The organism is Pseudoxanthomonas japonensis (assembly GCF_010093445.1).
Classification (GTDB): domain Bacteria; phylum Pseudomonadota; class Gammaproteobacteria; order Xanthomonadales; family Xanthomonadaceae; genus Pseudoxanthomonas_A; species Pseudoxanthomonas_A japonensis.
Genome location: NZ_PDWW01000001.1, coordinates 171891 through 285620 on the forward strand (window position 1 = coordinate 171891; position 113730 = coordinate 285620).

The 113730-nt window shown below is 67.7% G+C and carries 100 protein-coding genes, 1 pseudogene and 2 riboswitches (2 of these 103 running past the window's edge); of the genes and pseudogenes, 38 read left to right on the forward strand and 63 right to left on the reverse strand.

The window, feature by feature from the left end:
* Both CSC78_RS00745 and CSC78_RS00750 read left to right on the forward strand, forming a co-directional pair.
* On the forward strand, nucleotides 1-1489 hold the 3' portion of the coding sequence (locus CSC78_RS00745) for a M16 family metallopeptidase (RefSeq protein WP_162335994.1). The gene continues 1304 nt to the left of window position 1, outside the view; 1489 of the gene's 2793 nt are visible here — the last part of the coding sequence; its start codon lies beyond the left edge, outside the window; its stop codon occupies nucleotides 1487-1489.
* The gene (locus tag CSC78_RS00750; protein ID WP_162335995.1) at nucleotides 1486-1761 is read left to right on the forward strand and encodes a hypothetical protein; all 276 of its coding nucleotides are present in this window, start codon (nucleotides 1486-1488) and stop codon (nucleotides 1759-1761) included. Before CSC78_RS00745 ends, CSC78_RS00750 begins: the two co-directional genes overlap by 4 nt.
* Nucleotides 1762-2089: 328 nt before the next feature.
* On the opposite strand, the gene CSC78_RS00755 is transcribed toward CSC78_RS00750, so the two are convergent.
* A complete protein-coding gene (locus CSC78_RS00755; protein WP_162335996.1) occupies nucleotides 2090-2929 on the reverse strand; it encodes an endonuclease/exonuclease/phosphatase family protein in 840 nt (279 codons plus the stop codon).
* A gap of 80 nt (nucleotides 2930-3009) precedes the next feature.
* On the opposite strand from CSC78_RS00755, the gene CSC78_RS00760 reads away from it, so the two are divergent.
* Complete coding sequence (locus CSC78_RS00760) at nucleotides 3010-3843, forward strand: hypothetical protein (protein WP_162335997.1); 834 nt, start codon at nucleotides 3010-3012, stop codon at nucleotides 3841-3843.
* On the forward strand, nucleotides 3840-4229 hold the full coding sequence (locus CSC78_RS00765) for a hypothetical protein (RefSeq protein ID WP_162335998.1): 390 nt from the start codon (nucleotides 3840-3842) through the stop codon (nucleotides 4227-4229). The genes CSC78_RS00760 and CSC78_RS00765 overlap by 4 nt, the downstream gene beginning before the upstream one ends.
* Before the next feature lie 24 nt (nucleotides 4230-4253).
* Here the strand turns inward: CSC78_RS00765 and CSC78_RS00770 are convergent, their stop codons facing one another.
* From CSC78_RS00770 to oleC, 6 genes are all read right to left on the reverse strand, one after another.
* Nucleotides 4254-4820, reverse strand: a complete 567-nt coding sequence (locus CSC78_RS00770; protein ID WP_162335999.1) for a type 1 glutamine amidotransferase domain-containing protein — start codon at nucleotides 4818-4820, stop codon at nucleotides 4254-4256.
* Between the two features lie 107 nt (nucleotides 4821-4927).
* Complete coding sequence (ubiB, locus tag CSC78_RS00775) at nucleotides 4928-6580, reverse strand: ubiquinone biosynthesis regulatory protein kinase UbiB (RefSeq protein WP_162336000.1); 1653 nt, start codon at nucleotides 6578-6580, stop codon at nucleotides 4928-4930.
* Nucleotides 6577-7218, reverse strand: a complete 642-nt coding sequence (locus CSC78_RS00780) for a ubiquinone biosynthesis accessory factor UbiJ (protein WP_162336001.1) — start codon at nucleotides 7216-7218, stop codon at nucleotides 6577-6579. The genes ubiB and CSC78_RS00780 overlap by 4 nt, the downstream gene beginning before the upstream one ends.
* Nucleotides 7219-7332: 114 nt before the next feature.
* Nucleotides 7333-7491, reverse strand: coding sequence for a DUF1328 domain-containing protein (locus CSC78_RS00785; RefSeq protein WP_082563134.1), 159 nt, complete (start codon nucleotides 7489-7491; stop codon nucleotides 7333-7335).
* A 287-nt stretch (nucleotides 7492-7778) separates the two neighbouring features.
* Nucleotides 7779-8780: a 2-alkyl-3-oxoalkanoate reductase gene (gene oleD, locus CSC78_RS00790; protein WP_162336002.1), complete on the reverse strand. Its 1002-nt coding sequence runs from the start codon at nucleotides 8778-8780 to the stop codon at nucleotides 7779-7781.
* Nucleotides 8777-10420: an olefin beta-lactone synthetase gene (gene oleC, locus CSC78_RS00795; protein WP_162336003.1), complete on the reverse strand. Its 1644-nt coding sequence runs from the start codon at nucleotides 10418-10420 to the stop codon at nucleotides 8777-8779. Before oleC ends, oleD begins: the two co-directional genes overlap by 4 nt.
* Nucleotides 10421-10515: 95 nt before the next feature.
* Between oleC and CSC78_RS00800 the strand changes: the two genes are divergently transcribed.
* On the forward strand, nucleotides 10516-10896 hold the full coding sequence (locus CSC78_RS00800) for a YkgJ family cysteine cluster protein (RefSeq protein ID WP_162336004.1): 381 nt from the start codon (nucleotides 10516-10518) through the stop codon (nucleotides 10894-10896).
* 268 nt (nucleotides 10897-11164) lie between these two features.
* On the opposite strand, the gene CSC78_RS00805 is transcribed toward CSC78_RS00800, so the two are convergent.
* From CSC78_RS00805 to CSC78_RS00825, 5 genes are all read right to left on the reverse strand, one after another.
* Entirely contained in the window at nucleotides 11165-12055 is an 891-nt protein-coding gene (locus CSC78_RS00805; protein WP_162336005.1) for an alpha/beta fold hydrolase, read from the reverse strand.
* Between the two features lie 21 nt (nucleotides 12056-12076).
* Complete coding sequence (locus CSC78_RS00810) at nucleotides 12077-13237, reverse strand: Fic family protein (protein ID WP_162336006.1); 1161 nt, start codon at nucleotides 13235-13237, stop codon at nucleotides 12077-12079.
* A gap of 133 nt (nucleotides 13238-13370) precedes the next feature.
* On the reverse strand, nucleotides 13371-14387 hold the full coding sequence (locus CSC78_RS00815) for a 3-oxoacyl-ACP synthase III (protein WP_162336007.1): 1017 nt from the start codon (nucleotides 14385-14387) through the stop codon (nucleotides 13371-13373).
* Between the two features lie 123 nt (nucleotides 14388-14510).
* Nucleotides 14511-14828, reverse strand: a complete 318-nt coding sequence (locus tag CSC78_RS00820; protein WP_162336008.1) for a DUF4156 domain-containing protein — start codon at nucleotides 14826-14828, stop codon at nucleotides 14511-14513.
* A 103-nt stretch (nucleotides 14829-14931) separates the two neighbouring features.
* Nucleotides 14932-17796 (reverse strand): M16 family metallopeptidase, encoded by a 2865-nt coding sequence (locus CSC78_RS00825; RefSeq protein ID WP_162336009.1) that lies wholly within the window; start codon nucleotides 17794-17796, stop codon nucleotides 14932-14934.
* A 141-nt stretch (nucleotides 17797-17937) separates the two neighbouring features.
* On the opposite strand from CSC78_RS00825, the gene CSC78_RS00830 reads away from it, so the two are divergent.
* The 3 genes from CSC78_RS00830 (at nucleotide 17938) to trmL (ending at nucleotide 20012) form a co-directional block, all read left to right on the forward strand.
* Nucleotides 17938-18642: an SDR family oxidoreductase gene (locus tag CSC78_RS00830; RefSeq protein ID WP_162336010.1), complete on the forward strand. Its 705-nt coding sequence runs from the start codon at nucleotides 17938-17940 to the stop codon at nucleotides 18640-18642.
* Between the two features lie 399 nt (nucleotides 18643-19041).
* Complete coding sequence (locus CSC78_RS00835) at nucleotides 19042-19422, forward strand: hypothetical protein (protein ID WP_162336011.1); 381 nt, start codon at nucleotides 19042-19044, stop codon at nucleotides 19420-19422.
* A gap of 110 nt (nucleotides 19423-19532) precedes the next feature.
* On the forward strand, nucleotides 19533-20012 hold the full coding sequence (gene trmL, locus CSC78_RS00840) for a tRNA (uridine(34)/cytosine(34)/5-carboxymethylaminomethyluridine(34)-2'-O)-methyltransferase TrmL (RefSeq protein WP_162336012.1): 480 nt from the start codon (nucleotides 19533-19535) through the stop codon (nucleotides 20010-20012).
* 177 nt (nucleotides 20013-20189) lie between these two features.
* Here trmL and CSC78_RS00845 read toward each other — a convergent pair whose 3' ends face one another.
* The 7 genes from CSC78_RS00845 to CSC78_RS00875 all read right to left on the reverse strand — a co-directional run bounded on the left by CSC78_RS00845 (nucleotide 20190) and on the right by CSC78_RS00875 (nucleotide 32540).
* The gene (locus CSC78_RS00845) at nucleotides 20190-21455 is read right to left on the reverse strand and encodes an NAD(P)/FAD-dependent oxidoreductase (RefSeq protein ID WP_162336013.1); all 1266 of its coding nucleotides are present in this window, start codon (nucleotides 21453-21455) and stop codon (nucleotides 20190-20192) included.
* Nucleotides 21452-22159: a M15 family metallopeptidase gene (locus CSC78_RS00850; protein WP_162336014.1), complete on the reverse strand. Its 708-nt coding sequence runs from the start codon at nucleotides 22157-22159 to the stop codon at nucleotides 21452-21454. The genes CSC78_RS00845 and CSC78_RS00850 overlap by 4 nt, the downstream gene beginning before the upstream one ends.
* Nucleotide 22160: 1 nt before the next feature.
* Complete coding sequence (locus CSC78_RS00855; protein ID WP_162336015.1) at nucleotides 22161-23705, reverse strand: serine hydrolase; 1545 nt, start codon at nucleotides 23703-23705, stop codon at nucleotides 22161-22163.
* Nucleotides 23706-23807: 102 nt separating this feature from the next.
* Nucleotides 23808-26747, reverse strand: a complete 2940-nt coding sequence (locus tag CSC78_RS00860) for a TonB-dependent receptor domain-containing protein (RefSeq protein ID WP_162336016.1) — start codon at nucleotides 26745-26747, stop codon at nucleotides 23808-23810.
* A gap of 327 nt (nucleotides 26748-27074) precedes the next feature.
* Nucleotides 27075-27833 carry an N-acetylmuramoyl-L-alanine amidase gene (locus tag CSC78_RS00865; protein WP_162336017.1) on the reverse strand — a complete coding sequence of 253 codons (759 nt, stop codon included), beginning with the start codon at nucleotides 27831-27833 and terminating at the stop codon, nucleotides 27075-27077.
* Between the two features lie 134 nt (nucleotides 27834-27967).
* Nucleotides 27968-30994 (reverse strand): TonB-dependent receptor, encoded by a 3027-nt coding sequence (locus CSC78_RS00870; protein WP_162336018.1) that lies wholly within the window; start codon nucleotides 30992-30994, stop codon nucleotides 27968-27970.
* A 55-nt stretch (nucleotides 30995-31049) separates the two neighbouring features.
* Nucleotides 31050-32540, reverse strand: coding sequence for a transglutaminase-like domain-containing protein (locus CSC78_RS00875; protein ID WP_162336019.1), 1491 nt, complete (start codon nucleotides 32538-32540; stop codon nucleotides 31050-31052).
* Nucleotides 32541-32803: 263 nt separating this feature from the next.
* Here CSC78_RS00875 and CSC78_RS00880 point away from each other — a divergent pair, with 263 nt between their 5' ends.
* The 5 genes from CSC78_RS00880 to CSC78_RS00900 are packed head-to-tail and all read left to right on the forward strand — an operon-like array spanning nucleotide 32804 to nucleotide 38248.
* Nucleotides 32804-34198, forward strand: coding sequence for a C40 family peptidase (locus tag CSC78_RS00880; RefSeq protein ID WP_238391121.1), 1395 nt, complete (start codon nucleotides 32804-32806; stop codon nucleotides 34196-34198).
* Nucleotides 34195-35292 (forward strand): dipeptide epimerase, encoded by a 1098-nt coding sequence (locus CSC78_RS00885; protein ID WP_162336020.1) that lies wholly within the window; start codon nucleotides 34195-34197, stop codon nucleotides 35290-35292. Before CSC78_RS00880 ends, CSC78_RS00885 begins: the two co-directional genes overlap by 4 nt.
* A gap of 54 nt (nucleotides 35293-35346) precedes the next feature.
* Nucleotides 35347-36204, forward strand: coding sequence for a MurR/RpiR family transcriptional regulator (locus CSC78_RS00890; RefSeq protein ID WP_162336021.1), 858 nt, complete (start codon nucleotides 35347-35349; stop codon nucleotides 36202-36204).
* The gene (locus tag CSC78_RS00895; RefSeq protein WP_162336022.1) at nucleotides 36204-36995 is read left to right on the forward strand and encodes a L,D-transpeptidase family protein; all 792 of its coding nucleotides are present in this window, start codon (nucleotides 36204-36206) and stop codon (nucleotides 36993-36995) included. Before CSC78_RS00890 ends, CSC78_RS00895 begins: the two co-directional genes overlap by 1 nt.
* The gene (locus tag CSC78_RS00900; protein ID WP_162336023.1) at nucleotides 36992-38248 is read left to right on the forward strand and encodes a dicarboxylate/amino acid:cation symporter; all 1257 of its coding nucleotides are present in this window, start codon (nucleotides 36992-36994) and stop codon (nucleotides 38246-38248) included. The genes CSC78_RS00895 and CSC78_RS00900 overlap by 4 nt, the downstream gene beginning before the upstream one ends.
* A 169-nt stretch (nucleotides 38249-38417) precedes the next feature.
* Here the strand turns inward: CSC78_RS00900 and CSC78_RS00905 are convergent, their stop codons facing one another.
* Nucleotides 38418-38789 (reverse strand): transposase, encoded by a 372-nt coding sequence (locus CSC78_RS00905; protein ID WP_162336024.1) that lies wholly within the window; start codon nucleotides 38787-38789, stop codon nucleotides 38418-38420.
* 334 nt (nucleotides 38790-39123) lie between these two features.
* Here CSC78_RS00905 and CSC78_RS00910 point away from each other — a divergent pair, with 334 nt between their 5' ends.
* Complete coding sequence (locus CSC78_RS00910; RefSeq protein ID WP_162336025.1) at nucleotides 39124-39708, forward strand: OmpO family porin; 585 nt, start codon at nucleotides 39124-39126, stop codon at nucleotides 39706-39708.
* A gap of 151 nt (nucleotides 39709-39859) precedes the next feature.
* Here the strand turns inward: CSC78_RS00910 and CSC78_RS00915 are convergent, their stop codons facing one another.
* The 5 genes from CSC78_RS00915 to CSC78_RS00935 all read right to left on the reverse strand — a co-directional run bounded on the left by CSC78_RS00915 (nucleotide 39860) and on the right by CSC78_RS00935 (nucleotide 42983).
* Nucleotides 39860-40897 (reverse strand): NAD(P)H-dependent glycerol-3-phosphate dehydrogenase, encoded by a 1038-nt coding sequence (locus CSC78_RS00915; RefSeq protein WP_162336026.1) that lies wholly within the window; start codon nucleotides 40895-40897, stop codon nucleotides 39860-39862.
* 52 nt (nucleotides 40898-40949) lie between these two features.
* Nucleotides 40950-41468 (reverse strand): protein-export chaperone SecB, encoded by a 519-nt coding sequence (gene secB / locus CSC78_RS00920; protein WP_162336027.1) that lies wholly within the window; start codon nucleotides 41466-41468, stop codon nucleotides 40950-40952.
* A gap of 99 nt (nucleotides 41469-41567) precedes the next feature.
* Nucleotides 41568-42011 (reverse strand): rhodanese-like domain-containing protein, encoded by a 444-nt coding sequence (locus tag CSC78_RS00925; protein ID WP_162336028.1) that lies wholly within the window; start codon nucleotides 42009-42011, stop codon nucleotides 41568-41570.
* A gap of 63 nt (nucleotides 42012-42074) precedes the next feature.
* Complete coding sequence (locus tag CSC78_RS00930) at nucleotides 42075-42497, reverse strand: hypothetical protein (protein WP_162336029.1); 423 nt, start codon at nucleotides 42495-42497, stop codon at nucleotides 42075-42077.
* Nucleotides 42498-42524: 27 nt separating this feature from the next.
* Nucleotides 42525-42983 carry a YiiD C-terminal domain-containing protein gene (locus CSC78_RS00935; RefSeq protein WP_162336030.1) on the reverse strand — a complete coding sequence of 153 codons (459 nt, stop codon included), beginning with the start codon at nucleotides 42981-42983 and terminating at the stop codon, nucleotides 42525-42527.
* A gap of 16 nt (nucleotides 42984-42999) precedes the next feature.
* On the opposite strand from CSC78_RS00935, the gene CSC78_RS00940 reads away from it, so the two are divergent.
* Genes CSC78_RS00940 through CSC78_RS00950 form a run of 3 tightly spaced genes read left to right on the forward strand, consistent with a single transcriptional unit; the run spans nucleotide 43000 to nucleotide 46099 of the window.
* Nucleotides 43000-43770 (forward strand): uroporphyrinogen-III synthase, encoded by a 771-nt coding sequence (locus CSC78_RS00940; protein ID WP_162336031.1) that lies wholly within the window; start codon nucleotides 43000-43002, stop codon nucleotides 43768-43770.
* A 47-nt stretch (nucleotides 43771-43817) separates the two neighbouring features.
* Nucleotides 43818-44843, forward strand: coding sequence for a uroporphyrinogen-III C-methyltransferase (locus CSC78_RS00945; protein ID WP_238391132.1), 1026 nt, complete (start codon nucleotides 43818-43820; stop codon nucleotides 44841-44843).
* Nucleotides 44840-46099 carry a heme biosynthesis HemY N-terminal domain-containing protein gene (locus CSC78_RS00950; RefSeq protein WP_162336032.1) on the forward strand — a complete coding sequence of 420 codons (1260 nt, stop codon included), beginning with the start codon at nucleotides 44840-44842 and terminating at the stop codon, nucleotides 46097-46099. Before CSC78_RS00945 ends, CSC78_RS00950 begins: the two co-directional genes overlap by 4 nt.
* Before the next feature lie 2 nt (nucleotides 46100-46101).
* Here the strand turns inward: CSC78_RS00950 and CSC78_RS00955 are convergent, their stop codons facing one another.
* Nucleotides 46102-47097, reverse strand: a complete 996-nt coding sequence (locus CSC78_RS00955; protein WP_162336033.1) for a DUF4349 domain-containing protein — start codon at nucleotides 47095-47097, stop codon at nucleotides 46102-46104.
* 170 nt (nucleotides 47098-47267) lie between these two features.
* On the opposite strand from CSC78_RS00955, the gene ggt reads away from it, so the two are divergent.
* Entirely contained in the window at nucleotides 47268-49025 is a 1758-nt protein-coding gene (gene ggt, locus CSC78_RS00960; protein WP_162336034.1) for a gamma-glutamyltransferase, read from the forward strand.
* 60 nt (nucleotides 49026-49085) lie between these two features.
* On the opposite strand, the gene CSC78_RS00965 is transcribed toward ggt, so the two are convergent.
* Nucleotides 49086-49472 (reverse strand): hypothetical protein, encoded by a 387-nt coding sequence (locus tag CSC78_RS00965; RefSeq protein ID WP_162336035.1) that lies wholly within the window; start codon nucleotides 49470-49472, stop codon nucleotides 49086-49088.
* A gap of 11 nt (nucleotides 49473-49483) precedes the next feature.
* Nucleotides 49484-50764 carry an acetyl-CoA C-acetyltransferase gene (locus CSC78_RS00970; protein ID WP_162336036.1) on the reverse strand — a complete coding sequence of 427 codons (1281 nt, stop codon included), beginning with the start codon at nucleotides 50762-50764 and terminating at the stop codon, nucleotides 49484-49486.
* 108 nt (nucleotides 50765-50872) lie between these two features.
* Between CSC78_RS00970 and CSC78_RS00975 the strand changes: the two genes are divergently transcribed.
* Nucleotides 50873-51757, forward strand: coding sequence for a hypothetical protein (locus CSC78_RS00975; protein ID WP_162336037.1), 885 nt, complete (start codon nucleotides 50873-50875; stop codon nucleotides 51755-51757).
* A 31-nt stretch (nucleotides 51758-51788) separates the two neighbouring features.
* Here the strand turns inward: CSC78_RS00975 and CSC78_RS00980 are convergent, their stop codons facing one another.
* From CSC78_RS00980 to glnA, 6 genes are all read right to left on the reverse strand, one after another.
* Nucleotides 51789-52361 (reverse strand): superoxide dismutase family protein, encoded by a 573-nt coding sequence (locus tag CSC78_RS00980; RefSeq protein WP_162336038.1) that lies wholly within the window; start codon nucleotides 52359-52361, stop codon nucleotides 51789-51791.
* A gap of 79 nt (nucleotides 52362-52440) precedes the next feature.
* The gene (gene ntrC, locus CSC78_RS00985) at nucleotides 52441-53874 is read right to left on the reverse strand and encodes a nitrogen regulation protein NR(I) (protein WP_162336039.1); all 1434 of its coding nucleotides are present in this window, start codon (nucleotides 53872-53874) and stop codon (nucleotides 52441-52443) included.
* Nucleotides 53864-54916, reverse strand: a complete 1053-nt coding sequence (locus CSC78_RS00990) for a two-component system sensor histidine kinase NtrB (protein ID WP_162336040.1) — start codon at nucleotides 54914-54916, stop codon at nucleotides 53864-53866. Before CSC78_RS00990 ends, ntrC begins: the two co-directional genes overlap by 11 nt.
* Nucleotides 54917-54977: 61 nt before the next feature.
* On the reverse strand, nucleotides 54978-56288 hold the full coding sequence (locus CSC78_RS00995) for an ammonium transporter (RefSeq protein ID WP_379608850.1): 1311 nt from the start codon (nucleotides 56286-56288) through the stop codon (nucleotides 54978-54980).
* Nucleotides 56289-56468: 180 nt separating this feature from the next.
* Nucleotides 56469-56807: a P-II family nitrogen regulator gene (locus CSC78_RS01000; protein WP_055941078.1), complete on the reverse strand. Its 339-nt coding sequence runs from the start codon at nucleotides 56805-56807 to the stop codon at nucleotides 56469-56471.
* Between the two features lie 432 nt (nucleotides 56808-57239).
* The gene (gene glnA, locus CSC78_RS01005) at nucleotides 57240-58649 is read right to left on the reverse strand and encodes a type I glutamate--ammonia ligase (protein WP_162336042.1); all 1410 of its coding nucleotides are present in this window, start codon (nucleotides 58647-58649) and stop codon (nucleotides 57240-57242) included.
* Between the two features lie 212 nt (nucleotides 58650-58861).
* Here glnA and CSC78_RS01010 point away from each other — a divergent pair, with 212 nt between their 5' ends.
* Both CSC78_RS01010 and CSC78_RS01015 read left to right on the forward strand, forming a co-directional pair.
* On the forward strand, nucleotides 58862-59659 hold the full coding sequence (locus CSC78_RS01010; RefSeq protein WP_162336043.1) for an undecaprenyl-diphosphate phosphatase: 798 nt from the start codon (nucleotides 58862-58864) through the stop codon (nucleotides 59657-59659).
* 76 nt (nucleotides 59660-59735) lie between these two features.
* A complete protein-coding gene (locus CSC78_RS01015) occupies nucleotides 59736-60554 on the forward strand; it encodes an META and DUF4377 domain-containing protein (RefSeq protein ID WP_162336044.1) in 819 nt (272 codons plus the stop codon).
* 57 nt (nucleotides 60555-60611) lie between these two features.
* Here the strand turns inward: CSC78_RS01015 and CSC78_RS01020 are convergent, their stop codons facing one another.
* The 9 genes from CSC78_RS01020 to CSC78_RS01060 form a co-directional block, all read right to left on the reverse strand.
* A complete protein-coding gene (locus CSC78_RS01020; protein ID WP_162336045.1) occupies nucleotides 60612-61226 on the reverse strand; it encodes a YbhB/YbcL family Raf kinase inhibitor-like protein in 615 nt (204 codons plus the stop codon).
* Between the two features lie 27 nt (nucleotides 61227-61253).
* A complete protein-coding gene (locus CSC78_RS01025) occupies nucleotides 61254-63329 on the reverse strand; it encodes a tetratricopeptide repeat protein (protein WP_162336046.1) in 2076 nt (691 codons plus the stop codon).
* A 50-nt stretch (nucleotides 63330-63379) separates the two neighbouring features.
* Nucleotides 63380-64372, reverse strand: coding sequence for a YheT family hydrolase (locus CSC78_RS01030; RefSeq protein WP_162336047.1), 993 nt, complete (start codon nucleotides 64370-64372; stop codon nucleotides 63380-63382).
* Between the two features lie 88 nt (nucleotides 64373-64460).
* Complete coding sequence (locus CSC78_RS01035) at nucleotides 64461-65258, reverse strand: lysophospholipid acyltransferase family protein (protein WP_162336048.1); 798 nt, start codon at nucleotides 65256-65258, stop codon at nucleotides 64461-64463.
* A 123-nt stretch (nucleotides 65259-65381) separates the two neighbouring features.
* On the reverse strand, nucleotides 65382-65804 hold the full coding sequence (locus CSC78_RS01040; RefSeq protein WP_162336049.1) for a hotdog fold thioesterase: 423 nt from the start codon (nucleotides 65802-65804) through the stop codon (nucleotides 65382-65384).
* A gap of 94 nt (nucleotides 65805-65898) precedes the next feature.
* On the reverse strand, nucleotides 65899-67866 hold the full coding sequence (locus tag CSC78_RS01045; RefSeq protein WP_379608843.1) for a phospholipase D family protein: 1968 nt from the start codon (nucleotides 67864-67866) through the stop codon (nucleotides 65899-65901).
* Nucleotides 67863-68450, reverse strand: coding sequence for a YceI family protein (locus CSC78_RS01050; RefSeq protein WP_162336050.1), 588 nt, complete (start codon nucleotides 68448-68450; stop codon nucleotides 67863-67865). Before CSC78_RS01050 ends, CSC78_RS01045 begins: the two co-directional genes overlap by 4 nt.
* Complete coding sequence (locus CSC78_RS01055) at nucleotides 68447-68923, reverse strand: SixA phosphatase family protein (protein WP_162336051.1); 477 nt, start codon at nucleotides 68921-68923, stop codon at nucleotides 68447-68449. Before CSC78_RS01055 ends, CSC78_RS01050 begins: the two co-directional genes overlap by 4 nt.
* A gap of 20 nt (nucleotides 68924-68943) precedes the next feature.
* The gene (locus CSC78_RS01060) at nucleotides 68944-69576 is read right to left on the reverse strand and encodes a ParA family protein (protein ID WP_162336052.1); all 633 of its coding nucleotides are present in this window, start codon (nucleotides 69574-69576) and stop codon (nucleotides 68944-68946) included.
* Between the two features lie 250 nt (nucleotides 69577-69826).
* Between CSC78_RS01060 and CSC78_RS01065 the strand changes: the two genes are divergently transcribed.
* A complete protein-coding gene (locus tag CSC78_RS01065; protein ID WP_162336053.1) occupies nucleotides 69827-71326 on the forward strand; it encodes an AAA family ATPase in 1500 nt (499 codons plus the stop codon).
* Between the two features lie 396 nt (nucleotides 71327-71722).
* Nucleotides 71723-72118, forward strand: coding sequence for a hypothetical protein (locus tag CSC78_RS01070; RefSeq protein ID WP_162336054.1), 396 nt, complete (start codon nucleotides 71723-71725; stop codon nucleotides 72116-72118).
* Nucleotides 72119-72154: 36 nt separating this feature from the next.
* Here the strand turns inward: CSC78_RS01070 and CSC78_RS01075 are convergent, their stop codons facing one another.
* The 9 genes from CSC78_RS01075 to CSC78_RS01120 form a co-directional block, all read right to left on the reverse strand.
* Nucleotides 72155-72910, reverse strand: coding sequence for a hypothetical protein (locus CSC78_RS01075; protein WP_162336055.1), 756 nt, complete (start codon nucleotides 72908-72910; stop codon nucleotides 72155-72157).
* A gap of 130 nt (nucleotides 72911-73040) precedes the next feature.
* The gene (locus CSC78_RS01080; RefSeq protein WP_162336056.1) at nucleotides 73041-73337 is read right to left on the reverse strand and encodes a hypothetical protein; all 297 of its coding nucleotides are present in this window, start codon (nucleotides 73335-73337) and stop codon (nucleotides 73041-73043) included.
* Nucleotides 73338-73741: 404 nt separating this feature from the next.
* Entirely contained in the window at nucleotides 73742-74296 is a 555-nt protein-coding gene (locus tag CSC78_RS01090; RefSeq protein WP_162336057.1) for a dihydrofolate reductase family protein, read from the reverse strand.
* A gap of 64 nt (nucleotides 74297-74360) precedes the next feature.
* Complete coding sequence (locus tag CSC78_RS01095) at nucleotides 74361-74723, reverse strand: DUF7079 family protein (RefSeq protein WP_162336058.1); 363 nt, start codon at nucleotides 74721-74723, stop codon at nucleotides 74361-74363.
* 210 nt (nucleotides 74724-74933) lie between these two features.
* Nucleotides 74934-75146, reverse strand: a complete 213-nt coding sequence (locus CSC78_RS01100) for a hypothetical protein (RefSeq protein ID WP_162336059.1) — start codon at nucleotides 75144-75146, stop codon at nucleotides 74934-74936.
* Between the two features lie 13 nt (nucleotides 75147-75159).
* Nucleotides 75160-75687: a cold shock domain-containing protein gene (locus CSC78_RS01105; RefSeq protein ID WP_162336060.1), complete on the reverse strand. Its 528-nt coding sequence runs from the start codon at nucleotides 75685-75687 to the stop codon at nucleotides 75160-75162.
* A gap of 107 nt (nucleotides 75688-75794) precedes the next feature.
* Nucleotides 75795-76226: a hypothetical protein gene (locus CSC78_RS01110; RefSeq protein WP_162336061.1), complete on the reverse strand. Its 432-nt coding sequence runs from the start codon at nucleotides 76224-76226 to the stop codon at nucleotides 75795-75797.
* Nucleotides 76227-76408: 182 nt separating this feature from the next.
* Nucleotides 76409-77551: a hypothetical protein gene (locus CSC78_RS01115; RefSeq protein WP_162336062.1), complete on the reverse strand. Its 1143-nt coding sequence runs from the start codon at nucleotides 77549-77551 to the stop codon at nucleotides 76409-76411.
* Between the two features lie 202 nt (nucleotides 77552-77753).
* Entirely contained in the window at nucleotides 77754-78671 is a 918-nt protein-coding gene (locus CSC78_RS01120) for an AEC family transporter (protein WP_162336063.1), read from the reverse strand.
* Between the two features lie 152 nt (nucleotides 78672-78823).
* Between CSC78_RS01120 and CSC78_RS01125 the strand changes: the two genes are divergently transcribed.
* The 4 genes from CSC78_RS01125 (at nucleotide 78824) to CSC78_RS01140 (ending at nucleotide 82132) form a co-directional block, all read left to right on the forward strand.
* The gene (locus tag CSC78_RS01125) at nucleotides 78824-79483 is read left to right on the forward strand and encodes an alpha/beta hydrolase (protein ID WP_162336064.1); all 660 of its coding nucleotides are present in this window, start codon (nucleotides 78824-78826) and stop codon (nucleotides 79481-79483) included.
* A complete protein-coding gene (gene zapE / locus CSC78_RS01130) occupies nucleotides 79483-80634 on the forward strand; it encodes a cell division protein ZapE (RefSeq protein ID WP_162336065.1) in 1152 nt (383 codons plus the stop codon). The genes CSC78_RS01125 and zapE overlap by 1 nt, the downstream gene beginning before the upstream one ends.
* Before the next feature lie 3 nt (nucleotides 80635-80637).
* Nucleotides 80638-81393: an SIR2 family NAD-dependent protein deacylase gene (locus CSC78_RS01135; RefSeq protein ID WP_162336066.1), complete on the forward strand. Its 756-nt coding sequence runs from the start codon at nucleotides 80638-80640 to the stop codon at nucleotides 81391-81393.
* 67 nt (nucleotides 81394-81460) lie between these two features.
* Nucleotides 81461-82132 (forward strand): hypothetical protein, encoded by a 672-nt coding sequence (locus tag CSC78_RS01140; protein ID WP_162336067.1) that lies wholly within the window; start codon nucleotides 81461-81463, stop codon nucleotides 82130-82132.
* Nucleotides 82133-82210: 78 nt separating this feature from the next.
* On the opposite strand, the gene CSC78_RS01145 is transcribed toward CSC78_RS01140, so the two are convergent.
* The 3 genes from CSC78_RS01145 to ompR are packed head-to-tail and all read right to left on the reverse strand — an operon-like array spanning nucleotide 82211 to nucleotide 85123.
* Nucleotides 82211-83119, reverse strand: coding sequence for an alpha/beta hydrolase (locus CSC78_RS01145; RefSeq protein ID WP_162336068.1), 909 nt, complete (start codon nucleotides 83117-83119; stop codon nucleotides 82211-82213).
* 22 nt (nucleotides 83120-83141) lie between these two features.
* Complete coding sequence (locus CSC78_RS01150; RefSeq protein WP_162336069.1) at nucleotides 83142-84407, reverse strand: ATP-binding protein; 1266 nt, start codon at nucleotides 84405-84407, stop codon at nucleotides 83142-83144.
* On the reverse strand, nucleotides 84404-85123 hold the full coding sequence (ompR, locus tag CSC78_RS01155) for an osmolarity response regulator transcription factor OmpR (RefSeq protein ID WP_162336070.1): 720 nt from the start codon (nucleotides 85121-85123) through the stop codon (nucleotides 84404-84406). Before ompR ends, CSC78_RS01150 begins: the two co-directional genes overlap by 4 nt.
* Nucleotides 85124-85316: 193 nt before the next feature.
* Here ompR and CSC78_RS01160 point away from each other — a divergent pair, with 193 nt between their 5' ends.
* From CSC78_RS01160 to CSC78_RS01190, 7 genes are all read left to right on the forward strand, one after another.
* A complete protein-coding gene (locus CSC78_RS01160; RefSeq protein WP_162336071.1) occupies nucleotides 85317-85841 on the forward strand; it encodes a hypothetical protein in 525 nt (174 codons plus the stop codon).
* Between the two features lie 111 nt (nucleotides 85842-85952).
* Nucleotides 85953-86246: an EF-hand domain-containing protein gene (locus CSC78_RS01165; protein WP_202924087.1), complete on the forward strand. Its 294-nt coding sequence runs from the start codon at nucleotides 85953-85955 to the stop codon at nucleotides 86244-86246.
* A gap of 9 nt (nucleotides 86247-86255) precedes the next feature.
* Nucleotides 86256-87125 (forward strand): sterol desaturase family protein, encoded by an 870-nt coding sequence (locus CSC78_RS01170; RefSeq protein ID WP_162336073.1) that lies wholly within the window; start codon nucleotides 86256-86258, stop codon nucleotides 87123-87125.
* A 74-nt stretch (nucleotides 87126-87199) separates the two neighbouring features.
* A complete protein-coding gene (hglS, locus tag CSC78_RS01175) occupies nucleotides 87200-88564 on the forward strand; it encodes a 2-oxoadipate dioxygenase/decarboxylase HglS (RefSeq protein WP_162336074.1) in 1365 nt (454 codons plus the stop codon).
* A 301-nt stretch (nucleotides 88565-88865) separates the two neighbouring features.
* Nucleotides 88866-89082: riboswitch (cobalamin riboswitch) on the forward strand.
* A gap of 273 nt (nucleotides 89083-89355) precedes the next feature.
* Nucleotides 89356-91707 (forward strand): ribonucleoside-diphosphate reductase subunit alpha, encoded by a 2352-nt coding sequence (locus tag CSC78_RS01180; RefSeq protein ID WP_162336192.1) that lies wholly within the window; start codon nucleotides 89356-89358, stop codon nucleotides 91705-91707.
* A 284-nt stretch (nucleotides 91708-91991) separates the two neighbouring features.
* Nucleotides 91992-93011 (forward strand): ribonucleotide-diphosphate reductase subunit beta, encoded by a 1020-nt coding sequence (locus CSC78_RS01185; protein WP_162336075.1) that lies wholly within the window; start codon nucleotides 91992-91994, stop codon nucleotides 93009-93011.
* 257 nt (nucleotides 93012-93268) lie between these two features.
* Entirely contained in the window at nucleotides 93269-93676 is a 408-nt protein-coding gene (locus tag CSC78_RS01190; RefSeq protein ID WP_162336076.1) for an acyl-CoA thioesterase, read from the forward strand.
* Between the two features lie 278 nt (nucleotides 93677-93954).
* Here the strand turns inward: CSC78_RS01190 and pncA are convergent, their stop codons facing one another.
* The 6 genes and pseudogenes from pncA to CSC78_RS01215 form a co-directional block, all read right to left on the reverse strand.
* Complete coding sequence (gene pncA / locus CSC78_RS01195; RefSeq protein ID WP_162336077.1) at nucleotides 93955-94590, reverse strand: bifunctional nicotinamidase/pyrazinamidase; 636 nt, start codon at nucleotides 94588-94590, stop codon at nucleotides 93955-93957.
* A 99-nt stretch (nucleotides 94591-94689) separates the two neighbouring features.
* The gene (metE, locus tag CSC78_RS01200) at nucleotides 94690-96981 is read right to left on the reverse strand and encodes a 5-methyltetrahydropteroyltriglutamate--homocysteine S-methyltransferase (RefSeq protein ID WP_162336078.1); all 2292 of its coding nucleotides are present in this window, start codon (nucleotides 96979-96981) and stop codon (nucleotides 94690-94692) included.
* Between the two features lie 199 nt (nucleotides 96982-97180).
* Nucleotides 97181-97414, reverse strand: a riboswitch (cobalamin riboswitch).
* A gap of 80 nt (nucleotides 97415-97494) precedes the next feature.
* Nucleotides 97495-100320 carry a prealbumin-like fold domain-containing protein gene (locus CSC78_RS01205; protein WP_162336079.1) on the reverse strand — a complete coding sequence of 942 codons (2826 nt, stop codon included), beginning with the start codon at nucleotides 100318-100320 and terminating at the stop codon, nucleotides 97495-97497.
* Nucleotides 100321-101047: 727 nt separating this feature from the next.
* The gene (locus tag CSC78_RS01210; protein ID WP_162336080.1) at nucleotides 101048-103063 is read right to left on the reverse strand and encodes a GEVED domain-containing protein; all 2016 of its coding nucleotides are present in this window, start codon (nucleotides 103061-103063) and stop codon (nucleotides 101048-101050) included.
* A gap of 376 nt (nucleotides 103064-103439) precedes the next feature.
* Nucleotides 103440-103889 (reverse strand): annotated as a pseudogene (locus CSC78_RS19245) (hypothetical protein); the annotation flags it as partial.
* A gap of 133 nt (nucleotides 103890-104022) precedes the next feature.
* Nucleotides 104023-107724, reverse strand: a complete 3702-nt coding sequence (locus CSC78_RS01215; RefSeq protein ID WP_162336081.1) for a prealbumin-like fold domain-containing protein — start codon at nucleotides 107722-107724, stop codon at nucleotides 104023-104025.
* Nucleotides 107725-108062: 338 nt separating this feature from the next.
* Here CSC78_RS01215 and CSC78_RS01220 point away from each other — a divergent pair, with 338 nt between their 5' ends.
* Entirely contained in the window at nucleotides 108063-109235 is a 1173-nt protein-coding gene (locus CSC78_RS01220; protein WP_238391122.1) for a serine hydrolase domain-containing protein, read from the forward strand.
* Here CSC78_RS01220 and CSC78_RS01225 read toward each other — a convergent pair whose 3' ends face one another.
* On the reverse strand, nucleotides 109236-110294 hold the full coding sequence (locus tag CSC78_RS01225; RefSeq protein ID WP_162336083.1) for a linear amide C-N hydrolase: 1059 nt from the start codon (nucleotides 110292-110294) through the stop codon (nucleotides 109236-109238). It abuts the gene before it with no gap.
* 102 nt (nucleotides 110295-110396) lie between these two features.
* Here CSC78_RS01225 and CSC78_RS01230 point away from each other — a divergent pair, with 102 nt between their 5' ends.
* The gene (locus CSC78_RS01230) at nucleotides 110397-110714 is read left to right on the forward strand and encodes a hypothetical protein (protein ID WP_238391123.1); all 318 of its coding nucleotides are present in this window, start codon (nucleotides 110397-110399) and stop codon (nucleotides 110712-110714) included.
* A 16-nt stretch (nucleotides 110715-110730) separates the two neighbouring features.
* Nucleotides 110731-111582: a formyltetrahydrofolate deformylase gene (gene purU, locus CSC78_RS01235; protein ID WP_162336084.1), complete on the forward strand. Its 852-nt coding sequence runs from the start codon at nucleotides 110731-110733 to the stop codon at nucleotides 111580-111582.
* Nucleotides 111583-111705: 123 nt separating this feature from the next.
* Here purU and CSC78_RS01240 read toward each other — a convergent pair whose 3' ends face one another.
* Nucleotides 111706-113043: an APC family permease gene (locus CSC78_RS01240; protein WP_162336085.1), complete on the reverse strand. Its 1338-nt coding sequence runs from the start codon at nucleotides 113041-113043 to the stop codon at nucleotides 111706-111708.
* 149 nt (nucleotides 113044-113192) lie between these two features.
* Between CSC78_RS01240 and CSC78_RS01245 the strand changes: the two genes are divergently transcribed.
* A protein-coding gene (locus tag CSC78_RS01245) for an amidohydrolase (protein WP_162336086.1) crosses the window boundary here: on the forward strand, nucleotides 113193-113730 show its 5' portion. The gene runs 770 nt beyond the window's last position; 538 of the gene's 1308 nt are visible here — the first part of the coding sequence; the start codon lies at nucleotides 113193-113195; its stop codon lies beyond the right edge, outside the window.

The following is a 113730-nucleotide window of genomic DNA, read 5'->3' on the forward strand; positions in this document are numbered from 1 at the left end:
CTACCTGAAGTCGAGCAACCGCACCCTGGGTCGCTTCATCCCCAGCGACACGCCCGAGCGTGTGGAGATTCCCGCCGCGCCCGCCGTCGCCACGCTGGTGGACGGCTACACCGGCCGCGCCGCGGTCAGCGCGGGCGAGCAGTTCGATCCCTCGCCGCAGAACATCGAAGCGCGCACGCAGACCTTCACCCTGGGCAAGGCGCTGCGCGTGTCGCTGCTGCCGAAGAAGACGCGCGGCGGCACGGTGATCGTCGACGCCAACTTCCGCTTCGCCGATGAGGCCGCACTGACCGGTCGTGAAGGCGCGGCCGGCATGGCCGGTGCGATGCTGATGCGCGGCAGCACGACGATGACGCGCACGCAGATCGATCAGCGGCTGGAGCAGCTGAAGACGCAGGGCACCATCAGCGGCAGCCTGCAGGGGGCGGCGATCGGCCTGCAGACCCGGCGCGAGCACCTGGCCGACGCGCTGGCGCTGGCCGCCGACGTGCTGCGCCACCCGGCCTTCCCGCAGGACGAGTTCGAACAGCTGCGCGTGCAGGCACTGACCGGCATGGAGGCGTCACGGCAGGAACCGGGCGCGATCGCCGGCCGGGCGTTGGCGCAGTCCTTCGACCCGTGGCCGGCCGGCCACCCGTTGCGCAACCGCACGCTGGACGAGTCCATCGCGATGATGAAGGCGCTGAAGCTGGACGACGTGCGCGCCTTCCACCGCGATCTCTACGGCACGTCCGAAGGCGAGATCGCCATCGTCGGCGACTTCAATCCCGTCGCCGTGCGCGCGCAGCTGGAACAGCTGTTCGTCGGCTGGCAGGCCGGCACGCCTTACGCCTCCATCGACACGCGCTACACGGACGTCGCCGCGAAGCAGCAGCGCTTCGAAACGCCGGACAAGCCCAACGCCGTGCTGCTGGCGCGGCAGAACCTGTCGCTGCGCGTGACCGATGCGGACTACCCCGCGATGATCGTCGCCAACCGCATCTTCGGCGGCGGCGCGCTGAAGTCGCGCCTGGGCGACCGCATCCGCCAGCAGGAAGGCCTCAGCTACGGCGTCTCCAGCGGCATCCGCGCCGACGACAGTCGCAGCGGCCAGGACGATGCCGGCAGTTTCACCGTGCAGGCCATCGCTGCGCCGGAGAACATGGCCAAGGTCGAAGCGCTGGTGCGCGAGGAGCTGGACAAGCTGCTGAAGGACGGCATCACCGCCGAGGAGCTGAAGGACGCCGTGGCCGGCACGCTGACCGAACGCCAGCAGGCCCGCGCCGAGGACGGCACCATCGCCGGCATGCTGACCGACCAGCTCTACTTCGGCCGCAACATGCAGTTCACCGCCGACCTGGACGCGAAGTACGCGGCCCTGACGCGCGAGCAGGTCAACGCAGCGATCCGCAAGCATCTGAAGGCGGACGCGCTGAGCGTGTTCGTGGCGGGCGACTTCGCGAAGAAGGCGACGAGTGCGCCTGCCGCGGCACCGGGAGCGACTCCATGAGCCAGCATCAGGATGCGAAACAGCAGGCGGCCCTCGCCCGCTGGCAGAAGATCCGCGACCAGGGGCCGCTGCGCTTCATCGTGTACCGCGGCATGCTCGGCTGGGGCCTCATCACGGCCGTGCTGTGGTGCGGACTGATGATGGTGTTCACCGAACGCGAGTTCCTGCCGCTGCTGACCGCGGCGCTGATCGGCTTCCCCATCGGCGGCCTGGTCTGGGGTGGGGCGATGTGGTTCATGGCGGAAAAGCACCGCGAGCGATCAGAGCGCTGACGAAACGAACGCCCGATGGTTCACTGCATCGACGACGGCCCCGCGAGGGGCCGTTGTTGTTCGTGCCGCATGCGCGGATGTTCCCCTCGCGCTGCCGGAAACCCCTTTATCACCGTGGGAGCGACGTCAGTCGCGATGAAGCATTACCGATAACCCATCGCGACTGACGTCGCTCCCACAAGGACCTCCTGCCGCACCTGATCATCACGATGCGTCGAGCGTCATCTCCTTGCCCCGTGCAACGGGGAGAAGGGACGGCATGGCAGCCCCATCGCTCTCATATCGAGTCCTGCGCGCGGGGCTCCGGGCCCGGTCCGGACCGCCGGTCTCACGGCAAACGCAGCGTCACCACCAGCGGAAAATGGTCGGAGGGATAGCGGCCGTTCCACCGCGTCGTCACCGACGCGACTGATTCCAGTTGCACGCCACGCACGAAGATCCAGTCGATGCGCTTGTCGGCGTTGCCGGTGAACCCGTGGAACGTGGCCTCGCTACCGTCCACGCGCGGCGCGGTGGTCCACGCATCCTGCAGCGTGCGCGCCAGCACTACATGCACCTCGCTGTCTGGCGTGGTGTTGAAGTCGCCCGTCAGTACCACCGGAATGCCGGGCGGCAATGTGGCCAGATACGCGGCGATGGCGTTCGCACCCTTCACGCGTGCGGCCTCGTCCTGTTCGCGATACGGCAGGTGGGTGTTGAGCAGGTAGAAGCGCTTGCCGTCGCTGCGACGCTCAAACAGTGCCCACGTCACCATGCGCGGATACAGATGGTGCCAGGTGATGCTGCCGGGCACGTCGGGCGTGTCCGACAGCCAGAAGTCGCCCGATTCGATCACCGCCAGGCGATCGCTCCGGTAGAACACGCCCATGTGCTCACCGCCGCCATCGGCATCGCGCCCGCGACCGAACCAGGCGTACTGCGGCAGCTCGCGCGCGAGGTAATCCGCCTGCGACTTCACCAGCTCCTGTAGGCCGATCACGTCGGGCGCCTGCTCGCGCAGCATCTCCACCGCCAGCGGCTTGCGCGTCTCCCAGTAGTCGGGACCATCGCTTTCCACCGGCAGGCGGATGTTGAAGCTCATGAGGCGCAACGGCGTGTCGGCCGCCATCGCCGGCATGCTGGCAGCGGCCAGGATCGTTCCGATCAGGAGGGAGCGCAGCAGGGACATGACGGTCTTCCGATTCGACTCGCGCCAGTATAGGAACTGCGGTAACGTCGCGCTCCATCGGGGAGAGCAGGAGTTCGAGCATGCAGGGAATGAAGTGCATCGCCATCCGCGCCATGTGGCTGCTGTCTGCCTTCGCATGCGCCCCATTGGCCGTGGCGCAGGAAGACACACCGCCTCGGATGGACGACGCGCAGATCGCGCAGGCCATCCTCGATGCGGAGGCGACAGGTCGCGCGATCTACCTGCATGACCAGGCGGCCGCGGTCGCCTCCGACGCCGTGATGGAAAACAAGGCATTCCGGCAGGACGGCAAGCAGGGGCGTCTGGGCGGCTGGATCACGGAGCAGCGGGATGCGGGCATCGTGGTGACCTTCCTGAGCAGCGACGCGGAGCCGCGTGCGCGCTATCGCGTGACGGTGGACAGCGAGGGGAGCGTCATCGGCGACATAGAGGCATTGGCCGAATCCACTGCGCTGACACCTCATGAGCTCGGTGCCGCGCGTGCGCGCAACACGGCCGCCACCGCGGAGTTCGCTCCCTGTTCGCGCAGCTACAACACCGTGGTGTTGCCCGACCTGCGGGAAGGCGGCGGCTGGATCGCCTACCTGCTGCCGGGAACGACGAAGCAAGGCATCGTGCCGGTCGGCGGCAGCTACCGGCTCGATCTGGATGCCACCGGAGAAAGGATCCTGAAGCAGCGCGGCTTCACGCGCAGCTGCATCGTGCTGGAAAGTCCCCGCGACAGCGTCGGAATGATGATCACGCACCTCCTCGACCCCGTGCCGACGGAAGTGCATGTGTTCTGGAGCCTGTGGGCCGGCAAGCCGATGTATGTCGGAACCTCTGCCGGCCTGTGGAAGATCGAGGATGGCCAGGTGACGATGACGTCGCGCCGCGAGGAGAAAAGCCAGTGACGGCGCCGTCGCTGCTGGTGGCCGTCCTCGCCCTTTCTCCGGGTGCGGACAACCGTTTCCCACATACGGTACCGCCCCTTGAAGTCTCTCCGGATCCTATCGGCGACTGTGCGCGCTGGCGACTCAAGCCGTTCGTCAATCCGTACGGCATCCAACAGCTGTGGCCACTGGTGGAAGCGCCATCCCAGGAGCTGATGCTGGCGCAGGAGCGGCCTTTGTCGGATACCGGGGAGGTCGCGGATGGCTATGCACACTTCGTGCATATCGATGCCGCCGCACGCGCGGTATACGTGATCGAACAGGGCGGCTTCGCCGGCACCACCAAGGTATATGGGCCGTTGCCGCTGCCCCGCTGCACGCCGTCCATCGAGACACCACAGCGCTGACGGCCGCGGTGTCCGCGGCGCGGATCACGCCGAGCGGCGCTGCCCGCCGTGCTTCCCTTCCGCGATCTCCTCCATCAGCTTGGCGCAGAACGCCGGCAGGTCCTTCGGCGTGCGACTGGTGACCAGGCCCTTGTCGACGATGACTTCGTCATCCTTCCAGGTGGCGCCAGCGTTTTCCAGGTCCTTGCGGATGTTCGGTACCGAAGTGACCGTGCGGCCTTTCAGCACATCCGCGTTGGCAAGCACCCACGGACCATGGCAGATCGCGCCGACCGGTTTGCCTGCCTCGAAGAAGCCGCGCGTAAAGGCGAGCGCCTTGTCGTCGACCCGCAGCGCGTCCGGATTGAACAGGCCACCCGGGATGACCAGCGCGTCGTAGTCCTGCGCGCTGACCTCGGACAGCACATGATCGACCGCGACCTGCTCGCCCTTGTCGAAGTGTTTGAAGCCCTGGATGCGGCCGCCGTCCAGCGAGACCACATCGACTTGGGCGTTGTGCTCCTTCAGCGCACGCATCGGCTCGGTCAGTTCGGATTGTTCGAACCCGTCGGTGGCAAGGATGGCGACGCGTTTTCCGGTCAGGTGGCTCATGGGGGAACTCCGTACGAATGAGCGCCCACCGTAGCGTGCACCGTGCGCACGACATGCGAAGGAATCGTTTCGCCAGCGTCAATGCGCTGGCGGGACTCACTCCTGCTTTACCTGCGCGGCCAGGCCGCCAGCAGCGCCCACAACCCGCCGATGCCCGCGATCCATGCTGCAGCGGGAACATCGAACAGGCTCGGCCCGCCTGCTTCCAGCGCGTACAGCACCGCCGCGACGATCAGCAGCCCAACGCCGAGGATCGCCGCGACGACGCGCCGCTGCATGCCCTTCATCGTCTGTGCGAGATCGGCCAGGTCCTTCGACCGCAGCGCCAGTTCGTGCCGGCCCTCGACCTGCTGGCTGAGCCAGGCGTGTACCAGGCGCGGCATGTCCGGCGCATGGGTCATGATCTCCGGCAGGCGCTTGCGGAACTCCTGCGCGGCGCGCTGCGGGCTGTAGCGTTCCAGCAGGATGCGCTCCAGCACCGGCCGCGCGACGGCCCAGATATCGATCTGCGGGTCCAGCTGGCGGCCCACGCCTTCGATGTTCAGCAGCGTCTTCTGCAGCAGGATCAGCTGCGGCTGCAGGGTCAGCTCGTAGCGCTGCGCGGTACGGAACAGCTTGGCCAGCACTTCGGCCAGCGAGATCTCGCTGAGCGGGCGGGTGAAGTACGGCTCGCACACCGCGCGGGCGGCGGCTTCCAGCTCATCGATGCGGATGTGCGACGGCATCCACCCGGCCTGCACGTGCAGCTCGGCGATACGGCGATAGTCGCGGTTGAAGATCGCCATGAAGTTCTCGGCGAGCCAGTACTGGTCGTCGCGCGAGAGCTGGCCCATGATGCCGAAGTCCAGCGCGATGAAGCGCGGATCGGTCTTGCGTTCCGGATCGACCCAGATGTTGCCGGCGTGCGCGTCGGCGTGGAAGAAGTTGTCGCGGAACACCTGCTGGTAGAACACGCGCACGCCCTTGGCGGCCAGCGCCTTGCGGTCGATGCCGGCGGCGTCGAGCGCGGCGACGTCGTCGGACGGAATGCCGCGCACGCGCTCCATCGTCATCGCGCGTTCGGCGGTATGCGACCAGATCACCTCCGGCACATACAGGTCCGGCGAATCCTGCCAGTTGCGCCGCAGCAGGCTGGCGTTGCCGGCCTCGCGCTGCAGGTCGAGCTCGGCGGCCAGGGTGTTCTCGATCTCGGCCACGATCTCGCGCGGGCGGATCTTGTCGGCGCTGGGATGCGCGCGCTCGACGATGGCCGCGACGCTCTCCAGCAGCGCGATGTCGCCGGCGATCTGCTTGCGGATGTCGGGGCGCAGCACCTTGACCACCACCTCGCGCCCGCCGGGCAACGTGGCTGCGTGCACCTGCGCGATCGACGCGGACGCCAGCGGCGTGGTGTCGAACTGCTCGAACGCCTCGTGGATCGGCCGGCCGAGTTCCTCCTCCACCAGCGCGCGCGCGCGGTCGCCGTCGAACGGGGCGACGCGGTCCTGCAGCAGGGTCAGTTCTTCGGCGATGTCGGGCGGGATGAGATCGCGCCGGGTGGACAGGATCTGCCCGAACTTGACGAAGATCGGGCCGAGCTCCTGCAACGCCAGTCGCAGGCGTGCGCCTCGCGGCTGTGCGGCGATCTCGGCCGAGGCGCGCGGAACGAATGGTCGGCCAAGCCGCAGCCAGCGCTCGACCGGCGTGCCGTCGAGCAGGTCGTCGAGGCGATAGCGCAACAACACGCGACCGATGCGGCTGGCCCGCAACACCGACTTCATGCGCGATGCTCCATGCGCGCGGCGAGGCGGCCGACGCGCACCGCCATGCGCTCGATGTCATCGCGGATCGCGTCGACATCGTCGTGGAAGGCGTTGAGCTCTTCCCGACCGACGACGTCGCGCGACTCTTCGGTAACGTAGTCGGCCGCGCTCTCCGCCAGATTGCCGGCGGCAGTGCGGGCCTGCTGCAGGCCACCGCGTACGGCGTTCGCGACCTGCACGCCGATCACGTCGCCGAACACGCGGGTGAACGGCAGCGACCAGTCGGGATCGAAGCGGGTGGCGAGCGTCTGCAGGCGGCGCGCCAGGTCGGCATCGCCGGACACCTTGACCTTGCCGACGGGCGTGGCGTGGTCGCGGCGGAAGAACGGCAGCTGCCCGAGCAACCCCCCGAGCGTGCTGCGCACGGCGAGGTCGGCTTCGAGCACTTCGGACGCAGGTCCCACCTGCAGGCGGCCGCCACCCACCATGATGTCCATCGCCAACGGCGGCGCATCGACCTTCAGCTGGATGCGGCGGCCTTCGAGCGACAGCAGGGCCGCGGCGGTATCGGGATCAAGCGCGAGCGCCTGGTTGAGTGCGGCTTCCAGTGCGCGGCCGGCGAGCGGCTTGAGGGCTTCGAACGGAGACAGGTCCATGCCGCCATTCTAGCGGCAAAGCTTCTGCGCCCCGCCCGCCCGTCTGCCTGCGTCATGCAGGCTCGGGGCGGGCTCGACGGCGTCCTGCCGTCCCGGCGGAGAGAGACGGTGACGTCAGACGCGCTTGCCGCGCAGCAGCGAGATGATCGCCAGGATGACGAAGACGACGAACAGCACCCACGCGATGTTGGTGGCGGCACCGGCGATGCCGCTGAAACCCAGCACGGCAGCGATGAGCGCGATGACGAAGAAGATGATGGCGTAGCGCAGCATGGAAACTCCTTTTGGCGTCTGGCCAGTGGTACAGCCGGGAAGTGGCGTGGGCCATGCTGGAACGCGGGGAGTCATCGCCGCGTGAGCGCCGCGCAGCGCGATACGGATGCGCTTAAGCGTCGTGATCCGTGCGTGAAGGCGGTTCGCGGGTTGTACGAGGGGCTTTCAGCCCGCGCCCCGGTCGATCTCGTTTACCCGCGGCGTTGAGCGCGCCGCAGCGCGACCGGGAGAGTGAATTGCCCGATGCCGGCGACAGTCGCGATGAGAGACGGCGCTTGAAGCCCCTCCTACACCGGGTGATCGCGCAACCACGCACGCAGCCGTTCGAAACCCTCGCCCATCGACACACGCGGCACATAGCCGAAATCGCGCCGCGCCGGCGCCATGTCGTACCAGTGGGCGGTGCTGAGCTGCTCGGCCAGGAAGCGCGTCATCGGGGGCTCGCCCTTCAGCGGCAGCACGGTCCACAGCGTCTCGCACACCGCGCCGATGCGGTAGGCGGCGTTGAACGACAGCTGCTTGTCGACGCGTGGCGCGCCCGCCGTCTCCAGCAGCGCGTTGAGCAGCTTGCGCATCGGCCACGGCTCGCCGTTGGAGATGAAGTAGGCCCTGCCCGCGCACGCGGCGCCCGGTACGAGATGATCGAAGGCATCGAAGTGCGCCTGCGCGGCGTTGTCGATGTAGGTGGTGTCGACATGGTTCTCGCCACTGCCGACGATGCGCAGGCGACCTGCACGCGAACGCGCCACCAGCCGCGGCAGGATCTGGTGGTCGCCCGGGCCCCAGATAAGCCGCGGACGCAGCGCCACCGTCGCCAGCGTGGCGTCGTTGGCGGCCAGCACCGCCTTTTCCGCGATCAACTTGGTGGTGGCGTACGGCGCCTTGAAGCCTTCGCCATACGGTACGTCGGCCGCGCTGCCACCTTCGACCGGATGCGTCGCGCGATGCGTCACGCTGGGCGTGGAGGTGTAGACGAGACGACCGATGCCATGCGCGCGGCACGCGTCCAGCACGTTCTGTGTACCGACCACATTGGCATCGTGGTAGCTCTTGTAGCTGCCCCAGGCCCCGGCTTTCGCCGCGTTGTGGAAGATCGCATCCATGCCCGCGGCGGCATGCATGACGGCATGCCCGTCGGCGAGATCGCCCTGCACCTGGCCCACGCCGAGCTCGCGCAGCACCGGGTAGTTCCCGCGATTGAAGCTGATGACTTCATGCCCGCGTTCGACCAGGCCACGGCACAGCGCCTGACCGAGGAAGCCACCGCCGCCGGTGACGAGAATCTTCATGCGTGTTGCTCCAGTTGCGTGTTCGCCCACACGGCCAGCTTCTCGCGGCCGATCTTGGCGTTGTGGCGGATGTCGACGGGAAACCCGGGATGCGGCAGGTAGGCGGCTATGCGGGCGGTGTGCGGATGGCGTGCGGCGATGGCGCGCAGCTCGGCTTCGATGCGCGACGGATCGGCGGCGACGCCGGGCTGCAGTTCGTAGCACAGCACGGGCGACTGCCGGCCCGCGTCGCCGACACCGACCAGCGCGGTGCGGCGCACCTGCGGATGGGTGTTGAAGACGGGCTCCACCTGTTCGGTGTAGAGCGGACCGTCGGCGGTTTCCACGCGCTGCGTCTTGCGGCCGCAGAACCACAGCCGGCCCTCGCCATCGAACCAGCCCACGTCGCCCATGCGGTGCACGATGCGCTCGCCGCCGTCGGCCTGCGTTTCGCGGATCTTCGCGATGCGGGTGGCGGCGTCGCGGCGGAAATAGGTGTCGGTGGCGGTGGGACCGGCGACGGTGATCTCGCCGACCCCGCCATCGGGCAGCACCTCGACGCCGGCCCAGTCGGCAATGGCGTCATCGGTGATGCGGATGATGCGGACCTCGTTCGGCGGTACCGCGCGACCGACGCACGTGCCGGCGCCGGCTTCGGTCGCGGCGCGCGTGGCTTCCAGTTCGCGGCCTTCGATGACGGCGACGGGCAAGCATTCGGTGGCGCCGTACGGCGTCCAGAACTGCCCGGTGCCCGGCAGCAGCGTGCGGATCTTCGCCACGACCTCCGGCGGCACCGGCGCACCGGCCGACGTCACGCGCTGAACGCTCGGCAATGGCTGGCCGTGATCGGCGAGCACCTTCATCAGCGCCGGCGAGCCGAACAGCTGGGTCACGCCGAAACGCGCGATGGCGGCGTGCAGCTTCTCCGGATCGGCGCTGGCCGGCCGCGTGGGATCCATGTCGGGGATCACCGAGGTCAGCCCGAGTGCGGGATCGAACAGCGCGAACGGCGGGAACGTCGGCAGGTCGACGCCACCGGGCTGCATGCCGAAGGCGTCGCGCAGCAGTTCGATCTGCGCGACGAAGTGGCGGTGGCGATACACCACGCCCTTCGGCACGCCGGTGGAGCCGCTGGTGAACAGGATGCCGGCGATGTCGTCGGGCGACGTGTCCGCCAGTTGCGGCCCCGCACCGGCACCGCGCGTTTCGATCTTCGCCAGCGTGGTGCCACCCCAGGCCCAGCGCGTGCCGACGGTGACGATCTTCGTCGCCGACCTGGCCCAGCCCAGCACGCAGCGCGCGAGCTGCGCCAGCGGGATGCCGATGAAGGCGTCGGGCTCGGCTTCGTCCAGGCACTGCTTCAGCGCGCGGCGGTCGATGCCGGGATCGACCAGCACCGGCACGGCACCGGCCTTGAACAGCGCGAACATCAGCAGGAAGAACTCCGGCGTGGGCCGCACCATCACCACGGTGCGCGTGCCACGCCCGATGCCGTACGCACCCAGGCCGGCGGCGATGGCGTCGCTGCGCGCGTCCAGCTGCGCGTAGGTGAGCTCGCGGGTGTAACGGCCGGCGCGGTCGGGACAGCGCATGGCCACGCGGTCGGGCTGCTCGCGGGCCAGTCGGGGAAGACTGGCGGCGATGTTGCACGGATCGGTCATGCGGCCATTGTCGCCGCTGGACGGTACTTGCGTCAGCCCGCGGCATTGGCAGAATGCGCGTCCCGCCCGCGCCTCGCCGCCACAGCCGACCTCCGATGCATCCCTGCCTGACCTGCGGTGCCTGCTGCGCCCACTTCCGCGTCAGCTTCCACTGGAGCGAGGCGGACCCCGACCAGGGCGGCGTGGTGCCGATCGAACTGACCGAGCCGCTGCGCGTGCACGAGCGTGTGATGCGCGGCACGTCGCAGAAGAGCCCGTGGTGCGTGGCGCTGGATGCCGACATCGGCCGCTACAGCCGCTGCACCATCCACGACCGGCGCCCGTCGGTGTGCGCGCTGGTGCCGGCCTCGCTGGAGTTCGGCGAACGCAGCGCGCAGTGCGACAAGGCACGGCTGGCGCATGGCTTGCCGCTGCTGGTGGAAGCGGACTGGGTGGGCGTGGTGGAGGCGGAGAAGAATCCGTTGCCGGAGTTCTGATCTTTCGGCGTCTGCTCGTCCGACCGTAGAGCCGAGCTTGCTCGGCTGCTTCGTGCTTACGCAGGGAAAGCAGCGGAGCAAGCTCCGCTCTACGACAGCAGCGAATCAGGCCTTCCCCTTTGAGAGCAGTGACGGATCCGACGGCAGGCGGTCTACGAAGCCTGCGTAGCCCGGGTAAGCGCAGCGCACCCGGGGCACAATGCGACGGCGCCTGATTCCCCGGGTGCGGCCTTCGGCCTTACCCGGGCTACGCGCTCTCGGGATGGATTCAATCCAACGGATGGCGATCCAGGAAGTCGCGGATCAGCGGCACCAGGATCTCGTGCTTGTCTTCCAACACGTAGTGGCCCGCGTCCTCGTACGCATGCACCTCCGCGTTCGGCAACGCGGCGCGGAAGCCATCGAGGAAGTGCTTGTCGAACACGAAGTCCTTCAGGCCCCAACCTAGGAACACCGGGCGATCGGCGAACGACGGCAGCGCCTTGCCCGCCGCCTCGAGCAGCGGCCACGCCTTGTCCTGCGGACCGAGCGGGATGTCCTGCATGAAGCGGATGGTGGAGATGCGGTTCGCCCAGGTGTCGTACGGCGATACGTAGGCGCGGCGCACGTCGGCCGGCATGCGCCGCTCCACGCCGATCCACGAGGCGCCGGCGGAGAACGCGTTGAAGCCGCGGATGATCCACTCGCCCACTTTCCAGTCGCGCCCCAGGCCGATCTGCCACGGCATCGCCTTCGAGGCGGGCATCGGGAACGCGGCGGTGTTCGTCACGACCAGCCGCTTCACCTGCGCGGCGTGCGACAGCGCCCAGCCGAAGCCGATCATGCCGCCCCAGTCGTGCACGGCCAGCGTCACCGGACCGGTTATGCCGAGGTGCTCGAGCAGCGCGACGACGTCGTCCACGCGCGACTGCAGTGTGTACTCGTAGCGGCTGTCGTCCGGCTTGTCGGACAGGCCCATGCCGATGTGGTCGGGCACGATGCATCGGTACTTGTCCGACAGGCCGGCCACCAGCGTGCGCCAGTAATAGCTCCACGACGGATTGCCGTGCAGCATCACCACCACCTCGCCATCGCGCGGGCCTTCGTCGAGGTAGCTCATCGACAGGCCCGGACGGACCTCGAAACGTTTAGGGTGGGAGGGATAGCCGGGAAGGTTCATTCGATGGGTCACCACGTCATGTCAGAGGGGCTGCGCGCCTTCGCTCAGGATGTCGAGATAAGGTTGGTAGGCAAAGATCATGTAGCGCTGCTTCCCCGTGATCTCACGAATGATGCCGAGCTTGCCCATGACATCAAGACCGCGTGATATTGCCGGCTTGGAGAGGCCCGACTCATCGACGAGCCGGGGAATGGTGCGTAGAGGATTGCGAGTGAATGCCTCATGCAGTTGCAGCACCGTACCCGCGATCCGGCCGGTTGCCCGCAGACGTTCGCGATCGTCTTGGAACAGACGCAATAGTCGCTGCGCAGTGTCCACCGCTTGGCCCGAAGTCGCGGCCACACCATCGAAAAAGAAGCGCAGCCATCCCTCCCAGTCGCCCTGCGTGCGTACGGCATCCAGACGCTGGTAGTACTCGTCACGCCGCGACTTGAAGTACAGGCTCAGGTAGAGCGACGGCTCATCCAGCAGTCCAGCATCACACAACATCAGGACGATCAGAAGACGCCCCAGCCTTCCATTGCCGTCGAGGAATGGGTGGATGGTCTCGAACTGCACATGCGCCAAGCCAGCCCGTGCAAGGGGTGAAATGCCATCTTCGGTGGCATGCAGGAATCGCTCTAAGGCATCCAGGCATTCGAGCATGGCATCCGCTGGCGGCGGCACGAACTGGGCGCGGTCCGGACTAGGGCCTCCTATCCATACCGGCGTCTTTCGGAATTCACCCGGTGCTTTCGAGCTACCCCGTCCCCTGCGCAGCAGATGTTCGTGCATCTCCCGCAGCAATCGCAACGAGAGTGGAAATTCTCCGCGAAGACGCGACAGACCGTGCTCCAGCGCGTCCATGTAGTTGGACACTTCGCGTACATCATCCAACGGGACGCCCGGAGCCTCGTCCAGTTCGAACAGCAGCAGGTCGGACAAGGAAGATTGTGTGCCTTCGATCTGTGACGACAGCAGGGCTTCCTTTCGCACGTACTGGTAAAGGAACAACCTTGCATCAGGAAGAATGCGCGTGATGCCCTTCAGCTCGCCCAATGCCACGAGCGCGCGGTCCCGCAGCACGACCAGACCGTGATCTAGTTGCAGCGGCGGCGCAGGAGGCAGCGGTGCAGGGACGAAGGCTTTGTAAGCCTGCCCGTTCAGACTGCTAAGAATGTAATTCCCGGTTTGCCGTTCCATACACCCCACCAGTCACCTAAGTAACGAATAATATGATTTTCGTTACTTAAATGGAAGGCGGGACTTCTTGAGGATCGATACCGTTACTTAGGCGGTAATGACGGATTTTAAGTAACGGCTGGTTGGCCCGTCGTTACCACTCCACCTCGGCCATCGTGCAGTTCAGGCCCGAGCCGATGCCGAGCAGGGCGATGCGGTCGCCCTTCTTCAGCTTGCCCAGCTCCTTCAGCTTGCTCAGCACGATCGGCACGCTGGCCGGGCCGATGTTGCCGTGCTCGGTGAAGATGGTCATGACCTTCTTCGGGTCGATGCCGAAGGACTTCACGAACGCCTGCGTGTGCGGGCGGCTGACCTGGTGGATGACGAACTGGTCCAGCTCGTCCACCGCCCAGCCCAGCGCGACCTTGGCGGCGGCGAAGGTCTTGGTGGCCAGCTTCATGCCCTCGATCAGCAGCATGCGGGTGTCGGTGACCATGCGGTCCAGGTTGCCGCGGCAGAGCTTGTTCCACTCGGTGGCCGAACGTGTCACGCCGCCCTTGTAGCGCGGGGCTTCCGGGGCCAGCGCGCGGCGCGTCAGCACCATCGCCACGGCGCCGCAGCCCAGGGTCAGCGCGGCCAGTTCGTCGCGGAACTGCTGCTCGGTGACGTCGGGCGCGTTGAGCCGCTCGATGGTCTTCTCGTAGACCAGGTTGGCGGTTTCGCCATCGACGACCAGCGCGTAGTCGATCTCGTCGCGCTCCAGCATGCGGGCGGCGATGTCCATGCCGTTGATGAAGGCGAGGCAGGCGTTGGCGACGTCGAAGGTCTGGCAGTGGTCGCCCACGCCGAGGTTGCCGCAGACGATGCTGGCCGTGGACGGCTCCAGGTAGTCGCGGCTGACCGAGGTGTTGACCACCAGCCCGACCTTGTCGGCGCCGATGCCGGCGTCTTCCAGTGCCTTCCTGGCGGCCAGCGTGGCGGCGTCGGAGGCCTGCACGTCGGCGTCCCACAGGCGGCGGGCATGCACGCCGGCAACGTCGTTCAGCACGTCGGTCTTGATGCCCAGACGGTCGAGCGTGGGCTGCAGACGGGCGTTGATTTCGGCGGACGTCAGCGTGTGCGGCGCATCGATATGCGCCAGTCCCGCGATGGAGACATTCTTGAAGAGCATTGAGGTTAGCGCCAAGGCTCAGGCGAGGGGGCCGACAAGGGTAACGGCTTCCCGCCTTCACCGCATCTTTACGGGCGTCGCTGGACCCACGCACCCGATCTCAAGCGTGACTCACTTCACACTTTATCGGCCACAGCGGTAGGCCGCGAACCGCTGCTCGCCGTTGGCGGGATCGCCCAGCGGCTGCAGGGTGTCGGCCTGCAGGCCCGGCGCTTCGTTGCGGGCCAGGGTTTCCAGCTCGTCCCGGACCCGCAGGTTGTTGCGTTCGTAGAACGCCACGCTGTCCTTGACCGACACGGAGACCTCGCCGCGCTTCTCGCACCCGGTCGGCACGGCGCCCGCGCCGACCACGCGAACATTCTTGGCATTGGGGGCGAGATGCACCCAGGTGCAGGCGGACAGCAGGACGGTGGAGGCGGCAGCCAGCAGGACGAGACGCATCGAAGTCACCTAGTAATGTGAGTCGCGGCCATTCTGGCCGATGCCGGATGAATCGATCCGGGCCATGCGCCGCCCCGGAGAAGGGGCGGCGACACGGACATACTTACTTCTTCGGCTTGCCGTCGGCATCCAGCTCGACCGCTTCGCCCAGCTGCAGCGCGCGGACGGACTCGCCCACCTTGGACAGGTCGCCCACCACTACCCAAGTCAGCGCGGACGGCGACAGCGTGGCGGCGGCCTTGGCCACGTCGGCGGCGCCGATGGCTTCGTTGCGCGCCTTGTACTGCACGATGTAATCGTCCGGCCGGCCGTAGCGCTGGTTGGAGGCGATCTGGCCGAGCACGGCGGACGCGGTTTCGTAGGCGCCCGGCAGCTCCAGCGTGTTGGCGGCGCGGACCTTGGTGATCTCCTCCGGCGTGGCCGGGGCCTGGCCGGTAGCGAACTGGCTGATTTCCTTCTGCAATTCCTTCATCGAGTCGGCGGTGCGGTCGCTCTGCACCGCGGCGCTGGCCCACCACGGGCGCTGGCCCAGGCTGTTGCGCGCGCCACTGTAGGAGCCGTAGGCCCAGTGCTTGTCCTCGCGCAGATTGGAGTTCAGGCGCGAGGTGAACTGGCCGCCGAGCACGCCGTTGGCGAAGTCGAAATCGATCGTGCCGGCATCGCCGGTCGGCGGAACGAGCTGCGCGGCGTAGACGTTCGACTGGATGGCACCGGGCTGGTCGATCAGGAACACGCGCGGCTTGGCGGCGTTGGCGACCTTGGGCACGGCGGCCAGCTTGGGCGCGTTGGGTGCGGCCTTCCAGTCGCCCAGGCGGGCTTCCAGCAGCGGCACGATCTCGGCCAGCGTGGTGTCGCCGACGATGGTGATGCGCGCCTGGTCCGGCTGCAGCCAGTCGCGATGGAAGGCGACCAGGTCGTCGCGGGTCAGCGAGGCGATCGACGCTTCCGTGCCCGAGCCGGTGAACGGAATGGCATACGGATGGCCCTCGCCGTACAGCAGCGGCGGCAGCGTGCGCAACGCGGCGGTCTGCGGACGCGCCTTCTCCTGCTTGATGCCCGCGATCCAGGTCGCGCGCACGCGCTCGATTTCCGCCGGCGCGAAGGTCGGACGACGCAGCACGTCGGCCAGCAGGTCCAGCGAAGGTGCGAGCTTGTCGGTCAGCGCCGACAGGCCGACCGAGGCCGAATCCAGCCCGGCGCCGGTCGTCAGTTCCGCCCCCAGCGATTCCTTGCGGGCAGCGAAGTCGAGCGCGCCGTACTCGCCGGCGCCCTCGTCCATCATCTGCAGCGCGAAGCTGGCGGTGCCGAGCTTCTTGCCGACGTCCGCGGCATAGCCACCGGGGAACTCGACGTTGAACTGCACCACCGGCGTTTCGTGGCGCTCGGCCAGCGTCACCTGCATGCCGTTGGACAGCGTGGCACGATGCACGGCCGGGAACTTCAGGTCGGGGAAGGTGGTGGTCTTCGGCACGCCGGCCTTGCGGTCGACGGTGCTGGCGACGGTCTTGAACTTCGGGTCGACCTTCGGCGTGGCGGCCGGCGTGGTGGCGGGCGCCGCGAACACGGTTTCCGGCAACGCCGACGCCGGCGTCTCGCTGGGCTGGACCAGGATGGTGTGCGAGCCACCACTCAACCACTTCTTCGCCGCCGCCTGCACGTCGGCCGGCGTGGCGCTGGCGTAGATGGCCAGGTCTTCCTTGTAGCAGTCGGGCGTGGTCTGGTAGACGGCGCACGAGGCCAGCACGTCGGACTTGCCGCCGAAACCGCCGATGCGCTCGATGCCGCGGACGAAGCCGGCGACGCCGGCGGTGCGGGCGCGCTCCAGTTCCTCCGCCGTCGGGCCCTGCGCGATCAGGCGCTTCATTTCTTCGTCCAGCGCGGCCTCGACCTTGGCCGGGTCGACGCCTTCCTTCACCGTGGACATCAGGAAGAAGGTACCGCTGATCTCGCTGCTCCACTGGTAGGCGGTCGCCTGGTCGGCGATCTTGTCGCCGTGCACCAGGCGGGTGTCGAAGCGCGAGGCCGCGCTGCCGCCGAGCACCTGCGCGAACAGGTCGAGCAGGACGGCGTCCTTCGTTCCCATCTCGGCGACCGGCCAGGCGCGGTAGACCCGCACCTGCGGCACGCGGTCGGGGATGGTCTCGCGGGTGTCCTTGGCATGCGTCGGGATGTTGGTCTTCATGTCCGCCAGCGTGGCGCTGGCCGGAATGTCGCCGAAGTAGCGGGTGACCTTCTCCTTGGCGGTGGCGACGTCGATGTCGCCGGCCAGCACCAGCACCGCATTGTTCGGGCCGTACCAGCTGCGGAACCAGGTCTTCACGTCATCGAGCGTGGCGGCATCGAGATCCGCCATGGAGCCGATGGTCTGCCAGCTGTACGGATGCCCGGCCGGATACAGGGCCTCGAACATGCGCGCGCTGATGCGGCGGCCGTAGGGCTGGTTCTCGCCCTGGCGCTTCTCGTTCTGCACCACGCCGCGCTGCTCGTCGAGCGCCTTCTGGTCGATCGCGCCGAGCAGGTGGCCCATGCGGTCGGATTCCATCCACAGCGCCATGTCGAGCGCGGTGGTCGGCACGTTCTGGAAGTAATTGGTGCGGTCCTGGTTGGTGGTGCCGTTCTGGTCGGTGGCGCCCACCAGTTCGAACGGAGTGAAGAACTCGCCGTCGTGGTTCTCGCTGCCCTGGAACATCAGGTGTTCGAACAGGTGCGCGAAGCCGGTACGGCCCGGGGTCTCGTTCTTGCTGCCCACGTGGTACCAGATGTTGACCGCCACGATCGGCGCCTTGCGGTCGGTATGCACGATGACGCGCAGGCCATTGGGCAGGGTGAACTCCTCGTAGGGGATCACGATGTCCGCACCGGCGGCCGGCTTCGCGTACGTCGGGGCCGGTGCGTACGCCAGGCCCCCGAGGGCGGCGGACAGGGCAACGGCGAGCAGGGCGGCGCGGGGCGGACGGGAAAGGGACATGGACACTCCTTCGATACTGAATGGGCCTGCAGAACCCCCGATGCTAGCCCTCGCTGGCAGTCATTACACTAGGCCACAAGCCATGACCTACGGCACGGGTACCACCGCGCCAATGCTCTCGAACCCCTTGGTGGAGGCGACATGGACCGCAAGCACTGCCTGGTGACCGGGGCCAATCGCGGCCTGGGACTGGAACTGGTTTCGCAGCTGCTGGCCCGCCAGCGGCACGTGGTGGCGACCTGCCGCCACCCCGGCAAGGCGACGGCGTTGAACCGGCTGGCCGGCGAGCATCCGGGGCGCCTGCATGTGCTGCCGCTGGACGTGGCCGATGCCCGCAGCCGCGAGGCGCTGCTGCGCGACCTGCCCCTGGTCACCGACGGGCAGCCGCTGCACCTGCTCATCAACAACGCCGGCGTGCTCCGTGGCGGCGAACGCTTCGGCCAGGTGGCTGCCGAGGATCTGGACACCAGCTTCCATACCCACGCCGCCGGACCATTCCTGCTGACGCAGGCCCTGGCGCCGCAACTGGCCGAGGGCGCGGCGGTGGCGAACATCTCGTCCGAGATCGGTTCGATCGCGTTGCGGCAGGAGTTCCGCACGCCCAGCTACGCGATCGGCAAGGCCGCACAGAACATGGTCACGTCGTTGCTCTCGCAGGCGTTGGCGCCGCGCGGCATCAAGGTCGTCGCCCTGCACCCAGGCTGGGTGCGCACCGACATGGGCGGCGACAACGCGGCGCTCTCCGTGGCGGAATCGGCGGCAGGCCTGCTGCAGGTGATCGACCACCTCACGTCCGAAGACAGCGGGCGTTTCCTCGACTGGCAGGGCGACCCGCTGCCCTGGTGAACCTGAACGCTGGCTGCGCCGATCCGAAGGCAACGCAACGCTTCCGAGTTGAACAGCATCCAAACCCTTGCGCACCGGAATGACCGGGGGCAGGGCGAAGCGGCGTGTTCGCAGTCACAACGGACACCACCGCCCGTCTTGGTTCACGCAGGACGGACACCGGACGGACAGTCGCTCCGGACAGCGGACAGGCAGGAAGCACCAAGAACTATTGATGGATCAATGATTTACGTTTGGCACGGTTTCTGCGTTACCTACAACAAGAAGCGCGCAGCACCGCACCAACCTGACTGAAGCCTGAATAAAATCACCAAAACGAAAAGTTTTGCTTGCCCGCTCTGTCTAGGTGTACTACCTTACTACCACACCACCCAACAACATCACTACAGAGGCATGACAATGAACGCCAAGAACCTCCTCCCCCTGACCGCCGCCGCCGTGTTCGCCCTGTGCGCCGGTGCCATGGTCGTCTCCGCGACCCACGCCGACAACAACCACAACGCTGCTGCCCCGGCTGCCCGTATCGTCGACCTGCCGACCGTCACGGTGACGCCGGACGCCGCCGACCTGGCCCACTACCACACCTACAAGGACGCCAAGATCGTCGACCTGGCCACGATCACCGTGACGCCGACCGCCGAAGACCTGGCCCAGTTCGTCGCCCAGCAGGCGGTCCGCATCGTCGACATGCCGGTGGTCACCGTGCGCCCGTCGGCCGAGGACATGCAGCAGATCGCGGTGCAGGCAGGCGTGCTGGCCGGCCAGCTGGCTTCGCGCTGATAAGCAGGCGATACACGCTTCACCTGCGACATCGCGCAAGCCGGCTGCGGCCGGAGCAACACCGCAACACCCGCCCGTGAGGCCATGCAGCGCCGCGTAGAATGCGCGCCATGACCGACACCCTGGACATCGACGTCCTGCTGTACCAGCCGGAAATTCCCCCGAATACCGGGAATGCCATCCGCCTCTGCGCGAACACCGGCGCGCGGCTGCACCTGATCGAACCGCTCGGGTTCGCATTGGAAGACAAGCAGCTCAAGCGCGCCGGCCTGGATTACCACGAATACGCCACGCTGCAGGTCCACGCCTCGCTCGATGCGGCCCTGCAGCGCATCCGTCCTGCGCGCCTGTTTGCGCTGAGCACGCGCGGCATCGTGCGCCACGACCAGCCCGTCTACCAGCCTGGCGATGCCTTCCTGTTCGGTCCCGAAACGCGCGGCCTGCCGCAGGATGTGCTGGACGGTTTGCCGGAAGCGCAGCGCCTGCGCCTGCCGATGCGTCCGAACAACCGCAGCCTCAACCTGTCCAATACGGTCGCCGTGGTGGTGTTCGAAGCGTGGCGGCAGGCGGGATTCGCCGGCGGCGCTTAGTCGTCTGCTCATCTGTAGGAGCGACGTGAGTCGCGACCGCACGCGTGGGCTGCCGATGCACTCACATCATGCGAAAACACTCCGACGAGCCCCTGCATCAATCCCTTCGATATGGATCCGTAGGTCTGACGATCCGCGGTCGCGACTCACGTCGCTCCTACAGACGCTGGAACCCGGTTAACCGAACCGCGCCAATGCGTAAGGCGCCAGCGGAATGTCCGTCGCCTCGCCCGCCATCATCTGGTCGACCAGCCTGCCGGTGACCGGGCCCTGTGTCAGGCCAAGATGGCCGTGGCCGGTGGCGACGAAAATATCTTCGCCCGGCACCCGGTCAATGATCGGCAGCGAGTCCGGCGTGCACGGGCGGTTGCCCGCCCACTCCGACACCGGTTCGCCGCTGATGCCGGGAAACAGTTTGCGCGCTTCCGGATCGAGGCGATGGATCAGCGCGTAATGCGGATCGCGGCCGAGCGCGGTCAGCTCCTTGATGCTGGTCATGCGGATGCCGGCCTGCATCGGCGACACCACCATGTAGCGCTCGGCCCACAGCGTGGGGCGCAGCACGACCGCCTGCGCCTGCGGGTACATCAAGTGGTAGCCGCGCGCAGGTATCACCGGGATCTTCAGGCCGAACGGCTGCAGCAATGCGTTGCTCCATGCGCCCGCGGCCACGACCACGCGTCCCGCATGCACGGGACCCTGATCGGTATCGATGCGATAGCCGTCGCCCTGGCGCACGATGGCGGACGCACTGGAGATCAAGGATGCCGCGCCGCGCGTGCGCAGGTCGTCGAACAGACGACGGCAGAACTCCCCCGGATCACGCATCGCCAGCGAGTCGCGCTGGAACACCGCGCGCTGGAATCCCGCGCCGATGCCGGGTTCGAGATCGCGCAACTGGGCGGCATCGAGCACGTCGAACGCGACGCCTCGCTCACGCATCAGCCCGCGCTCCCATTCGCCCTTCGCGAACGTCGCGTCCTCGCTGTAAACATGCAGGTAGCCGGTGTGCCCGATCAGCTCGCTCGCACCTATGCGCTCGCCCAGATCCAGCCACGCACTGCGCGAGGCGGTGTTGATGGCACTCAGTGCATCGATGATCGGCAACACATGCTGCAAGCGGCCCTGGTTGAGGAACTGCAGTAGCCAGCGCGCATAGGACGGGCTGACGGCCCAGTCCAGCTTCAGCGGCGCCAACGGGTTGGCGAGCATGCGCAGCGCCTTGGTGACGATGCCCGGCGTGGACTGCGGCATCACGTTGCCGACCGAGATCGAGCCGGCATTGCCGAACGAGGTCTCGCCCGCCGGTCCCTTGGCGTCGATCAGCAGGCAGGACAGCCCGCGATCCATCAGGTGGTGCGCCGTCGACAGACCGACGATGCCGCTGCCGATCACCGCGACATCGGCTGTGCGCGGCGAGGAAGAAGAAGGGGAAGGACTCATCGGATCGGAACGTCGTAGGCGGTGCGTGGGGTGGGTTCGGGACGGAAGGTGAAGTGCCACCACTCCATCGCATAGTTCTGGAATCCATGGCGGGCCATGGCCTGCACCAGCTGCTCGCGGTGGCGGCGCTGTTCGTCGGTGATCGACGGATGCGCAGTGTTGGCGCGCGGATCGAAGAAATCGAACGGCGTGCCCATGTCGAGTTCCGTGCAGGCATCGCCATCGCAGCGGACCAGGGTCAGGTCGAGCGTGGCGCCGCGGCTGTGCCCGGAGGTTTCGGCGATGTAGCCATCCAGCAGGCTCGCCTTCTCCAGGTTGGGGTAGTACGCGGACTTTGTGCGCTGGTCGGCCGGATCGCGTGCCCAGCGGACGAAGTGCTGCACCGCGCGCACCGGGCGGTAGCAGTCGAACACCTTCAGCGACAGCCCTTCGCGCTGCACGTCCTGTTGCACCCGTGCGAGCGCCTGCGCGACCGGCGACAGCAACATGCATTTCGGTGCTTCATAACCGGTGACGGGCGCGCCGACGAAGTTGTTCGCGCCGGCGTAGCGGATGTCCTGTTTCAGTCCGGGCACGACGCTGGCCGCCTCGACCAGATCCACGTCGGCCGCGTCCTGCGCGGGAGAGACCTGCACGGCCGGCGAAGAAGCGCAGGCGCCCAGCCATGGCAGCGCGCACACAAGCAGCAGCCAGGCACCACGCATGTCAGCGGCACGCCTGCGTGCGGTGGAAATCGAGATCGGCATAGTCGTAGCTGAAGTCCGCATCCGGATCGACATGCGACAGTGTAAGTCCGGCGTCGCCGCTCGCCTTCGCTGCTGCAAAGTGCAACCAGGGCTCCGCGTCCACACTGTCGTCGTCCCAGTCCACCAGCCAGCGCTCGTCCACACGCATCATCGTGCCCGCCAGCATCGGCGAGCGCGCCGCGACGAAGCGCACGCGATCACCTTGTGGACACAGCGACACGTCGCCGAACCAGGGATCGCGGTAGTGCCCGGTCCAGGCAGCTAGCGCTCGGGGGCTGGCGATCGTGCGATGGCGCGTGTCCGCCTTCGGCTTGGCGGCCCGCTCGCCGGCACGCTCCCGATCCAGCAGCTCGGCGTAGTACGCCACCGTTGGGGTCGATTGCGGTGCGGTGAACTGCTTGGTCAGCACCTGCCCCAATACCGTGCGTGCCGCCTCGCCTTCGCCGTTGATCAGGATGACGATGCCGGTGCGCTGGTCGGGCAGCAGGATGACCGACGAATACATCCCGGCCAGCGTGCCGGTATGGGCCACCTTCCACGCGCCATCGACATCCGACAGGCGCCAGCCGTAGCCGTAGGCCGAGAAGTGACTGTTGTCCCAGGCGCGCATGCGCGCGCTCACCGGCATCGGCATGTGCGCCGTCCAAACGGCCTTGCGCTGCGCGGGCGACAGCCACGCGGGCGTCGCGTCCGGCGACAGCCACATGCGCATCCACGTCAGCATGTCGTCGAGGCTGCAGCGGATGCCGCCGGCCGCCATGGACGTGACGTTGGGAACCACCTCGTCATCCTCACGGATGACACGATTCCCCAGTGGCGTGCGCATGTGCGGCTGGGCCACGTTGCCGACCTCGGCGCGGTTCCATTCGCCGACCTGGCAGCGCGACAGGCCGAGCGGCTGGAACAGTTCGCGCTTCACCAGCTCTTCGTAGGGCGCACCGCCGGCAGCGGCCGCCACCTCGCCCGCGACGACATACAGCAGGTTGTCGTAGGCATACGTGGCCCGGAAGCTGTGCGTCGGCTTGAGGTGCTGTAGTCCTGCGATGATGTCGTCGCGGGTGAACCGGTTCGGTTCCGGCCACAGCATCAGGTCGCCCGCGCCCAGCCCCAGACCACTGTTGTGGATCAGCAGGTCACGCACCTGCATCTGCTGGGTGACCCACGGGTCGTGCATGCGGAACTGTGGCAGGTATTTGGTGACCGGGTCGTCCCACTTCAGCTTGCCGGCATCGACCAGGCGTGCGAGTACACCGGCCGTCATCGCCTTGCTGTTGGACGCGATCTTGAACAGCGTGTCGTTGTCGATCTTCTCGCCGCTGCCGGCCTGCAACTCGCCCAGCGTGCGGGTGTACGCGATCTCGCCGTCGCGGATGATGCCGACCGCGATGCCGGGCAGCTCGTAGCGGTCGAATGTCTGCTGGACAGCGGAGTCGATCTCGATGCCGGCAGGCTCGGCCTTTGCGGTATGTGCCAGAAGAATGGCGAGAACCCACAGCAATCTCATCGACTGGCCCAATGCACTGCGTTCTCAACATTGACGAAAAGAAGGGCGTCGCCGCAATTTCTTCACGGCAACGCCCCGTTTGCTATCTCACAAACCCGTATGTCAGAAGAATTTGTATTCCAATACCAGGTTGAATGCACGTCCTCGCGGATCAGCGACACGTGGCTCCCAGCCAGAGCCGCCGCCGTAATCAAGATAAGCCACGGTGAAGGGCGGATCGGTATTAAGGAGGTTCCGGATGCCGAAGGTCGCCTTCAGCCCTTCCATTCCCGTCCAACTCACACTGTAGTTGTACGTGATGTACTCATCGACGTCGGGATCGTAGTTGGGCAGGTCTGCAGGGTCCAATGCTCCGCGACTGATGGCTCGCGGCACCCAGTCCTTATAGCCATCCCTGTACACCTGAGTCAGCGTGTGTGCCCAGTCTCCCTTCGCCCAGCCAAAACTCAACGTGTGCTTCCATTCAATCGGCAAGATGCCCCACTGGGTGTAGCTCCCGACCTGATCTGCGCTCCATGGCGAGGTCTCGAGCGTCTTGGTCTTGTATTGATCGAGATAGTTGCCATTGAAGTGGATGTTCCAGTTGCCGCCCGCCAGCTCACCGCGCAGGTTGGCATCCACTTCAATGCCGCGCGTCAGCGTTCCACCCGTATTGACGTAGCGCTGGTCGATCTGCACGACGTTTCCGCTGGCGTCGCGAATCCAGTTTTCCCTGAAGATGTCGTAGTTGTCTTTGAGCTCGCGCAAGGTTGTGGAGCGCACCGTGGCCAGTCGTTCGATCTCCCACCAGTCGACGCTGACATTGAAATTGCTGGTAGGCGCAAACACGACGCCGATACTCCGCTGTTCGGACTCCTCAGGCTTCAGGTTCGGGTTGCCGCCAGTGAGAATCGTGGGATAGATGTTCTCGCAGCCCGCTTCGCTGGCATCCGGATCACCTCCCGGGCATGTTGCGGGGTCGGCGATGTCCACGCCTGCGCCGATGCTGGGCGACTCTGTCGTTCCTCGGAACAGCTTGGCGAAATCGGGCACCTTGAAGCCCGTGCTGTATGACCCGCGGAATGCGAGCCAATCCACTGGCTGCCATTTGAATGAGTACTTGGGATTGAACGTCCCGCCGAAACCGTCATAGTCATCGTAACGACCCGATATCGTGGCATTCAACGAATCCAGCACGGGCACGAGGAACTCGGCATATACCGCTTTTACGTTGCGAGCCTTGCCGGTCATGTAGTTGTTCGCATCACCCGCTGCTTGGTAGATCCATGCGCTACCGCCCGTGGTCGGATACGTGGTGGAATCCCACAGGGCGGGGCCGGTGAACTCGTACTCCTCGCGACGCCATTCCGCCCCGAAAGCCGCCTGCACATCGTCTTTGGCCCAAAGGCCGAAGCCGAGACTACCGGTGAAGGTCGCGTCGAATGTGGTCGTGGTGGTTTCGCCGCTATAAAGCTGCGTGCCATCGGCTGAAATGGACTCAAGCGCTGCCAGCGCTTCGGGGGTCTGGCTCTGGCCCGGCAACAGGAAGGGATTGATCAACCCCGTTCGCAGCATCTCCTTCAATGGCGCCGTGAAGACGAAGCCATTGGTCAGCACCGACTCGGCCTTGCTGCTCGACCTTGAAAGGCCCGTCGTATAGTTCCAGTTGCCGATGCTGCCATCCAGACCCAACATCAACCGCATGGCTTTGGTGGTCGTGGTGTATTGCCGCGGCCCGCACTCGTAGCACCTCCAGCGGTACGCAATGGGATTCCCATAGATCAGATTGGCTTGAGGCCCAAAGTGGCCCAAGAGCGCGCCATAGACCATGTCGTAGGTCGCGCGGGTGAGATCGTTGAGGGGATACGGATCCAGCGTACCTGCTGCAGTTGCGGGATTGGTGGTAGACGGAATGGCGGTCGTAAACTGCAGCGCTTCGAACCGGCGCTTGGACTCCACCTCCGACCCCATGGCTTCGATGTAGAACTGATGCCGGTCAGATATGTTGAACGTGAAGCGGCCAATCAGTTGATTGGTCTCGGATGCCTGCTGGAGCGTGCGTGCGCGGCCGTAATCCCAGGCGCAGGCGTAACGAAACGTCGGGTAATCCCAGATCTCGTTGGCGTAAGGCCCCATCAGGTCGCCGGCATTCTCGCAACCGATTCCTCCAGGGAGGTCCGCGATATTCACCCAGTTCTGTGGGCCGCCTCCAAGCGGGTCCGTCAAATTTCCGTTGATCAGCGTACCTGCACCGCTACCGATGGTGGCGAAGGGGCCACCGCGGGAGTCGGGAGACAGGCCCCGGTCCGGCCGGAAGCTATTGGTGAAATCCCGGTCCTTACCCGTGAGAATCTCATTCTTCTTGTGGTTCCAAGCCAACCACACATTCCAGCGGTCACTATCGAGGTCACCGACGCCGCCCAGCAACCCCGCGCGATAGATGTTGCCGCCACCTTCATCCGTCACGTCGGCACCCAGGGTGGCCGATAGTCCCTGATAGTCCGATCTCGTAATGAAGTTGATGACGCCCCCGATAGCATCGGTGCCATACATGGCCGAGGCACCGTCACGCAGCACTTCAACCCGGTCGATGGCTTGGAAGGGAATCGAGTTCAGGTCCACCACCTGGCCACCCAGACCATGTGCGGCTACACGCCGGCCATTTAGCAGTACCAGCGTGGCGTCAGCGCCCTGTCCACGCAGATTGGCGCCTGACAAGCCATTGTTGCCACGCCCATCTGCTTGGCCCGGCGGCGAGATCGAATTGTTGGCCGCGAGGCTATCCGAGCCACTGGTCGCGATGTTGAGCTGCTGCAACAGCTGTTCCGCCGAAGAGATGCCCTGCGCTTCGATCTCCGCCCTCTGGATGATGGTGATCGGAAGCGCTGCCTCTACATCGGTGCGCTTGATACGCGAGCCTGTGACATTCACCGTATCTAGCGTGCGGGCAGCGCTGCTTGTGGAAGCCTCATCCTGCGCGAACACGACGCCGGGAACGGCCAAGCCCAACAGGATGGCGGTAGCGAGGTGGGTGGGCCTGAGCGAAGGGCGTCGAGCGGGCATGCGGATCTCCTCTGGATGTCTTTGTGCGCGGTGTGCGCGACCGATGTGATGGGCTGCGATACGCTCGGCGCGCGGTTCCGGGGCCGACGCCGTTGCCCGCGCGGGGGCTGCGTCGCTGTCGTTCCTCGATCCCCGGCCCGGATGGCTCCCCATTCGCGCCTTGCCGCGCATCCCATCCCGGGTGCGCACCACAGATTGCATTTGAAACCGACTACTCCGGCACCCCTGCCGGCAAAACCCCTGTGATGGCGGTGTAGCACGCAGCTTGACCGCAGTCAATAAATTATTCTTGCGCCGCAAAAAAACCGACTTGAATATTCCTGTTTGTTACGGCGATGCCACGGGTGGCGCAGTCAGCGCATGCAGGATGCGCAGGTCTTCGGCATCCAGTTCCGTGCCTTCCATGCCGCGAAAGCGATGGTGGAAAGCACGCACCGTATCGGGGCGATTGTCGGTGGCGTAGCCGATCGCCTGCAGCGCCAGCCACGGATCGAAGCCGGGCGGGGGATCACCAACACCCTCCGCCGGCCATACACCGAAGCCGGCGTCCGCCAGACGCTTCCACGGGAACAGCGGACCCGGGTCGATCTTGCGCGTCGGCGCCAGGTCCGAGTGGCCGATGACCTGCGTCGGAGGGATGCGCAGACGTTGGGTCAGGTCGCGCAGCAGCACGATCAGGCTGTCGATCTGCACGTCGGGAAACGGACTCTTGCCGTCGTTGTCGATCTCGATGCCGATCGAGGCGTTGTTGACGTCGGTGATCGCGCCCCAGCGCCCCGCGCCGGCGTGCCAGGCGCGCTGCGTGTCGCTGACCAGCTGGTAGATCTTGCCGTCCTTGCCCAGCAGGTAGTGCGAGCTGACACGTCCGCCACTGTTGCGGCTACGCAGCGTGTCCAATGACTGCTCCACCGAATCCTGTTCGGTGTAGTGCAGCACGATGACCACCGGCCGCCGCTCGTCGAAGTTCTTCGAGGGCACCCAGGTCGCGAGCGGATTGCGTGGAGCGGAGTGCGCGCATGCGCCGAGCAGGAGCACCATGGCGGCGAGGATCGCGGACCGGCAGGCGGATGGGACGTGCTTCGTCATGATGGATACCTCGATGAGACGCAATGCGTAGGAATAACACGGACGACGCGCTCGGCCGCGAATGACCGGAAGAAAGAAAGGCCTGCCGCGGACGGCAGGCCACCGGAGAAGCCCACTTCAAACCTGCGTCGCGATCAGAAATTCCAGGTAACCACCAGCTGAGCGTACCGCGGCGATTGCCAGTTGGTGGGCGTACCGAACGTGGACCGGCGCACGCCCGGATTGCTCTCGTAACGGGCGGCCACGTTGACCTCCTCTTGCGCGTTGAGCACGTTGAACACTGACAGCCGCGCCTTCAGGTCGATGCCCTCTACCGGGAGGGTCCAGGTCACGCTGGCACCCATGTTGTAGATCCACGGCATGCGCCCGTAAGCACCGCGCGGCGAGTATTGGTACTCGCGATCCGTGTAGCTCCACGGCGTGCCATCGTTCGGATTGACACAGTTCGCCACGCACAGCCAGCCGGTGCCGCCACCACTGCCGGTGCTGGTGAAGCTGGCCACGGCGAAGTTCTCATCAGGCCAGGTGACACCGAAGGCGGTGATCGGACCACCGGACAGCGCGGTGAACGTGGCGCCGAAGCTCCACATTTCGTTGAGCTTGTAGCTGCCTCGCAGCTTGATCTGGTGGCGATGGTCGTTGAACAGGTCGCCGTAACGTTCGTTGTTCGCAGGATGGTCCCAGTGCTGGACCATGCCGGTGTCACCGTAGTTGGTGTCGGAGTTGACCGGACCTTCGTGGTTGCCCTCGGACTTGGACCACAAGTAGGAGGCGTTAAACGCCCACTTGTCATCCCAGGCGCGGTCGATCTGGAACTCGACGGCCTTGTAAGTCCGTTTGGGCTTGGAATAGCCCACGATGCGGTTGCTGCCGACGGTGATATACCCCTCCTTGGAGGTGTCGATGGTGACCCAGCCATCCTGGGCGCAACCCATTTCCGTGGTCCCCCACAGGGTCAGCGGATCGCCCGGGTTGGCGATCGGCCACAACGTGCCGTGGCGCACACCGCATAGCGCGTTGATCCGCACATCGTCCATGGCGTTGTCCATACGCCGGTAGGTGGCGTTTACGCCCCACGACCAGGCTTGGTTGATCACCTGCTGGAAGCCAAGGATCGCCTCGTCCTGATGGACCGCATCGAGGTTGCGGTCCACCGGTTCGTTCGAGAGGTTGTAGCTGTCGTCGACATCACCGATCTGTGCGCCGACGATCGGCGCCATGTACGGCGCGCCCGTGATCGGATTGGTTTCCGGCGTCCAACCGTCCAAGGCATAGAACGTGTACTCGTCGGTCAGGCCACCGGCGAAGTTGTAGCTGATGATGCTCGTGACCGGCATGTAGTAGCGGCCCAGGTTGCCGAACAGCTTGGTACTGCCGTCACCCTTCATGTCCCAGGAGAAGCCGAGGCGCGGCGAGACCAGGTTGTCCAGCTTGATGTAGCTGTTGCCAGCGGCGTCGAAGTTCTCGAAATTGTCCACACGCAGGCCGAGGTTCAGCATCAGGCTGGGCGTTACATTCCAGATGTCCTCCGCGTACAACGCGCTGGTCTCGATGTCGAAAACGCCGCCTGCTGCACGCTTGCGTGCCCGTAGGTACGCGTTGACGCCGGTGGGCAACGGCGTGCCGTTGTCCAGCACTTGGTTCGGACTGGTACGTCCATAGGCAGTCAACATCCTGCCGTTCGGACCGGCATAGCGGTCGAAGCGCTCGGTGGTCATCAGTTCGTGGTCCCAGCCGAAACGCAACAGGTGGTCGCCGAGCGCCCACTCCAGATCCAAGCGTTTGGCCTTGCGCTCGTCCTCGTGCGAGACCACGGACCCTCCCGGGTGGCAACCCAGCGCGGGACTTCCCATCGCCCGGTACACGGCACCGTACGAAGCGTTCTCATAACCCACTACCTCGCAGAGGTCATCCGCCGGCGACCTCCCGAAGCTGCTGCTGCGGTTGATGCCATACATGGCCTTGGCGGTGAAATTTTCGCCGAAATGGCCGGTATAGGTGATCGAACCACTCTTGCCGCCGCTTTCGGTCGTGCGCTGACCGTCGAGCAGGCCGATGACGCCGGTATCCCAGTTGTAGGCGTAGGCACTGGTGTCGCTGGAGGCTTCGTCGGAGAAGGCGAGCAATTCCAGCAGGTGGTTGTCGGTGATGTTCCAGTCCAGCTTTGTGCCCCAGAAGCCGTTGCTACCATCTCCCTTGGTCCAGCTGCTGCCGCCGGCGTTGGTGTAGTGCGAATTGCTCTCGCGCTGCTCGTACATCGCGAACAGGAACAGTTTGTCCTCGATGAGCGGCCCCGAGGCCCAACCATTGGTCTTCAGGAAACTGCTGCCATCGCGGCTGGAGCGCGCATTGGTGCTGCCGTCCGAGTAATAGCGGTCGTCGCCGGCCGTCCTCCAGGCGTTGGGCTCGAAGGTGACAGTCACGCCACCCTGAAGTTCATTTCCGCCGCGCCGGGTCACCGCATTGATCACGCCGCCGGTGGCGCGACCGAACTCGACTGAATAGCCACCGGTCTTGACTTGAAACTCTTGGAAGAAGTCGAAGGGCGCAGTGGAGAAGCTGTGGCGTTTATAGAAGTCGGTAACGTTGAGACCGTTGATGAACACCGAATTCTCGGCCACCGATGATCCTCCGAACGAGAGGCCGCTGACATTGGAGGCGTTGCCGGAGATCACGCCTGGCGCAAGCAGCGCCACAGATGAAGCATCTTGCGCGACGGGCAGTCGCGCCAACTCCTCGCGACTGACGTTGGTCGCCGACTCCGTCGAGCGCACGTCCACGCGGTTGACCACCCGCGAACCCACCACCTGCACCGCATTGAGGTTCACCACGCCGCCGTTGGCGCCCAGGTTGACCGTGGTCGTGCCTCCCAGCGACACATTGACCCCGACGGCGTCGCCGACGTTGGCGCCATCGCGCTTGACCTGCAACTGGTAGTCGCCGATGGGCAACTGGGTCAGGCGATAGCTGCCGTTGCCTTCCACGGTCACCGTGCGCGTCGCGCCCGTCGCCGTATTGGTGATCGTGATCTGGTCGCCCGCGCTGGCGCGACCCGCGACCGCGCCGGTCGCGCTCTGCGCCATCGCCAGCGGCGCCATCGTGGCGATGCATGCGCCCAGGGCGATACCCAGCGCCGCTTTCTTCAGAACCTTGCCTTTCATCCCCGCTCTCTCCTGCTAAAGATGTTGGTTGAATCGTGTTGTGGTCGTATCGCGCTCAGCCGCGCCCATCCCGCGGCAGCATCGTCCATTCGAACGTGTAGTCCCATTGGTCGAAGTAGAGGTTGCCGCCCTTCCATTCCACTTCGCCGCGCTGCAGGTCCACGGTTTCGGACCGCACGTGCTGCTTGGCGGGGATGAACTCGCGCGAGTAGTCGTCGTTGAACGCCACGCGATAGGCATCCAGTCCGCCAAGATAGAACCAGCGCAGCGCCGGGTCGTCCGAGTCGAGCTGGCCGGTGGTCACGTCCATCGGCACCCAGCCGTACGGCGCCAGATACAGCGCACCCCAGTCGTGCATGGTGTCGTGGCCTTCGACGTCTTCCGAATAGGCCCAGCCCGACTGCCAGCGCGCGGGGATGCCGTTCATCCGCAGCAGCGTGATCAGCAGCAGCGTCTGCTGTCCGCAATCGGCATGGCCCGCGCGGAACGCGTGGTCGCTGATGTTGGTGATCGTGGAGTACTCGCGCGCACCGGCCCACGGAATGCGGTCCACGGCGGCGAACAGCTTCTGGGCGACGCGGTAGGGATTCTTTTCTCCGCCCACCACCTGCTCGCTGAAACGGCGGAGGTCGTCGTTGAAGACGACATGCGGCGCGCGCTCGGCGAGGAACGGAGCAAGTTCGGGCGTGGCGATCGCCGGCACCACGCGCTCGGGATCAATCGCCACGCGGCGTGCGTGCACGGTGACTTCATACGTCACCGAGAACGTCGTCGGCACGCCGGCGACCGCCGGTTGCTCGAGATACGCGGTGCGCTGCAACGCGCGTTCCGGCGCCACCTGCGGACGCGCTGGCTGGCTGGTCACCAGCGCGATGGCCTCCTGCTGGCCCGCGATGGCGCGCGGGTACGGCAGCCAGGCGCGCACGGTTTCGCCCGCCGGCACGGCGTCGGGCTTCACGCTGAGGGTATGGGTGATGCGCACGCGACGCGGCAGCACGCTGGTTGCGCCGGTGGCTTTGGCGACCTGCACCACGTCGCGATGATGGCGGTGCAGCGCCTCATAGGGGCCCTGTGCGAAGGGCCGCACCGGCGGCGCTCGGCGCGCGGCGGCCTCCGGACTCAGCCGGAACAGGTTCGACACCGACCGGTTGAAGTAACGCGGCTCACCGTCGATATCCAGCCGCTCGATCAGCCCGGCACTGTCCCAGCGCTGGAACTCGTCCTCGCCCAGATCCGGCACGTGCGTGCGGATGCGGTCGCGCACCGCGGTGGCGTCGAGGGTGAAGTCGAGGCGCATGCGTCGCATGCGCTCGCGCTGGAACAGCAGTGCCTCGCGGCCCGCCGTGTCCGCGTCGTGGCTTGCGAGTGCCTGCGCAATGGCGATTTCCGCGTCGCGGAACCGTCCCTGGTCGATATCCGCGACGATAACGGCGAGAGGATCGCCCGCCGTGGCCAGGCCCGGCAGCGGGAGTACCATCGGCCACCCGCACAGCGACAGCCACGCAGCCATCCGGCGCCGGGTGCGCCTGCCGCGTTCTGTGGTCATGTGCTGGCTCCCGCTCGCATCCACGTCGTACATCCCCACGCCGACTGGTCACGGCTGTGTAACACGGCATGAACGGAAGGGTCAATAATTTATTCTTGATTTTTATAGCGGAAGAAATAAATATTCTTGTGGAAACGGTCCCCGGCATGGCGTCATGTTGTCGGAGGGATGGGTCTGACGGAGGGGAGTGGATGAACGCATCGATGCCGTACCGGCCCTTGGGCCGGCCAGCCAGGGCTGGGTTCGCTGGACCGGATGGGCGCGTGAAAGCCCTCGCCCTGCTCGGCCTGTTGGCCGCGGGCCTGCCCGCCTTTGCCCGCGACCCGCTGCCCGTTCCCGCCCATGCCGTCATCGGCGTACAGGAGCGCCACCTCCAAGCGGACGACTGGATCCGCCGCCTGGCCCAGCCGGACCGGCTGCTGCTGGACGACGCCGGTGTGGCAGCGCAGAACGACCGCATGCGGAAGGACGACCGGCATGTCCATGTACTGCAGGACCTGCCCGCCGCCTTCACTCGCGCACAGGTCCGCGGCTGGCTGGATCCGCTGTCCGCTCCGCCGACCCGCACCCTCTACGACGATCAGGGCCGGGAAGTCACGAAGCCGCAGCTGGCGGCCATCGCCGCCAATGCCGCCGTCGACGCGGTCGCCGCGAACACAACCGCACGCTACGGCCTGGTCGTGCACCGCGCCGACCTGCGCACCTTCCCGACCCGCCAGCGCGTCTTCAGCAGCCGGGGGGACACCGACATCGACCGCTTCCAGGAGAGCGCGCTGTTCCCGGGCACACCGGTGGTGATCGCGCACACCAGCGCCGACGGCGACTGGTACTTCGTGGTGAGCCCGCGGTATGCCGCGTGGATCGAGAAGCGGTTCGTCGGCGAAGGCCCCCGCGAGGCGGTGTTCGGCTACGGCACGGGCGCGTCCGCCCTGGTGGTGACCGGCGCCACCGCGCGCACGGTCTACAACCCGGAGGAGCCCGGTCTGTCCGCGCTGCAGCTGGACATGGGTGTCCGTGTCCCGGTGCTGGCCGACTGGCCCGCGAACAAGCCGGTGAACGGCCAGCATCCCTATACCTCGCACGTCATCCAGTTGCCGGTACGTCGTGACGACGGAACGCTCGCGCTGCTGCCAGCACTGCTGCCGCGGACCGCCGACGTCGCACCGGACTACCTGCCTTACACCTCCGCCAACCTGCTCCGCCAGAGCTTCAAGTTCCTCGGCGAGCGCTACGGCTGGGGCCACCGCTACGACAGCCGCGATTGCAGCGGCTTCGTGTCGGAGGTCTACCAGAGCATGGGCATCGTGCTGCCGCGCAATACCAGCGCGCAGGCCGTCAGCCCGGCGCTGGAGCGCATCGGCTTCGACGCCGGCGACAGCCACGAAAAACGCCTGGCCGTGCTGCGCACGCTGCAGGTCGGCGACCTGGTCTACATCCCGGGCCACGTCATGATGGTGATCGGCCACGACAACGGCACCACCTACACCATCCACGACACCACCGGCATCACCTGGCGCGGCCCCGACGGCAACGTCGTCCGCACCACCCTCAACTCGGTCGCCGTCACTCCGCTGGAGCCCTTGCTGTTCAACAGCGAGCAGCCCACCGTCGACCGCATCACCGCCATCCAGCGCGTCCGTCCCCAAGGGGCTCCATGAAGATCACCGACATCACCTTCGGCATGCTGCGCGTGCCGCTCAAGACACCGTTCAAGACCGCGCTGCGCACCGTCGACACGGTGGAAGACATCGTGGTCATCGTGAAGACCGATACCGGCCACGTCGGTTACGGCGAAGCGCCAGCCACGGCGGTGATCACCGGCGACACGCACGGCTCGATCATCGAGGCCATCGGCAAGTTCATCCGGCCGCGGCTGATCGGCCAGGACGTCGCCAACCTCAACCACATCACCGACCTCATCCAGACAGCGCTCGAGCGCAACACCAGCGCCAAGGCGGCGGTCGAAATCGCGGTGTACGACCTGTGGGCGCAGCTGTACGACGCACCGCTGTACAAGATGCTGGGCGGCGGCGACCCCGTCATCACCACCGACATCACCATCAGCGTGGACTACATCGACAAGATGGTCGCCGATTCGATCAGCGCGGTGGAGCGCGGTTTCGAATCGTTGAAGATCAAGGTCGGCAAGGACATCGGCCTGGACATCGAGCGCGTCAAGGCGATCTATTCCGCCGTCGAAGGCCGTGCGCTGCTGCGTCTGGACGCCAACCAGGGCTGGACCGCCAAGCAGGCGGTGTTCGCCATGCAGCACCTGGAAGACGCCGGCGTGGTGCTGGAATTGCTCGAGCAGCCGGTCAAGGCGCGCGACCTGGACGGCCTGAAGTACGTCACCGACCGCGTGCATACGCCGGTGATGGCGGACGAGAGTGTGTTCGGCCCCACCGAAGTCATCGACCTGATCAAGATGCGCGCGGCCGACATCATCAACATCAAGCTGATGAAGACCGGCGGTATTTCCAACGCCATCCGCATCGCCGATATCGCCTCGCTGTACGGCGTCGAGTGCATGATCGGCTGCATGATCGAGACCAGCATCAGCGTGGCGGCCGCCGTGCACGTGGCCGCGGCGAAGGCCAACGTCATCACCAAGGTGGACCTGGATGGCCCGTCACTGGGCCAGTTCAACCCGGTCGAAGGCGGGGTGATCTTCAACGAGTCGGAAATCACCATTACCGAGGCGCCCGGCCTGGGTATCCGCGAGATCCGCGGCCTGGAGATGCTGCCGGGCTGAGCCCGGTGGCGATGGCCCGTTGTCAGCACCGTCCTCCGCCATCACACTCGCGCCATGACAACGTCCCTGGTGAAGATCCGCTCCGAACGCGACCAGATGTCGGCCATCGAGCGCCGCATCGCCGACTTCATCCTCGACAACGCGCACCTGCTGCGCGACTACTCCTCCCAGCAGCTGGCCAGCGCGCTGGGCATCAGCCAGTCGAGCGTGGTGAAGTTCGCGCAGAAGTTCGGCTTCAAGGGCTACCCGGACCTCAAGTACACCATCGGCGAAGCCGTCGCCCGCAACGGCAACGGCCAGGCGTTGCCGCCGGACGCCGCGCAGGACGATGCCGTGGATGCCTATGGGCAGCTGCAGGACAGCCTTCGCCGCAGCAAGATGGCGGCCGAGGAGGAAACCCGCAGCCTCAACCCGCGCACGCACATCGAGCCGATCGTGGAACTGATCGACCACGCCGGCAAGGTGTTCGTCTGCGGGCTGGGCGACGATGGCCTGTTCGCGCGCGAGTTCGCCATGCGGCTGTCGCTGCTGGGCCTGCTGACGGTGCATCACGCCGACCCCATCCTGATGATGGCCAACCTGTCGGCGGCGCGTCCGGGCGATGTGCTACTGATGTTCTCCGAGTTCGGCAAGCTGCCCGAGCTGTCGCAGGTCAGCCGCCAGTTCCAGGCCTGCGAGGGCAAGGTCATTTCGATCACCCGCCACACCGCCAACCCGCTGCGCGCGCACGCGGACGCGGCGCTGGTGATCTCGGCGCACGATCCGGCGCCGCACGTGGAGCAACTGCTGTACCGCTCGTCGCTGCAGTCGCTGCTGGATTTCGTCTTCGTGCTGCTGTGCCAGTCCAATCCGGACCGCAACCGCCAGCTCGCCATCAATCTCGAACGCATCCATCACCTGCTGGAGTCGTGATGTCCCTACCGTCGTTACCTTACCTCTCCCGGTCTCTCGCCCTGGCCGCTGTCCTGCTCACCGGCACCGCCCATGCGATGGCAGCCGACGCGTCGGCACCGGCCGCATCGTCCTGGCGCGATGCGCGCCAACTGGTGCTGGTGGTAACCGATGGCTGGGACGCGACGACCGGCACGCTGCAGCGCTTCGAGCTCCGCGACGGACGCTGGCAGGCGGTCGCTCCGGCGGCTCCGATCGCCGTCGGCCGGAACGGTGCGGCGTGGGGCCTGGGCCTGCACCCCGCGCAGGCGCAGGGACCGCAGAAGCAGGAAGGGGACGGCCGCGCGCCGGCGGGGGTGTTCACGCTCGGCGAAGCGTTCGGTTACGCGGCCAAGGCCGACACCGCCATGCCCTACCGCGCGATGCAGGCGACCAGCTACTGCATCGATGTTCCGGATTCGCCGCTGTACAACCGCATCATCGATACGCGCACCGAAGGCGAGGCCGCCGCGAAAGGCTCGACCGAGCCCATGCGACTGGACCTGCACAATCAGGGCGACATCCGTTACCGCGAAGGTCTGGTGATCGGCCACAACCCGAAGGCCACGCCACGCGCCGGCAGCTGCATCTTCGCGCACCTGTGGCGCACGCCAGGCGAACCTACCGCCGGGTGCACGGCGATGGCATCCGAGACGATGGACAGCGTTCTGGCCTGGCTGCGTCCCGACGCGCGCCCGGTCTTCGTGCTGCTGCCCCGCGCCGAGTACACCCGCCTCGCCCATGACTGGCAGTTGCCGGAGGCGACACGATGAGGTGGCCGGGCGCCACCGCGCGCGTTCTCCTCGGGCTTGGAGCCGGCGCGATCGTCGGCTTGTCGCTGGCGCACTGGTCGCCGACCAGCGCCGCCACGGCGGTGGCCATCGCGCAACCGATCGGCAAGCTGTGGCTCAGCGGCTTGCAGATGACGGTGGTCCCGCTGGTGCTGTCGCTGGTGATCCTCGGTGTCGCCACCGCCAGCGATGCCGCCGCCTCCGGCCGTGTCGCGCGGCGGGCGATGGTGGTGTTCATCTCCCTGCTGTCGCTGTTCGCCGCCTATGCGGCCATCGTCGCGCCGCTGGTGCTGTCTATGGTGCCGCCCAGCGAAGCGCTGACCGCCACGCTGCACGGCACGCTGCCGCCCGCCGGAGCGACCGGCGCGCCGGCGCTCGCCGACTGGATCGGTTCCATCGTGCCCAGCAACGCCATCATGGCTGCCGCGCAAGGCGCGATGCTGCCGGTGGTCGTGTTCGCGCTGTTCTTCGGATTCGCCCTCACCCGCGTGCAGGAAGACCGCCGCGCGCAGGTCATCGGCTTCTGCCACGGCATTGCCGACACCATGATCGTGATCGTGCGCTGGATGTTGCTGGCCGCGCCGATCGGCGTGTTCGCGCTGGTGCTCGCCGTTTGCGCGCAGGCCGGCATCGGCGTGATCGGCGCGTTGGCAGGCTACATCGCGCTCCAGTGCGGGATGTACCTGGGCGCGACCCTGATCTGTTACGCGCTGGTGGCCGTGTTCGCGCGCCAATCGCCGCTCGCCTTCGCCAAGGCGATCCTGCCTGCCCAGGTCGTGGCCGCCAGCACACAGTCTTCACTGGCGTCGCTACCGGCGATGGTGGAGAGCGCCCGCTTCCGTCTGGGCCATCCGCGTGCCGTCGCCGCCCTGGTGCTGCCGATGGCCGTCACGCTGTTCCGCATCACCAGCCCGATCCAGTACATCGTCGCGGCATGCTTCGTCGCTTGGGCCTACGGTATCGAGGTCAACGCCGTGACGCTCGCCGCTGGCGCTGCGCTCGCCGTGGTGATCAGTCTCGGCTCCATCGGCCTGCCGGGGCAGGTGAGCTTCATGGCGACGGTCATGCCGGTGACGCAATCGATGGGCCTGCCGATCGAACCACTGGGTCTTCTGCTTGCGGTGGACACCATCCCCGACGTATTCGCCACCACCGGCAACGTCACCGGCGACCTGACCGCCACCAGCATCGTCGCGCGCCAGTCGCCCGACGCCAGGGATGGCGATGATGGCTGAGCGCGCAGCGACTCGACGACTGCTCCCAGGCAGCGTGCTGCACCCGTTCAACGGCCTTGAACGCACCGACCCAGCCAGCGCCATCAGATCCAGAGAGGGGAGCGTTGTACCCCATCACTGCATCAGACGGTGGGCGTGACACGACTACCCGTCTGGATGCAGCGGTCCTTCAGAAGGGAGTGAATCGCGGCCCTGCGCGACGCGCGATGGATGCCGGATGGCGTGAGAGCTGGTAGTCACTGACAAGCCGTCGCAGTGGATCGGCCACGTCGGCATGCGCGTGCAATGACGCGATCACCTCGTCCCACAGCCCGCTTTGCGCCCAGCGCGTGAACCTGACATAGACGCTGTGCCATGGCCCCCATGCCTTCGGAAGGCGTCCCCAGGGCTGTCGCGTCATGGCGATCCACAGCACCGCCTCAAGAAATGCGCGTGTCCTGACGCCATTGCGCGCGCGCGCGCGGACGAGGGGTGGCAACGTCGCCACGACAGCGCTCCAGCGCGCCTCGTCCAACTGCAGTGTGGCGACCGAATCGTCCATTCCGACATCCCCGGCGATCGTCCCCCGGCTCCCATCCCACTCTTCCCTCATCGCTTGCCTCCTGGCGCTCCGAAAAAAGAACTGCGCGTTTCACTGCGCTGCGAAATCCTTCCGCTCGTCTTCTCTTTTCGCGCTGAACCCTCGGAAGCGGACATGCCGCAGCACGCCCACAGGCGTCATCGCACACAAGTCGCAAAGTTCCCGCACCAGCCGTCAAATTTATGTACTGGTCAGTTTGATATTCAGGAGGTGTTGTGAGCTGACGCGGATACTGCGTCCACCGTCACTCGTCGAAGCGACGGACACACAACAAAAAAAGAGAGAAACACGCCCCATGAAGAAGTCCTTGCTTGCCCTCACCCTGCTGGCTGCCGCTCCCTTCGCCGCTTCCGCTGCGGAAGGTGTTTCCTACAACTATGTGGAAGGTGGCTACACCGCGACGAACATCGATGGCCCCGATGCCGATGGCTGGGCGCTGAAGGGATCGGTCGCGCTTCACCCGAACTTCCATGTCTTCGCCGACTACAGCACGCAGGAAATCGACAACGTCAACGTCGATTTCGACCAGTGGCGCGTCGGCCTGGGTTACAACCATGAGCTGTCGCAGCGCGTCGACCTGTTGACCCGTGTGGCCTACGAGAAGGCGCGCACCGACGGTTTCAACATCGGCAGCACCCGCATCCCCAGCATCAGCGCCGACGGCTACAGCGTCGAAGTGGGCGTCAACAGCGCGCTGACCAACCGTCTCAACGGCTACGCGCTGGCCGGCTACGAGGATGGTGGCAGCGACTACGACGGTGATTTCTACGGCCGCCTCGGCGCGCAGGTGAAGTTCACCCCGAACTGGAGCGCCTCGGCCGACGTGAAGTTTGCCGACGGCGACACCCAGTGGTTCGTCGGCCCGCGTTTCATCTGGTAATCCACAACCGCGTTCCCGCGACGCGTCCCCCTCTCTCCCTGCGTCGCACCCCAAAGCCCGGCCTCCACGGCCGGGCTTTTCTTTGTGCAGGATCAGGTCCCCGAAAAAAGCCCGGCGTCGCCGGGCTTGTCTCATCGCACGCCGAAGCGGCTTACTTGAACAGCGTCTCCGGATACTCCGGCTTCTGTTCGCGCGCGAGCAACTGCTGAAGTCCATCGCGCGGAGTCAGGTCGCCGTGCAGCACGGCGCGCACCGCGCTGGAGATTGGCAGGTCGATGCCGTTGCGATCCGCCTGGCGCATGACTTCGTCGGCGGTCTGCACCGACTCCACTACCTGGCCGATCTCGCGCACGGCATCCTGCAGCGACTGGCCGCGACCGAGCGCGAGGCCCAGGCGACGGTTGCGCGACAGGTCGCCCGTGCAGGTCAGGACCAGGTCGCCGAGGCCGGCCAGGCCCATCAGCGTTTCCGGCTTCGCGCCGATGGCGGCGGACAGGCGCAGCATCTCGTTGAGGCCGCGCGTGATCAGGCCGGCGCGGGCGTTGAGGCCGAGCTGCATGCCATCGGATACGCCGGTCGCCACGGCGAGCACATTCTTCATCGCACCGCCGAGTTCGGCACCGACCATGTCGTCGCCGGTGTAGGCGCGGAAGGCCGGGCCGTGCATCACCTCGGCCACCGCCTGCGCGAAGTCCGCATCGGCGCCGTGCACGGTGACCGCGGTGGGGAGGCCCAGCGCGACTTCCTTGGCGAACGAGGGACCGGTGACAACGGCGATCGGCACGTCGGGACCGAGGACCTCTTCGGCGACTTCATGCAGAAAGCGGCCAGAACCCGTCTCGAATCCCTTGGTCGCCCACGCCACGCCCGCCTTGGCCGGACGCAGCGGCGCCAGCTTGCGGAGGGTCTCGGTGAACGCGTGCGACGGCACGACCACCAGCACCTGGTCCGCATCGACGAGCGATGCGGCCAGGTCGGTGGTGGCGCGCAGGGTATCCGGCAACGGAATGCCGGGCAGGTAGCGGGTGTTCTCGTGCTGGCCGTCGATGGCGGCCGCGACCACCGGGTCGCGACCCCACAACGTCACCTGGTGCCCGTGCCGCGCCATCAGCGCGGCCAGGGCGGTGCCCCAGGATCCGGCACCGAGCACCGCGATCTTCAGCACGTCGGCGGATTTCAGGTCAGACATCCGTCACCCCTGTGTGCGGCGTCGCCGCCCTGACGGGACCGTGCACCGGCGATCAGGCGTTGCCGACCGGTTCCGAGTTGGCCAGGCTGGCGTCGCCGCCCTGCGCAGCGCGCTGGCGCAGCGATTCGGCGTACAGCGCCTCGAAGTTGATCGGCTGCAGGAAGAACGGCGGGAAGCCGCCGGCCTGCACCAGATCGCTGACGAGCTGACGCACGTACGGGAACAGGATGTTCGGGCACTGGGTGCCGAGCAGTACGTCGACGGCCTGCGGCTCGAGGCCGATCAGGCCGAAGATGCCGGCCTGCTGCACTTCCGCCACGTAGGCAGTCTTGTCGCCGGCCTTGCAGGTCAGGGTCACGCCGAGCACGACTTCGAAGGCGTTCTCGCCCAGGCGCTGGACGCGCTGGTTGAGGTTGAGCTGCAGCTCCGGCTGCACGTTCTCGGCGAACACGGCCGGTGCGCCGGGAGCTTCGAAGGAAACGTCCTTGACGTAGATCTTCTCGACAGTGAAAGCGGGGCCAGCGGCTTCGGCGGTGGGCGCGACCGCGCCGTTGGTGATCTCGTCGGACATTTCTTTGACTCCGGAATCTGGATTGCAGCGGTGAATGGAAACTATCTCATGGCGACACGCGCGGCCCGCTTCAAGGGCGGGTCCGCGGCCACCGGGGAATCAGCGGCCCTTGACCAGCGGCAGATCGGCCTGCTGCCAGGCGGCGATGCCACCCTCGAGCGAGTAGACCTTCTCGAAACCGGCCTTCTTCAGCCGCTTGGCGGCGCCACCGGACGCCTGTCCGGTGCGGCAGACCAGCACCACGGGCTGGGACTTGGCCCCGGCCAGCAGCTTGTTCTCGGGGTCGAAGTTGCTCGGCAACACGTTGCGGCTGCCTGCGATGTGACCCTTCTCGAAGTCGTTGCTCGCCGACAGGTCCACCACCAGGGCGTTTTCGCTGTTGACCAGTTGGGTCAGCTCGGCCGGACGCAGGGTCTTGTAGCCGCGGAACAGGCGCGAAATCTCGGTATAGACGATGGCGACCGTCAGGCCGACGAGGGCCAGCGACAGCATCTGGTTGAACGGAGAACGAGTGGCGAAAGCCAGGATTTCTTCGAAATTCACGGGGTTGGCGATCTTCGAGCGGGCGGCGATTGTCGCACATGAGGCCGCCCGGGCGCCCGACGGCTATTCGCCATTCCAGAGGTCCGGCAGGCCCACGACCAGCCACCAGCGCTTGGCCTCGGGGTCCCAGCGCCAGCGCTCGCGGTAGCGCATCGTGCGCTCGGCCATGGTGTGCTTGTTGATGACGCGCAGCTCGATGGCCCGCTCGACCGTCCCGTCCGGACCGCCGCTGGACGACAGGTCGCGGTAGCCGGAGATCTGCACCTGCTGGTAGCGCTCGAACTCCAGTTCGGTCATCGGATGCTCCGCCTTGTACGCGGGATCGACGAGCTGCCACGCCGTCTCGAAATCGCCCCAGCGGATCGCCGCGGCGTAGGCGTCCTGCATGGGCTGCAGCTTGCCGCGTTGCATGCGGCTCTGCGCAGCGGCCGTGGCGAGCATGAGCAGCAGGCCCGTCGCCAACAGCAATTTCCCGATCATCCGCATGGCATCCCCCCGGTCATGGCCCGCATGCTACCGCTTCGCGATGGCGACGAAGCGCCCGCTCAGCGTGGTGGCCATGCCGCCTTCAGGCAGCCGCACGCAGGCATCCACCTGGATCCGCGCCCGGCCCCGTTGCACGAGCGTATCGATGAAGGTGTCCGGCGACTGGCCGTCGGCGAAGCTCGCGTCGGCGACCAGGTCGCCGTACAGGGGCGCGAGATAGCGGATCTGGCTGTCGGCGACGTAGACCTCCGCCTTGAGACCCGCCAACCGCAGCTTCAGCGTCACCAGACCCCAGCCGGCCACGGTCATCAGCGAGGTCAGGCTGCCGCCGAAGGCATTGCCCTTGTCGTTGACGTTGGCCGACAGCGGCGCGGTCAGCCGCAGGGCGTCGCCATGGAGGCCCTCCACGTCCACGCGCATCGCCGCCACCGGCGGCATGCCGCGGCAGTAGTCACGCAGTTCCTGCAGGGCTTCTTCCGGGCTCATCACTCATAATCCGCGCATGGGACATCCAACGCCGCCGGCATGGTACGTCATCTCGCTGCGGCCCCAGGGTGGCCACGATGCGCTGCGACGTGCCGCCCGCCGCCAGGGCGCGGGACTGCTGGCGCTGTCGCCGTGGCGCATCGCCCGGTGCGACGACGACGCCACGCGCGAATCCCTGCGCGCCGCGCTCGCCTGCCCCGTCGTCGTGTTCACCAGTCCGGCCGCCGTCGCCGCCGCACACGCACTGCAGCCGCTCCGCTCCGGCCCCGGACAGGCATGGCTGGCGGTGGGCAGCGGCACCGCGGCGGCCCTGCGCCGCGCCGGCATCGACCGCGTTGCGTTCCCGGACCGGATGGACAGCGATGGCCTGCTGGCGCTGCCCGGGCTGACGGAGCTCCGTGGCACCCCGCTCGGCTTCGTCACCGCACCGGACGGGCGCAACCTGCTGGTCCCCACGCTGGAAGCGCGCGGCGCCGAGGTGCGACGTGCCGACGTGTATCGGCGGGAGTCCGTACCGTTGGGCGCACGTGCACTGGCGGCATTCGACCGCCTGAGTGCGCCCGCCTGCCTGCTGCTCAGCAGCGGTGGCGCCCTGCAGCAGGTACTGGCGCAGCTGCCCGATAGCCTCACCGGACGCTTCACGGCGTTACCTGTCGTGACCGCCAGCGAACGCCTGGCGGACGCCGCGCGGGACGCCGGCTTCGCTCGCGTCGTCCTCGCCGACGGGCCGCGCCCCGGGCAGCTGGTGAAGGCGGCGTGCACCTTCCGTCCTGGCAGCATCCGGTAGCATCTGCGGCACCCGTCACGTTTTCCCTGCCGCCAAGGACGCCTGTGATCGACGACCTGCCCTCCGATACGCCCCGCTCCGGCGCCCGTACACGGCTGATCGTGGTGGTGCTGGTGCTGCTCGCCCTCGCCCTGGGTGCCTGGCGTGGCTGGGCATGGTGGCAGGCCCAGCGTGCGCAGGAACAGACCGCACAGTCGGCGGCGGAACAGCGCCTCGACGCGCTGGAATCGCGCACCGACGCGCTGCGTCGCGACCAGCGCGCGCAGGCGCAGCGGCTGCTCGATGCCGCCGCCACCAACCGCGTGCTGCGCGACGAAGTCCTCGGCCTCGGCCAGCGTGGCGCGTTGCTCGAGGAAAGCGTCGCCAAGCTCACCGATCCCACCCGCCATGGCGCGCAGGCGCTGCGGCTGGACGAAGTGGAACTGCTGCTCTCGCAGGCCGCGCAACGCCTGGACATCGCGCATGACCTCGCGGGCGCACGCCGCGCGTACGCGTTGGCCGCCGGCGCACTCGACGGCATTGACGACCATCGCCTGCTCAACCTGAAACAGGCATTGGCGCAGGAGCGCAGCGCGCTGGATGCGCTCGGCGACGGCCCGCGGGCGGACGGGCTGAAGCGGCTGGACGCCATCGCGGCCGCACTGCCCCGCCTGCCGCGTGACCGGACGACGACCGCAGCCACGCCCTCGCGACCCGCCTGGCAACGCTGGTTGTCGCCGCTGGTCGATGTCCGTCCGACCCGCGATACCACCCTGATCGCACCGGAAGAACGCGCCGCGGCCGATGCGGCGCTGCAGGTCGAGGTCAGCCTGGCGCGTGCCGCGCTGGAACGCAGCGACGATGCCGCCTGGCACGCCGCCTTGCAGCGCATCGACGCATGGCTGCCCAGGTTGTGGCCCGATTCACCGGAGCGACGCGGAGTTCACGCGCAATTGCGCACCTTGCAGACGACGTCGGCGCCGCCGCAGCCCACCGAACTGGGCAGCACACTCCAGCAACTTCGCATGTTGCGCAACGCGGGCCTGCGCCTGCAGCCGACGCCACCCATGGCAACCCCGGAGGTCTCGCCATGAAGCCGTTCCGCACCGTCGTGGTGTTGCTGTTGCTGCTGCTCGCCGGCGTGCTGGCCGCACAGTGGATGGCGGGTACCGACCGCGACCTGGGCGAGGTCTTCATCCGTTTCGGCGGCTACGACGTGCACACCAACGTACCGCGTGCACTGCTTTCGCTGTTGCTGATCGGTGCCGTGACCTGGTTGTTGTGGCGCCTGCTGACGCTGCCGTTCCGCGCGTGGTGCCGGCATCGCCGCAAGCAGGCGCGCGCGCGCCTCATCGACGGCCTGGAAGCCCTGCACGCGGGCCACTGGCAGAAGGCGGAGAAACTGCTGGAGCGCGCCGCCGCCGACGACGAAGTCGGCACCATCGCGTGCACCGCTGCCGTGCGCGCGGCACGAGCGCGCGGCGACGAGTCCGCCATCCAGCACCACCTCGCCGCGTTGCGCGCGCGTTCCGCACAGGCGCATGCGATCACCGCCGCGCAGATCGCGCTCGATGCCGGTCGCCCGCAGGAGGCGCTGGTCTTGCTGGATGCCACCGAGGTACAGCCACTGCCGCCACGTGGCCTGTCGCTGCGTGCCGAGGCCCTCGCCGGCGCTGCACGGGCAGGCGAGGCGTACGGTCTGCTGGGTGCGCTCAAGCAGCAACAGGCATTGGCGCCTCCCGTCTTCGATGCGCTGGAACTCCGCCTGGCCGCGCAGTCGTTGCATGAAGCCGCTGACCCCAACGTGCTGGCGGAGCGCTGGGAAACGTTGACCAAACCCCTGCGCCTGCAGCCGCTGGTCGTGGCCGCCTATGCCGAGCGCGCCGCCGCGCTGCGCTGGGAAGACGCGGCCACGCGCAGCATCGAACAGGCGCTGGAAGCGCGTTGGGACGAGGGCCTGGTGGCGCTGTACGGCCGCCTGCCCGTGGGCAAGCTGGACTCGCGCCGCGCCAGCGCGCAGCACTGGCTGCACGCGCATCCGGCGAGTCCGGCGTTACTGGTGACGCTGGGACGGCTCGCGCGCCAGCAGGGCCAGTGGACGGCGGCGCAGGAGTTCCTGCATCGCGCCATCGCACAGGGTGCGAGCGCCGAAGCCTGGGAAGAACTGGCGACCGGCTTCAATGAAGCCGGCGACACCGCCTCGGCGCAGCAGTGCCATGCCAATGCAGTGAAGGTCGCACGCGGCGACGTGCCGGTGAAGCTGCCCGTGCGCGACATGCGGCAGGAAATCCATGACGCCGCCGTCGTCGAGGAGCGCGACGCGCACGGCCTGCCGCGCCTCAAGGATTGACGTCAGCCGGCGGTCGGCTTTTTGCGCCAGCGCCGCCATCCGATCCCGCCAGCCAGCAGGACCAGCCACGCCGGCCACAGCGCGGCCAGACCGACGATCGTCTGCAGGCAGACGCCCCAGCCCACCGCCAGCGCATCGCCCAACTGGCTGAGGAAGCCAGGACCGTTGGCGCGGAACACGGCATCCACATCGACGCGCTCGCGGCTTCGTACCTGCACGTCCTGGCGCAGCGACAGCGTGATGGTGCTGAAGGCCACGCGATCCTCGAATTCCTTCTGCGCGATCAGCGCCTCGTCACGGCTGCTGCGGGCTTCGCCGCGCGCCTGGATGGCATCGGCCTTGTCGCCCAGCTTGCCCCCCGCCTGCACGGCGTCGCCGAGTTCCTGCTGCTGGTCCTGCGCGCGTTGCCGCGCCAGCTGCTGCCGCAGCAGGTCGAACTGCGCGTCGCGCGCGCTGAAGTTGCGGCGGTCCAGGAATTCCATCTGCGAGGCGATGGCGCGCAGGAAGCCCTGCGTGCGCTCGCTCGGCACGCGCACCGTCAATTCGCCCTGCAGCCAGTATTCGGCCAGTTCCCGCCGCATGCCGTTGCCGATCGGCCGGCTCTCCACGCGTTGCACCTGCGCCTGGATGTCGTTGTCGACGACGAAACCTCCCTGCTTCGCCACCTCGTCCTCGATCGCCAAGGCAGTGCGGTACACATCCTTGACCTGGAACTCGGCGGCGGCGGTGCGGATGAAGCGGCGCTGCGGGTCGGTCTGGGCCAGCACGTCGGAGGCCAACTGCGACGCCGCAACGCCGGGCGCCTGCGGCGCAGGCGCTTCGAGATTCTTCTGCGGGGCGGCCGCCGCAGCAGCATCGGCCGCCATTTCCTCCATCGCCGGCGCAGAGGCTGTTGCCATATCGGCATCGGCGGGTGCCACTTCGTGCTTGCTGCACGAGAGCGCCAGCAGCGAGAGCATCAAGACGGGGGCAACGCGATACATCCTTGGCATGCGCATGGAGACTCCGAACGGGACGTGATGGCCGACAGGCCGGCCAGACGTCCAACGCCTGCGGCGGCCCATCGGGGTTGGCCGGCATCATTCCATGGCCGCGGCAGGCCGCGATAGGCAGTGGCAGCCGGCTGCCTGCGTGTGACAATCCCGTCGCCTGCCTTCGGTGACCGACGATGACCCGACTCCTGCGTGCTTCGCTGCTCCTCGTCCTGCTGGCCGGCACTGCCGTACACGCCAAGACGCCGGTGGCGAGGGGAACCGGAGGCGCTGCTGCGACGATCAGCGAGCAGGCCACCCAATCCGCGATCACGATTCTGGATCAGGGCGGCAACGCGATCGACGCCGCGGTGGCCGCCGCGGCCACGCTCGGCGTGACCGACCCTTTCAGCTGCGGTATCGGCGGCGGCGGCTTCATGGTGGTCTATCTGGCGAAGGACCAGCGCGTGATCACGATCGATCATCGCGAGATGGCGCCGGCCGCCACCACGCCGACCTTCTTCATCGAAGACGGCAAGGAGATGGATTTCGACACGGCCGTCGCCAGCGGGCTTTCCATCGGCGTGCCCGGCACGGTGCGCGGCTGGGACGAAGCGCTGCGGCGCTACGGCACGATGTCGCTGGGACAGGTGCTGGCGCCAGCGATCAAGGTCGCGGACGAAGGTTTTACTGTCGACGCCAACTTCTCGAACCTGGTGGAACGGAACGAACGCAAGTTCACCCGCTTCCCGGCGACAGCGTCGCTGTACCTACGGAACGGCAAGGCGATCCCCGCCGGCACCCGGCTGCGCAATCCCGATCTCGCACGCACGTATCGCCTGCTGGCACGCGACGGAGCGGATGCGTTCTACGAAGGGCCGCTCGCGCGCGCCATCATCGACACGGTCAACCAGCCACCGACCGCGCCCGGTGTGTCGGTGCGCGGCAGCCGCATGACGCTGGCGGACCTGGCCAACTACGAGGCGCGCCTGCGCCTGCCGGTGCATTCGACTTACCGTGGTTATGACCTGTATGGCATGTCGTTGCCTAGCAGCGGTGGCGTGACCGTGTTCGAAGCCTTGAACCTCCTGGAGGGCTACGACCTCGCGTCGCTGCCGCGCACGCAGGTCGAGCATCTGTATCTGGAGGCGAGCCGCCTGGCGTTCGCCGACCGCGATGCCTACCTGGCCGATCCCGAGTTCGTTGACGCGCCGGTCGCGGGCCTCCTGAGCAAGGACTACGCCGCACAGCGCCGCTCGCTGATCGACGCGTCGCGCGCCGCATCAGGCCCCGTGACCGCAGGCGATCCCTATCCGTTCCAGCAGGATCCCAGCCAGCCGCTGCGACCGTCGCCGCGCGCGCTGCAGGCGGAAAGCGCGCACACCACGCATCTCACCGTGTCCGACAAGCATGGCAACGTGGTCGCCTACACCTTCACCATCGAAGACTGGGGTGGCAGCGGCATGGTGGTGCCGAGCTACGGCTTCCTGCTCAACAACGAGCTGACCGACTTCGATTTCACTCCGCCACACCCGAATATTCCCGAACCCGGCAAGCGCCCGCGCAGCAGCATGGCGCCGACGATCGCACTGAAGGATGGCAAGCCTTCATTCTCGATCGGCAGTCCGGGTGGTTCCACCATCATCACCACCGTGCTGCAAACCATCGTCAACTACGTCGACCTCGGCATGCCGATGGACCAGGCCATCGATGCGCCGCGGCTGTCGCAGCGCAATGGCGAAGTGACCGATATCGAACCCGGATTCGCCGACAGCGCACAGGCGAAGGCCCTGGCGCATCTCGGGCAGCGTTGGTCGGATCAAGCGGAAGAGATCGGCGCCGCGAACGCGCTGGTGTTCAATGCAGATGGCACGGTGACCGCGGTGAGCGAAGGCCACCGGCATGGCGTGGGGAGTGCGCAGGTGCAGCAGCCTGCGCAGCACGAAATCCGCTAGACCGGCGGATCAATCCAATTCCTGGGCAGACTTCGCTTGGATGAACTGCCTGACGACAACTCAATTGTCGATGCTGGTGACCTTCGCGTGGATGATGCACTCGCCGCGCGAAATCAGGTAGCCGCTGAATCCCCAGAAGCCGCCGCCAGCGAGTTCGGAGCTGAAATGAAACTCGTGCACCAGGTCAGAGTCCTCGATGCCCGGCAGTGTCGATTGCGAAAATCGCTGCGCCGTATCGAGCGCGCGTGTCGAAGAGGGCTCCGAGACAGACATGCGCTTGCGAAGTTGCTCGACCGTGCCGCCAGGGCACTGCTCTGTCGGGGTAATCATGGGACGAAGGTCCCCATACCAAGTCTGCGGATCGGACGGCAGGACAACTTCCTCGCCCGCAGCGACTGCCGAACTGGCTAGCAACAATCCAAGCAATGTCCAGCGCCGCTGCGACATTGCCCTAACCTCTATCGCTCGATGATGGCGACGACGCCCATCCCACCAGCCGTGCAGATGGACACCAGCGCGCGGCCGCCGCCGCGCTGCTTCAGTTCCTTGGCCACGGTGGCGACGATGCGCGCACCGGTGGCGGCGAACGGATGGCCGGTCGCCAGCGAGGAGCCGTTGGGATTCATCTTCGCCGGGTCGATCCTGCCGAGCGGCGCATCCAGGCCCAGGCGATTGCGGCAGTAGTCTTCGCTCTCCCACGCGCGCAGCGTGCACAGCACCTGCGCGGCGAAGGCTTCGTGGATCTCGTAGATGTCGAAATCCTGCAGCGTCAGGCCATGGCGCTTGAGCATTTCCGGCACAGCCACGGTCGGCGCCATCAGCAGGCCTTCGCCATGCACGAAATCGACGGCGGAGACCTGCGCATCCTTCAGGTAGGCCAGCGGCTCGTGGCCGTGCGCCTTCGCCCATTCGTCGCTGGCCAGCAGCACCGCGGCGGCGCCGTCGGTCAGCGGGGTGGAATTGGCGGCAGTCAGCGTGCCGCGGCCGGAGGTCTTGTCGAAGACCGGCTTCAGCGTCGCCAGCTTCTCCAGCGAGGTGTCCGGGCGCAGGATGTTGTCGCGTTCCAGCCCACGGAACGGGGCGATCAGGTCGTCGAAGAAACCACGCTCGTACGCAGCGGCCAGCTTCTTGTGCGAGGCGACCGCCAGCTCGTCCTGCGAGTCGCGCGAAATGCTCCACTCCTTCGCCATGTCCTCGCAGTGCTCGCCCATGCTCTTGCCGGTGCGCGGCTCGGCCACGCCGGGAAATTCGGGCTTCAGCTCGCCGAACCTGAAGCCACTGACCAGCGCCTTCAGCTTGTCCTGCGTGGTCTTAGCGCGATTGGCGGCCAGCAGGCGCGCGCGCAGCTTCTTGCCGTAGACGATCGGCACTTCGGAGGTGGTGTCGGAACCACCGCCGATGCCGGACTCGATCTGGCCCAGCGCGATCTTGTTGCCGATATGGATGATGGTGTCGAGGCTGGTGCCGCAGGCGCGCTGCAGGGTGATGCCCGGCGTCAGCGGCGACAGGCCGGACGACAGCGCGGCTTCGCGGCCCAGGTTCCAGTCGGACGAATGCTTGATCACCGCGCCCATCGCCACTTCGCCCAGCTGCTGCCCATGCAGGCCGAAGCGCTCGACCAGCGCGCCCAGCGTGCGCACCGACATGCCCAGGTTCCCCACATCCGCGTAGGCCGTGTTCTGGCGGCAGAACGGAATGCGGACGCCGCCGAGGATGGCGACGGGACGGGGAGCGGGCATGGGGACCTCGGTGCGGATGGCGATGGTGGGGTGGGTGAAGATGCGCCTGCGTACGGCAGGCATAATGGGGGAGTGTAATGCGCCCCTCCACCGCCTCCAACCGCTGACATGACTCGATCCCCAACCGGCCCCGTCGTCATGGGCGTGATGGCCCTGGAACTGGCCGCCGGCCACACGCCGCAGCGCGCGGCGCTGTCCGCGACCGAAGCGAGCGCTCTGGCGGAGAAGCTGGGGCGCGACCTCGCCACGCATGCGCCGCAGGTCCGTGACCTGGATCTCGTCCTGGCCGCGGCGCATTTCGACCCGGCAGAAGCGCTCCGGCCCGGCTGGTCGCTGCATCAGCGGCTGCGCGAGCTGCACCAGCGCGCGCCGGGACGTGGCGAAGGCGCACGCCTGATCGCGTTCGGCGCCGACGACACCGGTGACATCCCGATGCCGCTGCAAGCCGACGAGGGGTTGCGGGGCGGCCTGCTGCGCGTGGTGCCGTTCCTGCTCAGCGGCGATGACCACACGGTCGAGGCGGTCGGCGAACGGCTGGAGAGCGTGCTGCTGGAAACCGGCATGGCCCAGGCCGATACCGCATTGCTGGCGCAGACCGCGTTCGGCGCGCAGATCGAACACGCGCGCTACATGACCCTGCACGATCTCGCCGCGATGACGGCGATGCAGTACGACCACGGCGGCCTCGGCCCGTTGTGGCTGGTCATCGAGACGGCCCTGATGGCGCCGGCCGAGGAGTACTGGCTGGATGCACCGCCGGAGCCGCTGCTGCGCTACGCCGGCGGCGAGGTGCATATCGCCCTGTTCGAACCGGCCGCCTGGCGCGCGCGCTACGCCTCGCAGGACGTTAGCGACGAACGCCTGGAGCGCGCGTACCAGCATTTCCAGGCCCGCCAGCAGCAGATCGCCGCCGTGCTGGAAGCGCATGGTGTTCCGGTGACATTCGCGCATTGCCCGGGCAACACGGACGCACGGGAAACCCTGCAGTCGTAACGTGCGCTATGCGCACGCTCCGCGCTGCAAGTTACTGGGTGACCTTGATGATGCCGCACGCCACGCGTGCACCGGCGTTGCCGGCCGGCTGGCTGGCGTAGTCGTCCGGTGCGGCGTGCACGATCAGGGCACGGCCGGCGGCGTCGTTGACGGCACCACCGCCCAGCGTGACGCCTTCAATGTGTGCATCGACCTTCGCCACGCCATCCGCATTCGCGGTCAGGTTGTTCATGTCGCCGGCGTGGTGCGCGCCGCTGCCGGCCTTGCCGTGCGCGGCGTTGAACGGATTGAAGTGCGGACCGGCGCTGCTGGCGTCGGCGGCGCTGCAGTCGCCCTTCTCGTGGATGTGGAAGGCATGCGTGCCGTTGGCGGGCAGGCCACCGATTTCGCCCGTCAGGTGCAGGCCCTTGCCCATCGGCGTGAGGGTGACGCTGCCGCTGACCAGGCTGCCGGAGGCCGAGGCCAGCACGGCGACGGCCTGTTTGGCGGTGCTGGTGGTGGGGACGACGGTCGTCGTCGTCGACGAGGGCGAGGACGGAGACGGCGTGGTGCCGCAGGCGGCGAGCGCGAGGGCGGAAGCGGCGGCCAGCAAGGCGATGCGCATGGGAAGCTCCGGTTGCAGGGTGTGGCCGGCTACCGTAACGACCGATACCTTCATGTTCAATGAAAACGGAGGCGACCCGTCACCCGCGCTTGCGGCCGGGCCCCAGCTTGCGCGTCACCGTGTTGCGTCCCACGCCGAGCTTCGCCGCCGCTTCGGCGCGGCGACCGTGGGTCAGTTCCAGCGCCACTTCCAGCAGCGTCCGGTCGAGCCGCTCGCGTGCCTCGGCGTGCAGCGACTCCGCGCCTTCCAGCAGGCGACGGCGCGCCCATTCGCCGAGCGCGTGGTCCCACTCGCCGCGTCCGCCGGCGATCGGCGCATGCGACAGCGCGCCCTGCAGGTCGGTGGTGTTGATGACGTCGGCCGGCGCCAGGGCGGCGAGGCGCCAGCAGACATTTTCCAGTTCGCGCACGTTGCCGGGCCAGTCGTGGGCCTGCAGCAGGTCCAGCGAGGGATTGCTGAAACGCTTCGGCGCGATGTCCAGCTTGCGCGTGGCCATGGCGAGGAAATTCTCGGCCAGCTGCGGCACGTCGGCGCGGCGTTCGCGCAACGGCGGGAGCTGCAGCCGGACCACGTTGAGGCGGTGCAGCAGGTCGGCGCGGAAGCGGCCTTCGGCGACCAGGCCGTCGAGATCCTGGTGCGTGGCCGCGATCACGCGCACGTCGACGCGGATCAGTTCGCGCCCACCGACCCGGAAGAACTCGCCTTCCGCCAGTACGCGCAGCAGGCGCGTCTGCAGCGGCAGCGGCATGTCGCCGATCTCGTCGAGGAACAGCGTGCCGCCGTCGGCCTGTTCGAAGCGGCCGGTGTGGCGCTTCTGTGCGCCGGTGAACGCGCCGGCCTCGTGGCCGAACAGCTCGCTCTCCAGCAGCTCCGACGGGATCGCGGCGGTGTTCAGCGCCACGAACGGTTTGCGCGCGCGCGGCGACTCGTGGTGCAGCGCATGCGCGACCAGTTCCTTGCCGGTACCGGTCTCGCCGGTGATCAGCACCGACAACGGCGCCTGCGCCAACCGGCCGATGGCACGGAACAGCGCGCGCATGGCCGGCGTGTCGCCGATCAGTTGCGGGGTGGGCGCGGCGTCGCTGTCCTGCGTGGCATCCGCCGTCTCTTCCGCATCCGGCAGCGTGCGTGCCGCCAGCGCGACCGCGTCGTCGAGATCGAACGGTTTCGACAGGAATTCATGCGCGCCGCCGCGGAACGCACCCGCGGTGCTGGCGACGTCGGTGTAGGCCGACATCACGATGACGGGCAGCTGCGGGTGCGTGGCCTTCAGCTTGTCCAGCAGCACCAGGCCGTCGTCGCCCGGCATGCGGACATCGGTGAACAGCAGATCGGGCGCGCCGCGCGCACCCAGCGCGCTCAGCGCGGCGGCGGCGCTGTCGAAGCCGTCGACCGCATAGCCGGCGTCGCGCAGCGCGGTGGCGAGCACGAAGCGCACCGAGCGGTCGTCGTCGACCACCCAGATGCGGCGTGCGTCGGCGGCCGGGGTGGCGGCCAGGCGATCAATGGACATGACGTTCCTCGTCGGTGTCGTGCGGCGATTGCGGCAGCAGCAGGGTGAAGACCGTGTGGCCGGGGCGCGAGCGGTAGGTCAGCGACCCCTGGTGTTCGCGCGCCACCTGTTGCGACAACGCCAGGCCCAGGCCGCTGCCTTCGGCGCGACCGCTGACCAATGGCAGGAACAGGTGCTCGGCGAGCGCTTCGGGCACGCCGCGGCCGTCGTCGACGATCTCCACCCGCAGCGCCATCGCGTGCAGGTGGTCGTGGATGCGCGACCCGTGTTCGACGCGGGTGCGCAGGATGATGTTGGCCGCACCCGCCTGCAGGGCGTTGCGTACCAGGTTCCAGACCGCCTGGGTCAGGCGGTCGGCGTCGCCGGACAGTTCCGGCAGGCTGGGGTCGTAGTCGCGCTGCAGGCGCACCGACCACCCGCCCTCGTTCTCGGCCAGGCGCAGCACGCGCTCCAGCACGGTGTGGATGTTCAACGGCGCGTGCGGCCGTTGCGGCGAGGGCGACAGCAGTTGTTCCAGCAGGGTGTTGAGGCGGTTGATCTCGGATTCGATCAGTTCGATCAGCTCGCGCTCGTCGTCGTTGTCGTTGCGGTGCGCGGCCCGGCGGGCCAGCAACTGGGCGGCGCCCTTCAGGCCCGCCAGCGGATTGCGCAGTTCGTGCGCCAGCCCCTTCAATGCCGCGCTCAACGCATTCGGCAGCACCTGGGTGGGATCGAGCGCGGGAAACTCGTCGACCGGGTGCGCCTCCAGCAGCCAGCCGCCGCCCTCCAGCCGCGACAGCCAGCCTTCGGCGAAGCACGGCGACTCGCCCGGCATGCCCAGCGCCAGCCGGTGCAGGCGCAGGACGTCGCGGTCGGTGTTGTCAAGGAAGCGCGCCATGGCGTCGCCTTCGATCTCCAGGGCCGCCAGCGGTTGCCCGATCAGGCGGCGGGTACTGACGCCCAGCCAGCGGGCGAAGGCGGGGTTCACGCCGCGGATCAGGCCGGCGGCATCCGCCCAGGCCACCGGCGTGCTCAGCGCGTCGGTGGTGGGTTCGAAACGCATGGGGGACGGGGCCGGAGACGACATTGCACCAGTTTAGTGCAACGCCGCCTCCGGCATGCCATCAGGCCTCGTAGGCCGATTCGCCGTGCGCGGCGATGTCCAGGCCCTCGCGCTCGGCGTCCTCGGCCACGCGCAGGCCGAACACGACCTTGGCGATCAGGAACGCGACCACCGACACCACGCCGATCCAGACGATGGTCAGGCCCACGCCGGTCGCCTGCTTGATGACCTGCGCGACCATGTCGAAGTCCTCGGGACCCGGGCCACCCAGCTTCGGCGAGTTGAACACGCCGGTCAGGAGGGCGCCGACGATGCCGCCGACCGCATGCACGCCGAACACGTCGGCGGTGTCATCGACCTTCAGCAGGCGCTTCAGGCCGGTGACGCCCCACACGCAGACCACGCCGGCGATGAAGCCGATGGCGACGGCGCCGAACGGACCCACCAGGCCGGCGGCCGGGGTGATGCCGACCAGGCCAGCCACCGCACCCGAGGCGACACCCAGCGCGGACGACTTGCCCTTGAAGATCTTCTCGGTGAGCGCCCAGGCGATCACGGCGGCGGCGGTGGCGACCAGCGTGTTGATGAAGGCCAGTGCCGCGCCCGCGTTGGCTTCCAGGTTGGAGCCGGCGTTGAAGCCGAACCAGCCCACCCACAGCAACGAGGCGCCGACATACGTCAGGGTGACGTTGTGCGGCTTCAGCGCGGTCTGGCCGTAGCCCAGGCGCTTGCCGACGAAGTACGCGCCGATCAGGCCGGCCACACCCGCGTTGATGTGCACCACGGTGCCGCCGGCGAAGTCCAGCGCGCCCAGTTCGAACAGGTAGCCACCGGTGGCCCACACGATGTGCGCGATCGGCAGGTAGCCGAAGGTGAACCAGATCACCGAGAACAGGATGACCGCGGCGAACTTCATGCGCTCGGCGAACGCACCGACGATCAGCGCGCCGGTGATGCCGGCGAATGTCGACTGGAACGCGACGAACACGTACTCCGGCAGGCTGACGCCGTCGGTGAACGTGGCGGCCAGCGTTTCCGGCGTCACGCCCTTCAGGAACAGCTTGTCCAGGTTGCCGACCCACGCGCCTTCGCCCGAGAACGCCAGGCTGTAGCCGTAGACGATCCACAGCACCACCAGCAGCGAGAACACGGTGATGACCTGCACCAGCACGGACAGCACGTTCTTCGACCGCACCATGCCGCCGTAGAACAGCGCCAGGCCGGGCACCACCATCATCAGCACCAGCAGCGTGGATGTCAGCATCCACGCCACGTCGCCCTTGTCGACCGTCGGTTCGGCGGCGGCTTCCGTGGGCGCCGCTTCCGGCGCGGGCGCTTCGGTGACCGTCTCGGTGACAGTCTCGGCGACCACCTCGGCCGCAGGCGCGGCCTCTGCGGTCGCTTCAGCCGCCGGCGGCGGCGCGGGGTCCTGCGCGATGGCGGTCGCCGCCACGCCCAGGGTCATCAGGCCGAACGACGCGGCCAGGAAAAGCACGTGCGCACGGGTCTTCCACCCGGACAACAGTCGAGTCTTCATGTGGGGCTCCGAGTGTTAGAGCGCGTCCGCGCCGACTTCGCCGGTGCGGATGCGGATGACCTGGTCGATGGTGGTGACGAAGATCTTGCCGTCGCCGATCTTGCCGGTGCCGGCCGCCTGCTGGATGGCCTCGATGACGGCCTCCAGTCGCTCGTCGGTCACGACGGTTTCGATCTTGATCTTGGGCAGGAAGTCGACGACGTACTCGGCGCCGCGGTACAGCTCGGTGTGGCCCTTCTGCCGGCCGAAGCCTTTGACTTCGGTCACGGTGATGCCGGACACGCCCGCTTGCGACAAGGACTCTCGGACCTCGTCGAGCTTGAACGGCCGGATGATGGCGGTGATCAGTTTCATGCGCATACCCCGATGGTGGATGGAACCGGCCGACCGGAGCCGGCCGGCGGTTTCAGGTCACCGGTGCGCGCAACCCCCTGGCCGCGTGCACGTGATCGGTGCGGAGCGATGCATGAACCGCCTCCGTGCCTGCCGCGATCGACTGCGGCAGGAGCGGATGACGTGGGAGGGAGCTGCGGTTCATGGACCTCTCCTGTGTTTCCCCGGTTACAGCGTTGGTGCGATCTCCGTGAATCGAAGACGGGTGGTGCCCCGGTTCCCCAACCGGTCGAAGGCATCGCAAGGCGATGTCTTCAATAAAGTGCGGCGATGGCGACGGGTGGGAGGGGAGATCCGTCGCCATCGCCGCGAGAACTCAGTGCGCGCCCGCTGCGCCGTGGAGGACCGGCGTGCGGCCCTCCACGTGCATCGCGATGTGCGCGTACGCCGGCATCAGCTGGCGTAGTACAGCTGGTATTCCAGCGGGTGCGTGGCCGCGCGGAACTTGGTCACTTCCTGCATCTTCAGCGCGATGTACGCGTCGATGAAGTCGTCCGTCATCACGCCGCCGGCCTTGAGGAAGTCGCGATCCTTGTCCAGTGCGTCCAGCGCCTGGTCCAGGCTGGAGCAGACCTGCGGGATGTTCTTCTCTTCTTCCGGCGGCAGGTCGTACAGGTCCTTGTCGCTCGGCGCGCCCGGATCGATCTGGTTCTTGATGCCGTCCAGACCGGCCATCATCAGCGCGGTGAAGGTCAGGTAGCCGGACTGCAGCGGATCGGGGAAGCGCATCTCGATGCGGCGCGCCTTCGGATTGGCGACCCACGGAATGCGGCACGAAGCGGAACGGTTGCGCGCCGAGTAGGCCAGCATCACCGGCGCCTCGAAGCCCGGCACCAGGCGCTTGTAGCTGTTGGTGCCCGAGTTGGAGAAGGCGTTGATGGCGCGGGCGTGCTTGAAGATGCCGCCGATGTACCACAGCGCCAGCTGCGACAGGCCACCGTAGCCGTCGCCGGAGAAGAGGTTCTGGCCGCCCTTGGCCAGCGACTGGTGCACGTGCATGCCGCTGCCGTTGTCGCCGACGATCGGCTTGGGCATGAAGGTCACGGTCTTGCCGTTGCGGTGGGCGACGTTGCGCACCACGTACTTCATGCGCTGCAGCTCGTCGGCCTTCTTGACCAGCGTGTTGAACTTGGCGCCGATCTCGCACTGGCCGGCGGTGGCGACTTCGTGGTGGTGCACTTCGACCTCGATGCCGACCTGTTCCAGCGTCTTGCACATCTCGGCACGCAGGTCGTGCAGCGAGTCGGTCGGCGGCACCGGGAAGTAGCCGCCCTTGATGCCGGGACGGTAGCCGCTGTTGGCGCCGTCGTAGCTCTTGCCGCTGTTCCAGGCGCCTTCCTCGGAGTTGACCTTGAAGAAGGTGTTGCCCATCTCGTTGGCGAACTGCACCGAGTCGAAGATGAAGAACTCGGGTTCCGGGCCGAAGAACGCCAGGTCGGCGACGCCGCTGGCCTTCAGGTGGGCTTCGGCGCGCTTGGCGATGCCGCGCGGATCGCGCGTGTAGCCCTGCATGGTGGCCGGGTCGAGGATGTCGCAGACCAGCACCAGGGTCGGATCGGCGTAGAAGGGATCGAGGTAGGCGGTGCTGGGGTCGGGCAGCAGCACCATGTCGGACTCGTTGATGCCCTTCCAGCCCGAGATCGACGAGCCGTCGAACATCTTGCCGTCTTCGAACAGCGAGGCATCCACGATGCTGGCCGGGAACGTGACGTGCTGTTCGATACCGCGCATGTCGACGAAGCGCAGGTCGACGAACTCGACCTTGTTGTCCTTGATCAGCTTTTCAACGTTCTCCAGGGACATCTCGAAACCTCGGGTTGGATAAGAATGTCCGGATATAGAGCAATCGCCGTGCCAACCCCGAATAACGGGCAAGCCATTGATTTACATGGACTGGATTGACGCTGCCTTCACGGCGAATCCCTTTTTTGGTGCACTTGTCGGCCGCCATAACCCAAAACAGTGCGCGGCCGTTTCCCTTATTCTTTGCCACCCCTTCCCAGCGCCTGGCCACGATGACCGACCTGTTCGCCGCACTGCTGCTCGGCATCCTCGAAGGCCTGACCGAATTCCTGCCCGTCTCCAGCACCGGCCACCTGCTGATCGCGCAGCACTGGCTGGGCGAGCGCTCGGACTTCTTCAACATCGTCATCCAGGCCGGCGCGATCCTCGCGACGACCCTGGTGTTCCGGCGCCGGATCTGGGAACTGACGACCGGCTGCTGGCGCGACGCCGAGGCCCGCGACTATTCGATGAAGCTGGCCGCCGCCTTCCTGGTCACGGCGGCGGTCGGGCTCCCGGTCCGCCTGGCCGGCTGGGAACTGCCCGAGACCGTCACACCGATCGCCTGGGCGCTGATCATTGGCGGCGTCTGGATGCTGGTGGCCGAACACTTCGCCGAGAAGCGGGGCGACGTCGCCACGATCACCTGGAAGGTGGCGATCCTGGTGGGCCTGGCGCAGGTGGTGGCCGGCGTATTCCCCGGCACTTCGCGCTCGGCCGCGGCGATCTTCATGGCGATGCTGGCGGGTACCAGCCGGCGCTCGTCGGCGGCGGAGTTCGTCTTCCTGGTCGGCATTCCCACCATGTTCGCGGCCAGCGGCTACGCCTTCCTGGAACTGGTGAAGGACGACGCGCTGGGCAGCGAGAACTGGGGCGAGGTGGCGCTGGCCTTCGCCGCGGCCACGGCGACCGGCTTCGTGGTGGTGAAGTGGTTGCTGGGGTTCATCAAGTCGCATCGCTTCACCGGCTTCGCGATCTACCGCATCGTGCTCGGCGCGCTGCTGCTGTTGCTGATGCCGGTCGGCAGCTGAATCCACGGCGGCACTCGCCTTCACCCCGTTCCAACCCGCCACGCGTTTGCATAGGCCACCCTTGGAGGACACCGCCATGAAACGACTGCTGCTGCTCGCCCTGCCGCTGGCCCTGGCCGCCTGCACGAAACCCGCCGATCCTGCGACGGCCCCGGCCGACGCCACCCCCGCCGCGACGACGGCTCCCGCAGCGCAGGCCGCCGATGCCAGCCTGCTGCCGAAGTACCACTGGACGCTCAACGAGGCGACCGACGCCCAGGGCCAGCGCATCGCGACGCTGTTCGCTCGCGCCGATCAGCCGGTTCAACTCGATTTCCGCGACGGTCGCGTGGCTGTGTCCAACACCTGCAACCGCATGGGCGGCACGTATACCGTCACCGACGGCTCGCTGACGGCCGGACGCCTGGTCTCCACCCAGATGGCATGCACGGACAGTGCCGTGATGGCGCTGGACCAGGAAGTCGGCAAGCGCCTCGAAGGCACGTTGAAGATGGCCACCATGGCGGGCGAGACGCCCACGCTGGCGCTGACCACCGCCACCGGCGACGTGCTCGCCTTCACCGGCGAGCCCACCGCGGAAACCCGCTACGGCGGTGCCGGCGAGCGCGTCTTCCTGGAAGTCGCGGCCGAGACCAAACCCTGCAGCCACCCGCTGATCCCCGACAAGCAGTGCCTGCAGGTGCGTGAGGTGAAGTACGACGACAAGGGCCTGAAAGTCGGCACGCCCGGCGAGTTCGAGCACTTCTACGACAGCATCGAGGGCTACACGCACGAGCCCGGCGTACGCAACGTGCTGCGCGTCGACCGCTATACGGTGAAGAACCCGCCGGCGGATGGATCCTCGAATGCCTACGTGCTGGACATGGTCGTGGAGTCGGCCAACGAGAAGCCCTGAGGTCGACGCGCCAGCGCTGGTTGGCGCCGGCCTGCCATGATCCAGCCAGCCGCTGGCTCAGGCATGTATCGCGGGATTCAACGTGTAGGTCGCATGCACCGCTGCCTCGCCCAGCACGTGTCCCTGCATCGCGCGCTCGACATCGCCCGCGGTGAAGCGCTGTGGCAGATCGAGCGTGGCGACGTCCAACGCGAACAGGCGGAAGAAGTACCGGTGCGTGCGCAGGTCGTTGAACGGTGGATACGGGCCGTCGTAGCCGTAGTAGTCCCCGCCCATCTGCGCGTCGCCGGCGAACCAGCCGGTGTAGTCGTTCAGACCCTGTCGCGCACCGGCCGGTCCGGGAGGCTGCTGCTTGCCCTTGGCGGTGATGCCGTCGCTGCAGCTGCCGGCCGCGATCTCGCGCACGTCCGCCGCGATGTCGGCCATCGCCCAGTGGATGAAGTGCGCGCGCGGCTGTTCGACCGGAATCTGCACGTCATCGCGACCGACGGTCTCGGGGACCGTCGGCGCATCCGGGTCGATGCACAGCAGGGCGAAGGACTTCGTGCCTTCCGGGACGCCCTCCCACGCGAGGTGCGGGTTGCGGTTGCCGGCGAAGCCGTCCGGCTGGCCCATCGCGAACTCGGCCGGGATGGGTGCCATGTGCTTGAAACTGTCGCTCCACAAACGCATGCGTCACTCCTGCAGGAAGAGGGGAAATCAGGTTTCCGGATAGCCCAGGCGTACCGCGACCGGCGTCAGCGCAGCGAACGGGCCGGCCAGTGCCTGCGCGTAGTGGCGCCAGTGCCCTGATTCGAATCCCGAGCCGCCCGCCTGTGGCGGCGTGGGCAGCTGCGCGCCGCCGAGCGCCTCGCCAAGCGCTGCGGCCAGGCGACGCGAGTCGTGTTCGATGCCATCGATGCGGATTACCGTCGCCGGGTACGCCTGCTGTTCCAGCAGTACGGCCAAGTGCTCGAGCGCGGCCGCCAACCAGGCGCCCGCTACGTCGACAGACGGGATCGCCATCATCGACGGTGCACCCCAGGCCAACCACTCCAGCAGCATGTCACGGGGATCGCGCAGGACCACCAGCAGATGCCCCTGCGGCAGCTGCGGACGCAGCGCCTGCAGCAGTGTGTTGTCCCACCAGACCAGCCAGTCGATGACATTGCCTCCCGGCGCGCCGCGTGCCGGCAGCGACGCACGCCAATCCTGCACGAGCTGCGCAGGATCGACTTGGCCCGCGAGCAGGCGCTGCACGGTGGCAAAGGGCTGCAGCCCATCCTTCGGCGGGGTCGCGCCGAACCGGTCGGACAGCAGCGCGGCCCGTGCATTCACGAGCACGGCAACCATACGCTCGATGCCTGAGCCCGGGGCACCCCATAGGAACAGGGGCCGCCCATTCCCTGCGTCGCCGGACTCCGCCAGGGCAGGCCACGCCTGTTCGGCCGGACCCACAAGGGGTAGCGGCAGGCTCTGCGTCTGCAGGAGGGCGGCACGCTCGCCCCAGCTTGCGACGGCGTCCGCGGTCAACCCGGCGCGATCCTGCGCCATGCCCAGCCAGCCCAGCAGCAGGGCACGCGACTCTCCGCCCGACGCACGCACCAGAAGTGACTCCACATGGGCCACTGCCGCGCGCGGATCCTTCTCGATGAGCCGGTTCACCTTGCGCGTCTGCGCCAGGCTGTGACCGGGCATGGCGGCGATCAGCTGCTCGGTGACAACATCCGCTTCCTCGTGTTGACCGGCATGGTCCAATGCCGCCAGCAGCGCCTCGAGTGCGCGGAGCTCATCCGGCACCGTCTCCGCCCAGCGTCGGGAAACCTCTAGGGCCTCCACGCTGCCAACGTCTTCCAGCGCCAGCCGGGCAAGCCAGAGATCGGGGTTCTTCGGCGAGACCGCGAGGCAGGCCTCCAGCGCTTGAGCGCCTTCCGGCCGGCGGCCCTGGCGATGCCACAGCTCCAGCAAGGCGGACAGCAGCGCGCGATCCTGCACGCCGCCTGCCAGCGCCGACTGCAGTAATGGCGCCGCCTCCTCGAGCTGCCCCGCCTGCAAATGCAGTCGCCCGGCAAGACTGCGCGCACCCACGCTACTGACCGGCGCATCCGCCATCACTGGTGCGAGTACCTCAAGGGCTTCTTCCGGGCGTCCCTGACGGCCGACCAGGCTGGCAACCAGCAGGGTGATATCGGTCGCTGCAGGCAGTTTGTCCAGGATGTTGCGGAAGGTCTGTTCCGCAAAAGCGAGATGTCCACGCGCGAGATATACCGAACCGAGCGCATGCAATAGCTGGATGTCGTCCGGCGAACGCTGGATCGCACCGGCGAGGACCGTGAGTGCTGCCTCCCCATTGCCGTTATGGAACAGCACCATGGCGTCAACAAACGCCAGCCGAGGATGTTCGGGATCCACGCGCGCAGCCAGCCGGTTCAAACGCTCTGCTTCGGCGATCTCACCCCGACTCAATGCAAGTTGAGCCTGCACGACATACGCGGTGAACTGGTTGGGATCCAGCACCGTCGCCTGGCTCAGCGCCGCCTGGGCGTCCTCGTTGCGGCGACTGCCCACCAGCACGCCGGCGCGCGCCAGGTGCAGGTCGGCATTCTCCGGCGCCAGCGCGATGGCACGGTCGATGGTCGCCAGCGCAGCGTCGTGCTGACCGCCCTGCATCTGCGCGGTGGACAGCCAGCGCAGGGCCTGCGCATCGTCGGGGCGTTCGGCCACCAGGGCTTCGGCGGCGGTCAGGGCCTCGGCCACGGCGCCACGGCGCAGGGCGTCCAGAATCGGGTCGTACATTGCGGTTACCAGCGTTCGGTCAAACGCCGATTGTACCGGGGCTTCCCGGCTCAGGCGGCGCTGCCGGCCAGGCGCTCGGCCACCCAGCGCTCGGCGTAGCCATCGCCGGCGGCGTTCTCGATGAAGGCGCAGTGGCCGCCCCACGGCGCGATCTCCAGCGTGGCCTGCGCCGGCAGCGCCCAGTCGCGGAACGTGTCGAACGGGATCACCGGATCGTCCTCGGCCATCAGGATGTGCGTCGGCACGCTCAGGCCGGCCAGCCGCGTCCCGGAAATCGCATAGCCGTCGAAGTAGGCGTCCAGCGTGCCGAACGCCGTGTGCCGCTGCACCAGCCAGTCGGTCAGCGCGCGGATGTCGAGCGCCAGCACGGTGTCGTCGAAATCGTGGCGCTGCGGGAACAGGCTGCGCTTGCGCTCCAGCGAGCGGCGCCATTTGCGCGCGAAGTACCAGTCGTACAGCGGCAGCCCGTTCTCGATGCTGTCCATCGTCGTGGCCGGATCCAGCAACGGGCAGACCGCCGCCACGTGCGCCAGCGCCAGCCCGGCCTCCGGCGCGCGCAGCGCCAGCCGCAGCGCGAAGTTGCCGCCCAGCGAATAGCCCGCCACCCGCATCGGCACGTCGCCGGCGAACCGCCGCGACACATCCAGCGCGGCATGCACCACTTCGTCCAGCCGGTTGGAGTGGAACAGGTCCTCGTTGAGGTGGTGGGTGTCGCCATGGTCGCGGAAGTTCAGCCGGAACACGTCGAACCCGCGCGCCAGCAGCTGCGCTGCGGTCAGCCGCATGTAGTTGGAATCCGCACTGCCTTCCCAGCCGTGCAGCAGCAACACCAGGCCACGCGCCTCGCGTCCTGCCACCTGGCTGTGGAAGCCCTGCAGGCGGACCCCGTCGCCGCCGTCCACGATGTGCTCCAGCGTCACCGCACCGCTGGCCGCCAGTGCGCGCAGCGCACGCCGACGGCGCAGCGCGCTGGAACCCAGCACCGATTGCAGGTGCGGGTTGCGCAGCCAGCGCGGGGGACGGAAGTCGGCGGCAGTGATCATGGGGTCATCGCGGCAGGATCGGCACGAGGGTGGCACCGGCGGGCCGAGTATTCCCTCGAATACGTCGGAATGCCGTCACGACGGCCGCTCAGGCGTCGGCCATCGCCCGGACGATGCGCTCGCGCGACAGGTCGGCGATGCGCCGGCGGCCTTCCACGTCGGCCACGCGGATCGGCTCCAGGAAGCAGATGTCGGCCGTGCGTGCCGGTTCGCCCAGCAGGCGCACGAAGTTGGCGAAGAAGCTTTCCCTCGGCCCGAACGCCACCACCGGCTGCGCGCTGCCGCGCGCGCCATAGCGCAGCGCCACCGGCTGGACCGGCACGCCGGCTTCGACCGCGGCCAGGAAGATGCGCGCATGGAACGGCCCTACCGAGTGTCCATCGCGGGTACGGCCCTCGGGGAACACGCCGACCGGCCGGCCCTCGCGCAGGCGCTGCATCATCGCCTGCAGCACGCCGCCCAGCGATTCCTGGCTGCCGCGCTGGTGGAAGATGGTCTGTCCCTGCGCCGCCAGCCAGCCCACCACCGGCCAGCCACGGATCTCCTGCTTGGCCACGAAGCCCATCATGCGCTGGCTGTGCAGCGCCTCGATGTCGATCCAGCTGACGTGGTTGGCCACGAACATCGTCGGGCCCGGCAACGGCGTGCCGATCCGGCGCAGGCGGAACCCGAAGATCCGCATCAGCCCACCGGACCAATGCCGTACCGCCACGTCGCCGATGCTCTCCTCGCCCACGCGGATCCACACCAGCACCGGCGACAGGCACAGCAGGGTGATCGGCAGGAAGACCAGCAGGTGGATGAGCAGCAACGGCACGCGATACGCGTAACGGAATACCCGTGCCACGCCGCTGCCGCCAGCAACATGAACAGGGGGCGGCGTCATGCTGTCACGATAGCAGGAGTCAGGGGTGGAGGGGCAGGAGCGAGTGGAAAGAAGTGAGGAGTGAGGAGTGAGCAAAGGCAAAAGCGCTGGCTTCCCTCACCCCTCGCTCCTCTCCGCTACCCACTAGGTCCTGGGCACGACGGCCAGGGTCAGCCGCGACACGCAGACCAGCTTGCCGTCGTCGTTCTCGATGCGGATCTCCCACAGCTGGGTGCTGCGACCGACATGCAGCGCCCGTGCGGTGCCGGTGACCACGCCGCTGCGCATCGCGCGCACGTGGTTGGCGTTGATCTCCAGGCCCACGACCATCTCCTTCGTGGTGTCCACGCACAGGTTGCCGGCCACGCTGCCCAGCGTCTCGGCCAGCGCCACCGATGCGCCGCCATGCAGGATGCCGTAAGGCTGCGCCGTGCGCGCGTCCACCGGCATGGTGCCGCGCAGCCAGTCCTCGCCCGCCGCGGTCATGACGATGCCGAGGTTCGATACCAGCGTGTTGGCGGCATGGGCGTTGATGGCGGCGAGATCGACGGGAGCGCGGAAAGCCATGGCGTTTCTCTGGAGGAGTGAGCGGAGAGGAGTGAGGAGTGAGGGGAGGCAGGAGCGCGGGCGTTACTCACGCCTCACTCCTCTCCACTCACTCCTAGAGAATGGGCACCAGGCCCGCGCCGAAGGCGGTCAGCACGCGCGTGTACAGCCACTTGGCGCCGACATCGACTTCGGGGAAGTCGCCCACCGCCACGTAGCAGCGCTGGAAGGCCGGATCCTTCGGACCGACCGGCAGCGGGCAGTCCGGGCCGGGCTGGAACTCGTAGCTGGTCGCATAGCGCCAGGGCCAGATGTCGAAGATGGGCAATGCCTCGGACACCTTGCCCAGGCTGTAATCCAGCCCGGAAAACAGTGGTGGCTTGGCGCGCGGCGCGATCGTCCAGGCATTCTCCGGCGACATGTCGCGGCGGATGCTCCCGGCCAGCGCCTGCGCGAACGCGGTGTCGTTGATCACCACCGCCGCCTCGGTGTTGTAGTTCTCCGAGCGCGGGTCGAAGTTGTGCGTGCCGATCACCGCGATCTCGCCGTCGATCACCATCGACTTCGCATGCAGGCCCATGCGCACGCCCGCACGCTTCAGCGGCAGCGGCTCGGCCGCCGCGCCGCTGCTGAAGAACGACGGCCGCGACTCGGTACGCTGCAGGCGGCGCGTGGTTTCGCCCGCGCCGGCATCGGAGGCCGACCCGCTGGAGGGACCGATCGAACCGGACGGACCGCGCATGCCGCGGCTGCCGATGCCCTCCGGCGCGGCCACCGGCGGCCCTTCCGGCATCAGCGCGGCGTAGTCCACCGGCGCGTCTTCCGGGAACGGCTTGTACTCGTGGATCCGGAAGCCGAACTCGCGCAGGTAGCGGCGCTTGTACTTGAACGACATCGAATAGACGATCGGGTTGTCGGTCGCGGCCAGGCTGTTGGTCGACACGGTCACCTGCGGCGGCGGCTGGCGCTTGCGCATCTCGCGGAACATCGCCTGCGCCTGCTTCGACATCACCAGGTACGGCGTCTGCAACAGCACTTCCGACTGCGCGCCGCGGATCAGCGCTTCCAGCTCGGGCGCCGCGGGTGCGTCGTCGTCGCGGCGCTCGCGCCGGTGCTTCTGCGGCAGGTCGGCGATGTAGCGCACCGCCCCGACCTGGAACGCCGGTTCGACGAACAGCCTCTCCACCACCTGCGGATTGCTGGCCTGCGCACTCGCGGCCTGCACGCGCTCCGGGCGCAGGTAGCGCGGCACCGGCATCGCCGGCACGCCCTCCTTCAGCAGCGTGCGGCCGACATCGTTCAGCCGTTCGGCGGGCACGCTGCGGCGCGCGTCCCAGAACGCCTGGAAGTTGATGGCCATCGCCGCCGCTTCCGGTCCGGCCACCAGCACGTCGCGGTCGCGGAAGTTGTACTCCGCATCCCAGTCGAAATAGTCGTCCTGGTAATTGCGGCCGCCACTGATGCCGATGCGGTCGTCCACCAGCAGCAACTTGGTGTGCATGCGCTGGTTGAAGCGGCGGAAGCAGCACAGCACGCTGCCTGCGTAGTCCAGGTAGTTGAGCTTGGCCTTGCCGAAGCTGGGGTTGTAGATGCGGATGGCGAAGTTCTGGTGCGAACCGGACAGCGCGGCGAGGATCTCGAGGTCGGCGATCGCCGACAGCTGGTCGATCAGCACCCGCACCTTCACCCCGCGCCGCGCCGCGGCCAGCAGTTCGTCCAGCACCAGCCGCGCGCTGTCGTCCTTGTCGAAGATGTAGGTCTGCAGGTCGATGCGTTCGCGCGCGCTGCGGATGAGGTTCAGCCGCGCCAGCAAGGCGTCGGATCCCTTGTCCAGCATCACCGCGTAGTGGCGCGGCGACGCGGCGGTGGATTCCGCGCGCGCCTGCGCCGCCAGGTCGTACAGCGGCGACGCGACCGCGCAGGCATCGGCCTGCGTGCACTCGACCACCGTCGAGCGGGCGGCGGCGGCGATGCCGGCGGCGCGGTCGCGCTGGCGGTCGGACAGGCTGGCGCAGGCCGTGCCCAGCAGCGCAAGGCACAGCACCGCGCCCCGCGCGGCGAGTCGGGGGAAACGGCGGTTCACGGGGTTTTTCCGCTCCGGATGCGCGCGCGCAGCACGAACACCACGCGGTCGCTGACCGCCAGCATCCAGTCGTCCATGTCGTAGTCGCTGCGGCGCACCGCGCCGGTCGCCACCACGTCGCAGTCGACCGCGGCACGCGCGCAATCGGCGGGCGCCACCTGCAGGCTGCGTGGCCGGCTGATGCCCTTGATGCTCAGGTCGCCCTCCAGCGTGCCACCGTCGTAGAGCAGCATGGGGTCGTAGGGTTTGGAGGTGAAGGTGACCACCGGATAGCGGTCGGCATCGAAGAACTTCTCGCTGCGCGCCCAGTCGCCGTAACGCTCGTGGTCGATGATCTCCACGTCGCGCGTGTACATGCGCAGGCGCACCTGCTGGCGCCCGTCCGGCAGGTGCTCCACCGAGCCTTCGTAACGCCGGAACACGCCGTCCAGCACCTGTCCCCAGCGCGTGCGCAGTTCGAATCCCAGCCGCGTGTGCGCCGGGTCGAAATCGTTACGCCCCTGCTGTGCCCACGCGGGCACGGCGCACACCAGGGCCAGGCACAGCACGGCCAGCCAGACGGCCAGCGGCAGATCGGACTTCATGGCCACCAGAAGGCGGAGAGCTGCGCCACACCCGGTTCGATCGCTGCATCCACCGGCAGCGTCAGCACCACCACGCCGCCGGGCGGCATGCCGCGGTACTCGCTGGTCACGCCGGAATACATCAGCGCGGCCAACTGCTCGAAGCCCGGGTTGTGGCCCACCATCAGCAGGCGCTCGGCCTCGCGGTGCTGGTCGGCCAGGTCGGCCAGCGTGCCGGGCGTGGCTTCGTAGATGCGCTCTTCCAGCCGCTGCTCCACGTAGCCGATCGCCGCCAGCACCGACTCCAGCGTCTCGCGCGCGCGACGCGCCGGCGAACACAGCACGCGGTCCGGCACCAGGCCCTGCTCCTTCAGCCAGCGCGCCACGGCCTCGGCCTCGGCCAGGCCCTGCGGCGACAGGGGACGGTCCAGGTCGGACTGGCCGGTGGTCGCCGGTTCGGCATGCGCATGGCGCAGCAGGATCAGTTCACGCATGGGGTACTTTCTCCTAGGCCCTAGGCCTTCTTGATCCATTTCAACAACGGTTCCCAGTCGGCCTGGTGCTCGCGCACCTGGGCCGAGCGGTAATCGAACAGGCTGCGGCCCAGGCCGGCCATGACCACGTAGGCCTGGGTATCGCGCAACTGGGTGATGACCGGGTACGGCCAGGTCTTCAGCATCTCCACCGCCTGCTGCGAGGCGTTGGTCCATGGCTTGCTGCGGTTGACCACCAGCCCGACCGGCAGCTTGCGCTTGTGCACACGCGGCACCTTGGCCATGGTGTTCAGGAAGCCGACCGTCGCCTCGATGTCCAGCGCCGACGGCAGCACCGGCACCACCACGGCGTCGGCCTGTTCCAGGAAGCTGTCCAGGTCGTCGGCCATCGCGCCGGCCGGCGCGTCGATCACCACCCGCTCGGCGTCTTCCGGCAGCCAGGCCTTCCAGGCGCGCTTGCCGCTGGCGTCGATCGGCAACACCGCGGTGTCCAGTTCCGCCCGGCGCTCGGCCCAGCGGGTGGAGGAATGCTGGGGGTCCACGTCCACCAGCACGGTACGTTTGCCATCCAGTGCGAAGTACGCCGCCAGATTGGTCGCCAGGGTCGTCTTGCCCGCGCCGCCCTTGGAGCTGGCGACCAGAATCGTCTTCATGCGCGCACCTCGTTGCTGGAGAACCCGGAGGGTACACCGGGGGCGGTGAAGCGGAAACCGGGAATCGGGAATGGGGAATAGGGAATGAATTGTCCGGGGGCCGGTGGCTGCGTGGACCTGCGGACTCGGTTGCCCGATGGGCATCGTTCGTTCCGGCACGTGCCCGCTCCCGCCGAGGCCACGATCCCCGTTTCCCCATTCCCCATTCCCGCCCCTGCTATCTTTCCCGTCCCCACGGACCGGACGCCCCATGAACGAGCTGCAGGACCTCACCGCGCTGATCCGCGCCAATACTCCGCTGATCGTCATCGAGACCCAGGACGAGGGCCGCGTGGTGGAGCTGTTCCGGCAGGCGCTGGGCCAGGTGTGGCGGGCGCTGTTCCGCTGGAGCATCACCGAGGGCCTGCGCCGGCTCGACATGGACCGCGAGGACGACGCCGTCGGCCCGCCCGACGCCAGCGCCGCCCTGCAGGCCATCAAGCAGGCCGAGCAGCGTGGCATCTACCTGCTGCTCGATTTCCACCCCTACCTGGGCTACGCGAGCAGCCAGCGGCAGCTGCGCGACATCATGCAGCGCCGCCACAGCCTGCCGCACGTGGTGGTGCTGGTCGGCGCGAAGATCGAACTGCCGGTCGAACTCGAAGCCCTGGCCGTGCGCTTCAACCCGCGCCTGCCCGACGCCCACGCGCTACTGAAGATGGTGCGCGAGGAAGCCGAACACTACGCGCGCGAACACGGCGGCCGCCGCGTGGAAGCCGATGGCGAGGCGGTCAAGCAGATCGTGCGCAACCTGCAGGGCCTGAGCCTGGTCGACGCGCGCCGGATCGCGCGCCAGCTGATCTTCGCCGACGGTGCGCTGACCGCCAGCGACCTGCCCGCGCTGAACAAGCTGAAGTTCGAGCTGCTCAACCGCAGCGGCCACCTGCATTACGAATACGACACGGCGAAGTTCGCCGACGTCGCCGGCGCCAGCCGCCTGAAGCGCTGGATCGAGCAGCGCCGCGCGGTGTTCGTCTCCGGCAACCCGCCGCCCGGCCTGGACCTGCCCAAGGGCGTGCTGCTGCTCGGCGTGCAGGGTTGCGGCAAGTCGATGCTGGCCAAGGCCACCGCCGCCGGCTTCGGCGTGCCGCTGCTGCGGCTGGATTTCGGCACGCTGTACGACAAGTACCACGGCGAGACCGAGAAGAACCTGCGCGCCGCGCTCGCGTCGGCCGAACAGCTGGCGCCGTGCGTGCTGTGGATCGACGAGATCGAGAAAGGGCTCGCCAGCGGCGGCGACGAGGATGGCGGCGTCTCGCGCCGCGTGCTCGGCTACCTGCTCACGTGGATGGCCGAGCGCAAGGCCGGCGCTGGCAGCGGACAGGTGTTCCTGGTCGCCACGGCGAACCAGGTGCAGGACCTGCCGCCGGAGCTGCTGCGCAAGGGACGCTTCGACGAGATCTTCTTCGTCGACCTGCCCTCGCCCGACGCCCGCGTCGAGGTGCTGCGCGTGCACCTGGCGCGCCGCGCGCTGGACCCGGAAGGCTTCAACCTGCCCGCACTCGCCGCCGCCGCGAACGGCTTCTCCGGCGCGGAGCTGGAACAGGCCATCGTCTCCGCGATGTACGCCGCGCATGCCGAGCAGAAACCGCTCGACACCGACCTGGTCATGCACGAGATCCGCAGCACCCGCCCGCTGTCCGTGCTGATGGCCGAGCAGGTGCAGGCGCTGCGCGAGTGGGCGCGGGAGCGCACCGTTCCCGCCGATTGACTGCGTGCTTCTTGTAGGAGCGACGTGAGTCGCGACCGCACGCCACCGTCGCGTCACCCCCTGTCTTCCCTCCGTTCCCACCCGCTCAGGCACGACGGATATCTGCGGCAAGCAGACGGGAGGGATCTACCTTCGAAAAACCGCCGTCGTGGGAGCGACGTAAGTCGCGAGCTCTTTGAGCGTGCTGGTCAGCCAGATTGACACGCGCAGGATCGCGTATTCGCCCGGAGACGGCGTCGTGGCGTCCTTGGCTTCAACTCGATCATGCGACGTGCGATGGGCGGACCGGCTTCGCCGTTGAAGGCCGCGTGCGGCTCGACCCATCCTGCGCACTACGCACTTCACCGATCACATACGGCTACCGGCGCATGCTGGCGCTCCCACGGAGACGCCGCCATGCCCCGCAAGCGCAGCCCCGCCCGCGTCCTGGGCACGCAATTGATCGATCTGGGTGCGGCTACGCCGTCCGTCATGTCGCAACGCCTGCTGCGGATGGCGACGGCCGGCGCCCCGCCTTCCGCCCGCGACCGCCGCGAATTCACCCGGATGTCCGACGAGAAGGTGTCCGCAGCCTGGGAATCGTGGGGCGCGATGGCCGGCTACGCGATGACGCTCAACACCGCCGCCACGCAGGCCGCGCTGGCGTTCTGGATGCCGTGGGCCTTCGCCGCGAAGCCCCTGCCGTCGGCCGGGGATGCGCTGATCACCCTGGCGACGGCCGGCGTGCGGCCCTACCGTCGCATCGCCGTCGCCAACGACCGCCGCCTGCGTCGGCGCACGCCGGGCAGGTGATCCTACGAAGGCGGCCATCCATCACTGCGCCACGTTTCACCACGCCGACACGATGCCCTCTGCGACCGCGCGCCAAGCCGCCGTCCTGCTGCCGACGATGTCCATCGTGTGCGCGGCCATGAACACGCCGATGATCGGCAGGTACGGCCCCTTCAGCACCGGCTGGCGATAGCGGAACTTCGCCAGCAGCATGAAGACGATCAGCGTGACGTAGAGGAAGACGATCACCAGCAGGATGCCCTGCATGCCGCCCACCACGTACAGGCCCAGGCGTGCCAGCCCGGGCGTCGCGGTGACCAGCGCGGCGGCCACCACGCATGCGACATGCTGGTGCACGTGGCGGCGGCGCCATAGCGCCAGTGCGTAGAACACCAGCAGCAACACCAGCCCGTTGACCGGCTGCGCCAGCATCGACAGCGCCGCGTTCCGCGACATCTGCGTGAGCCCGTTCTCGAACGCGTGCTTCATCACCGGCACGGCGGTGACCGCGAACAACACGATGAGGAACAGCGAGCACCAGCCCAGCCGGCGATGCAGGTCGACCCGCCCGGCCCGGATCAGGAACGGCTGCACGCCCAGCAGCACGAACCACGCCAGCGCCACCAGCACATGCAGATGGACCATCACCGCCACGTCCATGCTGCCGGCGCGACTGAAATACCCGAAGAACGGTGTACCCGGTACGGGTGGCGTGAAGCCGGCGACGACGAGTGCCAGCAATGCCAGGAAGAAGAACCCGACGTTCCGGTAAGGACGCCCCGCCTGCGCGGCCACGCGCCGCACCTCCCCCATGCTCGCTTCCATTACCCGCCTCCGCTGGCATGCCTTGCTGTGGGTACACGCGAAAGCCGGAGGAATCCCGCAATGGCGAGTCGGGCGATTACCCCGCGAGGTCGAGGTCTCGGCCACATCCCCGCCGCTGTCAGTCCCGTCCGGTCCACCAGCGCGCGCCACGGATGAAAGCGTACTGCACCGCCATCGGCAGCAGGCCGAACACCACCATGCAGAACACGACCGCGACCACGACGAACAGGACGGCATCGACCGCCAGCAGCGACAACGGTCTTGCGTGGCCGCCCATCGCGACCCGGCCGGAACCCAGTACGAAGGCGAGCAGCAGCGGTGCCACCCCGATGACCGCGCCGACCACACCCGTCCCGATCAGCGTCTGCCTCAGCTGCCGACGCTGCCATATCCTGCGTTCGTCCTGCTGCTCCATGCGCTCAGGCCACAGCCATGGCGTAACCCATGCGGGCCAGCGGCGAGAACAGCGGATCACGCAACGCATGGGACATGGACTGCACTCCTTCGGGTCACGCACCGTGCACGTCAGGGCCCGGCCGATGCCCGTTACTGCGTCAGACGCTGCTCGAGCGTGCCCGTGTGCAACTCGAACAGATGGTTGTCGAAGTCGTGGACATACAGTTCGCAGGATGGGTGGAACCGAGGGCGGCTTTCAACGGCGAAGCCGGTCTACCCATCGGTACTCCACCGTGAAACCAGGTCGTACGCAGCTGCGGATCGAGCATCTGCGACCGTGGGCAGAGTACGCGGCGTCTCGCGTCAAATGCGATGGGTATCGCCTTGTGGTTCCATCCATCCCAAGGGTAATCTTCCGCCGCTTCACACGCGGCGATAATGCATCGCGACCGCGCCGCAACGCAGCGGCGTCGCAGAAACGAGTTCAAGCCGTCGCGCGTGCGGCAATCCACCCTGGTAAAGCGTCGGACCATGGCCAGCGATCCGGGGATGGACGAGGAAGCGGTATTCGTCGATCAGATCCAACCGATCCAGTTCGTTCGCCAGCAGGCCGCTGCCCAGCAGCACGCCGTCCGGGGTCGCGTCCTTGAGCGCCTGCACGCCGCTGCGCAGGTCGCCGGTGATGCGATGGCTGTTGGTCCACGGGAAGTCCGCGCGCGTCGACGACACCACGTACTTCGGCTTGGCCTCCAGCTTCTCCGCCCATTCGCGCAAGGCCGGTGGCGCGTCCACCTCGCCACGGGCGACCGCCGGCCAGTAGCTCTCCATCATTTCGTAGGTGACGCGGCCCCACAGCATCGCGCCGTGGTCGTCCATCAGGCGAGTGAAGAAGGCATGCGTCTCGTCGTCGACGATGCCTTCCTCGTGATCGACGCAGCCGTCGAGGGTGAGGTTGAGGCTGAAGGTCAGGAGGCCCATGCGTGTCTCCGGGTCGGTGGGAGCAACGGACTGTCGATCGATCGCGTGCCGTCACCGCCGGGCGTCATGGCGCCTGCGCGCTTCGCTGACGGGCTGACACGAGCTGCGGCTTCAGTTCGCGCCAAGGGTAGCGACGTTCCTCCGGCCACGGAAGACGGAACACGGGGGCGCGCTTGCGCGCAAGGATCGACATGATGAGCCAGTCCTGGTCGAACCCGTCCCAGACGCCGGCGGTCGACCACAGGTTCAGGTGGACCACCGGATGCACTTCGTCGAACAGGATGCGCCGCAGCCCGGGGATCGCGAAGGGCGAACGTGCACAGATTCCTGCAACGCGCGCCCAGTCCGGCTTGGTATCGAGGTAGAGCTCACTGAGCGCGATCCATATCGGCCGGCGGATCTCGAGTTCCTCCACCGAGAGCCTCACGCGTCACCCCGACGCGGTTTGAGGGCATCGGACTGCCTCTTCTCGCAGAGACATACGCCAAGAACTCCAGCACGCCCGTATTGTCCGAGGGCGGCCGGCCTCATCGAAGCATCCACGCGTGGCTCGTCAGTCCTCATCTCCGCTTGCGGGCAACCAGAGACCATCCCCGTGAGCCGGCGAGGCAGAAGGCGAGGAGGAGAAGCAACCGGATCACAGCCCCTCCCACGATGTACCGAAGAGCCAGAGATGGGAAGCGCAGACCAATGGATTGCCTGCGTCGGCCGTGGGCGCATCACAGGACGGGACCATGCGGGCGTGATGCCACCAGACCAGCGCGCAGAAAAACGCAGACAGGACGACAAGCAACGCGGACAGGCGAAGCGCATTCTTTGCGACCGACTTGAGGCGGATCAGTCCTTCCATCGTGCGTCCTCCCTCAAAAGCAGAGCTGCTCCTCGCAAGGCGTCCGGTCGTTGTCCCCATCCATCATGACGCCCGGGCAGTGGTCGAGGAAGTAGACGGCCTCGGCGCAGGATCGCATCTGTGAGCAGTGTTTGCGCTGGTCGCATCGGAATGCCGGCTCCCGCCCGGTCGCGGCGTCGGAGGCGAGGTCGCGGCGGGCCTTCGCCGCCGGATTCATCTCCCAGTACAGCGAGCCGACGACGCGATAGGCGGCAATCCCGAGTACCAGCACGATGACGAGCGGTACCAGGAAGACGAAGACGGACCTAGCGGATTCCGCTTCAGGTGGGACGCGATGGTACTTGCGCGGCGCGCGGCCCGGGATGCCCACGCCCACCGCTCGCTGCTTGCCGTCCTTGATGACCGTCGTGAAGGAAACGAACATGCCGACCTCGGGGCGAACGCCCTTCGGGAATTCGGAAATGTGGACGAAGATCTCTTCGCCCGTGCCGGCGACCTCGATGAACCCGAAGCCCCGTTCGTCGTTCCACTTCTTCAACATTCCACGGTCGTGCATGTCGCGCTCCGGGATGGGTTGAACTGCAGGTGGCTCCGCCCATCCTGCGCGCTGCGTGACGCTCCGCTCGACACGGGTGCAACGCTTCCCGACTACTTGGCTGGCGGTGGTGGTGCTTCTGCCAGCGTACCCGTGCTGTAGTGGCCGCCTGCGGCTGCGCAGTCGACATTTCGCGCGGGCTCCCACTTGATGGCGGTGCCGGTGACGACAGGGCGCACGAACCGCCATGGCCAGAAGCCGAATCGCTGGGAACCGTTGTAGTGGATGACGGCATCGGCACCCGCTGCCTTCGCATCGGCGATGACCATGGGAAGGATGTCGTTGACGCTGCCGTAGCTGCCCTTCCCGTACTTCAGTTTCCTGAGCGTGGTGTAGGTGTGGTCGGCGGGCGGCATCCCGGTGAACAGACAGATGCCGGCGCCCTGCGCCTGTTGCGAAGAAGCCGGATCCTTCGTCTGGGTCTGGGCACCGCAGTATTGCGAAACGCAGGCGAGCGCGACGCCCACCATCAATTTTCCGAACATGGATTCCCCTTTCCTGTTGACCATGGTGTGCTGCTGAAACGGCACGCGAAACGTCGGCACTCCCCCGACGACGGATCAGCCGCGCAGCGATGTGCCGCCGGCCGGAGATGATTTTCGGATCCCGTGGACGACGCTGGCAAGCGCCTGCGCCTCATCCGATCCTGTGTACCGACAGCGATGCGTCAGCGTGCTGCACCTGCGGCCAACAGCGCACGGTACTCCGGATTCGCCGGCCACCAGTCGGCAGGCGGCTCGCCTGCGATGCCGTTGGCCTGCAACTGCCTGCGCATGGCGGCGAGCTCGCCGTCGCGCAGGAATACGTCCGCGTAGTCCTCCGGCATGCGCTGCTCGCCGGGCAGTCGCTGGAAGAGCTGCATGGCGTTCTCGTACACCCAGGCGAAGCGGCGCAGGCGCTCGCGTGCCGCCGTGCGCTCGGCATCGGTATCGGCCCATTGCACCAGCGGCGGCAGCGCGATGAAGGACGTGATCAGGATGGACGTATCGGCGGCCATCAGCGTGTAGATACGCTTGCAGGCGGTTCGTGCATCGGCAGGCAGCTCGCCGACCTGCGCGCGGCATCGCTGCGAGATGGGCGCCAGGCTCGGCATGGCGATGGCCGCCGTCATGGCGATCACCGCGATGTCCGCCATGTCCTTCGGCGTGGCAGGCCGGCCCAGCCTGACATCTTCGCCGAGGGCGGTCGCCAGCGCCGGCTCCAGCGCGGGTGCCGGGACCTGCCGCAGCGTCGTGGCCAGCAGCAGGCCGACGTCGTCGAAGTGCCCGCGGTAGTGAGTCGCGTTGGCGGCTGCCTGCCAATACCGCTCGGCGTCGTTCGCGTCCTTGCGTTCGATGGCCTCGTAGTAGGCGGCGAGCAGGACTTCCGCATTGGCGGGATCGGCGGCCATCAGGCGTTGCAGCAACCGACCGCGGTCGCAGCGGGCCTCGTTCTTCGGGCAGGCATTCAACAGCGCCCAGTCCACCACGGGATCATCGCCGGTGGATGCGGCGTAGGCGGCCTCGATCCATGTCCGGGACTGGGCCCAGGCGCGTGCCTGGATCTCCGCATCGTCGCCACTTCGTGGCCACAGCCAGCCGGCGACCAGCAGGTCACGCGGCGTGCCGCGTGCAGCGACGGCGCGCAGATGCGCTTCGACATTCGCGCGCCAGGTGGCGTGCCAGGCGTCGTTGGCAACTGCCAGCTGCGGATCGGATTCGACCCGGCCCGGCACGTCCGGAGGTGGACCCTCCTGTGCGAACGACGGCGATGCCGACAGCACCGACGCCATCACCACCAGCCACGTACCGATCTGCATTGCCGTGCGCATTGCCCACTCCTGTCGGGAACGGCGGCCACGTTCGCACGAACGATGCATCCTGCGCCAGCGGCCTCTGCCTCTGGCATTCCCGCGAAGGCGCGAAGCGCGTCCCGACGGCCGAATGGCCGGTGACCCGGTGTCCTCGTTTGCCAGCCATGAAGTCGCTGGTTCCCCGCCTGCGCGGGCATGACGGTCGTTTTTCAGGCCGTCGCTAGAGCACCAGCAGTCCCACCACCCACGCCCACATCGGCAGCGTCACCAGCGACAGCAGGATGCCGTAGCCGACCAGCGCGGCGGCCAGGCGCGGGGCGAGCTGGTGCGAGATCGCCAGTGCGGCGGCGGTGATCATCGTCGGCATGGCCGACTCCAGCACGTTGGCCTGCAGCATCTCGCCGCGCATGCCGAACGCGAGCGACAGCGGCACGGCGAGCGCCGGCATCACCAGCAGGCGCAGCAGCAGGCCGACGGCGAGCGGCTTCAGTTCGTCGCGCGGAAGTTTCAGCTGCAGGGTCAGGCCTACCGCCAGCATCACCAGCGGCAGCATGGCGTCGGCCAGTTTCTGCAGGGCGGACGCGATCCACGCCGGCGGCTGTTCCGGCATCAGCGTCAGGCCGAACAGCAGCGCCCACACCGGCGGGAACTTCGCGATGCGCAGGACGACTTCGCGCGCGGTCGGCGGTGCGTCGCCACCGTAGCGCGCCAACACGTACAACCCGAACGTCGACAACAGGATGAAGGTACCGAACTGGTCGTACACCACCGCGTACGGCAATGCGTGTTCGCCCAGTAGCGCACGCACCATCGGGTACCCGATGAAGCTGCTGTTGCACAGTGCCACGCACAGCAGCAGCACGGCGTGCTCGTCGCGGCGGAACTTCAGCACGCGCGTCGCCAGCGCCACCAGCGCGACGGTGGCCACGGTCAGCAGCCAGGGCGTGACCACCACGCCCATCAGCGAGGGATCCAGCTGCAGGCGCGGTACGTAGGTCAGCATCGCCGCCGGCAGGCAGACGTACAGCACCACGCGGTTGATCACGTCGCCCGCGTTGTCGGGGAACGCGCGCAGGCGGGCGAACGCCATGCCGAGCGCCAGCATGGCCAGGATCAGGGCGAAGGCATCGAATGCCATGTGCGGCGGGAGACGACGTGGGGAGCGCAGGATCGCACAGTGGCGAGGGACGCGCTGCGGGACCTTGGTCGCACCGCGATCAACACCGCTTCCCGTCACCCCGGCGCAGGCCGGAATGACGGGCTCATGCACGCAGGGCTTATCATGGCCGCATGACGAACCCCACCTTCCCCTCGGCCTCCGGCCCGATCACCCTCGACGGTCCTGACGGCGCACTCGAAGCCCATGTCGACTGGCCGGAAGACGGCGAGCCGGTGAAGGCCATCACCGCGATCGTCTGCCATCCGCTGCCCACCGAAGGCGGCACGATGCACAACAAGGTCGTGGTGATGGCCGCGCGCAGCCTGCGCGAGCTCGGCGCGGTGACGGTGCGCTTCAACTTCCGCGGCACCGGCGCATCGGATGGCCTGTTCGACCACGGCGACGGCGAGACCGACGACCTGCGCGCGGTGGTGCAGTGGGTCCGCGAACAGCGCCCCGGCACGCAACTGTGGCTGGCCGGCTTCAGCTTCGGCGCGTACGTGTCGCTGCGCGCCAGCGCCGACCTGCAGCCGGACGCGCTGGTCTCGATCGCGCCGCCAGCCGGCCGCTGGGACTTCGCCGCGATCACGCCGCCGACCTGCCCGTGGCTGGTGATCCAGGGCGAGCAGGACGAGATCGTCGAGCCGCAGGCGGTGTACGACTGGATCGATACGTTGAAGCAGCCGCCGGAACTGATCCGCATGCCGGAAACCAGCCACTTCTTCCACCGCAAGCTGATGGACCTGCGCGGCGCCATCAAGCACGCGATGAAAGGCTACGTGCCGGCGTGATGGCGGACGACGCACGCACCACGGCGCCCACGCCGTCGCAGATGTACGCGCGCGGCGCGGCGCAGGGGCAATGGCAGGACGACCCGGCGCAGCATCCCGCGCTGGCGCAGCTGGACCGCATCCACACCGCACTGCTGGCGGAACCGGCATCGCCGGGCATGTTCGGCCGGCTGTTCGGCAAGGTACCGGAGACCGTGCAGGGCCTGTACTACTGGGGTGAGGTCGGGCGCGGCAAGACGTTCCTGGTGGACCTGTTCTACGACACCCTGCCGCTGCCGACGTATTCGGTGTCGCAGAACAAGGCGCACGGCGAGGGCGGCGGCAAGTACCGCACGCACTTCCACCGCTTCATGCGCGGCGTGCACGAACGGTTGCGCGAACACGCGGGCGAAAGCGATCCGCTGGCCAAGATCGTGCGCGAGGCACGCGGCAAGCTGCGCGTGCTGGTGCTGGACGAGTTCTTCGTCACCGACATCGGCGATGCGATGCTGCTTGCGCGGCTGCTGGAGCGCATGTTCGCCGAAGGCATCACGCTGGTGACCACGTCAAACACAGCGCCGGAGAACCTGTACAAGGACGGCCTGCAGCGCGCGGGCTTCCTGCCGGCCATCGACCTGCTGCAACAGCACTGCGTCGTGCTGCGTTCGGACGGACAGGAAGACTATCGCCTTCGTGCGCTGACGCGTTCGCCGGTGTACCGCACGCCGCTGGATGGCGAATCCGATGCGTGGCTGGCGTCGCGCTGGCGCGAGCTGACCGGTGGCGAGGACGCGCATGCGGGCAACATCGAGATCGACAGCCGCAAGATCCCGGTGCGCGGTCGCGGCAAGAGCATCGCGTGGTTCGATTTCCCCGCGCTGTGCGAGGGCCCGCGAGGTACGACGGACTACATCGAGGTCGCGCACGAATTCAACACGGTGTTGCTGGGCGGCATTCCCACATTCGACCGCATGAACGAGGACGCGGCGCGCCGCTTCGTCAACCTGATCGACGAGCTGTACGACCGCCACGTCAACCTGGTCTGCACATCCGCCGCCACGCCGACCGCGCTGTACACCGGCACGCGACTGCAGGGCGCGTTCGAACGCACGGCCTCGCGCCTGATCGAGATGCAGAGCGCCGAGTACCTGGCCACGCCGCACAAGGCCTGAGCAATGGAGCGCGTGCCCGCCGCGATCGCCGACGCACTGCAGCGGACGATCGAAGGCGGTGGCCGGATCTGCGTGCTGACCGGCGCCGGCATGTCGGCCGAGAGCGGCATTCCCACCTTCCGCGGCACGCACGACAGCCTGTGGTCGCGCTTCGATCCGATGCAGCTGGCGAGGGCCGAGGCATGGTGTGCGGATCCTGCGCTGGTGTGGGGCTGGTACCGCTGGCGGATGCAGCTCGTCCGCGATGCGCAACCGAATGCGGGGCACCAGGCACTGGCGGATCTCGCACGCCGCGTGCCGCTGGCGCTGGTCACCCAGAACGTGGACGACCTGCACGAACGCGCCGGCAGCACCGTCGACGCACATGTGCACGGCAGCCTGTTCGCCCTGCGCTGCTTCGCCTGCGGGCGGACGCACCATGGTCCGCTCGACGACTACGTGGATGGGCAGCAGAAGGTCGCGCCGCTGCGCTGCACGGCCTGCGGGGACGCGATTCGTCCGGGTGTGGTGTGGTTCGGTGAATCGCTGCCGGACGAGGCATGGAATACCGCAGTAGACGCGGCCACGCGCTGCGCGTTGATGCTGGTGGTCGGCACCTCGGGACTGGTGTATCCCGCCGCCGGCCTACCCGCGCTGGCGCGTCGCCATGGCGCGACCGTGGTCGAGATCAATCCGGAACCGACCGCGCTGTCGGCGGAGGCCGATCATGTGTGGCGTTCGACGGCGGCACAGGCACTGCCGCAGCTGTTGGCCGTCTGACGCGTCCAATCGAAAGCTTCACGCACCGCTCGCCAGACTCGCAACGACTGCCGCGGAGGAGACCGCCATGAAACCCATCGTCCGTGTTCCGCTGTTCGCCGCGCTCGCGGCCGCGCTGCTCGCAGGCTGCGAACGCGCGCCAAAGCAGGAAGACGTCGAAGCCGCCGCGCAGGCCGCGGCCGAGGTCGCCGATCCCGCGCCACCCGTCACCGGGCGGGAAGCGCCGCAGTTCCAGTTCTCGGACGACGACATCGGTATCGCGCTGGTGCCGGCGCCTGGCTTTACGCTGAGACACGACTTCACCCGCGACTACCTGTCGGGCGGGGAGTGGAAGACGTTCGCCGCACCGGATGTGCGCGGCGAGCCGCTGGTCGCGCTGGTGCTGGATGGGTCCGACAGGATCACCGCGGCCGAACTGCGCATCGGCACCAGCAGCGACCGTCAGGCGGTGGCGACCTGCCTGGATGCGCCGGAGGGCGCCACGACGGAAGACCCCGACGAAGTACGCATCGACGGGCAGCCGTTCCTTCATTTCCGCGCGGACGATGCGGCCATGAGCCACTACCTGTCGGTCGACGCGTACCGCCATGTGCGCAACGCGCGCTGCATCGCCATCGACCTGCTGATCACGGGCACGCGTCCGGAGGTCTACGACCCCCCGGCAACGCCGCCGTTCGACAACACGACGGCGCGTGCGCGATTGCAGGAAGCGCTGGCGGCGGTGCGGGTCACGCGGTGATCGGTGCCATCCCTTCTCCCCGCGCAACGGGGAGAAGGTGCCCGAAGGGCGGATGAGGGGCGCTCTTGTGAGAGCGAATTACTGCAGGTGCCGCCCCACGAACGCATCCACCGCATCGGTATACGCGGACGGCAACCCCAGCTCGCGGTTCACCTCGCCATGCGAGAGATCCTCCGGCAGTACGTCCATCACTACGCCCAGCATCTTCGCCTTCTCCACCATCGCGCGGCCCTGCGGGCAGGCATCCTGGCGGCGTGTTGAGCAGACGAGCAACATTGGCACTGCGTCGCGGGTGAGCTGGTGGTAGGGCGAAGCGGCGATCCAGTCGGCGGGATCGCGGCCGAACGCGGCGTCGTAGATGCGCGGCAGCGGTGGCTGCTTCATCGTCAGCGGTACGTCCAGCGCGCCGCTGTCCAGCGAGACCACGCCGCGCGGCCGGGTGGCGCCGGCCTCGCGCCACAGCGTGGACGACGCACCGACCAGCGCAGCGAGATGCGCGCCGGCGGAATGGCCCATCAGCAGCACGCGCGAGGCATCGCCGTTCCATCCCGGCGCTCGCTTCTGCACGGCAGCGAGCGCACGCGCGACGTCGCGCGCCTGGTCCAGTGGTGCGGTGTCGGGACGCATGCGGTAATTCGTGGAGATGAAGATGTAACCCTTCGGCAGCCAGTACGCGGCCTTGTTCTCGACCACGCCGGGATTGTCCTTGTTGCCGTTGGCCCAGCCGCCGCCGTGGACGAACAGGAGGATCGGCGCGTTGTGCGCCTGGGCCGGCAGGTAGACGTCGAAGCGCTGGCGCGGGTCGCTGCCGTAGGACACATCGCGCAAGGCGCGTGCGCCGGCCGGCAGCGCCGGTGTGCGTGCGGCCGGCTGGCGCGAGGCCTCGCGCATCTCCTGCAGGCGTTCGCGGAAGGTCTGCGCCGCCAGCGGCAACGCGGTGAGCAAGGCGCAGGCCAGCAGGCCGGCGTGGAGCAGGCGCATCTTCATCGGCTACCTCGTGATGGGCATGTCAGCCCGTGCGCAACCACAACTGCGCGCGCAGGCCGTGGGGGGAATTCGGCAACAGCCGCAGTTCGCCGCCGTGCTGGCGGGCGACGCGGTCGACGATGGGCAGGCCCAGCCCGCTGCCACCCTGCGCCTGGTCGTGGACGAAGGGCTGGCGTGCACGCTCGGCGGCTTCGGCGGACAGGCCCGGGCCGGCGTCGGCCACCTCGACCACCCACGCCGGACCTTCCGCCCACAACCGCAACGACAACGGCAACGCGCCATGCCGCTCCGCGTTGACCAGCAGGTTCTCGACCGCGCGCAGCAGTGCCATCGGTTTGCCGGGCAGCAGCGCATGTTCGGGCAGTTCGACGTGCCACGCTTTCGACATCGCTGCGACCGCGTGGCGGCAGATCGCGGCGAGGTCGACCGACTCGCTGCCTTCGTCGCGGCCATCGCGGGCGAAGGCGATGAACTGGCCGAGGATCGCATCCATCTCCGCGATGTCGCGGTGCATGCTGGCGGTCAGCTCCGGATCGGTGCCGGGCACCATCTCCAGTGCGAACTGCAGGCGCGTCAGCGGCGTGCGCAGGTCGTGCGAGATGCCGGCCAGCAGCAGCGCGCGCTCTTCGGCGGCGGCGCGTACGTCGCGGCTGGCGTCGCCCAGCGCGTGTGCGAGTTCCACCACTTCACGCGGGCCGCGTGCATGCACCGGCGGTGGCGCGTCGCCACGCACGATGGCCGGTGCAGCCGCCGCGAGCTGGCGCAGCGGTTGCACAAGCCGACGGGCGAAGTAGGCCGCCGCCAGCCATACCAACGCCACGCAGCCCACCAGCATGAAGACCGAGAACCGGCGCATGCCGGTGCCGGGACGGTCGTAGGCGAACGACACCCACAGCGGTTCGCGCGTGGCCGGTTTCAGCCAGATCACCCGCAGGCCACGCCCGGCATCCATCCGCAGTTCGCGACCTGAGCCCAGCGTGCCGGCGGCCTGTTCGCGCAGTTCCCGCAGCAGCGGCGCGAAGCGCGGTCGCGCGTCGGCCGGCGGCGTGGAGCGCACTTCCAGCCCGGCGTCTCGCAACTGCGCGACGGTCTGCGCATGAGGCTGATGGCGGTCGAGCGCTTCGACGACGGCGGCGAATCCCTGCATCGCACGCAGCAATTGGTCCGCCGCGGGCCGCGTGGCCAGTTCGCGCCCCAGTGCGAGCGCCAGCACGCCCGCGCCGACCAGCACCAGCGCGATCACCAGCACCAGTTGGCCAAACACGCTGCGCGGCACGGGCGTCTTCATGCTGCGGCCTCCGGCGGCACGAATACATAGCCCACGCCCCAGACCGTCTGGATCAGGCGTGGCTGTCGGGGATCGTCTTCCAGCAGGCGACGCAGGCGCGCGATGGTCACGTCCATGCTGCGTTCGAAGGCCTCGTGCTCGCGACCGCGCGCCAGGCTCATCAGGCGGTCGCGGCTGAGCGGCTGGCGCGGATGCCGCAGCAGCACGGAGAGCACGGCGAACTCGCCGCTGGTCAGCCGCAGCAGTGCGCCGTCGCGGGTCAGTTCGCGTCGCCCGAGATCGAGGCGGAATGGACCGAACGCCACCTCGCCACCTTCGGCCTGCGGCGCGCCCGCCACTGGCCGCGTGCGCCGCAGCACCGAGCGGATGCGCGCCAGCAGTTCGCGTGGATTGACCGGCTTGGGCACGTAATCGTCGGCGCCGATCTCCAGCCCGACGATGCGGTCGATCTCGTCGCCCTTCGCGGTCAGCATGACGATGGGCGTGGCATCGCCCTGCCCGCGCAGGCGCCGGCAGATCTCCAGCCCGTTCTCGCCCGGCAGCATCAGGTCGAGCACGATCAGGTCGAAGTGGCCGCGATCCAGCGCCTGCCGCAACTGCGCCGCATCGCCCACGCCGCGCACGTCGAAGCCCTGCGACTGCAGGTAGCGCTGCAGCAGCTCGCGCAGGCGCAGGTCGTCGTCGACCAGCAGCAGGCGGGGGGAAGTCTCGTCCATGCAGCCACTATCGCCCGCCGTCGCGACGGCCCGCAAACCCCGTCGCGGGTCGGTGTGTAAGCAGATGTTTCAGACGTCCGTGGCAGACACATCCACTGGCAAGTCCGACACACCTGCGGCCGTGGCGCCGCCTACCGTGGTCCTGCCGCCACCTCCCCCGTGCGGCCACCCCATCCCCGACGAGGATTCCGCCATGAGCAAGACCCCGTTCCTGATCGCCACCATATTCGCCCTGTGCGCCACCACCGTGTTCGTCGACCACGCCGAAGCGCGCGAGCGCAGCCGCGCCGTGCAACGTACCGGGCAGGGCGGCAGCGTCGCCGTCGACCGCAGCAACGCGCGCTTCGACAGCCAGCGCCAGCGCGCATGGCAGGCCGATGGCCAGGGCAACGCCAGCGCTTGGCGCAACGGCAGCATCGCCGGCACCAACGGCGGCAGCGCCAGTGTCGACCGCGGCGCCTACCGCAACGCCGACGGAAGCGCCGGCCGCCAGGGCAGCGCCTACGTCAACGGCCCCCACGGCGGCACTGCCAGCACCAGCGGCGGCATCAGCCGCGATGCCGACGGCAACGTCAGCGGCGCGCGCAGCACCACCGCCACGGGCGCCAACGGCAACGGCTACACCGGCAGTACGACGGTCTCCGGCGGCACCGTGACGCATACCGGCACCTGCACGAACGCCAGCGGCGAGACGATCGCCTGCACGCGCGGCCACTGAGGCCTTCCTCCCCACGTTTTCCGCAGGCGCGGCGGGCTGGCGACCCCCTACGCCGCACGGATGCATTCCCGCACCGCCGCGCCTGCTCCTGTTCCCCACCGGAGATCCCCGATGTCCCGTTCCATCCTGCTTCCCTTGGCCACCGCACTGTCCGTGTTCGCGCTGGCCGCCCCTGCCACCGCGCAGCAGCGCACGCTCACCGACGAACAGAAGGCGACGCTGCTCGAGCGCCTGAAGGACGCCGACGCCAACGGCGATGGCCTGATCGACAAGGCCGAGGCCGAGGCGAAACTGCCGCGCGTGGCCAAGCGCTTCGACACGCTGGATGCCGACGGCGACGGCAAGCTTTCACCCGACGAAATGCGCGCAGCCGGCCAGAAGATGGCCGCGCGGCGCACGCGCTGAGGCCGGGCGATGGAGGACATCCGCCTGTTCGCCGGCTTGCCGCTGCCGTTGCTGGTCCTGGTGGCCGTTGCCGCGCTGGAGGCGGCATGGCTCGCGCGGCGCGGCGTGCGCTACGACTGGAAAGGCTACTGCGCCTCGTTCGGCGATGCCGCCGGGCGTGCGCTGCTCGGCCTGCTTATCCAGGGCGGTGTGGTGGGCGTGCTGCTGTTCGCGATCTGGGAGTTCCGCCTGACCACGCTCGCCATGGACCAGGCCTGGCACTGGATCGCGCTCTTCCTCGGCCAGGAGTTCTGCTACTACTGGATGCATCGCGCCGACCACCGCGTACGCTGGTTCTGGTTGAACCATTCGGTGCACCACTCGGCCGAGCAGTACAACCTGTCCACCGCGTACCGGTTGGGCTGGACCGGCAAGCTCACCGGCGCAGCGCTGTTCTTCGGCCCGCTGGTCTGGCTGGGCTTCCCGGTGCCATACGTGCTCGGCGCGCTGGCGGTGAACCTGCTGTTCCAGTACTGGCTGCATACGGAACTGGTGCCGCGGCTGCCGCGCGCGGTCGAGTTCGTCTTCAACACGCCGGCGCACCACCGCGTGCACCATGCCAGCAATCCGGAATACCTGGACTGCAACTACGGCGGCGTGCTGATCGTGTTCGACCGGCTGTTCGGCACCTGCCGCGAAGAACGGCCGGACGTGCCGATCCGCTACGGCCTGGTGGAGCCGGTGCGCAGCTACAACCCGGTGAAGATCGCCTTCCACGGCTGGGTGAAGCTGGCCCGCGACCTGCGCCGGACGCGCAGCCTGCGGCAGGTGGTGCTGACCCTGTTCGGGCCGCCGGGTTACGCGCCGGGCGCCATCGCCGAGCGCCGTCCGGATCGCTGAGAGTGGCCGGGGCAGGCGCGGGGGGCGACAATACGCGCCCCTCGCGGCCCCACGCCGCCCGCCTGCCGAGCCCCATGACCGCCTTCGTTACGACCGACCGCATCCGCAGCCTGTTCGCCCAGGCGATGTCCGACATGTACCGCACCGAGGTGCCGCTGTACGGCGACCTGATCGAGCTGGTCGGCGAGGTCAACGACGCGACGCTGCAGCGGGACACCGCGCTGGCGGCGCGCCTGCAGCGCAATGCGGAAACCGAGCGCCTGGATCTGGAGCGCCATGGCGCCATCCGCGTCGGCACGCCGGCCGAACTGGCGATGCTGGGCCGCGTGTTCGCGCTGATGGGCATGCACCCGGTCGGCTACTACGACCTGACCGTGGCCGGCGTGCCGGTGCACGCGACCGCGTTCCGTCCGCTGACCGAGGCGGCACTGGCCGCCAATCCGTTCCGCATCTTCACCTCGCTGCTTCGGCTGGAGCTGATCGCGGACGAGGCACTGCGCGCGGAAGCGGAAAAGATCCTGGCCAGGCGCGACATCTTCACCGCCGGTGCGCGTGCGCTGGTGGCGCAGGCCGAGCGCGATGGCGGATTGAATGAAGCCGATGCGCAGCGCTTCGTCGCCGAGGTGCTGGAGACCTTCCGCTGGCATGGCGACGCGACCGTGTCGTTGGCCACCTACGAAGCGCTGCACGGCCTGCACCGGCTGGTCGCCGACGTGGTCAGCTTCCGCGGCCCGCACATCAACCACCTCACCCCGCGCACGCTGGACATCGACGCCGCGCAGGCCGCGATGCTCGAGCGCGGCATCCAGGCCAAGGCGCTGATCGAAGGTCCGCCGCGGCGTGCCGTGCCGATCCTGCTGCGCCAGACCAGCTTCAAGGCGCTGGAAGAGGAAGTCGCCTTCCCCGATGCCACCGGCACGCTGGTGCCCGGCCGCCACAGCGCGCGCTTTGGCGAGATCGAACAGCGCGGCCTGGCACTGACGCCGGCCGGCCGCGAGTTGTACGACCGCCTTCTGGCCGGGGTGCGGCAGGCAGGCGGGGCGGGCAACACGTCGGCGGACTACCCGCAGCGGCTGGCGGCGGCGTTCGCGGCCTTCCCGGACGACGAAGCGACGCTGCGCCGCGAAGGCCTCGGCTACTTCCGCTATCGCCTGACCGACAGCGGCGCCGGCTTGCCGGCCACCGAGCGCGCGGCGATGACGCCGGATGCGCTGGTCGAGGCCGGCCACGCCGTCGTCGATCCCATCGTCTACGAGGACTTCCTGCCGGTCAGCGCCGCGGGCATCTTCCAGTCCAACCTGGGAGGTGGCGAACAGCGCGCGTACGACGCGCACGCGAACCAGGAGGCGTTCGAGGCGGCGCTGGGCAAGACGATCCACGACCCGTTCGCGCTGTACGCGCAGGCGCAGGACGCCTCGATCGCAGCGCTGCGGACTTGATGGCGGCTCCCCTCTCCCTGCGCCGCAGGGAGAGGGTGCCGAAGGCGGGTGAGGGGCGAACGGAGCCCGGACAGCGAACGCGTCGGATCGAAACAACATGGTGGGTATCGAACGACCTGCCGTGCGCCCCACCATCGTGCGCGCCCCTCATCCGCCCCCGTATCACGTAAGGGGCAGGCTCTTCGGGCACCTTCTCCCCGCCTAGCGGGGAGAAGGACTCGATGAGAAATCCGTGAAACCCGCGCCCTGCCGACGCCCGCTGTTCCACACTACATTTGGTGTTGACGCTTCCATACACCCCCACTATCTTGTGGCCGTCGGTTCCGGGGGTGGCTAGCCTCCGGATGAAAAGGGAAGCCGGTGACGCCTCGCGCCACTCCGGCACTGCCCCGCAGCGGTAATTGGGAACGACCCCGCCACACAGCACTGAGGCCCAGCCTCGGGAAGCGGCGGACTAGGAGGAAGGCCAGCCTTCCGTGCCCATGAGTCCGAAGACCTGCCGACAGCCGCGCGTTGCACACCGCGCGGTGCCGGCCGCGGATTCTCCGGGGGGAGATGGCTGGCGAAGCAGGGCGCCCGCAGTCCGTCTGCGTGGTCTCGGTCCCTGCGACGCCGCTTCCCCACTGTGATCCTCCATCCGGCCTTGCGCAGCCCCGCGAGGGACGGGCCGCCGCGTGCACCATGCATGGAGGACTCTCGTGACCCAGACCGACACCGCCGTCGCCGACGCCGGCACCACCCCGTCCCAGAAGGACGCGTTCGCCCTGACCCCGCCGCCCACCGCCACCGCGATGAGCGTGACCAAGCGCAACGGCGGCCGCGAGCCAGTGGACCTCAACAAGATCGTGCGCGCCGTGCAGCGCAACTGCGAAGGCCTGCACGCCATCGACCCGATGCGCGTGGCCACCCGCACCATCTCGGGCCTGTACGACGGCGCCAGCACGCGCGAACTGGACGAACTGTCGATCCGCACCGCCGCGCTGCTGACCGGCGAAGAGCCCGAGTACAGCCGCCTGGCCGCGCGCCTGCTGGCCGCCTACATCGCCAAGGAAGTCACCGGCCAGGAGATCCACGCGTTCTCGCAGTCGGTGACGCGCGGCCACGAGGTCGGCCTGATCAACGACCGCTTGCTGAACTTCGTGCAGACCAACGCGCGCAAGCTCAACGACGCGCTGGACGCCTCGCTCGACCTGCACTTCGACTACTTCGGCCTGCGCACGCTGTACGACCGTTACCTGCTGCGCCACCCGCACACGCGCAAGGTCATCGAGACGCCGCAGCAGTTCTTCCTGCGCATCGCCTGCGCGCTGAGCGAGGATGTGCCGGAAGCGCTCGCGCTGTACCGCCGCATGGGCAACCTGGACTACCTGCCCAGCTCGCCGACGCTGTTCAACAGCGGCACCACGCACGAGCAGCTGTCGTCGTGCTTCCTGCTGGACTCGCCGCAGGACACGCTGGAATCCATCTATGCCAGGTACGGCGACATCGCCCAGCTGAGCAAGTTCAGCGGCGGCATCGGCGTGAGCTATACCCGCGTGCGCTCGCGCGGCTCGCTGATCAAGTCCACCAACGGCCACAGCAACGGCATCGTGCCGTGGCTGAAGACGCTGGACTCCTCGGTCGCGGCGGTCAACCAGGGCGGCAAGCGCAAGGGCGCGGCCTGCGTGTACCTGGAAACCTGGCACGCCGACATCGAGGACTTCCTGGAACTGCGCGACAACACCGGCGACGAAGCGCGCCGCACGCACAACCTCAATCTGGCCAACTGGGTGCCGGACCTGTTCATGAAGCGCGTCGAGGCGGACCAGGAATGGTCGCTGTTCGATCCGCGCGTGGTGCCGGAACTGACCGACCTGTATGGCGCGGCGTTCGAACTCGCCTATACGCAGGCGGAACTGCAGGGCAAGGCGATGAAGACCCTCTCCGCCCGCAAGCTGTACGGCCGGATGATGCGCACGCTGGCCGAGACCGGCAACGGCTGGATGACGTTCAAGGACAAGTGCAACGCCGCCAGCAACCAGACCCTGCGCGCCGGCAACGTGATCCACCTGTCCAACCTGTGCACCGAGATCCTCGAGGTCACCTCGGCCGAAGAGACCGCGGTGTGCAACCTCGGTTCGATCAACCTGGCCAAGCATTTCGACAGCGATCCGGACACCGGCCGCATCTGGTTCGATTTCGACAAGCTCGCCGAGACCGTGCGCCTGGCCGTGCGCCAGCTGGACCGCGTGATCGACCTGAACTTCTATCCCATCGAAACCGCGCGCCGCGGCAACCTGCGCTGGCGCCCGGTCGGCCTGGGCTGCATGGGCCTGCAGGACGTGTTCTTCAAGCTGCGCCTGCCGTTCGACAGCGCCGAGGCGCGCGCGCTGTCGGCGAAGATCGCCGAGACCATCTACTTCCACGCACTGGAGACCTCGGTGGAGCTTGCGCAGGAACGCGGCCGCCATCCGTCCTTCGCCGACACCCGCGCCGCCAATGGTGAGCTGCAGTTCGATGCCTGGAACGTCGTGCCCGAGAACACGGAGCGCTGGGACGCGCTGCGCGAACGCATCAAGGAGCACGGCCTGCGCAACTCGCTGCTGATCGCGATCGCGCCGACCGCGACCATCGCCTCGATCGCCGGCTGCTACGAATGCGTGGAGCCGCAGGTGTCCAACCTGTTCAAGCGCGAGACGCTGTCGGGCGACTTCCTGCAGGTCAACCGCTACCTGGTGGACGAGCTGAAGAAGCTGGGCCTGTGGACGCCGGAAACGCGCGACGCGATCAAGCTGTCCGAAGGGTCGGTGCAGGGCTTGGCGCAGGTGCCGGAGGCGCTGCAGCAGGTCTACCGCACCGCGTGGGAACTGCCGATGCGCTCGCTGATCGACATGGCGGCCGGCCGCGGTGCCTTCATCGACCAGTCCGCCTCGCTCAACCTGTTCATGGAAAGCCCGAACATCGGCGCGATGTCGTCCATGTACATGTACGCGTGGAAGCAGGGCATCAAGACCACGTACTACCTGCGTTCGCGCCCCGCAACGAAGATCGCCAAGACCACGGTCAGCACCGTCGCGACCACCGACCCCAAGCGCGAATACACCCCGACCGAAGCCATCGCCTGCTCGCTGGAGAACCCGGAAGCCTGCGAGGCGTGCCAGTAACCCAACCCCTGCGTCGGCTCCGGCCGACGGACCCTGGAACAGGAACATGGAGGTTCCCGGCGCATGGAGGCGCCAACTTCACTTGCACGACCCCCTCCCCCGCGTGCGGGGGAGGGCTGGGGTGGGGGCAGACCGAAGCCGCAGGAGGCGAACCGACGCGCTCCGACCGGCGTCATCGCGCCCTTCCCCACCCTCCACGCGAACCGATGCGCACCCGCTTCGTTCGCCCCCATCCCAGCCTTCCCCCGCATGCGGGGGAAGGAGCAGAACAGGACCACCGCACCATGTCCGCACAACCCAAGCAGATGCTGCTCGACCCCGGTTTCGAACTGACGCTGCGCCCGATGCGCTACCCGCAGTTCTATGACATGTACCGCGACGCCATCAAGAACACGTGGACGGTGGAGGAGATCAACTTCCAGATCGACATCACCGACCTGCACTCCAAGATGACGCCGGCCGACCGCCACCTGATCCACCGGCTGGTCGCCTTCTTCGCCACCGGCGATTCCATCGTGTCGAACAACCTGGTGCTGAACCTGTACCAGCACCTCAACGCGCCCGAAGCGCGCATGTACCTGTCAAGGCAGCTGTATGAGGAAGCGCTGCACGTGCAGTTCTACCTGACCCTGCTGGACAACTACCTGCCGGACCCGTCCGAGCGCTTCAAGGCCTTCGCCGCGGTGGAGAACATCCCGGCGATCAAGAAGAAGGCCGACTTCTGCTTCAAGTGGATCGACAGCATCCAGGACCTGAAGCGGATCGAGACGCGCGAGCAGCGCCGCCAGTTCCTGCTCAACCAGATCTGCTTCGCCGCCTGCATCGAAGGCCTGTTCTTCTTCGCCGCGTTCGCCTACGTGTACTACTTCCGCTCGCGCGGCCTGCTGCCGGGCCTGGCCAGCGGCACCAACTGGGTGTTCCGCGACGAGAGCTGCCACATGGAGTTCGCGTTCGAATGCGTGCGCACCGTGCGCGAGGAAGAACCGGACCTGTTCGACGACCGCATGCAGCAGCAGGTCTACGACATGCTGGAAGAGGCAATCGAGTGCGAGGTGCAGTTCGCCGAGGACGTGCTGTCCGGCGGCGTGGCCGGCATCTCGACGCGCGACATGCGCCAGTACCTACAGCACTGCGCCGACCAGCACTTCGCCAAGCTCGGCATGCCGAAGCGTTACGACGTGCGCAACCCGCTGCCCTTCATGGAGCTGCAGGACGTGCAGGAACTGACCAACTTCTTCGAGCGCCGCGTGTCCGCCTACCAGCTTGGCGTGCAGGGCGAGGTCGGCTTCGACCACGCGTTCTGAGGCGTCGGATCGCTGGCAATGCACATGTGGGAGCGACGTGAGTCGCGATCGCGGCGATGGGCACCTCGTGGTGCTGCAGCGTCGCGGGTCATGTTGATGACGAGGACCGCGGTTTACTTGGCCCAGCGAATGTCCAGACTCTTCGTTCTGGCATTCGCGACTCACGTCGCTCCCACATCGGTCTCCGCGAGTGTCACGACGACCAGACACCCCGCGCGCTATCCTCCCACCGGGAGCACGCCCACCGGAGCACCGCCATGACCGACCTGCCCAATGCCGAAGCACGCCCCACCGAAGCGCGCCTGCTGCACATGGTCTTCCCCGACCACACCAATCACCTGGGCACGCTGTTCGGCGGCCAGGCGCTGGCGTGGATGGACATGTCGGCCTTCATCGCCGCCTCGCGCTACGCGCGCACCACGGTGGTCACCGCGCGCTCGGAACAGGTGGACTTCAACCAACCCATCCACAAGGGCGATCTGGTTGAAGTGGTATCGCGCGTGGTCAAGGTGGGGCGCAGCTCGATGAACGTCGACGTGGAAGTCATCACCGAGAACCTGCTGACCGGCGAGCGGAAACTGTGCACGCGCGGTCACTTCGTGATGATCGCACTCGACCCGCTGGGCCGGCCGACGCAGGCACCGCCGCTGAGCTCTGCGTCGTAGGGCGGGCTCAAGCCCGCCTTCGTGTGGCGTGGATCATCGTGGACGATGATCAAAGGTGCGCGCTCCGATGCTTGTCGTCGCGAGCGTCGGGATGGCAATGGCGGGCCTGGGCCCGCCCTACGTCGTCTATGCAGCCTGATCTCGCCTGTGCTGCCCCATAGGGCGGGCTCAAGCCCGCCTTCGTGTGGCGTGGATCATCGTGGACGATGATCGAAGGCGCGCGCTCCGATGCTTGTCGTCGCGAGCGTCGGGATGGCAATGGCGGGCTTGAGCCCGCCCTACGTGTGTTCGATGGCAATGCCGGCGGCTTCGAGCGCGGTGCGTGTCGGCGCATCACCTGACGGCGTGACCGGGCGCGTCAGGTCCCACAGGAAGCGCACACGGAATCCGGCCGCTGCCGCGTCCTGCGCCGACCACAGCACGCAGTAGTCGCGCGCAAGTCCGCAGACATGCACCTCCTCGATGCCGCGCTCGCGCAGCCAGCCGGCCAGGCCGGTGGTCGGCCGCGTGCCGTCCGGGCCGTGGTTCTCCTGGAACGCGCTGTACGAGTCGACCTGCGGGCGCGTGCCCTTGCGCAGGATCAGGTCGACCGGCGTCCAGTCCACATCGGTCGCCAGCGCCGCCCCCGGCGTGCCCTGCACGCAATGGTCCGGCCACAGGACCTGCGGCTGGCCGTGCAGCGAGATCGTGTCGAACGGCGCGCGTTCCGGATGGCTCGACGCGAACGAGGCATGCCCGGGCGGATGCCAGTCCTGCGTCGCCACGACGGTGGTGTAGCGACGGGATGCGAGCAGTGCGGCGATGCCCGGGACGATGGCGTCGCCGTCGTGGCAGGCGAGCGCGCCGCCCGGCATGAAATCGGGCTGCAGGTCGATGACCAGCAGGGCGATGGACGGAGCGTACGGCATCGACATGGGAGCGGCAGGAATCCGGAGCAGCGACGTGCAGCCTAGCAGCCGCGTCGTCGCGGTGCCTTGCGTTCGTGCAAGGCACCGCGCTTCGATCCGCCTGCGCTACGCCGCGCGGACCAGTCCGGCCCGCAGCGCGTGCGCGGCCGCCACCATCCGCGTCAATGCCTCGCGCACTTCCGGCCAACCACGCGTCTTCAAGCCGCAATCCGGATTGACCCAGATCTGCTCCGGCGCCAGCACGGCGCGCGCCTTCTCCAGCAGGTCGATCATCTCGCTGCCGGTGGGAATGCGCGGCGAATGGATGTCGTACACGCCGGGCCCGATATCGTTGGGATAGCGGAACTTCACGAACGCGTCCAGCAGCTCCATGCGCGAGCGCGAGGTCTCGATGGAGATGACGTCGGCGTCCATCGCGGCGACCGCATCGATGATGTCGTTGAACTCGGAATAGCACATGTGCGTGTGCACCTGGGTGTCGTCGGCGACGCCCGCGGCGCTGATGCGGAAGCATTCCACGGCCCAGTCCAGGTAGGCCTGCCAGTCCACACGCCGCAGCGGCAGGCCTTCGCGCAGGGTCGGCTCGTCGATCTGGATGACGCGGATGCCGGCCGCTTCCAGATCCAGCACTTCGTCGCGCAGCGCCAGCGCGATCTGCCGGCACGTCTGCGCGCGCGTCTGGTCGTCGCGTACGAACGACCATTGCAGCACGGTCACCGGCCCGGTCAGCATGCCCTTCATCGGCCGGTCGGTCAGCGACTGTGCGTACTGCGACCAGCGCACCGTCATTGGCGCGGAACGCGACACGTCGCCGTAGATCACCGGCGGCTTCACGCAACGCGAGCCGTAGCTTTGCACCCAGCCGTTCTTGGTGAAGGCAAAGCCGGCCAGCTGCTCGCCGAAGTATTCCACCATGTCGTTGCGTTCGAACTCGCCGTGCACCAGCACGTCGATGCCGATCGCTTCCTGGAAGCGCACGCAGCGCTCGGTCTCCTCGCGCAGGAAGGTCTCGTAGTCGGCATCGGACAGCTTGCCAGCCTTGTTGCGCGCGCGCGCCTCTCGCACCTCGCGGGTCTGCGGGAACGAGCCGATGGTGGTGGTCGGATACGCAGGCAGTCCGAGCAAGGCGGCCTGGGCGATACGACGCTGCGGATACGGCGAATCGCGGTCGATGTCACCCGCCTCCGGCGAGGCTAGGCGTGCCGCGACTTCGGGACGATGGACACGCGCGGACTGGCGACGCGATTCGATGCGGTCGCGGGCCAGCGCGAGCCCAGCATCGGCGGCGCGTGGATCCTGCAACGCGTCGGCCAGCAGGCGTAGTTCCTCGATCTTCTGGCGCGCGAAGGCCAGCCACGACTTCAGGTCGACCGGCAGCGCCTTCTCGCCCGCGAGATCCACCGGCACGTGCAGCAGCGAGCACGATGGCGACAGCCACAGTGCATTTTTGCCCACATGGCCTTGTGCGTACTTCGCCAGGATCAGCGCGTTGTCGAGATTGGTGCGCCAGATATTGCGGCCGTCCACCAGCCCCGCCGACAGCACGCGCCCCTTCGGCAGCTGCTTCAGCACCTCGTCCAGTTGCTCCTTGCCGCGCACCAGGTCGACGTGCAGGCCGTCGACCGGCAGTGCGCAGGCCAGCGGCAGGTTGTCGCCGAGGCGGCCGAAGTAGGTGGCGAGCAGCAGCGACGGCCGCGTTCCCTTCGCCAATGCGGCGTAAGCGCGGAGATAGGCATCGCGGGCGGCATCGTCGAGATCGAGCACCAGGCAGGGCTCGTCGATCTGCACCCAGTCCGCGCCGGCATCGTGCAGCTTCGACAGCAGGTCCGCGTACACCGGCAGCAAGCGGTCCAGCAGGGCGACGCGGTCGCTGCCGTCGACGGTCTTGGCCAGCAGCAGGAAACTCACCGGTCCCAGCAGCACCGGCCGTGCGGCGTGACCGGCGGCGCGGGCTTCCAGGAATTCCGCAACCGGCTTGTCTCCGCGCAGGCGGAAGTCCTGCCCGGCGTGCAGTTCCGGCACCAGGTAGTGGTAGTTGGTGTCGAACCACTTGGTCATTTCCAGCGCGCGCAGGTCGGTGCCGTCGCGCTGCACGCCGCGGGCGAGGGCGAAGTAGCCGGCGAGCGGATCGGCGTCCGCCAGCGTGCGATAGGCGTCGGGAATGGCATCGAACAGGAAGGCGGTGTCCAGCATGTGGTCGTACAGCGCGAAGTCGTTGCACGGCACCACATCGGCGCCGGCATCGCGTTGCAGCTGCCAGTGGCAATGGCGCAGGTCGCGTGCGGTGCGCTGCAGGTCGTCGGCGGTGGTGTCGCCGCGCCAGTAGCTTTCCAGGGCGGCTTTCAGTTCGCGCTTCGCGCCGATGCGCGGGAAGCCGAGGGTGGTAACGGTGGTCATGGTGCGTGTCCTCATGCGTGGCGGATGAGGAACGAAGGAACCGCGCGCCGGACCGGAGCCCGCCACGCCAGCGACCTTCGCCCCCGCGGGCGAGCCGGAGTGCCGAAGTCGGGCGCAGGAGGACGCATCCGGGGCAGGCGCGCGCGGACACGGGCTCCGGCCACCTCCCCTCGGAAGCTCCAGGTCAGTCGGAGGACGGTCGTGTCCTCCGGCCAGGGCAGGTCTTCGGGCTCATGGACGGGCGCTGTTGCGCTGGCCTACTTCCCGCCGCTTCCCGGTCCGCGTGGACCAGTGCTGTTGGCGAGGTTCGTTTCCAAATACCGCTGCGGGGCAGCGCCGGAATTGGCCCATGGAACAGGCCGCACCGGCTTCCCTTTTAATTCCATCGCTTCATTTGGATGAAGAGATGGAAACCTTGGCGGGGACGAACGTTACGCCCGCGGCGGACGAGGCGTCAAGCGTTGCGACAGGATCCGCCCCACGCGTCGTGAGGAGGTCACCTGCATCGCCACGTCACGGCATACCGCTGGCCGTGGCGCGGCAGGTCAGGTCGATGCTGACGGTACTGCCGGCGGGAAGCGCGGGGATGGCAACCCCGGCCTGCAGGCCGGTGGCCGTCAACGGCGTGGGACAGCTGGCACCGCCCGTCGCCGAACAGGTCGGCACAGCCAAGCCGGCAGCCGTGCAGTCCAGGCCCGCCACGGCCGGATCGCGCACGACCGTGCCGGTGGCCGCTGCAACACCGGGATTGCGCACCACCAACGTGAAGACGACTTCATCACCGCGGACCACCGTGTCCGCCGACGCGACCTTGGTGATCGAGACGTCGGTCTGATTGCTGTCGTTGTTGTTGATCGTGCAGGTGGCCACATCGCCTGCGGCCAGCGCGATGCTGTTGCCGACCACGGCCGCGCCGCCGTTCTTGACGCAGCTGTAGCTGCTGGCGGTATAGCCGGTGGGCGTTGCGCTCTCCGAGAGCGTGTACGTACCGGGGTTAACCGTCGCATTCGTGACGGCCGCCGAACCTGTCGCCCCGCTGATGGCGGTCGGACCTGCCGCCGACAGCGTCCATGCCGTCGGCAGCTGCGTGCCGCCGTTGTCGTTGGTCACTGTCTTGCGCAGCGTCAGCGTGGCAGGACGGTCGTCGTTGTTGATCGTGCAGGTGGCGGTATCGCCTGCGGCCAGTGTGATGCTGTTGCCCGACACCGCCGCGCCACCGTTCTTGACACAGCTGTAGCTGCTGGCGGTATAGCCGGTCGGCGTTGCGCTTTCCGACAACGTGTACGTGCCTGGATTGACCGTCGCACTGGTCACGGCCGGCGTGCCGGTGGCACCGCTGATGGCGGTCGGACCCGCCGCCGACAGCGTCCACGCCGTCGCCGGCTGCGTGCCGCCGTTGTCGTTGGTCACCGTCTTGCGGAGCGTCAGTTGCGTTGGCCGCGTGTTGGTGAACGTGCAGGTCGCGTTGGTCCCTGCTGCCGTCGCCGCTGCGCTCAACGTAACCCTTCGCGTGGCCAGGTTCACCGTCGTCGAGCCGGCGGGCACACCCGTGCACGCGATGTCGGTCAACGCAAAGCCCGCGGGCAGTGCGTCTTCGGTGATCGTGGTTGCCTGGCCGACCGTGGTCAGCATCTGCACCGCGCCAGCGACCGGTGTCCCCGACGTCGCGGTGGCAATCGTCTGGTTCGCGATGCCGTTGTTGCCACTGAACGTGAAGCTGCCGGTTCCACCGATGCTGGTCTTGCGGATCGTCACCCGTGGACGAAGGGCATTGCTGAACGTGCAGGTCAGGTCGTCGCCCGCCAACGGGGTCACCTCGAACGTCGTGTCGCTGCCGCTGGGTGTCTGCCCGCCGGAACGGGCATTGGTGCAGCTGTAGGTCGTGGCGTAGTTGCCGAGAACGGCACCGGATGCACCCGTCTCCGACAACGTATAGGTCGAGCCTGCCGTTGCGGTCGTATGCGTGACCGTGCCCGTCGCGGTAGTGCCCGAGCCGGTGGTGGTCACCGCTGCCGGGGCATCGGTGCCCGCGATGGCCAGCCTGAACTGGTCGCCCGCCGCCGATCGACCGTTCGGCAGCGCCTTACGCAGGCGCAGGGTCGCGATGCGGGAATTCGTGAACGTGCAGGTGAGGTCGTCGTTGGCTGCCGGCGTCACGGTGAAAGATGTGCCGCTGCCGCTGGGTGTCTGCCCACCCGTCCGCGTGTTGGTGCAGGCATAGGTGGTCCGGTAGTTAGACAGCACGGTCGCAGGGCTGCCCGCCGCCGCCTCCGACAAGGTGTAGGCCGTGCCGGCCAATGCCGGCTCGAGCGTCGCGACTTGGGTGGGCGTGTTGGTCGTTCCACTGGTCGTTGCCACCACATCCGCGCCCGTACCGCCAGCGATGCGCAAGTGGAACTGGTTGCCGCTCACTGCACGACCATGGGGCAATGACTTGCGCAGGCGCAGGATGCCTGCATCGAGAACCTTGCCGATGTAGAGCTTGAAGTATTCCGTATCGACGGGCGACCAACCTCCAGGCAATTCCGTTCCGGAGGATGTGATTGCCCGCGTGATCGTGATCCGGCTGTAACAGGTGCCGGCCGCAGGACGAACGAGCGCAGGCACCGCGTCCCGATTGCCGTTGTAGGTGGACAAGGTGCCCACCGAAACCACATAGCCGCCCGACGTGGCGGCACCGGTCACGGGTGTCGAGAAGACAGCCCCTGCAGCCCCGTCGGTTGCCGTGAACCCCGTCGGCGGAATGATGCTGCTCCATCCCGAGTAGTTCGTTTCGGCAGTGCCGTTGCAGCGCGTGGCTGTCACGATCCACCGTGAATTCAACCGCGACCCTTTGGGCCCGCTGATGTTGGGGTAAACCCCCCCCAGTCCGACCAGCGTGTCGCCACCGGCGCGATTCGCGGCCGGGAAGTCCATTGTCAACACGTGCTCGATGGTGCCGACGTTGGTGGAGGTGTTCCAGGTCGCCATCGCGGACCGGGGGCCGATACTGCCGTAGGGAAACTGCGTCTGGAAGGGGGCGGTCGCTTCCAGGGCGGCCAGTTCCTCCACCGGCGCGGCATCCACCTGCGGGTACCCGGCCATGTAGCTGTAGGTCACGGACGAGCCGTCGCGCCGATAGCTCGACGCGATGGTCACGGTCACATTGCCGCCGCCCGGGTAGGCCGCGGAGGTCGGACTCGAAAAGTCCGCCCAGTCGACGACCTGCTGTGCCGATACGGGCGCCGCGATGCCGAGGGCGACCAGACCGCAGGTCAATGCGTTCCGCACATGCCGGCGGCGGCCTGCGATGGCGATCCGATTCAGGTGAGCGTTCAGTGCTGGAATCAGGAATCGCATGTATTTCCTCCTTGAACCTTCATGCTGATGTCGCCGGCAGGCGACGAGATACGTCCGTTTGCAGAAGCCATTGCCCGGCGCCATGCGTCCTCATGCCAACCTGACCGTGTGCGAGCGCCCATCCGCGTCCTCGCCTCCGTCGGGTCACGTGGCGGCGTGCTCACCGGCCATCGATGCGATGGAGGCACGTCGCAAGCATTTCTTCATGGACAGGCGCGGCCGCGTTGAAGCGCAGCGCGTACGAGCGCCGCGCGTGCAATGGCTTCCATCGACTCCCCCTCACGCTGCCTACCCCCGGAACAGACTTGCCGCTGCACTGGCGGCGCCTCGATGCCCCGGCAGAGCAGTGGAGCAGCAAGGTAGTGTCGCGACGAGCGCCGGAAACCGGACAACCGTTGCTCGGATGTGAGGAAATGCCGTCGACTCCTCCCGCACATACGGGCTCATGACGGAGCCGCTTCCGGCTCTATGCGACCGCTCCGTCGCAGTCCACCGGACGCTGGTCGGATGGCCCGACCTGTGCGGTCGGGACTGGCTGGGTTTTCCCGGCTCCGCGTTGCTGCGGCGTCGGCGGGGCTGTCGCACCACCACCTGCTCGCCGCCCTGTCACATCACGGTACGCCGGTGAAGTGGGATGCTGGTCGCGCACGTTGCGCGCGGGGAATGCGCGCTTCGGTCCGCCATCCCAGGGCCATGGCAAACCACACGCCCTGGAATCGCACAAGGCTCACGGCTCGCCGCTGGCGGTGACCCTGCAGGTGAGCCCGATGGTGACCACGCCGCCACTGGGAAGAGCAGGGATGGCGACACCCGACTGCAGGCCGGTGGCCGTCAACGGAGCGGGACAGCCCGCGCTACCTGTCGCCAGACACGTCGGCGCTGGCAGCCCTGCGGCGGTGCAGTCCAGCCCTGCCACCGCCGGATCCTGCAGCGTGGTGTCATCGGCCGCCGTAGGGCCATGGTTGGTTACCACGAGAGTGAACATCACGTGCTCGCCGCTGACGGCCGGAACCGGAGTCGCCGTCTTCTGGATCAAGACATCGGTGGTTCGCCGGGTATTGGTGAAGGTACACGTCACGTCGTCGCCCGCCACCGGGGTCACCGTGAAGCTCGTGCCGCTGCCACTGGGTTCCTGACCACCACCAGCTCGCGCATTGGTGCAACTGTAGGTGGTGGCGTAGTTACTCAGGATGGCGCCGGCCGCCCCGGTTTCGGAAAGCGTGTACTCGGAGTCTGCCGTTGCGGCTGCATGCGTCACCATCCCACTCGCGGTCGTGCCGCTGCCGGTCGTCGTCACCGCCGCCGGCGCGTCAGGGCCGGCAATCGACAAGGCGAACTGGTCGGCCGCCACTGCCCGGCCATCGGATAACGACTTTTGCAGGCGCAGCCTCGGCGGCACGGTGATCCGATAGTCTTCCACCTCGCCACTGTCCGCACGCCCCTTGCCATCTGCGGTCTGTATCTGGGCGGTGGTATAGCCGGCGCGCAAGCGCACGTAATTGTCGCCGGGCGTCAGCCCGGTGGGCGCGTTGCCATTGGCTGCGTTCCAATTCAGGACCACGCTGGTCGCGCCAGCGGAAAAACCTGCGCATGCCCGTTCGCCAGCAACGAACGCATTATTGCGGTTGAAATCGATCCATCCGCAGACCATGCCGGATTTGCTTGCACCGCTGATCGGAACCGTCAGGCTGTAGCTGGTGCTGCCGGTGTTGAGTTGAGGGAAGGCGGTGATGGCGTCTTCGTCGAGACCATCGCCATTACCGCCATTGTTATCGGCGCCTGCCGTTACTGGGAACGGGCTGACGGTGGCGTTGGCGACAGTGGCATTGTCTGCATCGATGAGACTGCCCAGACGCAGGTCGCCAATGACATGCGATGGCGCGGTGGCATTGTTGAAATTGACCACGGGCGCATCGCTGAAATCCTCGTCGACCGTCACGGTGAGGTCGAATGTCTCGCGGGTGGAACCTGCCGTGCCTGAGCCACCATTGAGCAGCAGTGCCACGCTGAACGTCAGCGAGGTGACGGTGCCAGTGATCTGCACACTGCCGCAACCGGCACCATTGTTGCCAGAAGTGGCGCAGCTCGTCTGGCCGTTATTGTTGATGACACCGATGGTGTTGCCACCGGTGATCTGCAGGTTTCCCGCCCCTGGCCTGACCCCACCAAGACTGGCACCTGCAGGACTACTGCCTGTCAGGCTCAGCCGGGGCGAGAAGTCGACGCCGGAACTGGCATTGGCACCCAGCCCCGTCAAATGGATGACCGGATTCGTGACCGGCTGACTGAACGTGATCGTCATCGTGCCGCGCTGGCATAAGATCCCATTGCCCCGTGTGCAATTAATCTTATCCGCCGATATGGCAATGGCCGATGTATTTGTTGCCAGGTTGGGCCTGAACATCGTGCTCGTGCCGCCACGCGCACCGATGGTCGAAGTTGACGTGCCGTTGTAATAGAGCGTGTTGGTTGCACTTGGCGCAAGCGTCACGGTGACTGTAGGGCCACCCGTCTGCAGGCTGCCTGTCGCGCTGGTGGACGTGTTGCTCCACGTCGATGTGGTGCGATGGGCCCAGGCGGTGTTACCCGTCAGGACCATCACCGCCGCTGCCATCGCCCATGGCCACCGCATCTTTTTCTGGATCCTCGTTGTTCCAACCATCACGCCGGACTCCCCTGCTCGATCGTTCATGACGCTCCCGACAACGATGGCCGCGACTTCCGGACAGGCTGTGCTGGACATTCCGCGCTCCACTGCTTGAACGCGCGTCGTACTTGTCGCCCTATCCACCGAGAAACCCGTCGCCTCATTGCAAGCGCTCTTGCCGCGGAGCGCATGTTCGTGCGCTGCTGCACTCGCCCCGTCCCGACCGCCATCCTTTTGCGGTACATCGTCTGCATCCGCCCCAGTTGGGTATTACTCGAAATGTGTGACCCATACCGGACATACATCCGTTCCGTACGCGAATCCGTCCTCTTGGCAGAGATGCATCATCTAAAGGCCATCTTCCCGCCATGATCGACAACCAGCGGGAACGCCCTCGCCGTAGCAGGATGCTCAAGCTGTTGCACCGTGCGGGTCACCCGCACCGTGATCTCACAGTTATTGGCCAAGGCCCCTATCGCGACGCCAGCGGGTGCAGGGGATCGCACGTTGGCCATCGACCGTTGGCCTTCCCCGTGCCTGCGGCCGGGCACCTGGCCGTCCCGCCAGTGACCTCGCACGCCGGGCCAGCGAGTTTGCACGCCGACAGCCCCGCTTCCGGCGTGTCCCGGAGCATGGTGTTGTTGACCGGCTCGGGCCCATCGTTCATCGCGACGATGGCGTAGGTGGTTTGCTGCCGCTGATCAGCACGTCGCCCGCCTGGTCGGTTGGCCCGCCCCGTGCGTGTCGGGCTTGGCCACCGACGCAACCGCAGCCCCAAGCCATTGCTGGAGGTGCAAGTCAGGTCATCGCCGGCTGCCGGTGTAGTGCTGAAACTCGTGCCGATACCGCTGGGTGTTCGGCAACCAGGTCGCGCACGGATACAGCGATAGGTGATGACCTGGTGGCCGAGGTTTGCGCCGGCCGCGCCCGCCTCATATGCGGCTTCGACGGCATGCCATCACCGCCGCGCGCCGGTGGAGGCGAACAAGCTGTGCGACCGGTATTCCGTTAGCTTCCCGAGGAGCGGTGCGACCCGGGTGGGGAACGGAGAAAGCTCACGGCAGGCCGCTGGCGGTCACCCTGCACGTCAGCCCGATGGTGACCACACCCCCATTGGGCAACGCCGGGATGGCGACACCGGACTGCAGGCCGCTGGCCGTCAACGGTGTGGGACAGCCCGCGCCACCTGTCGCCAGGCACGTCGGCGCTGGCAGCCCTGCGGCGACACAGTCGAGCCCTGCCACTGCCGGATCCCGTACCGTCGCGCCATCGGCGGCCCCGGGGCCGTGGTTGGTGACCTCCAGGGTGAACACCGCTTGCGCACCGCTCACGAGCGGTTCTTCCGCGACCGTTTTCCGGATCGAGAGATCGGCGCTCCGGCGCAGGTTGGTGAGGGTGCAGGTCAGGTCGTCACCCGCCACCGGCGTCACGTTGAATGCACTGCCGTTTCCTGCCGGCGTCTGGCCCCCGGCGCGCGCATTGGTGCAGCGGTAGGTGGACGTGTAGTACGACAGGTCTGCGCCGCCCGCGGCGGCTTCGGCCAATGCGTAGGCCGAACCCGGCGTCGCCGTGTCGTGCGTGAGCAGGCCGGTCGCGGTGCTGCCCGTGCCCGTCGTGGTCACCGCCGCGGGCGCGCCCGTGCCTGTCATCGACAGCGTGAACTGGTCGCTTGCTGCCGCGCGGCCATCGGGCAGCGCTTTCTGCAAGCGCAGGATCGCCGCGCGCGTATTGGTGAACGAACAGGTGATGTTGGACTCGAACCGCATGCGATCGGCCGGGATGGTCAGCGTGCCACCCACCAGGCTGCCGAAGCTGCCGGTATTGCCGTTGCGGCTGCTGTTGGCGTCCGTGCACTGGGCGGGCGAGAGGACCCAGGTGGGAGGAATCGTCTCGCTCAGGACGACCGGCTGCGTGCCCTGGCCATTGCTGGCGACCGGATGTGCGTAGTAGTGCCGCGCGGAGTTGACCGGCGTGCCGGTGGCCGTCGTGGTCAGCGTCACCGGGGACGCGGACGCGGTGTTGTCCCAGTTGTTGACGTTGGTGGTGGTGAAGTCGAAGCTGCCCACGCCGCCTTCGGTGACCTTGCTGATGGTGACGCACGACGGGATGGCCACCAGGCCGAAGCCGATGTTGTCGCCCGGCTTGATGTTGGTGGCCGTCAGCGTGAGCGTGCTCACCAGTGCGTTGGCGTTGCCGCGCAGGAAGACCGACTGTCGCCACGTGCCTTCCGTGCCGGGAACGTACGCGCCCGCGTCCAGCGTGACCACACCGGAGCCCGGCGTGTAGCTCGCCTGCGTGGCATTCAGTCCCGTCCGATGGGCGACGAACTGGCTGGTTGTCGCCGCTCCCCCGCTGAGTCCGAGCGTCAGCCTCGGGGCGTAGCTCGCGTCTTCGCCGTTGTTGGGCAAGGTGGCGTCCCAGACACCGATGTCGTAGATACCGATGCCGATCCGATGGGCCGGGATGGACGGCGAAAAGGTGATGGTCACGCGGGTCGTGGTGCTGCTGTTGGTCAACAGCCAGCGTCCGGGGCCGGCCGGTGTCGAGTACGTCCGTCCGTTGCTGTCGACGAAGCGGGTGATGGAACCGCCTGCCGTCGAACCCGCATCGAACGTCACGTTCTCCAGCGCGATGCTCGCGTTGACGCCGCCCGGCCCGAAGACGGGCGCGGTCGAGCTCGGACCGGCATGACTGGTGATGCCGCAGGTGGCCGGTGGCCCCGGCGTGCCGACGTCATCGTTGTGGATCCTGCAGACCACGTTGTCGCCCGTGGCAATCGTCACGCTGTTGCCGCTCACCGGAACGCCGCCGTTGATGGTGCAGGTGTAGGGCGAAGCCGAGTAGCCGGCGGGAAGCGCACTTTCGGACAGGGTGTACGTGCCGGGACTGACCGCAGCGTTGGTCACCGCGGCCGAGCCGGTCGTGCCGCTGATGGATGTCGGCCCTGATGCCGAGAGCGTCCACGCCGTCGGCAGCCGCGTGCCGCCATCGTCGTTGGTGACCGTCTTGATCAGCGTCAGCCGGGTCGCCCGCGTGTTGGTGAACGTACACGTCAGGTCGTCGCCGGCCACGGGCGTGACATCGAAACTGGTGCCGGTGCCACTGGGCGTCTGCCCGCCCGCCAGCGCATTGGTACACGCGTAGGTGGGGGTGTAGTTCGCCAGCACCGTGGTCGGCGTTCCCGCGGCCGACTCCGACAACGTGTAGACACTGCCCGCCGTCGCCGTGCTGTGCGTCACCGTGCCGGTGACCGTGCTGCCGGTGCCGCCGGTGATCACGGCCGCAGGGGCTGCCGTGCCCGTGATGGCAAGGCTGAACTGGTTGCCCTCCACGGCCCTGCCATTGGGCAATGCCTTCTGCAGACGCAGGATCGGCACGCGTCCGTTGGTGATGGTGCACTCGACGCTGGAGCCCGTTCGGATGTCGGGTATGGTCACCGTGCCCGGGAAGGTGGACCCGGATGCCACGACCACATCGCCATCCGCCGCGTCGATGCACTGCCAGCTGCGCGCATAGTTCGCCAGCACCGCGGAAGGATTCCCGGCGGCGACTTCGTTGATCTGGAAGCTGGCGTCATCGACGGCCAGCAGCGGACCGACGGTCGCCGCCTGCACGCCCGAGGCACTGCCCGTCGTCGTCGCGGTCTGCGTCGTGCCCAGGCCGCCGCCTGACAGCTGCAGCATGAACTGGTTTCCCGCGACCGCACGGCCCTGCGGCAGGTCCTTCCGCAGCGTGATCGTGCTGCCACCGGCGCAGGAGGCGAGGTCGCTGATGGCCGTTGCAAGGAAATTGCCCTCGACGATCCGCTCCCCCGTCAGCGGGTTGTATAGCGCGATCACCCCCCCCTGCATACTCGTCATCAGTTCGCCGGCGGCGTTGAAGGCGATACCGCCGACATTCTCCGTTGCGCCCGATGACATGGTGGCGAGCACCGTGGCGGGCAAGGATCCGGTTCCCGCCGACGTGGGAACCTGTCCCACCCGGTATATCCGGTGCTGCGGGCTGTTCGATGCATTGCCCGAGAGCAGGAAGAGATTCCCCAGAGTGTCGAACGTCAGGTCGCCGTTGTTGCCGGCCGTGCCGGTAATCTGGCCAACCCGGACAGGCGCGGTGGCAGGCGTCGCCGGGTTGAAGGCATACAGATGCCAACCGTCTGCAGCACTGCTGTTCTGATTCGGCCCCGCAAAATAGAACCAGCCGTTCGCAGGGTTGACTGCGCCGGCGCTGAACCCGCCCATGTTCGCGACCAGGGTCGGAGCAGCAGACGTATTGGTCACCGCAAACGTGGAGGCGTTGACAATGGACACCCGGCCGGACGTGCCCGCCGTGGCGCCTGACGTCGCCAGATAGAGCCTGCTGCCATTGGATGAGATGCCGAACGCATTGATCGCCGCCGGCAAGCCCGTCACCGACCCGACAAGCGATTGAGACCCACTGTCGCTCGTCCGGTAGATTTCGCCATTTGGATTGGTGGCATACACGTTGCTGCAACTCAATTGCGCCAACGCAGGACTGGCATGCAGGCCCGCTGCCATCGCCAGCAACGCGACCATTCCGCGCAGCGACCAGCGGCGGCCGGCGGGCAACGAGGTGTTTTCTGCGGACTCCATCACGATTTGCAGGCGCCGACGCGCACGCGCGGCATCGACACGCGTGGTGTCGCCACGTCCATCGGTGCCCGCTGCCTGCACGGCAGGACGGAGAGATCCCTGCAGCGCGACAAGCGCGCCGATGTTGTGCCGCGGTCGCGACTTCATTGGTGCGTCCACGTTCGTCCTGGTTGTCATGGGATTCCCCTGTTGCCGCGAAACGGTGCCTGTGGCGAGGCGATATCCCCGCATGGCCCGCGCCACCCCGCTTCGCTTCGGCATGTGGCTCTTCACTGTTCGCGCTCATTCCTTGCAACCGGACACCGGAAACGTTGTTTGCGCGAGCGCGGGAGGGGTTCTGCCACCCTTGTTCGTCAACCCTGCGTGTCACTCTTTTTTTTCCGGAGCCAAGCCGCGTGAGTTCCTCCCTGCCTTCTTCGTTCGCTCGCCGCCAATGGCTCGGGGCTGCTGCCCTGTCGACGTTGGCAACCGCCGCATGGCCCCGCATGGCGCGCGCTGCCGCCTGCGATGACAGCGCAGGCTGGATTCCACCGGATGCGTTCCTTGCCGACCTGCCGCGCCTGATGCAGGCACTGCGCGTGCCCGCCATCGGCATGGCAGTGGTGGAGCGGGGCGAAGTGGTGTGGTCGCGCAACCTCGGCGTACTGAACGCGGAAACTGCGACGTCCGTCACGCGCGAGTCGCTGTTCGAGGACGCCTCGCTCAGCAAGCCGGTGTTCGCCTACCTGTTGCTGCAGCTGGCCGACCAGGGCGTGATCGACCTGGACGCGCCGCTGGTGCGCTACCGGCGCATGGAGTACCTGGCCGACCATCCGTGGGTGGAGCTGGTCACCGCGCGCGACGTGCTGCGTCATTCCACCGGCATGCCGAACTGGCGCAAGGATCCGGCCAACGAAAAGCTCGTGCCGGCGGTGAAGCCAGGCACGCGCATCGACTACTCGGGCGAAGCGATCTTCTGGCTGCAGCTGGTGGTCGAGACACTCACTGGCGAGAGCCTCGATGAGTCGATGCAGCGCCTGCTGTTCGGCCCCGCCGGCATGCGCGACAGCAGCTATACGTGGAGCAGGGACCTCGCCGCGCGTTCGGTCTACGGCCACCGCGCCGTCGAGGACGAAGAGCCCGGCATGCCACCACAGATGCTCCGCGACACCTGGAACGCCGCGCAAACCGTCGCCGACCGCTGGGGCAAGCCGCTGTCCGCGTGGCGCTGGGAGGACGCCGTCCGCGCACTGCCCGCCGTGCAGGCCATCACGCCGAAAGGCCTGGTGAACTGGCCCGGCGACATCCTAGCCAATGCCGCCGCCAGCCTGCGCACCACGCCGACCGACTACGCCCGCTTCATGGCGCTGATGGTGCGTACGCAACGCGAACCGTGGCAGATCACCGAGGCGACGCGCACCGCCATGCTGACGAAGCAGATCGACGTGCCCGGCCGCTGGACCGACAAGGGCCTGGGCTGGAACCTGGAGGCCACGCCGCGCGGCCCGGTGTTCTACCACTCGGGCAGCAACGGCGGCATCTTCAAGAACTTCGCCCTGGGCGACGCGCGCGGCCAGCGCGCGCTGGTGGCGCTGACCAATGCAGGCAGCGGCAACGTGCTGTACCGGCGCGTAGTGCGCGCGGCCACCGGGCACGACCTGCTGGCATTCGACCTCTGACTACAGGCCCTGGAACACGAACGGCGGCGCGGGCCTGAAATCCTTCACCGCGTTGCCGGCGAACACGTTGCGCTGGTCCGCGCCCAGGTCCAGCTTCATCACCTTGCCGGTCTCCCTGGAGAAATCGACCTCCTTCAGGTCGACCCAGAACGTGTTGGGCGTCAGCGCGGACTCGAAGAAGTACAGCTTGCGCTTGTGGTCGGCGACCGTGCGCCAGCGGGTGGAGGAGATGTTCGGTTCCTCCGGCGTGTTGATGCCGAACGGCACCGACGCGTTGCGGATCACGCTGAAGACGCTGGCCAGCGCCTTCACCGGATCCTCGGCCTTGGGGATCGCATTGATGTAGAACGAGGCGCGCGCGAAGCGGTCCGAGGCGCGGTTGGTGCCCGGCAGCATCACGGTGCCACCGATCTGCTTCCAGTAGGCATTGAGCGCGAGCTGCTGGTCGAACACCGGCGAGTTGGTCATCACCTGGAACTCGCGGCCGTGGTGGATCACCTGCTTGCCGCCGATGTACTCGATGATGGCGCTATCGCCGCTGGCGTCGGACAGCGACAGGTGCAGCGTGGTCAGGCGGTCTTCGCCGGGCACCTTGTCGGTCACCACGGTGAAGGGCTGCTTGCGCAGCGCATCGACGGCTTCCTTCACGCTACCGTAGTTGTCCAGCGCGTACTGCGCCCACGCCGCGATGCTGAGCCCGGGACCGCGGCCGTCGTAGGCGGGGTACTCGGATTCCACCAGCCACAGCACGTTGGCCATCAGGCCGGCCTCGTTCATGCCGTCGGTGGTGGAGATGTCGTAGCCGGTGGCGATGACGCTGCCGTACTTCGACGTCCACGTCACCGAATTGGGCCCGGCCTGCCCGCTACGCGCCATGCCGCGCGGGAAGATCCACAGGTTGGTCGCGACGTCGTTCTTCCAGTCCATCGAACGGGCGGTGATGACGTCGTCGTTGGCGCCCAGGTAGACCACGCGGGTGCAGGCATCCGCGGGTGGGGCGAGGAAGGCCGAGAGCGGGGCAAGGACGAACGCGAGCGGCACGACGAAGCGACGATCCATGGCGGTCTCCGTGAAGGGAACAGGCGATGCGTAGCGGCGTCCGCCCTTTATGCCAGCGGGTGTGTTAAACAGCGATCCTCCGCCGCCCCCCGAGATGCTGCCATGACCATGCTCCTGCCGACGCACCGTTCGTCCATCCGCGCGATGCCGATCGCCCTTGCCGCGATGGCGCTCTCCGCCTGCGTCAGCACGCCGGGCCCGCAGGTTGCGGGCAGCGGGACCTGCAAGGACGCCTCGCTGGGCTGGGCCGTGGGGCAACCGGCGGACGAAGCCAACCTGCGGCGGCTGTCGAGCGAAAGCGGCGCCGGGCTGGTCAATCCGATCGGCCCGACCACCGCCGTGAAGCACGATACGCGCAGCGATCGCCTGCGCGTCTACATCGATGCACAGAACCAGATCACCGCTGCCCGTTGCGAATAACCCCACCGACACCCGAATGCGCCGCGACCACATCCTCACCCTCTCCTGCCCGGACACCACCGGCATCGTCTACCGCGTCACCGGCCTGCTCTACGAGTCCGGCTGCAACATCCTCGATGCGCAGCAGTTCGGGGACGAGGAGTCGGGACGTTTCTTCCTGCGCGTGCATTTCGACGTGCCGGGGGCGACGGAGATCGACGTCCTGCAGGAAGGCTTCGCCTCGCTGGCGGAGATGTTCGGCATGGACTGGCAGATCCACGATGCCAGCCGCAAGGCGCGCCTGATGGTGCTGGTCAGCAAGCAGGGCCATTGCCTCAACGACCTGCTGTTCCGCGTGCACAGCCGCCAGCTGCCGGTGGAGATCGCCTGCATCGCCTCCAACCACGCCGACTTCGCGCCGCTGGCGCAGTCCTACGGGGTGGCCTTCCACCACCTGCCGGTATCGGCGGGCAACCGGGCCGAGCAGGAGCGGCACATCGTCGATCTGGTCGAGCGCGAGCAGATCGATCTCGTCGTGCTCGCGCGCTACATGCAGATCCTCTCGCCCGAGCTGTGCGACGCGCTGGCCGGCCGCGCCATCAACATCCACCACAGCTTCCTGCCCAGCTTCAAGGGCGCCAAGCCCTACCACCAGGCGCACCAGCGCGGGGTCAAGATCATCGGCGCCACCGCCCACTACGTGACCCGCGACCTCGACGAAGGCCCGATCATCGAACAGGACGTGGCCCGCGTGGACCATGCGATGGCGCCGAAGGAACTGGTGCGGATGGGCAGCGACATCGAATCGCTGGTGCTGGCGCGTGCCGTGCGTCGGCACGTGGAGCACCGCATCCTGTTGAACGGGCACCGCACGGTGGTCTTCCGCTAATCCTCACAGGAATGGGGAAGACAGGTGTGGGAGCGACGTGAGTCGCGAGCTTTTGCTATTGCCGGAGGAAGAGCTCGCGACTTACGTCGCTCCCACAATCATTTCCAAAGTCGCTTTAGCGACTCAGCTGACCACGCGCCGCCGCAACCCCACCAGTACCGCGTACACGACCGCCAGCACGACGACGGCCACCCCGATCGCCGTCCATTCGCGCGCGCTCAGCGTGGTGAGGATGGCGAGCATCCCGACGACCGCCAGGCCTGGCACCAGCGGACCGCCGCGCAGCACGAACGGCTCGCCGCGCTCGCGCAGGTCGGTGCGCTGCGCGCGCCAGGCCGCGATACCCACCATCACGTAGACCAGGCAGACCGCGCCGCCGGAGATCAGCACCAGCGCTTCGAAGTTGCCCAGCACCGCGAGCACGCAGGCGAGGCCGGCATGCGCGGCCAGCGACAGCAGCGGCACGCGGTGGGTGGCGCTGACCCGGCCGAAGGCCTGCGGCAGGTAGCCATCACGTCCCAGCGCGAACAGCAGCCGCGACGAGCCCAGCAGGTTGCCGAGCAGGAAGCCCGCCATCGACAGGCAGGCCGTGACCAGCAACGCGATGCGCGCAGGGTCCCAGATGCGGCCTGCGGCTTCGGCGATCGGCACGCTGCTGCTGGCCAGCGCCGCTCCCAGCACGCCCTGGCAGACGATCTGCAGGCCCAGGTACAGCAACACCACCAGCAGGATGGCGCTCATCGCTGCGCGCGGCACGCTCCGCGACGGGTCGCGCACTTCGCCGCCGGGGATCAGCGCGGTCTCCACGCCGGAGTAGGCGAACACCACCATCACCATCGCCGCGCCCAGCGCGGTCCACGACGGCACATCGGCGAACGCGAAGCTGACCTGCGTGGTGTCGACGAAGGCGAGCCCGACGATCACCAGCAGGAACAACGGCACCAGCTTCAGCGTGGCCAGCGCCATCACCGCACGCGCGCCCAGCTTCACGCCGAACGCGTTGAGCGCATAGATCGCGGCGTACACGCCGACCAGCAGCAGCGCGCGCGGCAGCGGTGCGGCGAACATTGGCCACAGGCTGGCGACCTGCAACGACAGCGCCGCCGCCACGCCCGCGCTGGAGGCCACGTTGCAGATCCACATCAGCGCGCCGGCGAGGAAGCCCGGCAGCGTGCCGAACACCGCGCTGACATAGGTGTAGGGACCTCCGGTCGCCGATGCACGACTGCCGATGGCGGCGAAGCACAGCGCCACCGGCACCATCACCACCGCACCGGCGAGCAGCGCCAGCGGTGCCGCCGCGCCGACCTGGGCCGACAGCGCGGCCGGCATCTTGAAGATGCCGCCGCCGACGATGATGTTGATGACCGCCGCCGCCAGCGCCACGCTGCCGACCGCACGCAGCAGCGCCGCATCGCCCTGCAACGGGCGGGTAGGAACGGAGTCGGCGTCGTGGTTCATCGGCTTGCGGGTCCTGGAAGGAGTGCGAGCCTGCCATGCGCTCGTCGCCAATGCGAGCCGCGTGCCGTCATGCGCTCATGGGTATTCGCCATTGGACACGCGCACGGCAGGGGCTAGCATCGTGCTTCCCGCCGGTTCCGGATGCCGCCATGCGTCGCACCCATCGCCTGTTCGCCGCCCTGCTCGTCGCCACCGCCTCGCTGGCCAGCGCGGACGCCCGCGCGCAGAACACCGCATTCACCGCGCTCGAACAGGCGCAGCCCAGCCTCGTGCAGTGGCGCCGCGACCTCCACCAGCATCCCGAGCTCGGCGAGCAGGAAACACGCACCGCGAAGTTGGTCGCCGACCATCTGCGTTCGCTGGGCCTGACCGTGCGCACCGGCGTCGGCAAGACCGGCGTGGTCGCCGTGCTGAAGGGCGGCAAGCCCGGCCCGCGCATCGCGTTGCGCGCCGACATGGATGCGCTGCCGGTCACCGAACAGACCGGCCTGCCGTTCGCGTCGACGGTGAAGGCGGACTACCGCGGCCAGCCCGTCGGCGTCATGCATGCCTGCGGCCACGATGCGCATGTCGCCATCCTGATGGGCGTGGCGCAGGCGCTGGTCACGGCGAAAGACGAACTGCCGGGTGAGGTGATGTTCGTGTTCCAGCCGGCCGAGGAAGGTCCCCCGGTCGCAGGCGAGGTGT

Bases quoted from the DNA above. Each gene is read 5' to 3' on its own strand.
- CSC78_RS00885 (WP_162336020.1), top strand. From the start codon at position 34,195: ATGAAGATCACCGACATCACCTTCGGCATGCTGCGCGTGCCGCTCAAG.
- CSC78_RS00850 (WP_162336014.1), bottom strand. From the start codon at position 22,159: ATGCGTGGTGCCTGGCTGCTGCTTGTGTGCGCGCTGCCATGGCTGGGC.
- CSC78_RS01080 (WP_162336056.1), bottom strand. From the start codon at position 73,337: ATGGAGCAGCAGGACGAACGCAGGATATGGCAGCGTCGGCAGCTGAGG.
- CSC78_RS00815 (WP_162336007.1), bottom strand. From the start codon at position 14,387: ATGCTCTTCAAGAATGTCTCCATCGCGGGACTGGCGCATATCGATGCG.
- CSC78_RS01110 (WP_162336061.1), bottom strand. From the start codon at position 76,226: ATGTTCGGAAAATTGATGGTGGGCGTCGCGCTCGCCTGCGTTTCGCAA.
- CSC78_RS01170 (WP_162336073.1), top strand. From the start codon at position 86,256: ATGGAGGACATCCGCCTGTTCGCCGGCTTGCCGCTGCCGTTGCTGGTC.
- CSC78_RS01190 (WP_162336076.1), top strand. From the start codon at position 93,269: ATGACCGACCTGCCCAATGCCGAAGCACGCCCCACCGAAGCGCGCCTG.
- oleD (WP_162336002.1), bottom strand. From the start codon at position 8,780: ATGAAGATTCTCGTCACCGGCGGCGGTGGCTTCCTCGGTCAGGCGCTG.
- CSC78_RS01125 (WP_162336064.1), top strand. From the start codon at position 78,824: ATGACGAACCCCACCTTCCCCTCGGCCTCCGGCCCGATCACCCTCGAC.
- CSC78_RS00870 (WP_162336018.1), bottom strand. From the start codon at position 30,994: ATGAAAGGCAAGGTTCTGAAGAAAGCGGCGCTGGGTATCGCCCTGGGC.
- CSC78_RS01090 (WP_162336057.1), bottom strand. From the start codon at position 74,296: ATGGGCCTCCTGACCTTCAGCCTCAACCTCACCCTCGACGGCTGCGTC.
- CSC78_RS01210 (WP_162336080.1), bottom strand. From the start codon at position 103,063: ATGTCCAGCACAGCCTGTCCGGAAGTCGCGGCCATCGTTGTCGGGAGC.
- oleC (WP_162336003.1), bottom strand. From the start codon at position 10,420: ATGACCGATCCGTGCAACATCGCCGCCAGTCTTCCCCGACTGGCCCGC.
- CSC78_RS00855 (WP_162336015.1), bottom strand. From the start codon at position 23,705: ATGAGATTGCTGTGGGTTCTCGCCATTCTTCTGGCACATACCGCAAAG.
- CSC78_RS01055 (WP_162336051.1), bottom strand. From the start codon at position 68,923: ATGCGTGAACTGATCCTGCTGCGCCATGCGCATGCCGAACCGGCGACC.
- CSC78_RS00935 (WP_162336030.1), bottom strand. From the start codon at position 42,983: ATGAGCCCGGAAGAAGCCCTGCAGGAACTGCGTGACTACTGCCGCGGC.
- CSC78_RS00900 (WP_162336023.1), top strand. From the start codon at position 36,992: ATGAGGTGGCCGGGCGCCACCGCGCGCGTTCTCCTCGGGCTTGGAGCC.
- CSC78_RS01205 (WP_162336079.1), bottom strand. From the start codon at position 100,320: ATGCGATTCCTGATTCCAGCACTGAACGCTCACCTGAATCGGATCGCC.
- CSC78_RS00975 (WP_162336037.1), top strand. From the start codon at position 50,873: ATGACTCGATCCCCAACCGGCCCCGTCGTCATGGGCGTGATGGCCCTG.
- ggt (WP_162336034.1), top strand. From the start codon at position 47,268: ATGACCCGACTCCTGCGTGCTTCGCTGCTCCTCGTCCTGCTGGCCGGC.
- secB (WP_162336027.1), bottom strand. From the start codon at position 41,468: ATGTCCGACGAGATCACCAACGGCGCGGTCGCGCCCACCGCCGAAGCC.
- CSC78_RS00970 (WP_162336036.1), bottom strand. From the start codon at position 50,764: ATGCCCGCTCCCCGTCCCGTCGCCATCCTCGGCGGCGTCCGCATTCCG.
- CSC78_RS00955 (WP_162336033.1), bottom strand. From the start codon at position 47,097: ATGCGCATGCCAAGGATGTATCGCGTTGCCCCCGTCTTGATGCTCTCG.
- glnA (WP_162336042.1), bottom strand. From the start codon at position 58,649: ATGTCCCTGGAGAACGTTGAAAAGCTGATCAAGGACAACAAGGTCGAG.
- CSC78_RS00915 (WP_162336026.1), bottom strand. From the start codon at position 40,897: ATGTCTGACCTGAAATCCGCCGACGTGCTGAAGATCGCGGTGCTCGGT.
- CSC78_RS01115 (WP_162336062.1), bottom strand. From the start codon at position 77,551: ATGCGCACGGCAATGCAGATCGGTACGTGGCTGGTGGTGATGGCGTCG.
- CSC78_RS00965 (WP_162336035.1), bottom strand. From the start codon at position 49,472: ATGTCGCAGCGGCGCTGGACATTGCTTGGATTGTTGCTAGCCAGTTCG.
- CSC78_RS00940 (WP_162336031.1), top strand. From the start codon at position 43,000: ATGGGACATCCAACGCCGCCGGCATGGTACGTCATCTCGCTGCGGCCC.
- CSC78_RS01120 (WP_162336063.1), bottom strand. From the start codon at position 78,671: ATGGCATTCGATGCCTTCGCCCTGATCCTGGCCATGCTGGCGCTCGGC.
- CSC78_RS00950 (WP_162336032.1), top strand. From the start codon at position 44,840: ATGAAGCCGTTCCGCACCGTCGTGGTGTTGCTGTTGCTGCTGCTCGCC.
- CSC78_RS00810 (WP_162336006.1), bottom strand. From the start codon at position 13,237: ATGGAACGGCAAACCGGGAATTACATTCTTAGCAGTCTGAACGGGCAG.
- CSC78_RS01070 (WP_162336054.1), top strand. From the start codon at position 71,723: ATGCCCCGCAAGCGCAGCCCCGCCCGCGTCCTGGGCACGCAATTGATC.
- CSC78_RS00750 (WP_162335995.1), top strand. From the start codon at position 1,486: ATGAGCCAGCATCAGGATGCGAAACAGCAGGCGGCCCTCGCCCGCTGG.
- CSC78_RS00845 (WP_162336013.1), bottom strand. From the start codon at position 21,455: ATGAGTCCTTCCCCTTCTTCTTCCTCGCCGCGCACAGCCGATGTCGCG.
- CSC78_RS01150 (WP_162336069.1), bottom strand. From the start codon at position 84,407: ATGAAGACGCCCGTGCCGCGCAGCGTGTTTGGCCAACTGGTGCTGGTG.
- CSC78_RS00785 (WP_082563134.1), bottom strand. From the start codon at position 7,491: ATGCTGCGCTACGCCATCATCTTCTTCGTCATCGCGCTCATCGCTGCC.
- CSC78_RS00755 (WP_162335996.1), bottom strand. From the start codon at position 2,929: ATGTCCCTGCTGCGCTCCCTCCTGATCGGAACGATCCTGGCCGCTGCC.
- CSC78_RS01025 (WP_162336046.1), bottom strand. From the start codon at position 63,329: ATGTACGACCCGATTCTGGACGCCCTGCGCCGTGGCGCCGTGGCCGAG.
- CSC78_RS00860 (WP_162336016.1), bottom strand. From the start codon at position 26,747: ATGCCCGCTCGACGCCCTTCGCTCAGGCCCACCCACCTCGCTACCGCC.
- CSC78_RS00800 (WP_162336004.1), top strand. From the start codon at position 10,516: ATGCATCCCTGCCTGACCTGCGGTGCCTGCTGCGCCCACTTCCGCGTC.
- CSC78_RS01075 (WP_162336055.1), bottom strand. From the start codon at position 72,910: ATGGGGGAGGTGCGGCGCGTGGCCGCGCAGGCGGGGCGTCCTTACCGG.
- CSC78_RS01215 (WP_162336081.1), bottom strand. From the start codon at position 107,724: ATGAAGTCGCGACCGCGGCACAACATCGGCGCGCTTGTCGCGCTGCAG.
- CSC78_RS00835 (WP_162336011.1), top strand. From the start codon at position 19,042: ATGAACGCCAAGAACCTCCTCCCCCTGACCGCCGCCGCCGTGTTCGCC.
- CSC78_RS00905 (WP_162336024.1), bottom strand. From the start codon at position 38,789: ATGGACGATTCGGTCGCCACACTGCAGTTGGACGAGGCGCGCTGGAGC.
- hglS (WP_162336074.1), top strand. From the start codon at position 87,200: ATGACCGCCTTCGTTACGACCGACCGCATCCGCAGCCTGTTCGCCCAG.
- CSC78_RS00820 (WP_162336008.1), bottom strand. From the start codon at position 14,828: ATGCGTCTCGTCCTGCTGGCTGCCGCCTCCACCGTCCTGCTGTCCGCC.
- CSC78_RS01225 (WP_162336083.1), bottom strand. From the start codon at position 110,294: ATGGATCGTCGCTTCGTCGTGCCGCTCGCGTTCGTCCTTGCCCCGCTC.
- CSC78_RS00890 (WP_162336021.1), top strand. From the start codon at position 35,347: ATGACAACGTCCCTGGTGAAGATCCGCTCCGAACGCGACCAGATGTCG.
- purU (WP_162336084.1), top strand. From the start codon at position 110,731: ATGCGCCGCGACCACATCCTCACCCTCTCCTGCCCGGACACCACCGGC.
- CSC78_RS01060 (WP_162336052.1), bottom strand. From the start codon at position 69,576: ATGAAGACGATTCTGGTCGCCAGCTCCAAGGGCGGCGCGGGCAAGACG.
- pncA (WP_162336077.1), bottom strand. From the start codon at position 94,590: ATGTCGATGCCGTACGCTCCGTCCATCGCCCTGCTGGTCATCGACCTG.
- CSC78_RS00830 (WP_162336010.1), top strand. From the start codon at position 17,938: ATGGACCGCAAGCACTGCCTGGTGACCGGGGCCAATCGCGGCCTGGGA.
- CSC78_RS01050 (WP_162336050.1), bottom strand. From the start codon at position 68,450: ATGAAGTCCGATCTGCCGCTGGCCGTCTGGCTGGCCGTGCTGTGCCTG.
- CSC78_RS00910 (WP_162336025.1), top strand. From the start codon at position 39,124: ATGAAGAAGTCCTTGCTTGCCCTCACCCTGCTGGCTGCCGCTCCCTTC.
- CSC78_RS01020 (WP_162336045.1), bottom strand. From the start codon at position 61,226: ATGCGTTTGTGGAGCGACAGTTTCAAGCACATGGCACCCATCCCGGCC.
- CSC78_RS00770 (WP_162335999.1), bottom strand. From the start codon at position 4,820: ATGAGCCACCTGACCGGAAAACGCGTCGCCATCCTTGCCACCGACGGG.
- CSC78_RS01065 (WP_162336053.1), top strand. From the start codon at position 69,827: ATGAACGAGCTGCAGGACCTCACCGCGCTGATCCGCGCCAATACTCCG.
- CSC78_RS01145 (WP_162336068.1), bottom strand. From the start codon at position 83,119: ATGAAGATGCGCCTGCTCCACGCCGGCCTGCTGGCCTGCGCCTTGCTC.
- CSC78_RS00865 (WP_162336017.1), bottom strand. From the start codon at position 27,833: ATGACGAAGCACGTCCCATCCGCCTGCCGGTCCGCGATCCTCGCCGCC.
- CSC78_RS01220 (WP_238391122.1), top strand. From the start codon at position 108,063: ATGGCGCGCGCTGCCGCCTGCGATGACAGCGCAGGCTGGATTCCACCG.
- CSC78_RS01160 (WP_162336071.1), top strand. From the start codon at position 85,317: ATGAGCAAGACCCCGTTCCTGATCGCCACCATATTCGCCCTGTGCGCC.
- CSC78_RS01105 (WP_162336060.1), bottom strand. From the start codon at position 75,687: ATGTTGAAGAAGTGGAACGACGAACGGGGCTTCGGGTTCATCGAGGTC.
- CSC78_RS00875 (WP_162336019.1), bottom strand. From the start codon at position 32,540: ATGACCACAGAACGCGGCAGGCGCACCCGGCGCCGGATGGCTGCGTGG.
- CSC78_RS01000 (WP_055941078.1), bottom strand. From the start codon at position 56,807: ATGAAACTGATCACCGCCATCATCCGGCCGTTCAAGCTCGACGAGGTC.
- CSC78_RS01015 (WP_162336044.1), top strand. From the start codon at position 59,736: ATGAAACGACTGCTGCTGCTCGCCCTGCCGCTGGCCCTGGCCGCCTGC.
- CSC78_RS01100 (WP_162336059.1), bottom strand. From the start codon at position 75,146: ATGGAAGGACTGATCCGCCTCAAGTCGGTCGCAAAGAATGCGCTTCGC.
- zapE (WP_162336065.1), top strand. From the start codon at position 79,483: ATGGCGGACGACGCACGCACCACGGCGCCCACGCCGTCGCAGATGTAC.
- CSC78_RS00895 (WP_162336022.1), top strand. From the start codon at position 36,204: ATGTCCCTACCGTCGTTACCTTACCTCTCCCGGTCTCTCGCCCTGGCC.
- CSC78_RS01185 (WP_162336075.1), top strand. From the start codon at position 91,992: ATGTCCGCACAACCCAAGCAGATGCTGCTCGACCCCGGTTTCGAACTG.
- CSC78_RS00930 (WP_162336029.1), bottom strand. From the start codon at position 42,497: ATGCGGATGATCGGGAAATTGCTGTTGGCGACGGGCCTGCTGCTCATG.
- CSC78_RS01035 (WP_162336048.1), bottom strand. From the start codon at position 65,258: ATGACGCCGCCCCCTGTTCATGTTGCTGGCGGCAGCGGCGTGGCACGG.
- CSC78_RS00825 (WP_162336009.1), bottom strand. From the start codon at position 17,796: ATGTCCCTTTCCCGTCCGCCCCGCGCCGCCCTGCTCGCCGTTGCCCTG.
- metE (WP_162336078.1), bottom strand. From the start codon at position 96,981: ATGACCACCGTTACCACCCTCGGCTTCCCGCGCATCGGCGCGAAGCGC.
- CSC78_RS01165 (WP_202924087.1), top strand. From the start codon at position 85,953: ATGTCCCGTTCCATCCTGCTTCCCTTGGCCACCGCACTGTCCGTGTTC.
- ubiB (WP_162336000.1), bottom strand. From the start codon at position 6,580: ATGAAGTCGGTGTTGCGGGCCAGCCGCATCGGTCGCGTGTTGTTGCGC.
- CSC78_RS00780 (WP_162336001.1), bottom strand. From the start codon at position 7,218: ATGGACCTGTCTCCGTTCGAAGCCCTCAAGCCGCTCGCCGGCCGCGCA.
- CSC78_RS01010 (WP_162336043.1), top strand. From the start codon at position 58,862: ATGACCGACCTGTTCGCCGCACTGCTGCTCGGCATCCTCGAAGGCCTG.
- ntrC (WP_162336039.1), bottom strand. From the start codon at position 53,874: ATGTCCATTGATCGCCTGGCCGCCACCCCGGCCGCCGACGCACGCCGC.
- CSC78_RS01180 (WP_162336192.1), top strand. From the start codon at position 89,356: ATGAGCGTGACCAAGCGCAACGGCGGCCGCGAGCCAGTGGACCTCAAC.
- CSC78_RS01230 (WP_238391123.1), top strand. From the start codon at position 110,397: ATGACCATGCTCCTGCCGACGCACCGTTCGTCCATCCGCGCGATGCCG.
- CSC78_RS00980 (WP_162336038.1), bottom strand. From the start codon at position 52,361: ATGCGCATCGCCTTGCTGGCCGCCGCTTCCGCCCTCGCGCTCGCCGCC.
- trmL (WP_162336012.1), top strand. From the start codon at position 19,533: ATGACCGACACCCTGGACATCGACGTCCTGCTGTACCAGCCGGAAATT.
- CSC78_RS01240 (WP_162336085.1), bottom strand. From the start codon at position 113,043: ATGAACCACGACGCCGACTCCGTTCCTACCCGCCCGTTGCAGGGCGAT.
- ompR (WP_162336070.1), bottom strand. From the start codon at position 85,123: ATGGACGAGACTTCCCCCCGCCTGCTGCTGGTCGACGACGACCTGCGC.
- CSC78_RS01140 (WP_162336067.1), top strand. From the start codon at position 81,461: ATGAAACCCATCGTCCGTGTTCCGCTGTTCGCCGCGCTCGCGGCCGCG.
- CSC78_RS01030 (WP_162336047.1), bottom strand. From the start codon at position 64,372: ATGATCACTGCCGCCGACTTCCGTCCCCCGCGCTGGCTGCGCAACCCG.
- CSC78_RS01135 (WP_162336066.1), top strand. From the start codon at position 80,638: ATGGAGCGCGTGCCCGCCGCGATCGCCGACGCACTGCAGCGGACGATC.
- CSC78_RS00990 (WP_162336040.1), bottom strand. From the start codon at position 54,916: ATGCGTTTCGAACCCACCACCGACGCGCTGAGCACGCCGGTGGCCTGG.
- CSC78_RS01040 (WP_162336049.1), bottom strand. From the start codon at position 65,804: ATGGCTTTCCGCGCTCCCGTCGATCTCGCCGCCATCAACGCCCATGCC.
- CSC78_RS00805 (WP_162336005.1), bottom strand. From the start codon at position 12,055: ATGAACCTTCCCGGCTATCCCTCCCACCCTAAACGTTTCGAGGTCCGT.
- CSC78_RS00760 (WP_162335997.1), top strand. From the start codon at position 3,010: ATGCAGGGAATGAAGTGCATCGCCATCCGCGCCATGTGGCTGCTGTCT.